General features: G+C 54.9%; 69 protein-coding genes. 26 read left to right on the forward strand and 43 right to left on the reverse strand.

The window, feature by feature from the left end; genetic code table 11:
- Positions 1–181: 181 nt before the first annotated feature.
- Both NR114_RS22080 and amiC read right to left on the reverse strand, forming a co-directional pair.
- Entirely contained in the window at positions 182–1,591 is a 1,410-nt protein-coding gene (locus NR114_RS22080; protein WP_256814501.1) for an MFS transporter, read from the reverse strand.
- Between the two features lie 311 nt (positions 1,592–1,902).
- Positions 1,903–3,153, reverse strand: a complete 1,251-nt coding sequence (gene amiC, locus NR114_RS22085) for an N-acetylmuramoyl-L-alanine amidase AmiC (RefSeq protein ID WP_046372763.1) — start codon at positions 3,151–3,153, stop codon at positions 1,903–1,905.
- A 239-nt stretch (positions 3,154–3,392) separates the two neighbouring features.
- Here amiC and argA point away from each other — a divergent pair, with 239 nt between their 5' ends.
- The gene (gene argA, locus NR114_RS22090) at positions 3,393–4,718 is read left to right on the forward strand and encodes an amino-acid N-acetyltransferase (RefSeq protein WP_041414902.1); all 1,326 of its coding nucleotides are present in this window, start codon (positions 3,393–3,395) and stop codon (positions 4,716–4,718) included.
- A gap of 43 nt (positions 4,719–4,761) precedes the next feature.
- On the opposite strand, the gene recD is transcribed toward argA, so the two are convergent.
- The 12 genes from recD to rppH form a co-directional block, all read right to left on the reverse strand.
- Positions 4,762–6,612, reverse strand: coding sequence for an exodeoxyribonuclease V subunit alpha (recD, locus tag NR114_RS22095; RefSeq protein ID WP_046372762.1), 1,851 nt, complete (start codon positions 6,610–6,612; stop codon positions 4,762–4,764).
- Positions 6,609–10,160 (reverse strand): exodeoxyribonuclease V subunit beta, encoded by a 3,552-nt coding sequence (recB, locus tag NR114_RS22100; RefSeq protein ID WP_256814502.1) that lies wholly within the window; start codon positions 10,158–10,160, stop codon positions 6,609–6,611. Before recB ends, recD begins: the two co-directional genes overlap by 4 nt.
- On the reverse strand, positions 10,157–13,045 hold the full coding sequence (gene ptrA, locus NR114_RS22105) for a pitrilysin (protein WP_234529339.1): 2,889 nt from the start codon (positions 13,043–13,045) through the stop codon (positions 10,157–10,159). Before ptrA ends, recB begins: the two co-directional genes overlap by 4 nt.
- A gap of 184 nt (positions 13,046–13,229) precedes the next feature.
- Positions 13,230–16,601, reverse strand: coding sequence for an exodeoxyribonuclease V subunit gamma (gene recC / locus NR114_RS22110; protein ID WP_234529338.1), 3,372 nt, complete (start codon positions 16,599–16,601; stop codon positions 13,230–13,232).
- A 33-nt stretch (positions 16,602–16,634) separates the two neighbouring features.
- The gene (locus NR114_RS22115; protein WP_048760808.1) at positions 16,635–17,009 is read right to left on the reverse strand and encodes a prepilin-type N-terminal cleavage/methylation domain-containing protein; all 375 of its coding nucleotides are present in this window, start codon (positions 17,007–17,009) and stop codon (positions 16,635–16,637) included.
- A complete protein-coding gene (locus NR114_RS22120; RefSeq protein ID WP_129983686.1) occupies positions 16,999–17,445 on the reverse strand; it encodes a YgdB family protein in 447 nt (148 codons plus the stop codon). The genes NR114_RS22115 and NR114_RS22120 overlap by 11 nt, the downstream gene beginning before the upstream one ends.
- Positions 17,442–18,020 carry a prepilin peptidase-dependent protein gene (locus tag NR114_RS22125; protein WP_048760803.1) on the reverse strand — a complete coding sequence of 193 codons (579 nt, stop codon included), beginning with the start codon at positions 18,018–18,020 and terminating at the stop codon, positions 17,442–17,444. The genes NR114_RS22120 and NR114_RS22125 overlap by 4 nt, the downstream gene beginning before the upstream one ends.
- Positions 18,008–18,514 carry a prepilin peptidase-dependent protein gene (locus tag NR114_RS22130; protein WP_234529337.1) on the reverse strand — a complete coding sequence of 169 codons (507 nt, stop codon included), beginning with the start codon at positions 18,512–18,514 and terminating at the stop codon, positions 18,008–18,010. Before NR114_RS22130 ends, NR114_RS22125 begins: the two co-directional genes overlap by 13 nt.
- A gap of 189 nt (positions 18,515–18,703) precedes the next feature.
- A complete protein-coding gene (gene thyA / locus NR114_RS22135) occupies positions 18,704–19,498 on the reverse strand; it encodes a thymidylate synthase (protein ID WP_020828397.1) in 795 nt (264 codons plus the stop codon).
- Positions 19,499–19,505: 7 nt separating this feature from the next.
- Positions 19,506–20,378 carry a prolipoprotein diacylglyceryl transferase gene (gene lgt / locus NR114_RS22140; RefSeq protein WP_020828398.1) on the reverse strand — a complete coding sequence of 291 codons (873 nt, stop codon included), beginning with the start codon at positions 20,376–20,378 and terminating at the stop codon, positions 19,506–19,508.
- A gap of 190 nt (positions 20,379–20,568) precedes the next feature.
- Entirely contained in the window at positions 20,569–22,815 is a 2,247-nt protein-coding gene (gene ptsP / locus NR114_RS22145; protein ID WP_234529336.1) for a phosphoenolpyruvate--protein phosphotransferase, read from the reverse strand.
- 12 nt (positions 22,816–22,827) lie between these two features.
- Positions 22,828–23,355 (reverse strand): RNA pyrophosphohydrolase, encoded by a 528-nt coding sequence (gene rppH / locus NR114_RS22150; RefSeq protein WP_012146527.1) that lies wholly within the window; start codon positions 23,353–23,355, stop codon positions 22,828–22,830.
- 696 nt (positions 23,356–24,051) lie between these two features.
- Between rppH and mutH the strand changes: the two genes are divergently transcribed.
- The 4 genes from mutH (at position 24,052) to NR114_RS22170 (ending at position 27,162) form a co-directional block, all read left to right on the forward strand.
- A complete protein-coding gene (gene mutH / locus NR114_RS22155) occupies positions 24,052–24,738 on the forward strand; it encodes a DNA mismatch repair endonuclease MutH (RefSeq protein WP_046372754.1) in 687 nt (228 codons plus the stop codon).
- Between the two features lie 95 nt (positions 24,739–24,833).
- Positions 24,834–25,550, forward strand: coding sequence for a TerC family protein (locus tag NR114_RS22160; protein WP_020828401.1), 717 nt, complete (start codon positions 24,834–24,836; stop codon positions 25,548–25,550).
- 173 nt (positions 25,551–25,723) lie between these two features.
- Complete coding sequence (locus NR114_RS22165) at positions 25,724–25,942, forward strand: YgdI/YgdR family lipoprotein (protein WP_020828402.1); 219 nt, start codon at positions 25,724–25,726, stop codon at positions 25,940–25,942.
- Positions 25,943–26,121: 179 nt separating this feature from the next.
- Positions 26,122–27,162 (forward strand): NADP(H)-dependent aldo-keto reductase, encoded by a 1,041-nt coding sequence (locus tag NR114_RS22170; RefSeq protein WP_234529335.1) that lies wholly within the window; start codon positions 26,122–26,124, stop codon positions 27,160–27,162.
- 34 nt (positions 27,163–27,196) lie between these two features.
- Here the strand turns inward: NR114_RS22170 and lplT are convergent, their stop codons facing one another.
- The 3 genes from lplT to NR114_RS22185 all read right to left on the reverse strand — a co-directional run bounded on the left by lplT (position 27,197) and on the right by NR114_RS22185 (position 33,372).
- Complete coding sequence (gene lplT, locus NR114_RS22175) at positions 27,197–28,393, reverse strand: lysophospholipid transporter LplT (protein WP_020828404.1); 1,197 nt, start codon at positions 28,391–28,393, stop codon at positions 27,197–27,199.
- The gene (aas, locus tag NR114_RS22180) at positions 28,393–30,546 is read right to left on the reverse strand and encodes a bifunctional acyl-ACP--phospholipid O-acyltransferase/long-chain-fatty-acid--ACP ligase (RefSeq protein ID WP_234529334.1); all 2,154 of its coding nucleotides are present in this window, start codon (positions 30,544–30,546) and stop codon (positions 28,393–28,395) included. Before aas ends, lplT begins: the two co-directional genes overlap by 1 nt.
- A gap of 567 nt (positions 30,547–31,113) precedes the next feature.
- The gene (locus tag NR114_RS22185) at positions 31,114–33,372 is read right to left on the reverse strand and encodes a molybdopterin guanine dinucleotide-containing S/N-oxide reductase (RefSeq protein WP_234529333.1); all 2,259 of its coding nucleotides are present in this window, start codon (positions 33,370–33,372) and stop codon (positions 31,114–31,116) included.
- A 219-nt stretch (positions 33,373–33,591) separates the two neighbouring features.
- Between NR114_RS22185 and galR the strand changes: the two genes are divergently transcribed.
- Positions 33,592–34,611 (forward strand): HTH-type transcriptional regulator GalR, encoded by a 1,020-nt coding sequence (galR, locus tag NR114_RS22190; RefSeq protein WP_020828407.1) that lies wholly within the window; start codon positions 33,592–33,594, stop codon positions 34,609–34,611.
- Here galR and NR114_RS22195 read toward each other — a convergent pair.
- Positions 34,608–35,063 carry a GNAT family N-acetyltransferase gene (locus tag NR114_RS22195; RefSeq protein WP_174574706.1) on the reverse strand — a complete coding sequence of 152 codons (456 nt, stop codon included), beginning with the start codon at positions 35,061–35,063 and terminating at the stop codon, positions 34,608–34,610. The genes galR and NR114_RS22195 overlap by 4 nt on opposite strands.
- A gap of 151 nt (positions 35,064–35,214) precedes the next feature.
- On the opposite strand from NR114_RS22195, the gene NR114_RS22200 reads away from it, so the two are divergent.
- The 3 genes from NR114_RS22200 (at position 35,215) to NR114_RS22210 (ending at position 37,017) form a co-directional block, all read left to right on the forward strand.
- Positions 35,215–36,225 carry a LacI family DNA-binding transcriptional regulator gene (locus NR114_RS22200; RefSeq protein ID WP_020828409.1) on the forward strand — a complete coding sequence of 337 codons (1,011 nt, stop codon included), beginning with the start codon at positions 35,215–35,217 and terminating at the stop codon, positions 36,223–36,225.
- Positions 36,226–36,364: 139 nt separating this feature from the next.
- Entirely contained in the window at positions 36,365–36,709 is a 345-nt protein-coding gene (locus tag NR114_RS22205) for a type II toxin-antitoxin system RelE/ParE family toxin (protein ID WP_234529332.1), read from the forward strand.
- Between the two features lie 5 nt (positions 36,710–36,714).
- Positions 36,715–37,017 (forward strand): helix-turn-helix domain-containing protein, encoded by a 303-nt coding sequence (locus NR114_RS22210; protein ID WP_149573996.1) that lies wholly within the window; start codon positions 36,715–36,717, stop codon positions 37,015–37,017.
- A 30-nt stretch (positions 37,018–37,047) separates the two neighbouring features.
- On the opposite strand, the gene lysA is transcribed toward NR114_RS22210, so the two are convergent.
- Complete coding sequence (gene lysA / locus NR114_RS22215; RefSeq protein WP_129941026.1) at positions 37,048–38,310, reverse strand: diaminopimelate decarboxylase; 1,263 nt, start codon at positions 38,308–38,310, stop codon at positions 37,048–37,050.
- 126 nt (positions 38,311–38,436) lie between these two features.
- On the opposite strand from lysA, the gene NR114_RS22220 reads away from it, so the two are divergent.
- Positions 38,437–39,360: a LysR family transcriptional regulator gene (locus NR114_RS22220; RefSeq protein ID WP_234529331.1), complete on the forward strand. Its 924-nt coding sequence runs from the start codon at positions 38,437–38,439 to the stop codon at positions 39,358–39,360.
- On the opposite strand, the gene NR114_RS22225 is transcribed toward NR114_RS22220, so the two are convergent.
- On the reverse strand, positions 39,350–40,504 hold the full coding sequence (locus NR114_RS22225; protein WP_046372746.1) for an MFS transporter: 1,155 nt from the start codon (positions 40,502–40,504) through the stop codon (positions 39,350–39,352). The two genes, NR114_RS22220 and NR114_RS22225, sit on opposite strands and share 11 nt — an antisense overlap.
- A 317-nt stretch (positions 40,505–40,821) precedes the next feature.
- Entirely contained in the window at positions 40,822–41,730 is a 909-nt protein-coding gene (locus NR114_RS22230) for a LysR family transcriptional regulator (RefSeq protein ID WP_020828415.1), read from the reverse strand.
- Between the two features lie 108 nt (positions 41,731–41,838).
- On the opposite strand from NR114_RS22230, the gene NR114_RS22235 reads away from it, so the two are divergent.
- The gene (locus NR114_RS22235; protein ID WP_020828416.1) at positions 41,839–42,723 is read left to right on the forward strand and encodes an MBL fold metallo-hydrolase; all 885 of its coding nucleotides are present in this window, start codon (positions 41,839–41,841) and stop codon (positions 42,721–42,723) included.
- Between the two features lie 77 nt (positions 42,724–42,800).
- The gene (locus tag NR114_RS22240) at positions 42,801–43,451 is read left to right on the forward strand and encodes a DsbA family protein (RefSeq protein ID WP_234529330.1); all 651 of its coding nucleotides are present in this window, start codon (positions 42,801–42,803) and stop codon (positions 43,449–43,451) included.
- 49 nt (positions 43,452–43,500) lie between these two features.
- Here NR114_RS22240 and NR114_RS22245 read toward each other — a convergent pair whose 3' ends face one another.
- Positions 43,501–44,208: a tetratricopeptide repeat protein gene (locus NR114_RS22245; RefSeq protein WP_176984349.1), complete on the reverse strand. Its 708-nt coding sequence runs from the start codon at positions 44,206–44,208 to the stop codon at positions 43,501–43,503.
- 191 nt (positions 44,209–44,399) lie between these two features.
- Here NR114_RS22245 and NR114_RS22250 point away from each other — a divergent pair, with 191 nt between their 5' ends.
- Entirely contained in the window at positions 44,400–46,136 is a 1,737-nt protein-coding gene (locus tag NR114_RS22250) for an ABC transporter ATP-binding protein/permease (RefSeq protein WP_176984350.1), read from the forward strand.
- A gap of 39 nt (positions 46,137–46,175) precedes the next feature.
- Here the strand turns inward: NR114_RS22250 and agaF are convergent, their stop codons facing one another.
- Genes agaF through agaR form a run of 6 tightly spaced genes read right to left on the reverse strand, consistent with a single transcriptional unit; the run spans position 46,176 to position 50,856 of the window.
- Positions 46,176–46,610, reverse strand: a complete 435-nt coding sequence (gene agaF, locus NR114_RS22255; RefSeq protein ID WP_020828420.1) for a PTS galactosamine/N-acetylgalactosamine transporter subunit IIA — start codon at positions 46,608–46,610, stop codon at positions 46,176–46,178.
- Between the two features lie 10 nt (positions 46,611–46,620).
- Positions 46,621–47,514, reverse strand: coding sequence for a PTS system mannose/fructose/sorbose family transporter subunit IID (locus NR114_RS22260; RefSeq protein WP_046372743.1), 894 nt, complete (start codon positions 47,512–47,514; stop codon positions 46,621–46,623).
- Positions 47,504–48,283 carry a PTS N-acetylgalactosamine transporter subunit IIC gene (gene agaW, locus NR114_RS22265; protein ID WP_020828422.1) on the reverse strand — a complete coding sequence of 260 codons (780 nt, stop codon included), beginning with the start codon at positions 48,281–48,283 and terminating at the stop codon, positions 47,504–47,506. The genes NR114_RS22260 and agaW overlap by 11 nt, the downstream gene beginning before the upstream one ends.
- A 14-nt stretch (positions 48,284–48,297) precedes the next feature.
- Positions 48,298–48,774, reverse strand: coding sequence for a PTS N-acetylgalactosamine transporter subunit IIB (gene agaV, locus NR114_RS22270; protein ID WP_116691835.1), 477 nt, complete (start codon positions 48,772–48,774; stop codon positions 48,298–48,300).
- A gap of 1 nt (position 48,775) precedes the next feature.
- On the reverse strand, positions 48,776–50,059 hold the full coding sequence (locus NR114_RS22275) for a D-tagatose-bisphosphate aldolase, class II, non-catalytic subunit (RefSeq protein WP_234529329.1): 1,284 nt from the start codon (positions 50,057–50,059) through the stop codon (positions 48,776–48,778).
- A 23-nt stretch (positions 50,060–50,082) separates the two neighbouring features.
- Positions 50,083–50,856, reverse strand: coding sequence for a transcriptional repressor AgaR (gene agaR, locus NR114_RS22280; RefSeq protein WP_012146552.1), 774 nt, complete (start codon positions 50,854–50,856; stop codon positions 50,083–50,085).
- A 514-nt stretch (positions 50,857–51,370) separates the two neighbouring features.
- Between agaR and NR114_RS22285 the strand changes: the two genes are divergently transcribed.
- Positions 51,371–52,591 carry an MFS transporter gene (locus tag NR114_RS22285; RefSeq protein ID WP_128865146.1) on the forward strand — a complete coding sequence of 407 codons (1,221 nt, stop codon included), beginning with the start codon at positions 51,371–51,373 and terminating at the stop codon, positions 52,589–52,591.
- Here NR114_RS22285 and NR114_RS22290 read toward each other — a convergent pair.
- The 3 genes from NR114_RS22290 to NR114_RS22300 all read right to left on the reverse strand — a co-directional run bounded on the left by NR114_RS22290 (position 52,581) and on the right by NR114_RS22300 (position 54,923).
- Positions 52,581–52,754, reverse strand: coding sequence for a hypothetical protein (locus NR114_RS22290; RefSeq protein ID WP_165366299.1), 174 nt, complete (start codon positions 52,752–52,754; stop codon positions 52,581–52,583). The genes NR114_RS22285 and NR114_RS22290 overlap by 11 nt on opposite strands.
- Before the next feature lie 11 nt (positions 52,755–52,765).
- Positions 52,766–52,885 (reverse strand): YmiA family putative membrane protein, encoded by a 120-nt coding sequence (locus NR114_RS22295; protein ID WP_369982347.1) that lies wholly within the window; start codon positions 52,883–52,885, stop codon positions 52,766–52,768.
- Positions 52,886–53,270: 385 nt separating this feature from the next.
- Positions 53,271–54,923: a multidrug ABC transporter permease/ATP-binding protein gene (locus NR114_RS22300; protein WP_130016952.1), complete on the reverse strand. Its 1,653-nt coding sequence runs from the start codon at positions 54,921–54,923 to the stop codon at positions 53,271–53,273.
- 153 nt (positions 54,924–55,076) lie between these two features.
- On the opposite strand from NR114_RS22300, the gene NR114_RS22305 reads away from it, so the two are divergent.
- From NR114_RS22305 to lldD, 3 genes are all read left to right on the forward strand, one after another.
- On the forward strand, positions 55,077–55,997 hold the full coding sequence (locus NR114_RS22305; protein ID WP_122080113.1) for a LysR family transcriptional regulator: 921 nt from the start codon (positions 55,077–55,079) through the stop codon (positions 55,995–55,997).
- A gap of 336 nt (positions 55,998–56,333) precedes the next feature.
- Positions 56,334–57,917, forward strand: a complete 1,584-nt coding sequence (locus NR114_RS22310; RefSeq protein WP_256814504.1) for an L-lactate permease — start codon at positions 56,334–56,336, stop codon at positions 57,915–57,917.
- 33 nt (positions 57,918–57,950) lie between these two features.
- Complete coding sequence (gene lldD / locus NR114_RS22315) at positions 57,951–59,093, forward strand: FMN-dependent L-lactate dehydrogenase LldD (protein WP_234531080.1); 1,143 nt, start codon at positions 57,951–57,953, stop codon at positions 59,091–59,093.
- A gap of 36 nt (positions 59,094–59,129) precedes the next feature.
- Here lldD and NR114_RS22320 read toward each other — a convergent pair whose 3' ends face one another.
- Positions 59,130–60,074 (reverse strand): LysR family transcriptional regulator, encoded by a 945-nt coding sequence (locus tag NR114_RS22320; protein ID WP_046372738.1) that lies wholly within the window; start codon positions 60,072–60,074, stop codon positions 59,130–59,132.
- A gap of 148 nt (positions 60,075–60,222) precedes the next feature.
- Between NR114_RS22320 and NR114_RS22325 the strand changes: the two genes are divergently transcribed.
- Positions 60,223–60,612: a tautomerase family protein gene (locus NR114_RS22325; RefSeq protein WP_020828433.1), complete on the forward strand. Its 390-nt coding sequence runs from the start codon at positions 60,223–60,225 to the stop codon at positions 60,610–60,612.
- Positions 60,613–60,654: 42 nt separating this feature from the next.
- Here NR114_RS22325 and NR114_RS22330 read toward each other — a convergent pair whose 3' ends face one another.
- Together NR114_RS22330 and NR114_RS22335 are read right to left on the reverse strand one after the other, a co-directional pair.
- Positions 60,655–62,421: an ABC transporter ATP-binding protein/permease gene (locus tag NR114_RS22330; protein ID WP_046372737.1), complete on the reverse strand. Its 1,767-nt coding sequence runs from the start codon at positions 62,419–62,421 to the stop codon at positions 60,655–60,657.
- 254 nt (positions 62,422–62,675) lie between these two features.
- On the reverse strand, positions 62,676–63,353 hold the full coding sequence (locus NR114_RS22335) for a hydrolase (RefSeq protein WP_256814505.1): 678 nt from the start codon (positions 63,351–63,353) through the stop codon (positions 62,676–62,678).
- A 268-nt stretch (positions 63,354–63,621) separates the two neighbouring features.
- Between NR114_RS22335 and NR114_RS22340 the strand changes: the two genes are divergently transcribed.
- From NR114_RS22340 to NR114_RS22360, 5 genes are all read left to right on the forward strand, one after another.
- Entirely contained in the window at positions 63,622–64,494 is an 873-nt protein-coding gene (locus NR114_RS22340) for a LysR substrate-binding domain-containing protein (RefSeq protein WP_174574713.1), read from the forward strand.
- A 116-nt stretch (positions 64,495–64,610) separates the two neighbouring features.
- Positions 64,611–65,180, forward strand: a complete 570-nt coding sequence (locus NR114_RS22345) for an HdeD family acid-resistance protein (protein ID WP_020828437.1) — start codon at positions 64,611–64,613, stop codon at positions 65,178–65,180.
- A 155-nt stretch (positions 65,181–65,335) separates the two neighbouring features.
- Complete coding sequence (gene cbpA, locus NR114_RS22350; protein ID WP_020828438.1) at positions 65,336–66,268, forward strand: curved DNA-binding protein; 933 nt, start codon at positions 65,336–65,338, stop codon at positions 66,266–66,268.
- Positions 66,261–66,566: a chaperone modulator CbpM gene (cbpM, locus tag NR114_RS22355; RefSeq protein ID WP_234530508.1), complete on the forward strand. Its 306-nt coding sequence runs from the start codon at positions 66,261–66,263 to the stop codon at positions 66,564–66,566. The genes cbpA and cbpM overlap by 8 nt, the downstream gene beginning before the upstream one ends.
- Positions 66,567–67,544: 978 nt before the next feature.
- On the forward strand, positions 67,545–67,673 hold the full coding sequence (locus tag NR114_RS22360; RefSeq protein WP_020828440.1) for a hypothetical protein: 129 nt from the start codon (positions 67,545–67,547) through the stop codon (positions 67,671–67,673).
- A 108-nt stretch (positions 67,674–67,781) separates the two neighbouring features.
- On the opposite strand, the gene NR114_RS22365 is transcribed toward NR114_RS22360, so the two are convergent.
- From NR114_RS22365 to NR114_RS22375, 3 genes are all read right to left on the reverse strand, one after another.
- Positions 67,782–68,087 carry a type II toxin-antitoxin system RelB/DinJ family antitoxin gene (locus tag NR114_RS22365; protein WP_020828441.1) on the reverse strand — a complete coding sequence of 102 codons (306 nt, stop codon included), beginning with the start codon at positions 68,085–68,087 and terminating at the stop codon, positions 67,782–67,784.
- 203 nt (positions 68,088–68,290) lie between these two features.
- Positions 68,291–68,701: an Hpt domain-containing protein gene (locus NR114_RS22370; protein ID WP_234530510.1), complete on the reverse strand. Its 411-nt coding sequence runs from the start codon at positions 68,699–68,701 to the stop codon at positions 68,291–68,293.
- Positions 68,698–69,324 (reverse strand): response regulator, encoded by a 627-nt coding sequence (locus NR114_RS22375; protein WP_020828443.1) that lies wholly within the window; start codon positions 69,322–69,324, stop codon positions 68,698–68,700. Before NR114_RS22375 ends, NR114_RS22370 begins: the two co-directional genes overlap by 4 nt.
- Before the next feature lie 647 nt (positions 69,325–69,971).
- Here NR114_RS22375 and NR114_RS22380 point away from each other — a divergent pair.
- Positions 69,972–74,393: a transporter substrate-binding domain-containing protein gene (locus NR114_RS22380; RefSeq protein WP_256824854.1), complete on the forward strand. Its 4,422-nt coding sequence runs from the start codon at positions 69,972–69,974 to the stop codon at positions 74,391–74,393.
- A gap of 50 nt (positions 74,394–74,443) precedes the next feature.
- Here the strand turns inward: NR114_RS22380 and NR114_RS22385 are convergent, their stop codons facing one another.
- The gene (locus NR114_RS22385; RefSeq protein WP_048760739.1) at positions 74,444–75,175 is read right to left on the reverse strand and encodes a FadR/GntR family transcriptional regulator; all 732 of its coding nucleotides are present in this window, start codon (positions 75,173–75,175) and stop codon (positions 74,444–74,446) included.
- Positions 75,176–75,621: 446 nt separating this feature from the next.
- Between NR114_RS22385 and NR114_RS22390 the strand changes: the two genes are divergently transcribed.
- Together NR114_RS22390 and NR114_RS22395 are read left to right on the forward strand one after the other, a co-directional pair.
- Positions 75,622–76,935 (forward strand): MFS transporter, encoded by a 1,314-nt coding sequence (locus tag NR114_RS22390; protein ID WP_041414919.1) that lies wholly within the window; start codon positions 75,622–75,624, stop codon positions 76,933–76,935.
- A 9-nt stretch (positions 76,936–76,944) separates the two neighbouring features.
- Positions 76,945–77,883, forward strand: a complete 939-nt coding sequence (locus NR114_RS22395; protein ID WP_129941040.1) for a 2-hydroxyacid dehydrogenase — start codon at positions 76,945–76,947, stop codon at positions 77,881–77,883.
- Between the two features lie 25 nt (positions 77,884–77,908).
- Here the strand turns inward: NR114_RS22395 and NR114_RS22400 are convergent, their stop codons facing one another.
- From NR114_RS22400 to NR114_RS22420, 5 genes are all read right to left on the reverse strand, one after another.
- The gene (locus NR114_RS22400) at positions 77,909–78,499 is read right to left on the reverse strand and encodes a hypothetical protein (RefSeq protein ID WP_048760733.1); all 591 of its coding nucleotides are present in this window, start codon (positions 78,497–78,499) and stop codon (positions 77,909–77,911) included.
- Positions 78,500–78,513: 14 nt separating this feature from the next.
- Complete coding sequence (locus NR114_RS22405; protein WP_256814506.1) at positions 78,514–80,949, reverse strand: fimbria/pilus outer membrane usher protein; 2,436 nt, start codon at positions 80,947–80,949, stop codon at positions 78,514–78,516.
- A gap of 11 nt (positions 80,950–80,960) precedes the next feature.
- On the reverse strand, positions 80,961–81,659 hold the full coding sequence (locus tag NR114_RS22410) for a fimbria/pilus chaperone family protein (protein WP_234530512.1): 699 nt from the start codon (positions 81,657–81,659) through the stop codon (positions 80,961–80,963).
- 126 nt (positions 81,660–81,785) lie between these two features.
- Complete coding sequence (locus NR114_RS22415; RefSeq protein WP_020828450.1) at positions 81,786–82,481, reverse strand: DUF1120 domain-containing protein; 696 nt, start codon at positions 82,479–82,481, stop codon at positions 81,786–81,788.
- 205 nt (positions 82,482–82,686) lie between these two features.
- Entirely contained in the window at positions 82,687–83,379 is a 693-nt protein-coding gene (locus NR114_RS22420; protein ID WP_020828451.1) for a DUF1120 domain-containing protein, read from the reverse strand.
- Between the last annotated feature and the right edge of the window lie 132 nt (positions 83,380–83,511).

Consider the following 83,511-nt stretch of genomic DNA (forward strand, 5'->3'; position numbering starts at 1 on the left):
CTCGTCGGGCTCATAACCCGAAGGTCGTCGGTTCAAATCCGGCCTCCGCAACCAATCTTAATGACCACAGACAAGCACCTTAACGGGTGTTTTTTTGTATCTGAAATCCACCAATCCCGATTTTACTCCCGCGAACAACGCCCTCTCCCTGACGTCAATGAAATCAGGTTAGCACACCCGATCAATCATAATGACTTTCACGTTTTTGCAACCACATCCCCCCAATGGCTAACGCCGATACCACCGCCGGCACCGCCGCAAGCAGCAGCAGATCGGATGCCATCCAATGGCGGGCAATCAGTGCAGCCCCCAAGAGAGGCCCGAGCATCGAAGCGCCCCGTCCGATACCCAATCCCCAGCCTAAACCGGTTGAACGCAAAAATGTCGGGTAACCGCCGGCAGCCAGCGCATTTACCCCCGGCATGCCGCCGACGACGAAAACGCCCGTAACAAAGACCGAGCTGAACAGTATCAGCAGATTTTTCGGCTCAAAACCTATCGCGGCTATTGAAAGGGCCGCAATTGAAAAGCCGGTGATAAGCACGCTGTAAGCCCCGAATTTATCAATCAGGCGACCCAGCGCCAGGGTGCCTAAAAACCCGCCAAACTGCAATGCTCCCGTGGCCAAATTGGCGATTTCCAGCGACAGACCCGCGTCCTTGATCAGGGTTGGCAGCCAATTTGCCAAAAAATAGAGATCGATAAGATTCATAAAATTCACCAGCCAAAGCAGCAAGGTGAACGCAGCACGGTTATCTCGAAAGAGATCAACCACCGTGGCTTTGGCGCGCTGCATGCCAATGTGGCTGTTGGAAAGATCGACGCTCATGGCCTGCTGCTCCGGAAACACTTTTCGCAAGGTTGAACGAATTGCCGCTTCTCCCTTTCCGCATCTCAACATCCATTGTGCCGACTCCGGCAGGTAGGCCCACATAGAAATCGCCAGGATAATCGGCAAAAGCCCCCCGAGAATAAAAATAGCCTGCCAGCCAACGAGCGGGATCAGCAAAGCCGCGGTAACGCCACCCAGCCCACCGCCGATCGCAAAAAAACAGGTTATCGCGGTGATATAGGTCGCTCGCTGGCGTAAGGGGCTGTATTCGACAACCAATGCAATACAGTTGGGCATCACGCCGCCTAAGGCTATACCGGCAAGGAAACGGAACGCCATCAGTTGGTTAACATTCTGGGCGAAGGCAGAACACAGGGTGAATACGCCAAAAATGAGCGTGGCAGAAATGATGGACGGCCTACGCCCAATGCGATCGGCCAGCCAGCCCAGAGCAAAGGCACCGATGGCAATGCCGGCCAATCCGGCGCTAAACACCGGGCCCAGCACCGCGGTTTCCAGCGACCAGGCATCCCGAATGGCCGGTGCGGCATAACCCATAGCCTGGATATCGAAACCATCACACAGAAGACAAAGCGCGCACATAGTCAGCAACAGCACTTGGCCGCGACGCGTCCCCGTGCTGTCTACCATTTCCTGAATGCTCTGCATTCCTTCGTTTGCGGACATTGACACGGGATATCCTTTTTTATGCGAATAAAATATATTTTTTAATAGAATATATTTTTTATCCCCTGTCAATCTGCAACACGGATTTTGCGCGCTGGTGTCTCAGAGTGTGAGCGAGTCGACGAACCTGGATCTGGAGCCTTAGCAGATGAGGAATGGGGAGTCACTCTTATTGCAGCCAACCATTGGCTTGACGATTACCGGTGAAGGGGCAAAGAAATGGGTGCTGCCGATAGGATTCGCGACTTTTTCGTCGCCAGTTTCAGAGAAAATCAGAGATGAGCAGACTCGGCAAAACATTCGTCGTTGGGGCAAACTCCAGCTTGTTCAGGAATACAGTTATTGCGAAAGCGCAGCGGTCTGTAGATCCCCGCCGCCGCCCTCTAGCTGCGTGCAACCGCACCGCCGTTAGCAAAATACGCTTTGATACCTGCGAGAATAGACTCCGCCACCTGCTGCTGGAAATGGGTAGTACGCAGTTTGCGCTCTTCCTCTATGTTGCTGATAAACGCCGTTTCAACCAGGATAGAGGGGATATCCGGCGCCTTTAACACCGCAAAACCGGCCTGATCGACGCGATTCTTATGCAAACGGTTGATTTTGCCCATTCGGTTAAGCACTTCCTTGCCGAATTTCAGGCTGTCGTTGATGGTTGCGGTTTGTAGCAAATCAAACATGGTGTGATCCAAATAGCGATCGCCGCTTTTGCTGACACCGCCGATTTGGTCCGATTCGTTCTGGGTCTGCGCCAGGAACTTGGCCGCCGAGCTGGTGGCCCCCTTGGTCGACAGCGCAAATACCGACGAACCGCGCGCAGCACGGTTGGTGAAGGCATCCGCATGGATCGACACAAACAGATCGGCGCGCTGCTTACGTGCCTTAGCCACCCTCACCTTAAGCGGAATGAAGACGTCCTCATTGCGCGTCATAAACACCTTCATGTTCGGCTCACGCTTGATTAAGGTGCTCAGGCGGCGGGCAATCTGCAGTACGATATCTTTTTCACGCGTTTTGAATTTGCCAATCGCACCGGGATCCTCGCCGCCGTGGCCGGGATCCAGCATGATGACAATAGGCCGATCGCGCCCTGCTTTACCGGCCTGCGGTGCTTCCGCCGGTAAAGTGCGCTCAAGATCGCCCTTGTTGTAATCTTCCAGTAACGCCAACAGCGGATCATAGTCTTCGCCGCTGCCGCCCTTGCTCGGGTACAAATCCATCACCAGACGATTGCGGTATTCCGGCACCGGCGCCAATGTAAACATGTGGGGCGTGACGCTGCGTTTAAGCTCCAGCACCAGCCTGACGGTGTTTTGATCGAACTGGCCGACACGCGCCTGTTTCAGGTAAGGATCGTCGTCGCGTACCTGGCCGACAATGCCCTTAAGCACGCTGTTGAGCTGCACGCCCTCGATATCCACCACCACGCGATCGGGATTGGTCAACGCAAACTGTTTATATTTCAGTTCAACGTTAGATTCGAGCGTCACTCGGGTATAGGTAGACGAAGGCCAGACACGTACGGCGATGACGTGCGACGAAGCGGCGACGCCCACCCGACTCACACTCAGCAACCAGCTAGCGGCAACCCCCTGCAATAAACGACGGCGGCCCAGATTGTGATTTGAGTTTGGCATGCGACTCCGGCAGTGGTAACAGATTAAAACAGATGAAAAAAACACCAGTAAACGGGAATGCCGAAAACTTTAACCAATCATTCCGGCGCTGTCATCAGAAAATCTTTTTATGGTTTTTCAATTTATTAACGATTCAGCGCCCTTAGCAAAGAAATAGAGACAATTTCCCACTTGCCATCAGGCCAATAAAAGAATAAAAATACAAAAATACCGTATAAATATGCAAATGAGGTTTGGCCGTGAAGGAACGTAGTACAGAGCTGGTCCAAGGATTCCGTCACTCAGTTCCCTATATCAACGCCCACCGTGGCAAGACGTTTGTCGTCATGCTTGGCGGGGAAGCCATCGAACATGAGAACTTTTCCAACATCGTCAACGATATCGGGCTGCTGCATAGCCTGGGCATTCGTTTGGTGGTGGTCTATGGCGCACGGCCGCAAATCGACGTTAATTTGGCGCAGCATAATTACGAACCGATTTATCACAAACATACGCGCGTTACCGACGCCCACACCCTTGAGCTGGTTAAACAAGCAGCAGGCCTGTTGCAACTGGATATCACCGCCAGGCTGTCAATGAGCCTCAACAACACACCGCTGCAGGGTGCGCATATCAACGTGGTTAGCGGTAACTTTATCATTGCCCAACCGCTGGGTATCGATGACGGTGTGGATTACTGCCACAGCGGCCGTATCCGTCGTATTGATGAAGAAGCCATTCATCGTCAGCTCGACAGCAACGCCATTGTGCTAATCGGCCCGGTTGCCGTTTCGGTTACCGGCGAAAGCTTTAACCTGACGTCAGAGGAAGTGGCGACCCAGTTGGCCATCAAGCTGAAAGCCGAGAAGATGATCGGCTTCTGCTCGTCTCAAGGGGTCACCGATCAGGAAGGCAATATCATCTCCGAACTGTTTCCCAACGATGCGCAGAAACGCATCGAAGAACTGGAAGAGAGCGGTGATTACCATTCCGGCACCGTGCGCTTCCTGCGCGGCGCGGTAAAGGCCTGTCGCAGCGGCGTACGCCGCAGCCACCTTATCAGCTATCAGGAAGACGGTGCGTTGGTGCAGGAATTGTTCTCACGCGATGGTATCGGCACCCAAATCGTCATGGAGAGCGCGGAACAGGTGCGTCGGGCCACGATTAACGACATCGGCGGCATCCTCGAACTGATCCGTCCGCTTGAACAGCAAGGCATTTTGGTTCGCCGCTCACGTGAGCAGTTAGAAATGGAGATCGACAAGTTCACCATTATTGAACGCGATAACCTGACCATAGCCTGCGCGGCGCTGTATCCGTTCCCGGAAGAGAAAATCGGCGAGATGGCCTGCGTGGCGGTGCACCCGGATTACCGCAGCTCATCACGCGGTGAAATGTTGCTGCAGCGGGTGGAGAGTCAGGCGCGCCAGATGGGCCTGCGTAAACTGTTCGTGCTGACCACCCGCAGCATCCACTGGTTCCAGGAGCGCGGTTTCACCCCGGCGGAAGTTGACGTGCTGCCAATGCAAAAACAGGCGCTGTACAACTACCAACGCCGTTCCAAAATTCTGCTGGCCGATCTGTAATCCGTGGCGGGCGCAGCATATGAACTGCGCCCCAAGCTTTCTCTTAACCCGTTATCTGTAACCGCTCGGCCAACCCACTGCGGCGTTGGGTCGGGGTGCGGATCGCCCGTAGTAAAACGGCTTCGGTGGCATACAGCGAAAGCTGCTTCCTCGCCCGGGTAATCGCGGTATACACCAGTTCGCGGGTCAGCACCGGCAAGAAATGATTGGGCAGTACCAGTACCGTATGATCGAACTCCGAGCCCTGCGATTTATGCACCGTCATCGCATAGGCGGTTTCATGCGCCGGTAAACGGCTCGGCTGCACCGACTTAATGCTACCGTCCGGCAGTTGGAAATGAACGCGCAGCTCGCCGCTCTCATCTCGCAAAGCAATACCGATATCACCGTTGAACAACCCCAGCGCGCTGTCATTACGCCCAATCATCACCGGACGCCCCGGATACCAGCGCCCCGCAGTTCCTGGCTTACGCTGGATCAAACCGGCGCGTTGCAGTCCCGTTTCAATCCGCTCATTCAACCCGGCAATACCGAATGGCCCCTCTCGTAGCGCGCATAGCACCTGGAATTGGCCAAACGCAGCCAGTATCGTCACCGCGTCAGCACCTGTCGCCACCTGCTGCAGATAATCACGATAGCCCGCCACGCACGCATCCAAAAGTGCCTGATAGTCTTGCGTTTCCGCCAACGGGTGCCCCGTAACGTCACTGAAATTGCCGCCCAGCGCCCATGCTGCCTTCTTGCCATCCCCGGCATTTACCGCAAAGGCCAGTTGACCAATGCCCGAGTTGGCATCAAAGCGATAGCTCTTGCGCAGCAGGCACAGGCTGTCGCGCACGGCTGCCTCCGCCTCGGCACTTTGCCCCTGCAGCAGACAACCCGTCAGCCGCGAGAGCTGTTCTGCCCGTGCCACGCTATAACCTTGCTCGGCAAAGCGGCAGATATCGCCCAGCACCGCGCCAGCCTCAACCGAAGCCAGCTGATCGCGATCGCCCAGGAAAATCACCCGCGCCTGAGCAGGCAAAGCGGCAATCAGGCGCGCCATCATCGGCAGGTCAACCATCGAGGCTTCATCGACCACCAGTACATCCAGATGCAGCGGGTTGCCACGGTGATAACGCATACGCTGGCTGTTGGGCTGAGCGCCTAGCAGACGGTGAAGAGTGGAGGCTTCGGTTGGGAACAGCGCACGTTGCTCCGGCGTTAGCGCCAGTTGCCTGCCGGCGCTGCCTAAGGATTCGGTCAAGCGCGCCGCCGCTTTACCGGTGGGTGCCGCTAACTGAATGCGCAAACGTCGGCCTTCGGCAAGCTGCACCAACGCGGCCAACAGCTTGGCCACGGTGGTCGTTTTACCGGTGCCCGGTCCGCCGGAAATGACGGCAATGCGCCGCGTGGCGGCCACCGCGGCGGCAATTTTCTGCCAGTCCGGTTCGTCGGTCGCTTCGCCAAATAATTGATCGAGAATGGTGCGTAGCTCGGCTTCTTCAACCGCCTGATGGAGGCTGTCACCGCTGATAAAATCGGCAACCTCACCTTCGTTCTGCCACATGCGCTGCAGGTACAAACGCTGCTGTTGCAACACCATCGGCATCGCCGTGCTGCCATCGCCAACCGCCGCACTGGCGGACAGGCGCTGCTGCCAGTCGGTCAGATCGGGCTGCCCGGCCGCCAACCACACAGCCTGCGCCAGCTCTGGCTGACGTCCGTCAAAAAGATTCTCCGGCAACAACTGTTCCAGCATCAGGCAAACATGGCCGGCACCCGCCTCGGCGCTGAGGCAAGCGGCAGCCAATAAAATATCCGGCTGGTCCGCTGTGGCCACCACGCGGGCAAACTGTAAATCCAGCGGGCGCAGCACGCCGAGTGCCTGCGCCTGTTCCAGTAAAGCTATCATGGCTCATCCTCTGCCGTAATGGCCTCGCCGCTGAACAACCTGTCCATACCCTCGACTAACGCTTGCTCTGGCCGACAGGCGAAGATGCCGTTGCCTGGATGCTGCGCATCCACCCCGCGCAGGAACAAATAAATCACCCCGCCGAAGTGCCGTTGATAGTCGTAGTCCACCAGCCGATGGCGCAGATAACGGTGCAGCGCCAGGGTATATAACTGATACTGCAGATCGTAACGGTGTTCTGCCATCGCCTGCTCCATCGCCGGCCGGGTATAGGCACTGCTGTCCTCACCCAACCAGTTGGATTTGTAATCCAGCAGGTAGTACTTCCCCTGCCAGCAGAACACCAGGTCAATAAACCCTTTCAACATTCCCTGCACCTGTTGGAAATCCAGTGCCGGGCAGCGAGCAGAAAGCGGATCGTAGTTTTTCACCAGGGCATCCAGCTCACGGGCCTGCAACAGCCTGTCGATAGGCAGGTAAAACTGCAGTTCCGCCTGCTTTTGCTGCGGCGCCAATGCCGACAGCACGACACCGGTATCATTGAGCGGAGTGTTGAGCAACACCTGCATCCACGCCAGCAGTATCGGTTGCCAATGTTCGGCAAAGCCTTGTTGTTGCAGTTGCTCCAGCAGCCACTGTTCATCGAGCGGTTGGGTAAAATCGAGCGTTTCAAACAGGCTGTGCAAGAAAGTCCCTGGCGTAGCACCGCGAGGGAAAGTGTGCGGTGTGAGCGCTGGCTCACTGTCCTGAGCTTGCTCGCCTGCGGCATCAACATCCAGCCGCGGCAATAAATCCTGCATCAGGCCCACGCCGTGCTGTTGCAAGCCGGTATAGCTGGTCACTCGCCAAAAATCCTGCACCTGACGTGAAAAACCTTTGGCGGCCAGTTCGCTCAATTCCGGCGTTTGCGGCAACCAGGGCTGTTCATCCAGCGTGTCGACCAGCGACAGCGCAACGCCTTCCCTGACAAGCTGTTGCAGGCATTGCTGCAGATAGGCCGCATCGCCGGCCTGGCCGGCTTGCACCAGATAGCCCAGCGCACTGCGGTGTAAATCTGTATCCCCCTGCTTCTTGCGGGTGCCTTGGATCAGCGGCGCAATACCGATGCTGCAGTGATACACCGAACGGGTCAACGCCACGTACAACAGGCGTAAATCCTCCGCCAGTCGCTCCTCCTCCGCCCATTCGATACTTTCTTCATCGGCGTTGAGGTCAAGCAAAGCCTGGAAGCTCTGGCGATCGTGATACAGCACCTGCTGCTGTTGGCGGAAATTACCGACGAACGGCAGCCACACCAGATCAAACTCCAGCCCTTTGGATTTATGGATGGTGATCACCTGCACCAGATGGCGATCGCTTTCCAGACGTAGCTGTTGGTTGTCAGACTGACGATTGGGTTGGGCAATCTGCTGCGCCAGCCAACGTACCAGCGCATGCTCGCTGTCGAGCTGGGCTGAGGCTTCCTGCAACAGTTCCCCCAAATGCATCACGTCGGTCAATCGGCGCTCGCCACCCTGCGTGGCCAACAGGTTTTCTGCCAGATGGCGCTGCTTCATCACCTCGCGCAACATCGGCAATACTCCCCGACGCAGCCAGAGGGAGCGATAGCCGTCAAACTCGTCGACCAGCCTATCCCAGGCGCGCTCATCCTGATTCAAACTGTCCAGCACCAATGCGTCCAATCCCATCAGCCCGGTCGCCATAGCGCTGCGCAAGGTTCGCTCCTGCTCCGGTGCCAGCACGGCCTGCAGCAACCACAGCAAATCCTTGGCCTCTGGCGTATCAAACACGCTGTCGCGGTTGGACAAATAAACCGAAGGAATGGCCAGCGCACTGAGCGCATCGCGAACTAACGCCGCCTCGTTACGGCTACGCACCAGCACGGTAATGTCTGAAGCCTGCACCGCCCGGCGTTTATCGCCATCCACCAGCCAAGCCTGCTGCTGTTGCCCGGCGCTGAGCCAGTCACGGATTTGCGCGGCACACAGGCGTGCCATCAATTGTTGGTACTCACTAACGCCAACACCTTCTCCCTGCTGCAGCCAGAATTGCATTGCCGGTTGCGGTTGGTTTTGCAGTTCAAAAGCCAAGCCCCGGTTTTTTGCGGCAGCGGCCACGTCAATAAAGGGAATTTGGCTGAACAGGAAGGGTTTTTCCACCTGAGCAAACAGATGGTTAACGCTGCCGACCATTGCCGGTGACGAGCGCCAGTTGGTCTCAAGCGTATAGTGGGCGCTTACCTCTGAGCGGGCTCGCATATAGGTAAAGATGTCGGCACCGCGGAAGGCATAAATCGCCTGTTTCGGGTCGCCTATCAGTAGCAGGCCGCATTCGGGGCGGCCAACGTAAAGCTTTTGGAAGATGCGGTATTGCTGCGGATCGGTATCCTGGAATTCATCGATCATCGCCACCGGATAACGCTGACGGATCGCCTGCGCTAACCGATCGCCACCTTCACTGTGCAGTGCGCTATCCAAACGGCTGAGCAAATCGTCAAAGCCCAACTCGGCTCGTTGACGCTTTTCTTGCTGAATAGAAAGGCGAATCTCGCTCAATGCCCGCGCCATGATCAAATCTCGCAGCGTCAGCGGTTCATCAAAAAGTTCGTCGATAGCCACAAACAGCGGATGACGTGGCGGCTCGCCTTTTTTGGTTTTATCCAACAGCACCGACTGACGGAATTTCTCCAGCTCTTTCGGCAGCTGATAGTCCTGCGTTTCCAGCACCGTCCATTCGCCCACCTTATGCAGCCAGTTGGGCAGATGCTTGCTGCTGTAGCTGCGCTTGTCCACGCCGGACTGGCTGATTGAGGCCTCCAGATCGCCTGCTGCCGACACCCACTGCGCTTTAATGGCGTCAATACGCGCCACGATTTGCTCATGGCGCATCAGCACCGTTTCGTCATCTTTCGGCGGTCGTCGCAACAGCGGCGCTTCGCCATGCAAATAACCGGAGAGATCGGCCAGCAGGGCTTCCGGGCCGCTCCATTCCTGACTTACCGCCCGGGCCACGCCCAGCGGCAACGGGTAACAATGGCGACGCCAAAAATCCGCACAGGCCTGGCGACGCAGCGGCAACTCATCCTGCACCAGAGTTTGCTCAAACAGAATGCCGGACTCGAAGGCGTTGTGGGTCAGCATACGCTGACAGAAACCGTGGATGGTGTATATCGCAGCTTCGTCCATCTGCCGCTCGGCCGCCAACAGCTGCGTAGCGGCGTCGGGCAGATCTTTAATCTCCGCCATCAGCGAGGTAAATAACGGATCCTTGCTACGGCCACGGACACAGGCAATACGCAACCCATGGATATTGCTGCGAATACGCCCACGCAACTCCTCGGTGGCGGCCTCGGTAAAGGTCACCACCAGGATCTCCTCTACCGTCAGCGGCCGGGGAAACGCTGCCGCCTGGCCCAGGCCAAGCAGCAGGCGCAGATACAGCGCCCCGATGGTAAAGGTCTTGCCGGTCCCCGCCGAGGCTTCTATCAGCCGTTCGCCAAACAGCGGCAACGTTAGCGGATCAAGCCGCTGCGGGGTAGTCTCTGTCATGGTGTAGCGACCTTACGCGGCAGAGTTTGCTGCAGTGCGGACGCATTAGGATAAGTCACCCACTCCGGCTGCACTGCATAATCCGCCTTCTCCTGGCCGCTGCCGCTCACCTGCGACAATACCGCCAGACCCTGCGGCTGGATCACCGCCTGATGGAAATAGTCCGCCAATTTGACCGGCGTCAGTTGCTTGATCTGTTCAATCAGCTTATGGCGGGTGTCAAACGCAAAATTGCCGCGATCGAAGTCATTGGCAAAACGGCCAGCCTCTTCACTCAGGGTTTGCGGGCGCTGTTTCAACTCGTTGATCATCGCCTGCTTATACTGTTCAAAGTCGGCCGGTTTCATCTCACGCAGGCGTTTTTCGGTTTTCGGGTAGAAATCCTGATAGCGCTGGTACAGATATGCCGGCTGCTTGCTGTTGCTTTGCAACAGGAAACCAATCCCCCACTGCCGCCCCACGGACATCGGGAAAGCAAATACCGCATAGCCCAATTGCTCCTGGGTACGCAGCTGACTGTAGAACCACGGCTGAATAATCTGGCCCAACAGCGAGCTGTAGGCCATGCCGGTCACTTCGTCATAGCCGGTCGGCACATAGACCGCTGCCAGCGCCGAGTCGGTGCTGCTGCCGGCACGCTGCAGGTTGGCTAGCTGCTTTTTAGCCACTTCAACGTCTTCGCCGTGCCACCATTCAATACCGGTGCACCCCAGACGGTGTTTCAACGTGGAGGCCAGCGTATCCACCTGTTGCTTGCTCATATTGCCCACCACCAGCAACTCCGGTGTTGCATCGGCCAGCAGACTGTCGCGGTAGGCCAGCACGTCTTTCAGCGTCAGGGTTTTCAACACCTCACGGCGCTCGCTGCGTTCGGAGTACGGCACGCGGGAAACCATCTGCACCGGCTGAATCGCCAGTTCGAAGGCTTTGCCCTTTTCGGCAGAATCCAGTTGCTCCAAATACCAGGATTTGGCCTGCGCCAGTTGGTCTTCCGTCGGCGTGAAGCTGGAGTATCCCTCAATCAACGACGTCAGCAACTGCGGCAGACGCTGAGTGAAGCCGTTGGCGTTGAATTGCAGACCGTTGTTCGGTGAAGTAGAGAAACTCAAGCCGCCAACCGAGGCCTGATAGCTCAGCTGATCCAGCGAAATTCCCGCCAGATAGTCGGTCAACGAGAACAGCACCTGGTTGCGCGCCGAGTCCATGGTTTTTGCATTGCGGAACGCCACTGTAACGTCGGCTTTAGGCTCGTCGGCGAAGTAGCGGCTCGGCATATACAATACGCGCAGGCCCGGTTGGTCGACCACCATCTCCGGTTTTTTGAACTCGTGCGAAGGCTTGGTCAGGCTGAAATCATCAGGTATATACGGGTTCAAGGCCGGCAACGACAGGCTGATCCCCTTGCCCAATTGCTGCCACTGCTCGAAGCGCTGCGGCGTAATCTTATCGACCTGATATGGCGCATTAACGAAGTAGGCCGTTTTGTTATGCGGTTCATTCGGGCTGACAAACCAGATGCGTGCGTTTTGCGGCGTCATGGCGTCCAGACGCTCGGCAATCGCTTTGGCATCATAGCGGTCGGCCAGGTAAGGCGCATCCAGCGTATGTTCGACCGGCACGCGCAGCATGGTATCCACCAGCCATTCGATATAATCCATATCACGGGTGATCGAGGGATAACGGAAATCCAGGTTCAGTACGTGGGAGATCTCATCAAAATAGCTTTGCTTGATGCCTTCGCTGCGTAACATCTTCAGGTAATTGAAAATTGCGGCAACCACCTCGTCACGTTTGGCCAGGCCTTTATCGGTCAGCGAAACGCTGATAGAAAACACCCCGCCGTTGCGATCGACCATAGGATCGGCCCCGGCATTGATTGCATCCGCCAACCCTTGCTTCTGCAGCCAGTCCGACAGCGTGTTTTGGCTGCGGTTGCCAATCAGGTAAGCGATATAAGTATCAGTTTTACTGCGGAACTCAGCGCTGTTGTTGTCGATGCGGAACTCGACCTTCAACTGCTTGCGCGGCTGGGCCGGCACATAGTGAATAATGATCCCCTGTTGCTCAGACGTGACGGCCGGGACGGTTATCGGCGGTACGCTGGCATCATGGTTAGGTACGCGGCCAAAGGTTTTGGCCGCCAGTTCAGCCAATGCCGGCAAGGGTTGATTGCTATACAACACCCCCATCATCAGATTGGCGGAATAATAGCGTTGATAGAATGCGGTCAGCTCGTCGTGCAGCTTGCTGCCGGGCTTGTCTTTCAGGGTATCGAGGTTACCGCCGGAAAAACGCGCACTCGGGTGAGCCGGGTTTAGCGTTTCCGCCCCGACCTGCGCCATGCGCATACCGTCACGCGAACGTGCCATCGTCAGTTCGGCATTCACTGCATTACGTTCGCGATCGGCATTGCCTGGATCCAATATCGGCTCGGCAATGGCATCCGCCATGCGGTCTACCGCCGGGGCCAGCGCATCGTTTTCCACTTCCAGATAGAATGCGGTGCGGTAAGAGGCGGTGCTGGCGTTATGGCTGCCACCGTGTTTCTTCAGAAACTCGGACAGGTTTTCCGGCTGCGGATAGCGCTTGGATCCCATCAGCACCATGTGCTCCAGGTAGTGCGCCAGCCCAAGCTGGCTGTTCGGATCCTCCAGCGAGCCCACCGGCAACGCCAGCGCCGCCAGCGATTTTGGTGCCTGAGCATCGGACACCAGCAGCACGGTCATGCCGTTCGTCAGTTTGATCGCCTGATACTGACGCGGATCGTGATCGCTTTTGTTGATCTTCTCCGCCAGCGGTTGCCATCCCTGTGCGGCCAAGCTCAACGGTGCCCAAAACATAACCAATAATACTAACCCGGTGATGCGGGCCAACTGTCTGCGCATATCCAAAATAAACCCCTATTCTGACGCCATCGCGCCAAATCCCTGACGTTGACGGCGCACATCAAAACAACACAATAATATCTATATGCTTGTACGTTATGTAAGACCGGAGCTGACCCCGATAGTTGAATATAACCCTAATTATTTTTACCACCTCCCGGCAATCAGTACCACCGGGGGATTGTTACCCAAGGTTATGTCGCGCAACCGGCAGAAGGTAACGTTCTGTTTCGGCCAGAATTTGCGCTAAACAAGGATTATCCAACTGCCGGAATACCCGCTGCACATAAGGGTCTTCGCCTTCTCCCGGAATGCGCTGATCGCCCTGCCAGGTCTGCAGCAGCTTGGCTCGAGCCTTGATTTGCACCTCTTCATCCCAGTCAATCTGCTGCGTTTCCTGCTGGTAACATTGGCTTAGCCAAGCCCAGCCGCTTTTGTTCAGCAACAGCAACGGCCGACACAGACCGCGCTGATAACCGGCCACCAATTCGGCCAGTTGCTCATGGGCATCCTCTGCGCTCAGGGCGGCAAAACGCCAGGCTGCCCCTTTGCGACCGTAAATACGGCTTTCCCCTGTGCCACCGGCGCAGCAGTACACCAGATGCTCCAGCCACAGCAATATCCCATCGACGGCCGACAGGGTGGATGGCCGCCAACGTAACAGCCCGTCTTCCTGAACCTGATGCAACCAGCCGCTAATGCGCACGCCGGCAATGTCGATATCCAGTTCAAGACTGTGCCCTTCGCTGCGCTCTGCCCGCACCTGCTCAGCCAGTTCAGCCATCTCTTCCTGCTGCTTCTGCCAATAAATTTCACCGAATGGGCCAAAGGGTAATCCGCCAGCGGCACGAACTCGCTGAAACAGGCGAGTGGCGTCCTCACCGTCAATCAGAGTATTCAACAGTTGGCTGTTGAACTGATAACGGCTGAGATTATCCAGGGTAAAGGGCTCTTCATCCGGCAGCTCGGTTTCTTCCAAAATGAAGCTGACCCCCAGACGGAGTTGGAAGAAGGCGCGGATAGGGTGGCGATAGAATCGCAGCAAGTCATCCAGCAAAATCTGGGTTTGTGCTTCCGGCAGCAGAGGTTGATTAAACGCCGGATGTGCAGCTCCTTTTCCGTCGGCGGCCGGCAGCCATTCCGCGGCGTAGCTCTGATCTTCTGTACCGGGCAGGAAATTCTCGGCGGCAAACGGCATACGCGAGTGCCAGTTGAGCAAGTGATCACCCACGCGTTTTGCACTGCCATCGGCGTCCAACGCTTCATCCCCCGGCAGGCAGTAGCTCTGTTCAAGGTATTCCAGCAGCTCGGTCACCAACACCGAAGGGTAACGTTCGCTGTTATCCTGAATGGAACGGCCAATAAAGCTGATATACAGCCGTTGCTGCGCCGACAGTATCGCCTCCAGGAATAAATAACGGTCATCATCACGACGGCTACGATCGCCACGCTTGACCTGCTGTGCCATCAGATCAAAGCCTAACGGCGGCAGCGTCCGTGGGTAAACGCCGTCGTTCATGCCCAGCAGGCACACCACTTTAAACGGGATGGAACGCATCGGCATCAGGGTGCAGAAATTGATTTGCCCGGCCAGGAAACGCTGGCTGATCCGCTCCTGATCGAGGCGTGACGCCAGTTCATCACGCAGGATGGATAGTGGCACCTCATCGGGATAACGGGCCGCCAACCCGAACTCGAACAGCTTGTTCCACTGCTGCTCAATCAGCGCCAGCACCACTTCGGTTTCGCCGTCCTGCTCAAAGAAGGTCTCCAGCAGTTGGCGGCACAGTGGCTGCCATTCCGGCAGCGTACGCAGTTGCCCTAGTCGTTGCCGCCAGCGGCTCAACGCCGCCAGCAGCTCAGCTAGCTGCCCAGCCAGCTCGGCGACCAATCCGCTCGATTCGTCGTAGGGCAAGACCCCCTGCCAGTCACCGGCATTGCTGTCCATGGCGTAACCCAACAGCATACGCGTAATGCCAAATTGCCAGGTGTGCTGTCCGGTGGCGGGCAAATCCAGTTCGCGCACGTTGTCATCATCCAGGCCCCAGCGTACGCCGGATTCACCCACCCAATGGCGCAACAGACGCAGGCCCTCTTCCCGGATGGAGAATCGCGCCGCCAGTGCGGGAACCTCCAGCAGTGCCAGCACCTGCTCTGAGGTAAAGCGGCTCTGCGGCAGATCCAAGAGCGAGATAAAAGCCTGCAGCGCCGGGTGGGCCTGGCTGGCTTTGCGGTCAGAAATGGCAAACGGCAGGTAGCGTTCTGGGGAGGCATTGCCGAATACCGCCTGGATATAAGGCGTGTAATTGTCGATGTCCGCCACCATCACAATAATGTCGCGCGGCGTCAGCTCAGGGTCATCCGCCAACATGCTCAATAACTGATCGTGCAGCACCTCAACTTCACGCTGCGGGCTGTGGCAAGCGTGCAGGCTGATGGAGCGATCGGCAGGATCCAGTCGTCGTTTGGTGGCGCTGCTTTCCAGCGTTTCCGGCGTGGTGCCGATAACCGCACTGTTCTTCAGCTCCAGCATATCGTACTGAATGCCATGCAACAGATTGTCCGCAGGGATATCGACAAATGCGAAAACTTCCTGCGCAGATTCGATCTGCGAAAGCAAAAAGTGGTGGTCGCGTCCCAACTTGCCCCATGAGGCCAGCAGCGGGTTCGGCAGGTCTTGCTCACCGGCTTCATTAAACAGCGCGGCGGCATTTTCAGGATCTTTGAATAACGCATATTCGGTTTGATCCTGATAATGGCGTCGTTTGCGGCTCTGCAATTTCGCCAGAAATGATTGACTCTGAATATCTCCCCAGTAGTAGCGGCAAGGGTTAGTGAACATCAGGTGGACGTCAATGTGCCTGCCCAGCGCCTGGAGGGCCTCCAGATAGACCGGCGGCAATGCCGAAATGCCGCAGATAAAGACCCGTGGCGGCAATCCCGCCGGGGGCTCCTGTGCCTTTTCCAGCTCGTTGATAAAACGGCGATACAGGTTGGCGCGATGCCATTCCGGCTGCCCCAATTCCGCGGTGTACTCTACCAGGCGCGCCCACAGCGGGGCCTGCCATTGCTGCGCTTCCGCCAGTCCGTCAACGCGTTCGCCCTTCTGCCAGCTTTCCAGCCATTGCGGGCGATACACCAGGTATTGGTCAAACAGGTCAGCCACCCGACCGGCCAGTTGATGAATTTTACGTTTGTCGCCGTCGTCGGTGAGGTAATGCTGCAGTGGAGCAAATTCAGGCTGGGTGAGTAAATCGGGCAGCAGCCACATCAGCTTCCAGGTCATGGCGTCTTTGCTGAAGGCGCTCTCTTTCGGGATACCCGGTAACACCCGGGTAAACATGTCCCAGATGAAGGTAGCCGGCAGGGGGAAAGCGATGTTGGCGGCAATGCCGAACTGCTCCGCCAGTTGCATCTGCAGCCACTGCGCCATACCGGGGCTCTGCACCAACACCACTTCCTGTTGGAAAGGATCGGCCAAGGGCTCTCTGGCTATCAAAATGCTGGTCAGCGTTTTTAACACGTCCAACTGATTGGAGTGATAAACCTTAAACATTGGGCGCTCCCTTAAAACAAAATATGTGCCAGCTCACTGGCGCATGCAGTACCAACGACTCAGTTCCGCCCACTGCTGTTGGGGCGTTTGTATTCTTACCACTAACCGCTGACAGGCAGGCTGTGGGCTGCTCAAGCTGGTCTCACGCCGCCAGCCGGGTGCCAGTGGCGGCAGCCCGGCATCCATGCGACCGGTAGCGGCGAACACTTCCAGATGCTGGTGCGCCAACGACCACGCCTGTCGATACTGCCACTGACGCTGGAACGACTGCAACAGCACCTGATGATACTGTAACAACCCCAGTAGCGACACCGCGAACAGCAACGCGGCAATCAAGACCTCCGGCAAGCTGAAACCCCGCTGGCGCCATAGGGTTGCGTCAGATGCATCAGTTGGGTTAATCCTCACAGTCCGCCTGCTTTTTTTCAGGGCAAAAATCTAGCCACCCGCCGGTTTCTGCTCTGAGCGCAATCTCTCCGGTTGCGCCCTCAGGTTTGCTCCGTTGATATAACCGCAAAGGCTCTGCGCCATTCATCGGTGCTTCACCTCGCACCAGGACAATACCCGCCTGGGAGGATAATTTTGCGCAGGCACGTAGCTCAGTTGTTTGCCGGCACCACCAGCCACTCTCATTCAGTTGCCCGTGTGACCAGGACTGCGCCACACCCCAACTGAGCGCTGAAGCGGCCTGATTGTATGCCCGTAAATAGCGCTTCTCATCGGTCGCCAATAACAAAGCGCTATCCAATTGCCGGTGCTGGGCATTCAACAGCATCAGCCCCATCACCAACAGCATCATTACGGCCGCCAAGGTACTGCCGCCTCGTTCGGCACTAATGTTCATGGCAGAGAAGCCATATTGACCGCCCAGACCAGGCTGCGCCGTATACCGTCGTCCGCTTTCGCACGGCCGCTCAGCGCCAGCGTAGCCCAGGTTTTTCCGTTTTCACCCAGGTTGGTCTTTACGCTGAAGGCTTCGATACGCACTTCGTCGTTATCGATCAGACGTTCCCAGCCACCGCCCCGACAATGATTAATACCCCGCTGCCCTTCCAACATCCCCTGGCGCAGGCGATAACCGAAATAGTCGGCATCGGCGCCGAAAGCCTCCCAATGGCCGTTACGACTGATGTCATAGGCGATAATCACGCAACTGCCCGCCGCTTCTCCGGGAAGGTGGCTAAGCAGTATTGGTTGCCCACGGCACTGACCGGCGCAAAACCCCGCACGGCGCAGATCTTTCTCTATGCCGAAGGCCAATTGCCGCAGTACCGACTCCAGCCGGTAGTGCCTGCCGACATCGACGCTGTGTTGACGTAAAACCGGATAGGTTTTGGCGGCAGCAAGCGCAATCAGGCTGCCGAACGTCAGCGCCAACATCACCTCCGGCAGCGTAAAACCCCGCTCTAAGGCTGACATAGCGCAACCCCCCTGATGCCCACCCCTTCGCTGCACAATCGCAGTCGCCCCTTGGCAGAAAGCACCAATCTCAGGCTGCCTGCACCGTTGCTAAGCACAATATGCCCCGCCTGCGCATTATTGCGCAGGCCATAAAACCCCATCTCTTTTTGGGTATGGCCTGTCAGCCGCACATCAGGGTAATGCGGCTTGAAGATGTCATCGTCGAGTGCAGCGCAATTCGCAGGCGTTTGACCTTCACCGATACACCAGGTCGTTCCGGGTTTAATCCCCAGCAGCGCCGTGCGGTTGTGCCAGTTGGCATCAGCCTGCAACCGGTTGAGAAAAGCCAGCAGTTGTTGTGCAGTGTGTTCCAACCGCAAAGCCTGCTGATAATGACGCCAGTGGCTGACACCCCAGCCCGTCAGCAGACCCGCCAGGGTAATCACCACCAGCAGTTCTATCAGCGTCATGCCGCGCTGGCCATCGGGGTTAAACTTCATCTCGTCGTTCATGGCGGCCAGTGTAATCAGGCGCGCAACAGGGTAAAGGGGGGCTTTTCGGCCTTGAAGCACATCGCGCAGGCTTTCTATGCAACAGGTAAGCGAGCACAACAAAATGCGATGCAGTCCGCAGTAAGGGAACGGCAGGAAAAGATAAGGGCGCAACCTGTGCGCCCTCGGGGATAACTTATGCGGAGAAAATCAGATAGCAACCGGTGCTTTGATTGGGGGATGCGGATCGTACCCTTCGATTTCAAAGTCTTCGAAACGGTAATCAAACAGCGATGCCGGTTTGCGTTTGATCAAAAGCGTTGGCAAGGCACGCGGTTCACGGGTCAGCTGCAGCTGGGTTTGTTCCATATGGTTGCTGTACAGGTGGGTATCGCCGCCGGTCCAGACGAAATCACCCACTTCCAGATCGCATTGCTGCGCCATCATATGCACTAACAGCGCGTAGCTGGCAATGTTGAACGGCAGGCCGAGGAACACATCGCACGAGCGCTGGTACAGCTGACAGGATAATTTGCCGTCCGCCACGTAGAACTGGAAGAACGCATGGCATGGCGCCAGCGCCATCTGATCCAATTCACCCACGTTCCAGGCCGAGACTATGATGCGGCGTGAATCCGGATCCTGTTTCAGCTGATTCAGCACCGTGGTCAACTGGTCGATCTGACGACCGTCTGCGGCTCCCCAGGCACGCCACTGTTTGCCGTACACCGGGCCAAGGTCGCCGTTCTCGTCGGCCCACTCGTCCCAGATGCTGACCTTGTTTTCCTTCAGGTAAGCCACGTTGGTGTCGCCGTTCAGGAACCACAACAGTTCATGGATGATCGAACGCAGGTGACATTTTTTGGTGGTCACCAACGGGAAGCCTTCCTGCAAATTGAAACGCATCTGGTGGCCGAAAATCGACAGCGTGCCAGTGCCGGTACGGTCGGCTTTAGGGGTGCCCTCGGCGAGCACTTTGTTCATCAAATCCAGATACTGTTTCATTTGTTCCTCACGACAGTTGTTGCTGCGGGCGACGACGATACGCCCAAATCATCATAATAATACCGGCCACCACCATAGGAACGGACAGGATCTGCCCCATGCTGATTACGCCGTCGAACAGGCCGAGCTGGGCATCCGGCTGACGGAAAGCTTCGACGATAATGCGGAATACGCCATAACCAATCAGGAACAGGCCGGAAACGGCGCCCATCGGCCGCGGTTTGCGAATAAACAGGTTCAGAATGATAAACAGCACCACGCCTTCCAGCAGCAGTTCATACAGCTGGGACGGGTGGCGCGGCAGCACGCCGTATTGATTCAGGATCGGCAGCAGTTGCGGATCGGCGGCGGCAAGCGCTACGTCTTCCGCGCGTGAACTTGGGAACAGCATCGCCCATGGGGTATCGGTGGTAACACGGCCCCAGAGTTCGCCGTTGATAAAGTTGCCCAAGCGGCCGGCCCCCAGGCCGAAGGGGATCAGCGGGGCAATAAAATCAGAAACCTGGAAGAAGGTGCGTTTGGTACGACGAGCGAACCAGAACATCACCAGAATAACCCCCATCAGGCCGCCGTGGAACGACATACCGCCATCCCAGACTTTGAACAGATAGAGCGGGTTATCCAGGAACAGCGGCAGGTTGTAGAACAACACATAGCCAACGCGGCCACCGACGAACACGCCGAGGAAACCGGCATACAGCAGGTTCTCTACTTCATCCTTGGTCCAGCCGCTGCCCGGTTTGTTGGCACGGCGCACCGCCAGCCACATGGCAAAAACGAAGCCAACCAGGTACATCAGACCGTACCAATGCAGAGAGACCGGGCCGATAGAGAAAATCACCGGATCAAATTTAGGAAACGCCAGATAGCTATTGGTCATCTATCACCACAACATGTCTATTATTCTTCCCCATCCGGGGGCGGCAGGTGCCAAACGCGGTGAAACGCAGCAGGAGCACTTTTTCCGTTGCTTTCAACACAGTGAGGAGGCGGATAATAGCATAAGCTTAAGCGTCTCCGGACTGGACTGCTGGGAAAAGTTCTGTAAAAAAATCAGTCAGCCTGCGGCGTTACTTGCCGCCGCGGATCAACCCGCCCATGCCGCGCCGCTCCATAAACGCCGCCACCTGATGGCGCACTTCGGTGGTCATTTGGGCACTGAGTACCCGCTGCGCCAGCACTTCGGCATCGGAGAGCTCAATATGCCGCAGCAGATATTTGATCCGCGCCACGCTACGTCCGTTCATGCTCAGGTTGCGGTAGCCCATGCCCACCAGCAGCAAGGCCCCCATGGGATCGCCGGCCAGTTCACCGCACAACCCCACCGGCAGCCCGACGGCCTGGGCCTGAACGACAATCATCTTGAGCACCTGCAGCATGGAAGGATGCAGGCTGTCGTATAGCGACGCCACTCGGGTATTGTTGCGATCAACCGCCAACAGGTACTGGGTCAGGTCGTTGGTACCGACCGAAATAAACTCCACCCGCCCGGCCAGATGCGGGATCAGGAAGATCATCGACGGCACTTCAAGCATTACGCCAAGTTTGGGTTTGGGAATTTCATACCCCAGCACTTCTTCCACTTCCCGCCCAGCGCGGTCGATCAGGCGTCGGGCCTCGTCGATCTCTTCCAGACTGGTGATCATCGGCAGCAAAATGCCCAGATTGCCGGTACCGGCATTGGCACGCAGCATGGCGCGCACCTGGATCAGGAAGATTTCCGGCTGATCCAGGGTGATGCGGATACCGCGCCAACCCAGACAGGGGTTTTCTTCGCTGATAGGCATATAAGGCAGCTGCTTATCGGCGCCGATATCCAGCGTGCGCAGCGTCACCGGCTTGTTCGGATAGAGCTGCAACATACCCTGATATTGGGCGACCTGTTCCTCTTCGGAAGGGAAGCCACTCTGCAGCATAAATGGAATTTCGGTACGGTAGAGGCCGACGCCATCGACGCGCCCTCCCAGCAATTGCTCGTGTTCCGGGCTAAGACCGGCGTTGAGCATCACCTGCACTCGCTCGCCGCTTTTGAGCTGAGCCGGCTGTTCGACGTCGTCTTCCGCCAATCGGCTTAATTCCAGCTCTTCGGTGATCAGCCGCTGGTATTCCTGCACCAGCACCGGCTCAGGATCAACCAGCAGCTCGCCGCGATAGCCATCGACAATCAGCAGGCGCTGGCTGAGCAATGCAGGCTGGATATCCGCCCCCATCACCGTCGGCACACCCATCGCCCGCACCAAAATAGCCGCGTGTGAGTTGGCGGCACCGTCGCGGACCACCACGCCGACCAGCCTGTCCTGTGGCATTTCGGCCAACAGGGTAGCGGTCAGTTCATCGGCCACCAGCACAAAACGCGCCGGCCACTGGGTTGCGCCCTGAGTGGTATCGTCGAGGTGGAATAAAAGGCGCTGACCTAGCGCGCGCAGATCGCTGGCGCGCTCGCGCATGTAGGTGTCTTGCAGGCTGGCGAACTGGGCGGCAAAGACTTCGATCACCTGTTTCACCGCCCATTCGGCCACGGAGCCGGCATCGATCTCGGCGAAAAGTTCGCGCTTGAGACGGGCGTCGTTCAGCAGGTGAGAGTAAAGATCGAAAATCGCCGCGCTCTCTTTTTGCGAGCTGGCGGCAAAGCGCTTGCTGAAACGGCGGAATTCCGCCCCGGCTTCTTCCAGCGCCTGAGTCAGGCGTTCACGTTCGCTGGCAGTATCGAGCGTTGAGGCCTTGTAAACCTGATCGAGTGACGGCTGGCTGCTGTCCTGCCAACCTTCGGCCACCGCCACGCCTGGCGATGCCGCCAGCGCACGAATGCGCGTCTGGCGATACTGGCCAAAAAGAGCGTTAAGCTGCGATTGGGATAGGATACCGGCCATTTGCGTGGCCAGCGTCACCATAAAAGACTCTTCGCTTTCGTCGAACTGGCGCAGCTCACGCTGCTGAACCACCAATACGCCCAGCAGTTGGCGGCGATGAATGATCGGCACGCCGAGGAAGGATCGGAACCGATCCTCCTTCACCTGGGGAATATATTTGAAGCTGGGGTGGCTCTGCGCGTCCGCCAGGTTAATCGGCTCCGCACGGCGCCCAACCAGGCCGACGATGCCTTCATCAAAGGCCAGTGCGATAGTGCGCCCACGCGGTTTTTTTAACCCGCGTGTCGCCATCAGGTAATAACAGCGGCGGTCATTGTCTGCCAGATAGATGGAACAGACTTCCGTATCCATTGCCAGACAGGTTTCATTGACCAAAAGATCCAGCGCATCTGTCAGGCTGGCCGCCGCGGCCACCTTCTCAACAATTTCTCGCAAGCGCGTGAGCATAGTCGGCTTAACTTAACCTCTCTTCCGGCGATAAGCGGGGGTCTGCCGCTGCGCTGCCTGCTCCTGCATCGGCATCACGGTGACGGCGAATTCTTTCATCACCCGGCGGTAAACGTCGCGTTTGAACGACACCACCTGGCGCACCGGATACCAAAAGCTCACCCAGCGCCAGCCGTCAAACTCCGGCGTGCTGCTGCGTTGCATATTGATATCAGCGTCATTGCACATTAACTGCAAAAGAAACCATTTCTGCTTTTGGCCGATACAAACCGGCTTTGTGTCCCAACGCACCAAACGTTTTGGCAATTTATAGCGCAACCAGTTGCGGGTTGAGGCCAGGATACGCACATCCTTTTTGCTCAGCCCCACTTCTTCGAACAGCTCACGGTACATTGCCTGTTCTGCGGTTTCACCGGGGTTGATCCCCCCTTGGGGAAACTGCCAGGAGTGTTGACCGTAACGGCGAGCCCACAGGACTTGCCCCTGACGATTACAGATTACGATACCAACATTCGGGCGGTAGCCATCATCATCGATCACCGGACTACCTCGATAAGCTTAAATTCGCATAGATACCCTGATTGTTTCACACAAGCTACAGGCGGTAAACCACTGCTTTGCGGCGGTGCAGACCGGATAACATTGGGATAACTCACAGATAATGGCAAAGTTATAAACATGTGAAGCCGTTTACACGCGGTTTTATTCACTTTTTCTGTGGATAGGTGTGTGAAGAACTCAAGGGATAAGCCGGTAAAACTCTGGTGAACTCAAAATCACCATAAAAACAAAAACAAAAACATATCACTAAAAACATAAAGTTATCTATTTATCAACAACCCTATACAGAGTAAAAATGTGATCTATATCCGTTTAGGATCTTACCCTGGCGAAAGATCCACCAACGTCGTTTTTATCCACAGATTATCCGTATGAGTTACGCACAAAACGGACAATTTCGCAAAAAAACCCCTGAGTCAAGGCTGTAAATCGAACCAGTGATCGGTAAAAATTTGGGTTATCCCATAAATCTGTGGATAAATAGGTGTAAGATCCTGTTTATTGTCGGTGGCTTCAGGTGCACAAGCGTCGCCCTGAATTTTTCCCCCGTCATGTAGCGGGAAAAAAGTCATGGAAAATCATGCTACTATTATTCTTTTCCCCAGACCTTGCCCACCAAGGTTCGCTGTGTACAAATACAGTACGTTTTTCAACCAAATCTAACAGGTTCGCATTATGGCGTTTTTATCTCCTCTGCCCCCTCCTCCAGAAAATGAACAGCAACTGTTTGAACGGGCGCAGCAGCTTGCCGGCTGTCAGTTGGGAGAACTGGCGACACGTGCGCAGTTGCCTATTCCCAAAGATCTGAAGCGGGATAAAGGATGGGTTGGCATGCTGCTGGAGCAGTATCTTGGCGCCATGGCCGGCAGCAAGCCGGAACAGGATTTTCCCGAGTTGGGCATCGAGCTGAAAACCATCCCGATAGACGCCGCCGGCAAGCCACTGGAAACCACTTTCGTCTGCGTAGCGCCCTTGACCGGCAACAGCGGCGTCACCTGGGCCAGCAGCCACGTACGCCATAAGCTGGCGCGGGTGCTGTGGATCCCGGTGGAAGGCGAGCGGCAGATTCCGCTGGCACAGCGGCGCATAGGTTCACCACTGTTGTGGAGCCCGAACGAAGAAGAAGAAGAGATGCTGCGCCGCGACTGGGAAGAGCTGATGGATTTGATCGTGCTTGGCCACGTAGAACGGATCACCGCACGGCACGGTGAAGTGCTGCAACTACGCCCCAAGGCGGCCAACAGTAAAGCCCTGACCGAAGCCATCGGCGAACAAGGTCAGCCGATCCTCACATTACCGCGTGGTTTCTATTTGAAAAAAAGTTTCACCGCCGCGCTGCTGGCAAGACATTTCTTAATCTGATCGCTTTTGTTTAGGCTGTGTTTAGCTAACAGTGTCGCCGTATCAATAAACGCGTATAATTCTGCCTTTGCTTTTTATTAAGGTGTGGCTAGGCAATGTTCGAATGGATTATGGATCCCAATGCCTGGTTAGCGTTAGGTACGCTGACCATTCTTGAGATCATTCTGGGTATTGATAACATTATTTTCCTTTCCCTGGTGGTGTCTAAACTGCCGAAAGCCCAGCAGAACAAGGCGCGTCGCATCGGGCTGGCCGGCGCAATGTTAATGCGTCTGGGGCTGTTGGCCTCTATCGCCTGGGTGATCCGTCTGACCCATCCGCTGTTTACCATCATGGATCACAGCGTTTCGGCTCGCGATCTGATCCTGCTGCTGGGCGGGCTGTTCCTGATTTGGAAAGCCAGTAAAGAGATCCATGAAACCATCGAAGGGTCGGACGAAGAGCACCACACTAAAGTGCACGGCTTCTTCGGTGCCATCGTGCAGATCATGCTGCTGGATATCATTTTCAGCCTGGATTCAGTGATCACCGCGGTAGGCCTGTCCGATCATCTGTTTATCATGATGGCAGCAGTAGTGATTGCCGTGGGCGTTATGATGTTTGCCGCCCGGCCGATTGGCGAGTTCGTTAACCGCCACCCTTCGGTGAAAATGCTGGCGCTGGCATTCTTGATCCTGGTGGGCTTCACCCTGATGCTGGAAAGCTTCCAGGTGCATGTACCTAAAGGCTACATCTACTTTGCGATGTTCTTCTCGATGTCGGTAGAAGCGCTCAACCTGATGCGCAGCAAGAAAAAACCCGCCTCTGAGTAATCCCCCAACGGGAGCGAGCGTAAGCCGCTCCCGTTAATATTTTTGTATCCCCCGCACAGTTTCAATGTCACTTTCTCTTACAGAGATAAGGACTTATCCGAAACACGATGCATCTATAGTTTGCTAATCTAGAAAGAAGCTTCTTTTTGCACACATAACTGAGGATCCGCAGGATGAAAAAGTGGGTAATGGCAGTGTCTGCGTTGGTGATGGCCGCCGGGTTGGCGGGATGCTCCAGCGATTACGTGATGGCGACCAAAGACGGCAATATGATCCTGACTCAGGGCAAGCCAGAGATTGACCAAGATACCGGCCTGATCAGCTATAAAGACGAAAAAGGCAACCATCGCCAGATCAACGGCGATCAGGTTTCACAGGTCATCGAACGCTAGTTTCCCGATCGGCTATCGCCCCGCGTTGCGCGATAGCCCTCCCCGCACTGAATCCACTTCCCCCATCTTCTCGGCTTGGTTATAGTCGGCAAAGGCGATATCACCGCCTTGCAGATTGTTTGGCTCCTGTTTTACCGGGTGTATAGCCCGTAAGCGCTAACACGAAAGGAAGGCCGTTAATGCAATACCACCGTATTCCCCACAGTTCTTTAGAAGTGAGCGTGCTGGGACTGGGCACCATGACCTTTGGCGAACAGAACAGTGAAGCCGATGCCCACGCGCAACTCGACTATGCATTAGCCGCTGGCATCAACCTGATCGATACCGCAGAGATGTACCCGGTACCGCCCCGCCCTGAAACCCAGGGGCTGACCGAACAGTACATCGGCAGTTGGATCCAGGCTCGCGGCAACCGTGAGAAACTGGTGCTGGCCAGCAAAATCGCCGGGCCGGTGCGCGGAACTGACAGCAGTATCCGTCCGCAGCAGGCGCTGGATCGCAAAAACATCCGTGCCGCGCTGGACGCCAGCCTGAAACGCCTCAACACCGATTATCTCGATCTCTACCAGCTGCACTGGCCGCAGCGCGCGACCAACTTCTTCGGTAAGCTCAACTACCAGTACACTGACGAAAAGGCTACCGTCACCCTACTGGAAACGCTGGAAGCGCTGACCGAGCAGGTGCGCGCCGGTAAAATTCGTTATATCGGGGTGTCTAACGAAACGCCTTGGGGCGTGATGCGTTACCTGCAGTTGGCTGAAAAGCATGAGCTGCCGCGCATCGTCTCAATTCAGAACCCCTACAGCCTGTTGAACCGCAGTTTTGAGATTGCTCTGGCGGAGATCAGCCAGCACGAAGGCGTCGAACTGTTAGCCTATTCCAGCCTGGCGTTCGGCACCCTGAGCGGCAAGTATTTGAACGGCGCCAAACCGGCCGGTGCGCGAAATACGCTGTTTAGCCGCTTTAATCGTTATTCGGCCCCGCAAACGCAGTTGGCGATTGCCGAATACGTCGCATTAGCCAAAAAACACGGACTGGATCCTTCGCAGATGGCCCTGGCCTTTGTTCGCCAGCAACCCTTCGTTGCCAGTACCCTGCTGGGCGCCACCACGTTGGAACAGCTGAAAATCAACATCGACAGTTTCGACCTGGTGTTGAATGAAGACGTGCTTCAGAGGCTGGAGGAGATCCACACCCGCTTTACCATTCCTGCCCCCTAAATAATCAGGGGCGCCTAAACCGCGCCCCTTTTGATTATTTTGCCCGTCGTTGCGACAACCACAGTGCGCCGATCGCCAGCGCGAAAACCACACCAAAACCGATCCCCACGCCGACCACCGGTACGCTGACTTTCACCGCCAGCGAATAGAGCCCGAGCATCAACAGCATGGCGGTGTTCTCGCCAAGGTTTTGCACCGCGATCGCGTTGCCTGCCCCCACCGATTTTTTGCCTCGTTCTTGCAACAACGCATTCAACGGCACCACAAAGAAGCCGCCCAAGACGCCGATAATCAGCAGTACCGCATAGGCGCTAAGCAGGGTAGTTTGCAGCGCAAATATCGCCACCGCTACGCCAATCAAGATCCCGGCCGGCATACAGCGTTTCACGGTCTCAAGCGTAACGAAGCGAGCTGCGGCACCGGCGCCAACCACAATCCCCACCGCCACCATGGCATTCAGCAACGTCGGCGTGGCGTTATCGGCGATACCCAGCGCCACCGGCACCCACAGCACCAACAGAAAGCGCAGCGTGACCCCTGCGCCCCAAAACAGGCTGGTACCAATCAATGAGAAACGGGTTTGCCCATCGCGCCACAGCACCACACAGGCGTTGAAGAAAGCGCGAGTCATGGCGCGTGGCGTCCATGACGTCGCCGGATGTGCCGCAGGCAGGCGCGGAATATACAGGTTGGCGATCACCGCCGCTGCGTAAACCAGCGCACATACCGCCAGTGCCGCGACCACGTGCCAGTCTGCCAGGATGCCGCCGGCCACCGAGCCCAGCAGGATCGCCGCGATAGTGGAGGCCTCCATCAGGCCGTTGGCCTTGACCAGTTTCTCACCGCTGGTGATCTCACCCAAAATCCCATATTTGGCCGGTGAATAAGCTGCGGCACCCACGCCTACCAGGCTATAACCGAGGAACGGATCCAACCCGAAACAGATCACCAATGCGCCGGCCAGCTTCAGGCCGTTGGCCACCATCATCACCCGCCCTTTCGCAAAGCTGTCGGCAATCTGGCCGACAAAAGGCGCGAGAATGATATAGGTGGCGACAAACGCCATCTGCAGAATCGGCTGGCTCCAGTCGGGATAAAGCTGTTGTTTGATCAGCGCCAGCGTGGCGAACAGCAACGCATTGTCACCGAACGCAGAGAGAAACTGTGCGCAAATGACCGCAATCATGCTGCGCGAAAGCAAGGGGGAATCAGTGTTCGACGACGAGTTCATCAGACAGTATCCGGCTGTTCAGCCATTTTACGCAGGGTCACAAAATCCGGTTTGCCACTGCCCAGCACCGGCAGCGTTTTCAACAGGCGAATATCACGCGGTACCGCCAGTTCAGGGCTGCCCAATTCACGCGCTGCCCGCAGCAAGGCTTCGCGGGTTACGCTTGCATCGGTTGTGAACAGCACCAGTGCCTCGCCCTTACTGCTGTCACTTTTCACCGTGGCGGCGTGCAGCCCTTCCGGCGATACACGCTGTGCCAGCAGCTCCACGCTTTCCAGCGAGACCATTTCGCCCGCCAGTTTGGCAAAGCGCTTCACCCGACCGCGGATCACACAGTAGCCCTGTTCGTCCAGCGTGACGATATCGCCGGTATCGTACCAGCCCGGCTGCAGGTTGCCCTGTTCATCCTCTGCCGCCGGCGGCTCCAGCTCGCCCGGATGCTCCACCCGCAGATAGCCTTTCATGATATTCGGCCCACGCAGTTGCAGGCGTCCACCGTTCTCAATACCCGGCACCTTCATTAAACGCGCTTCCATATTCGGCATGATGCGCCCGACGGTACCCACCTTGGCCGCCAGCGGCACGTTGATTGACACCACCGGCGCACACTCGGTCACGCCATAGCCTTCCAGGATGCGAATACCGTATTTGTCCTGATAAATCTGTTTGGTGCTGTCCGCCAGCTTTTCCGCACCGGCTACCACATAGCGCAACCGGGCAAAGTCATACGGATGGGCAAAACGCGCATAGTTATTGAGGAAAGTGGCCGTGCCGAACAGCACGGTGCAGTTACGGTCATACACCAGCTCCGGCACCACGCGGTAATGCAGCGGACTGGGGTAGAGGAAAATGCGGCTGCCGGTCATCAACGGGGTCAACAGCCCGACCGTCAAACCAAACGAGTGAAACAGCGGCAGCGACGACATAAAACGGTCGCGCGGAGTGAAGTCGGCAATGGTACGGATCTGCTCAACGTTAGCCAGCAGGCTGGCGTGGGAGTGCACCACGCCCTTCGGATTGCCCTCCGACCCCGAGGTGAACAAGATCAGTGCCGCATCGTCAGGCTTCTGCGGCAGCATGGCGCCCGCGGGTTGGAACAGATGACGCAGGATCCACAGCTTGTCCGCCAGGGTCACGGTATCTTTCAGATCCTCCAGATACACCCAGTTGGCCTCCGGCACCTGCTGCGGCAAATGTGTCAGCTTGCCTTTTTCCAGGAACTGGCGTGAGGTGACGATGGTTTTAAGACTGGCGGCGAGCATGGCACTTTTCAGGCCGTTGGAACCCGCGGTGTAGTTGAGCATCGCCGGGATACGGTTGCGCAGCGAGGCGCCAAAAATCGCCGCGGCGGTAATGGTGGCATTCGGCAATAGCATGCCGACATGTTCGCCCTCGGCGGTAAAGCGCTGCAGGATACGGCTGACGCCCAGCGCTTTTTTGATCAGTGTCTGGTAGCTGTCTTCCTTGAAGTTGATATCTTCAATGCACGGCTTACTCCGACCATAGCGATGCTGCGCCGCCAGCAAAGCGCGGAACAGGGTCTGTGGCTCGCGCGTGTCCATACGCGCCTTCATCATGATCTGGTGCAAACGATCGCCGGCCAGCATGCGACGTTCTCGGGCGCGTGGCGCGACCGGCATCGGCAATGACGTCGGCGGTAAAATACGGATGCTGATCTGCGGGAACCAACGGATCTTGAATACCCCGGCCATACGCCCAAAAGGGCTGAATTCGGCGCCATCAAGCCGTATCGGCACCACGGTCGCCCCCGATTTGGCGGCAATAAACGCGGCACCATCATAAATTTTCATCAGTGAGCCGGTCACGGTAATGCGCCCTTCGGGGAACACCACGATGGGCCGCCCTTGCTCAACCATGCGCACCAACTGTTTGATGGCCATCGGCTTGGTGGGATCGAGCGAAACGAAATCGATATAAGGCCGCAACCAGCGCATAAACCAGCGATCGCCAATGCTGGCGTAGACGGCAAACACCGGTTTGATCGGCAAAAACAGCGCCAACAGAATACCGTCGAGGAAGGAGATGTGATTGGGCGTAATCAGCAGCTTTTTCTGATCGAAATGTCGGGCGTCGCCCTCAACGCGTACCCGGTACAGCAGGCGGAACAGCACCCGCAGCATTGAAAAGATCATGCCCTTCTCCCTTTGCCCAAGATGAGCGTAAATGGTTGTAGGGAAAAGAATACTATATGGCAGGCAAAAAAAAACCTACGCATCCGCGTAGGTTGGTGCAATTGAAAATGGCTTCAACATACAGAGTATGCTGATTTCTCACCAATCAATACCTCTGGGATCACCTACTCTAGAGAGGTGGCGATTAAGAAACTACCGATCAATCGCAAGAGTTTTGCTCTAAATGCAACCAGCTGTAAATTTCCCGCGATGTACTGAAATAACTCAATGAAATGTAAATAGTCCTGCGGAATAAAAATACAAAATCAGATTTTACGCAGGCGGGACGGAGGGGGATCGGGCAAAAAAAAACCTACGCATCTGCGTAGGTTGGTGCAAATTAATATGGGCTCAACAAACAAGTTGCTGAAACTCACCAATCAATACCTCTGGGACGTTTAATTTACCGCGTTGAGCCGAAAACCAGCCAGCGGCCAATCGAAACATTAGGGCGCAAAGTGTAACCAGCGGTGTATCCCCACGGCCTTTCAAGCCACAGTGAGCTCGCCTTGCCGTGGGGTTGGATGTTTATCGTACGCTCACTTCTACCAGGCAGCTCATGGCGTTCGGCCCTTGAGTCAATGGCGAGGTACCGATATCCAGCGTTAACACGTTCGGGTTGCCGGACTGTTCCACCTGCAGGCGCTCGGCACCAAAACCTGGGTCAAACCAGGCGCCGGTTGCCATCAGCACTACGCCCTGGGTGACGCCGTCGGTGATCGCAACGCCTGCCAGGCAATTGCCACGCGCATTGCTGACCTGTACCTCCGCCCCCTCTGCAATGCCGCGCCTGGCTGCATCTTCCGGGTGCATATACAGCGTTTCGCGTCCGGCCGTTTTATTGCCCTGCGCCAGCGGCGCCGGATCCATCTGGCTATGCAGGCGATCGCTCGGTTGGATAGATATCAGGTGCAATGGCCACTTTTTGGCCTCCGGTGCCCCCAGCCACTCGACTGGCGGCTGCCACTGCGGATGCGGGGCAAAATCGGCATAGCGATAACCGGCGATTTTCTCGCTGAACAACTCAATCTTGCCGCTCGGCGTTTGCAGCGGATTGGCCTGCGGATCGGCACGAAAATCGTCGAAGAACACGAATTCTTTCGCCGGTGCCGGCAGCTCGACGTAGCCTTTGCGCCAGAAATCCTCAAACTCGGGCCATTCTACGCCGGTCCCCGCCTGCGCCTGGCCGCATTGTTGATAGATAGATTCGATCCAGGCCCGCTCGTCGCGGTTTTCGGTGAACTGCTCGCGGTAACCGAGCCGCTCCGCCAGATCGGCAAAAATATCAAAGTCGTTACGTGCCTGATGCTGTGGCGCAATGGCCTGATGCATCGCCAATACGTAGCGATCGCGCGATGAACCGCCGATATCGTTACGTTCCAGCGAGGTGGTAACCGGCAGCACGATGTCCGCCATCTTGGCCGCCGGCGTCCACCAGATATCCTGCACAATCACCGTATCCGGTTTCTGCCAGCCTTCCACCAGCCGGTTTAGTTGCTGGTGATGATGGAACGGGTTGCCGCCAGCCCAGTGCACCAAATGAATATCCGGATACTGGTGCGTCTCGCCACGGAACTGATAGGAGCCGCCGGGTTGCAACAGCATGTCGCAGATACGCGCCACCGGGATGGCCAGCCCGCAAGGGTTGGCGCCGACCGGCATCATGGGTCCCGGCGTATCCACCCTCGGGTTGCCGACGCCGTTCATCGAGCCGTGACCAAAGGAGAAACCGCCCCCCGGCAGCCCCACCTGGCCGAGCATCGCCGACAGGGCAATCATCATCCAGTAGGGTTGTTCACCGCGATGGGCACGCTGAACCGAATAGGAACAGGTGATAAAACTGCGCACGCCGATCAGTTGCTGCGCCAGCAAACCGATACGCGCCGCCGGAATGCCGGTGATGACACTGGCCCATTCGGGTGTTTTCGCCACGCCGTCGTCGGTGCCGCGCAGATAATCCGCCAACTGGCTATAGCCGGTGCAGTGGCTATAGAGGAAAGCTTCGTCCTGAGCGCCACGGCGCTGGATTTCATACGCCAGGGCCAGCATCAGCGCCACGTCGGTATTCGGGCGAATTGGGATCCATTCGGCATTAACAAATTCCGGGCAGTCATCACGCATCGGGCTGATGTTGATCACCGGAGTGCCTTTTTTCACCAGCTTTTGCAGCCAGGGTTTGAGCGAGTGCTCCGCCGCACCGCCGGAAGAGACCTGGGCATTTTTCAACGCCAGGCCGCCGAAGGCCACAAACAGCTCGCAGTGCTCAACCACGCTGGGCCAACTGGTGACACGGCCGGTCAATGGGGTGAAAGTGCCGATCACATACGGCAGGAAAAACTGGGCCGCTCCCCAGCTGTAGTTGCCCAACTGATCGACACCGCCGCCGCCAGCAAAATAAAAACGGCGCACCAGCGAACGAGCGTGGTGCAGGCGCCCGGCAGATGACCAGCCATAGGAACCGGTAAACAAGCCGGAGGGGCCGTAGCGATCGCGCACGCGCCGGTTCTCTTCCGCCACCAGGTCGAGCGCCAGATCCCAATCCACTTCGACAAAATCCTCGCGGCCACGCAGCGTACGGTCACTGCCTTCACGCTTTTGCAGCCAGGAGCGGCGCACGGACGGCTTGCGGATGCGCTTGTCGGAATAGGCCATCGGCGCGATGGAGTCGAGCATTGGGGAAGGATCCGGATCGTCGGCAAACGGCTCACAACGGATAAGCCTGCCGTCTTCAACCACGGCGGTATAGGCGCCCCAGTGAGCGAGTTGCGGATAGCGTTTAATCGACATGGTGTTCTCAGCCAAGAATGGATGCCCAAAAATAGCATTAGCCGATGCGCCGCGCCAAAGCACAAATGGCTCTATCACTGAGCGGCACAGGTCTAAGCTCGGGGTAAATTGCCCATATCTGCAACAGCCGCCACAAGTTACGATCGCCAGCGCTTGCAGCCCCGGGCTTTTTCCGCAAGACTGAGGGATGTAAGCGATTACCCAGGATGTATGACAGATATGGCTACCATAAAGGATGTTGCCAGGCTGGCGGGTGTTTCCGTGGCCACGGTATCCCGCGTAATAAACAATTCTCCCAAGGCCAGCGAAGGCTCTCGCACCGCCGTGCTGGCCGCGATGGAACAACTGCAGTATCACCCAAACGCCAATGCCCGCGCGCTGGCACAGCAATCGACCGAAACGCTCGGGCTGATCGTTTCCGACGTGTCCGATCCCTTCTTTGGTGCCATGGTCAAGGCCGTGGAACAGGTGGCCTACGCCACCCACAATTTTCTGCTGATTGGCAACGGTTACCACGAGGCGGAAAAAGAGCGTCAGGCGATTGAACAGCTGGTACGCCACCGTTGTGCCGCGCTGGTGGTACATGCCAAAAAGCTGACCGACCGTGAGTTAAGCGGGTGGATGCAGCAGATCCCGGGCATGGTGCTGATTAACCGCACGCTGCCGGGCTTTGAATCGCGCTGCGTGGCGCTCGACGATCGCTACGGTGCCTGGCTGGCGACCCGCCACCTGATCCAACAGGGGCACCAGCGTATTGCCATCATCTGCTCCACCCACCAAATTTCCGATGCGGCGGACCGTCTGCAGGGCTATCTCGATGCATTGCAGGAGCACGGCATTGCGGTAGATGAAAAACTGATTGCCTACGGCGAGCCAGACGAGATTGGCGGCGAACAGGCGATGACCGAGCTGCTCGGGCGTGGTAAAAACTTCACCGCGGTCACCTGCTACAACGACTCAATGGCCGCCGGTGCCCTTTCGGTACTGAGCGACAACAGCGTGGATGTGCCGGGGCAGATGTCGCTGATTGGTTTCGATGACGTGCTGATTTCACGCTACCTGCGGCCACGTCTGACCACTATTCGCTATCCGGTGGTGGCCATGGCGACCCAGGCGGCCGAACTGGCGCTGGCACTGGCCAACAATCAGCCGCTGCCGGAGATCACCAACATGTTCAGCCCGACGCTGGTGCGCCGCCATTCGGTGGCCAGCATCAATAACGTTTACGAGCAGAATTAGATCAACTCCCGGTGATACAGCCGCACCGGGCGATCGGGGTAATCCAGCGCATCGCCAATGTAGCGCCAGCCATGGCGCTCATAATAGCCGCTAAAGTCACTGTAGAGATAAAGCTCACTGAAGCCGGTGCGTCGGGCGTAGTCTTGCACATGCTGCTGCAACCGCAGCCCCAGACCGCTGCCGCGCTGGCTTTCGTCGACATACAGCGCAGCCAGCCAGGGCGTCAGATCCTGCCGGCTGATCAAGTCACAGCGCCATAAGCCGACGGTGCCAACCACTTTATCGTCCTGCAGGGCGATAAAAGTAATGGGCAAATCGGCTCCGCACAGCCCGCTATCCACCACGCTGGCGAAAAATACCCGGCTGTTTTCGCTGCCAAACGCCTGCCACAGCCAATCAATCACCTGACCGCGATGCTGTGGATAATCCGCCAGAAGCCTAATCTCAGTCATCTCTTCTCTCTTTTCCCATTGTCTGGCATCAGTCTACGGACGTTGCGCCACAACACAATCCCGGCGGAAAAATCCCACGCAGCCAAGGGGTAAGCCTATGCTAGACTGAGCGATATTTGCCACAGCGGATGTTGAAAGAGGTAAGCCACTGATGATCACCATGTTGGATGTTTCCATTCGCGCGGGGGTATCCAAAGCCACGGTTTCACGCGTGTTAAATGGCACCGGCCAGGTGAAAAAGAGCACCCGCGATGCGGTGTTCAAGGCCATGGACGATTTGGGTTACCGCCCGAACTTCCTCGCCCAATCGCTGGCAAACAAAAGCTCCAACAGCATTGGCCTGGTAGTGTCCAATTTCGACGGCCCCTACTTCGGGCGCCTGCTTCGTCGCGCAGCCAAGCTGATCGAGGCCAGTGGCAAACACCTGATTGTGACCGACGGCCACGACACGCCGGAAGATGAACTGCAGGCGGTACAGCTGCTGGCGGATCGCCGCTGTGATGCCATCATCCTGTATACCCGTTTCATGTCAGAAACTGCGCTGATGAAGCTGCTGGACAGCCTGCCGGTGCCGATCATGGTGATCAATCGGGATCTGCCACAGGCGCGCGCACGCTGCGTGTTCTTCGAACAGCAAAAGGCGGCCTTCCATGCGGTGGATTATCTGATTCGGCAGGGGCATCGCGAGATCGCCTGCATTACCGGCCCCATCGCCACGCCAACAGCACAGGCGCGGCTGGCAGGTTATCAACAAGCGTTAGAGCAGCACCATATTGCCTTCAACGAAGCCCGCGTGGCCTACGGTGACAGCAGCGTGCAAAGCGGATATCAGGGCACCCGGCGTTTGCTGGCCGAGCATATCGATTTCAGCGCGCTGTTCGCCTGCAACGACGACATGGCGGTCGGCGCGATGAAGGCGCTGCACGATGCGGGCAAACGCCTGCCGCAGGATGTCTCACTGTTCGGCTTTGACGACGAGCCCAGCGCCGCCTATTTGCAACCTGCACTATCTACCGTGTATCTGCCGATCGACGTGATGATCGAAGCCGCCATCAGCCAAGCTTTTCGCCTGATCAATGGGGAAGACACACAGCCACTCACCCCGTTCACCGGCGAACTACGGCTGCGTGAATCGGTGCTCCCCGGGCCTTACGCCGACTGATCCCTCAGGGCGCTGTCACAGATTGCGTACAGCGCCGTATTTCTTCAACGCCAATTTCCCTTCCCTGCCACCAATCCGCATATTGTCAAGACAATAACCTTTACACTATATAGCTTAAAAGCTATATTCGGAGTTTGACATGTGGCAGATCGTGACCGTCGAACGATTCGACAACTGGTTTTTATCATTAAACAGCGATCAACAAAAAAGCGTGCTGGTAGGAATATTCAAACTGCAGGAATTCGGCCCCTTGTTGGCGCGTCCTCATGCCGACACGCTGAATCACAAAAACCAAATACAGCATCTGAAAGAGTTACGTATTCAGCATCGCGGTCGGCCGTTTCGGATTTTCTTCGCCTTCGATCCGCAACGACAAGCGGTCCTGCTTTGCGGTGGCGATAAAACCGGTAATAAACGCTTCTATCAACAAATATTGCCGATCGCCGTCAGAGAGTTTTCACATTACTTGGCAACCCAGAGGTAACGTAAATGGCCAAACCCTTATCAGATCTGATCGACAAACTCGATCCCACCGTAGTTGAAGCTGCGCAACAGAAAGCGGACAAAGAAATTTTTGAACTGCGGCTGGCAATGCTTCGGGAAGAACTGGCGGTGTCTCAGGTGGAACTGGCCAAGCGGCTTGGTATCAGCCAACCTTCGGTCGCCAACCTGGAAAAACGCGGTAGCGAAATTAAACTCTCTTCACTCAAACGCTATATCGAAGCCATGGGGGGAACGCTGTCGCTGGAAGTTCAGCTCCCGAACGGCCAGCATCGACGGATGACGCTGTAAAATGGGCGCAGCAAACTGCGCCCAAAAGCATCAGATCAGTTCCAGCGCAATCAGCTCTTCGATGGTCTGGCGACGACGGATCAGGCGCGGTTCGCCGTTCTCAAACAGCACTTCCGGCAGCAGCGGGCGGCTATTGTAGTTTGAAGACATAGACGCGCCATAAGCACCGGTGTCATGGAACACCAGATAATCGCCAACCTGCACCGGCGGCAGCTCGCGGGTTTCAATACCGCCCCCGGCCTGCTGAGTAAAGACGTCTCCGGATTCACACAGCGGTCCGGCAATCACGGTTTCACGCAGTGGCTGATGTGCGGTATCGCGACCGTCGGCCGGCAGCAGGGATATGTGGTGATAGCTGCCGTACATTGCCGGACGCATCAAATCATTAAAACCGGCATCCACCAGCACAAAGTGCCGGCTGCCCATGTCTTTCACTGCCCGTACCTCGGCGACCAGCACACCGGCTTCCGCCATCAGGAAACGGCCCGGTTCGATCTCCAGCTTCACCGGATGACCCAAATGTGCGGCAATACGCTCGCGGGCGCTGTTCCACAAACCAAAATAGTGTTCGGTATCGATCGCCTCTTCGCCGTACTGATAGGGGATCGACAGCCCGCCTCCGGCAGAAATCGCACTGATATCCTGGCCGAGGTCGATCACCTGTTGCACCATGGCGTCACACACGCGCTCCAGATGCTGGTAGTCCACCCCCGACCCTATATGCATATGCACGCCAATCAGCGTCAGACCGTATTGCTGAATTTTTTCCACCGCCTGCGGTAAGTCGGCATACCAAATACCGTGCTTGCTGTTCTCACCGCCGGTATTGGTTTTCTGGCTATGGCCGTGACCGAAACCTGGATTGATGCGCAGCCACACCGGATGCCCGGCAGAGACCTGCCCCAACTGTTCCAGCATGTCGATCGAACCGACGTTGACCGGGATTTTCAATTCGCTGACGCGAGCCAGAGTCGCGTGATCGAGCACATCGGCGGTAAACACGATTTCGCTTGGTTCGCCACCCGGCTGAAAACCGGCCTGCAATGCACGCTCAATCTCGCCTAACGACACAGAGTCCACCTTGACGCCCTGCTCACGCATCAGGCGCAAAATATGAATATTCGAGCAGGCCTTCTGGGCAAAACGGATCACGTCAAAATGCCGCAATTGGCTGATGCGCTCGCTGATAATCGCTGCGTCATAGGCCCACACAGGGCAACCAAAGCGCTGAGGCAACGCCAATAGGTTAGCGGCGTTAAGAGCGGTAGAAGTGTCGTGCAAAGCGCGTGGCATAATGATGTTCCCGGTTCGAAAATGGTATGCACTCAATATTGCCGCACTCTTTCTCGGGTGGAAAATATCTATTTAGCCAGAGTCTATTCATTTATGATATGACTTTGCTCATGATGGAGCCGCCCGATGCACGCGATAACCCTGCGCCAGATTGAAATCTTCTATGCGGTGATGACGACCGGCAATCTGACCGAAGCCGCCGCGCTGCTGCAAACCTCGCAGCCCACCGTCAGCCGCGAGTTGGCGCGCTTCGAGAAACTGATCCAACTGCAGTTGTTCGAACGGGTGCGCGGGCGGTTATCCCCCACGGTACAGGGCCTGAGGCTGTTGGAAGAGGTGCAACGTTCCTATTACGGTCTGGATCGCATCGTCAATGCCGCCGCCGGTATCCGACAATTTCAGCAGGCGCAGCTTTCGATTGCCTGCCTGCCGGTATTTTCACAATCGCTGCTGCCGGCGGTGTGCAAACCCTTTATCGATCGCTATCCGGAGGTCAGCTTCAGCGTGATACCGCAGGAATCACCGTTGCTGGAAGAGTGGTTATCGGCGCAGCGCCACGATTTGGGCCTGACGGAAAATACCCTGACTCCGGCGGGCACCGAGCGAATGACCTTGATGACGCTGAACGAAGTGTGTGTCTTGCCGGCCGGGCATCCGCTGCTGGCGAAAAAGCGGCTGACGCCGCAGGATTTTGCCGGACAAAACTTTATCAGCCTGTCGAAAACCGACAGCTATCGCCAACTGCTGGATTCGCTGTTCAGTGAGGAAGGGGTTAACCGCCGGCTGGTGATGGAAACCCACAGCGCAGCGTCGGTCTGCGCCATGGTCAAAGCCGGCGTGGGGGTATCGATAGTCAATCCGCTAACGGCGTTGGACTACGCCAACAACGGTGTGCATATACGGCCATTCAGCGTTGACGTGCCCTTTACCGTTAGCCTGATCCGGCCGCTGCACCGCCCGTCGTCGGCGCTGGTCACGGCCTTTACTCAACATTTGCAGCAACAGGCACAAACGCTGCCCGCCCGTCTGGCCGCCGTGATTACGCGCTAGCCGGGCGCTTGGCGCGGCTGAACGTCACCAGACACAGTACCAGACCCAGCAACGCGATCCCCGCAGCGGCCAGCGGTACGCTTGTCAAGCCCAACCCCTGCGCTATCACGACACCGCCGACCCAGGCACCAATCGCATTACCGACGTTGAACGCGGCAATGTTCAGCGTGGACACCAGATTTGGGGCCTTTTTACCGTAGGTCACCACGTTGATTTGCAGCGCCGGTACGGCGGCGAACGCCGCAGCGGCCCACAGGAACAGGGTAATTTCAGCCGGTACCATCGAATGGCTGGTCCAACTGAACAATGCCGCAAAGCAGGCGATCACCAGGAACGTACAGGTCAGCGTCAACGGCAAGCGCCAGTCCGCCAAACGTCCACCCAGGATGTTGCCCAGCGTCAGACCAACCCCCATCAGCAACAGCGTCCAACTGACGCCATGGGAAGAAACACCCGTCACCTCGGTCAGTAACGGGGCAATATAAGTAAACAGCGCGAACATCGATGCGGCAAAGGCCACGGTCATCAGCAATGACAGCCAAATACCGCCGCCGCGCAACGCCGCCAGCTCTTTTTTCAGATCCGTCGGGGCCTCGTCCTTCACGCTGGGCAGCTTGCTGTACAGCGCCAACAGAGAGAGCACGCCAATGACCGCCACCGCCCAGAACGTCGAACGCCAACCCAGCGCCTGACCCAGTGCGGTACCCAGCGGCACGCCGAGCACGTTTGCCAGCGTCAGGCCGGTGAACATCAATGCCACGGCTGAAGCCCGGCGGTTTGGCGGCACCAGATTGGCCGCAACCACCGCGCCAATACCGAAGAAGGCGCCGTGGCACAAGGCGGTGATAATGCGCGCCAGCATCAGGAAGTCATAGCTGTACCCCAGGGCGCACATAATATTGCCGAAGATGAAAATCACCATCAGCAGCAACAGCGTTTTTTTGCGCGGCAGCTTCGCGGTCAGCAAGGCCATGATGGGTGCACCGATAGCCACGCCAAGGGCATAGCCGCTGATCAGCCAGCCGGCAGAAGGAATGGAGACCTGCAGATCTCCCGCCACTTCAGGCAGCAACCCCATGATCACAAACTCGGTGGTGCCAATAGCGAATGCACTTAATGCCAGTGCGAGCAGAGAAACAGGCATGCGGAAAGCTCCCAGTCAACAAAGCCCCGGTGTCAGGCACTCGGGGCCGGTAAAAACACATAAAATTGACGGGCAGCCCGGCAGGCTGCCCGCGAAAAAGGGTCAGAGAGGGTGTTCAAAGAGCGGGGTTAACTGCTTAACCCTATAATTATTAAGTCTTATTCACGCTTTTCACGTTACAGAAATAGCACGCAATCCCGCGTAAAAACCAGTGGCAAAACGGCCGCTGCGCACAAAAAGCCATGCCTGGCTCGCTAACTGTTTGAATGCGCTGATGATGAAAAATGTGTAAAAATGTTACCTGTGTGTTAACGCTATCAGCGCAGCGTCGCCTGCCAATCCGGATCGTGGGCAAACCACTCCACCAAAAAGTCCAACATGGTGCGCAATGTCGCCGGCATCTGGCGGCGTGAGGTATAGATACCGTAGATCCCCATCGACTGGGGCCGGTAATCCGGCATCAGCTCAATCAGTTCGCCACTGGCCAGTAAAGGGGCTGCAGAATAGTAAGGCTGCATGGAAATACCCGCGCCTTGTACCGTGCCCGCCATCAACACCACCGATTCGTTGGCGCTCAGGTTGCCGCTGACCGCGACCGCCGATTTCACACCCTGAAGGTCAAAATGCCACAGGCTTTTACCGAAGTAGGAATAAGTCAGGCAGTTATGCAGCGCCAAATCCTGCGGATGACGCGGCGTGCCGTGCGCCGCCAGATAGGCCGGGGAAGCGCAGACCACGGAAGCACAGGAGGATAATGGCCGGGCGATGAGATTGGGATCCAATTCGTTAGTGATGCGTAACGCCAGATCGATACGCTCCTCCACCAGATTCACCGTGCGATTGTTCATTTGCAGATCCACTGCAACCTGCGGATGGCGTTTCAGGTATTGCGCCACCGCACCCACCAGCGCCGTCTGGCCCAGCGATTGTGAACAGGTAATGCGTAACAGGCCACGCAGTTCATCACTCTGCTCCCCTTCGACCAAATCGATTTCGCCCGCCAGCGCCAGCATCTGTCGACAGCGTTCCAGCGTGCGCTCACCGGCGTCAGTCAGACTAAGCTTACGAGTAGTGCGATGCAGTAAACGCGCGCCGGCCCATTGCTCCATTTGTGCCAGATAACGCGTCACCATCGCCCGCGACATTTCCAACGTTTCCGCGGCGGCAATCATGCTGCCACGGTCGACGATGGTGATAAAAACCTCAGCAGCGGTAATGCGATCCATGATTCGTCCGATTTACGCAATGAATAGTTGCTCATTATCCGGTTTTTCTATCGCTTTATGCAACCTAACATCTATACAACATTAATCGCATCCCAAGGACCTCTACCCATGTTTAAGAAATCATTGTTGACCCTGGCCTTTGCCGGCATCGCCACAGTAAGCACCTTCGCTACCGCCGCCAACACCCTGACGATGGAAGTGTATAACCCAGGTGAGAAAAGCGTGTTCCCGGTGTCTTCCGAAATCATCAGCGGCAAACACGAAGTCGCACTGATCGACGCCCAGTTCCAGCGTAACGACGCGGAAGCCCTGGTGAAAAAGATCAAGGCGACCGGCAAGAAGCTGACCACCGTATACATCAGCCATTCAGATCCGGATTTCTATTTTGGTCTGGACGTCATTAAAGCCGCGTTCCCTGAGGCTAAAATCATCGCGTCACCGGGTACCATCGAAGAAATCAATGCCACCAAAGACGGCAAAGTGGCGTACTGGGGCCCAATCTTGAAGGACAACGCGCCGAAAGCGGTGGTGGTGCCTCAGGCGTTGCAGGGTGACAGCTTCACCGTAGACGGCCAGAAAGTGGAAGTGAAAGGCCTGACCGGCCCGACGCCGGAACGCACCTACGTGTGGATCCCAGCGCTGAAAGCGGTCGTGGGCGGTGTGCCGGTAGCCGGCGACAATATCCATCCGTGGATTGCCGATAACCAAACCGTTGAATCCCGCGCGCACTGGCAGCAAACGCTGGAAGGCATCAAAGCGTTGAAACCGGAAGTCGTGGTCCCTGGCCATTTCCTGCCGGGGGCAGACCAGACGCTGAAGTCCGTCACCTTTACCCAGAACTACCTGACCACGCTGGAAGCTGAACTGCCAAAAGCCAAAGATTCTGCAGCACTGGTGGCGGCAATGAAAAAGCATTACCCGGATCTGAAAGACGAATCCAGTCTGGAACTGAGCGCCAAAGTGCTGAAAGGCGAAATGAAGTGGCCGCAATAAGCACGCCGAAACACCCTGGCCAAGGCGTTACTGCTACCCAGCCGCCGCAAAGGCGGCGGGTATAACGAGGAAAAGACATGACCGGTACGACTCTGCACTACATTTTCGATCCGCTGTGTGGCTGGTGCTATGGCGCAGCCCCGCTGGTGAAGGCGGCCAAAACCATTCCAGGGCTATCCATCGCCCTGCACGCCGGCGGCATGATGACCGGCAACAACCGCCGCCAAATCACGGATGAATGGCGCAATTATGTGATCCCGCATGACAAGCGCATTGCGGAGTTAACCGGCCAACCCTTTGGCGAAGCTTATTTCAATGGATTGTTGCGTGATACCACCGCGGTGATGGACTCGGAGCCGCCGATTACCGCCATACTGGCAGCGCAAGCGCTGGCGGGACGCGGGCTGGATATGCTGCACCGCATTCAGGAAGCGCATTACCAGGAAGGTCGCCGTATCGCCGACACGCCGGTGCTGGAAGCGCTGGCAAAAGAGCTGGGCTTGCCCTCTGCTCCGTTTATCGCCGAAATGCGGTTTAACACCGGTGCGCCAACCGCGCAGCACATCGCGCAAAGCCGGGCATTGCTTGCCAAGGTTCAGGGCCAGGGGTTCCCAACTTTCGCTCTGCAAGACAGCGAAGGCCAGCTGCGCCAGATCCCGGCGGGCAACTATCTGGGCAACGTTGAGGCCTGGAAAGAGTTATTGAGCGGCGCCGCTACCTGGGCCTAATACCTGTTACGGCTGCCGGGTGTTCAAAGTATTGGATGCCCGGAGCTGATTATTCAACCCGTATAAAGTGCCCTTCCGCACGCACGTTAAAACCGAACCCACAATCCCCCTCGGTGTGCATGTCCAGACCATCGCTACCGAACTGCATCGCCACATCGCACGCCATCACATCTTCCGGTTCCCGCTGACGGTATACTGCTTTGCCGTGCTCTATCGGCAACGTCTGAGTAAACTCCCCCATATTCGGCCCGTAATACAAGCCCATCTGCGGCATGTAATAACCGGAATAACTGATCAGCCAGCGTCCATCCTGTGGCTTGACCTCCACCTCGTTCCAGACGCCGCGCCCGGCATATTGCCAATAGACTCCGCCCGGCCCGGTAAGTGGCGCTCGTTTCGCCAGCCGCTCCTGCAACAGCTTGAGATTATGCCGGGATTTACTGTCCTGCGGTGCCAGAGCTAAATAGGCACGCGCCTTAAGCAGCTCGCCCGCGTGTATCAGCGCCAGCGCTACGTTGTTATAAGCAGTGGCCGTTGCCTGGCTATCCAAACCGCAGAACTCACTCCAGGCGGCCTGATCGCGGAAAATATCAGCAGCTCGCGGGTAATCGCCACGCTGATAGGCATTTTTGCCCAACTCGGCATAGCTTGCGACCTTGTGACAATCGGCATCAATATCCGGCTCGTCAATCTGCGCCATCGCCTGGTCGCAGGCAAGCGCACCATAGGCCAACAGCAGGGGAACCCACGCCTTCATCACTTATCCTTTCCGCAGTAAACGAGCCAAATTTCGGCGCCAGTATAACCGCCAACCGTCACCGCATCACCCCTGACGATTCAGCCGCGATATTTCAAACGGTTAGCGGCGTTAAAACTGCTTACAGTCAACGTTTGTTTGTTACCTGTCCCCGGCCCATGCTGAAAAAAAGATTAAACCTGCGAGAGTCCATGAACGCTATCCCCACACCCAAACACGCCGTCTGGCAACTGATTAAACCCTTCTGGGTCTCGGAAGAGAAACTGCGGGCCTGGGCGATGCTGATCGCCATCATCGCCTTGTCACTGGGGTTGGTGTACATCAGCGTGCTGATCAACCAGTGGAACCAGGTGTTTTACGACGCGCTGCAAAATAAAAATTACCCGGTATTCAAGGCGCAGCTGTGGCGCTTTACCTATCTGGCGCTGATTTTCATCGTATTGGCGGTGTTTAAAATTTACCTGACACAGGGCCTGCAGATGCACTGGCGGCGCTGGATGACCGAAAAATTCATGGGTAAATGGCTGGCGCATCAGGCGTATTACCATACCGAACAGCAGCAAATCGTCGATAACCCGGACCAGCGTATCGCCGAGGATCTCAACGTGCTGACCCAATACACGCTGTCGCTTTCGTTGGGGTTACTGTCCAGCCTGGTGACGCTGTTTTCTTTTATCGCCATCCTGTGGCATGTCAGTGGCCCTATTACCTTTGTCATCAGCCAGCACGCTATTACCCTGCCCGGCTATATGGTGTGGTTCGCTCTGCTGTACGCCGGACTGGGATCACTGCTGATTTGGTGGGTCGGCAAACCCTTGGTACAACTGGGTTTTAATCAGGAGCGCTATGAAGCGAACTTTCGTTTTGGGCTGATCCGCATCCGCGAAAATAATGATGCCATCGCGCTGTATCACGGCGAGCCGCATGAAGCACAGCAGTTGGGCGGGCGCTTTGAAGCCATCCGTGCCAACTGGTGGTCAATCATGCGCATTACCCGGCGGCTCAATATTGCTTCCAATTTCTACAGCCAATTCGCCATTGTCTTTCCGCTACTGGTGGCCGCTCCACGCTATTTTTCCGGTGCCATCCAAATGGGTGGAATGATGCAGATTGCCTCCGCTTTTGGGCAAGTACAGGGCGCTCTGTCCTGGTTTATCGATGCCTTTACCGATCTGGCCACCTGGAAAGCCTGCGTTAACCGTCTGGCCGGTTTTAACGCCGCCGTGGATCAGGTACACCATCAACAGCGCGGCATTCAATTGCAGCTGGAGAATGAACAACCGATGGTCCTTGACCGCCTCAGCCTGCAATTGCCGGACGGTCAACGCTTACTGGAGCCGACCTCAATGACGCTCAAACGTGGCGATCGGGTGCTGATCGTTGGCCCCTCCGGCTGCGGTAAATCAACCCTGTTGCGCGCCATTGCCGGTATCTGGCCGTATGGTTCCGGTGCGATTGGGCTCGACGACGCCAGCAGTACGTTATTCCTGCCGCAACGCAGTTATATTCCGATCGGTACGCTGCGAGAGGCGCTCAGCTATCCGCATCTTGCCGCCGAGTACAGCGATGAACAGCTGCTGAAAGCCCTGGATAACTGCCGCCTTAAACACCTTCAGCGCTGGCTGGATACCAGCGCCAACTGGAGCCAACGCCTGTCTCCAGGTGAACAGCAGAGATTAGCCTTCGCCCGTGCGATTCTGACCCGCCCGGACATTTTGTTCCTCGACGAAGCCACCAGCGCGCTGGACGACGAAACCGAGCAACTGATGTACTGCCTGTTGGTGGATGAATTGCCGGATGTGACGCTGGTTAGCGTGGCGCACCGCAACAGCGTGGCGAAGTATCATCAGAGCTGCTGGCGCTTTAGCCGCGCGGAAGAAAGCCAACCGGCACGCATGGCACTCAGCCCATTGCCGGTTGCCGGCTAAGTGCCCGGGCGCAGCCTGTACGGTTGCGCCCGGCTTTACTCAGATGCCATCGGCCTGAACGTCCTCGCATTTCACCCGACGCCTTTCGTGCCACAGGCTGGTCAGCCCACGTTTGCCGCACGCCAACGCCACTTCGCGAAACTCATCCAGGCTTAGCCCATCGCGTTCCAGCATCATTTCCGCTGCCAGCTGCATATTTACCCCGGTCAGCACTTCGCAATCACCGCGCTCGTCCGCCAGTTCGCTGGCGCAGCGGAACGGCGATCCGCCGAGCATATCGGTGAGAAACACCACGCCGTCCGCCTGCGCCACTTCGGTTAGCGCCGCATTAAGGGCGCCCCTTAACTGAGCGGTGCTCATCTGCTCCGGGAAATTGACCGCGACGCAATTTTGCTGCGGCCCCACCACCTGTTCTACCGCCTGCAGCAGGCCACTGGCAAAGCTGCCGTGGCCGGTAATCACAATGCCTGGCATCGCCCTTTCCTCACAATAAACCGATAAATTTGCCCACGACGCCAATCACCACCGTCACGCCAATCAGCTTCACTGGCGAGAACCCTCGCTTCATCAGGAAGAAAATCAGCAGCGTAAAGCACAGCGGCAACAGATTGGGCATCAGTTTGTCCAGCACGTCGGTCTGCAACGCCACACTGGCCTTGCCGGCATGCATCACCAACGGGGTGGAAAGATGGACATAGGAAGCCACCAGCGCGCCGATCACCGTCATGCCGACAATCGAGGCGGCGTGTGATATTCGTCGGGTATGGGTTTTCAGCAGCGCCAAGGCGCTGGTGCCGGCCTGATAGCCATAATGCGCCAGCCCGAACCGCAAGCCGAAGTGAAAAACGTTAAACAGCAACAGGAAGACGATCGGCCCGAACAGGCTGCCTTCCAGCGCCAACGAGGCGCCGATCCCGGCGCAGATCGGCAGTAGCGTCAGCCAGAACAGCGCGTCGCCAATGCCGCCCAGCGGCCCCATCAGCGCCACTTTTACCGCACGAATGGTAGAAATCTTCTCCTTGTTCTGTTCCATCGCCAGCACCAGCCCGGACAGGAAGGTGACGTCGAACGGGTGCACGTTGATAAACTCCATGTGCATCTTCATCGAATTGGCCAGATCCTGCGGATTGCGATGGATCTTGCGTAATCCTGGAATTAACTGATAAAGCCAGCCACCGGCCTGCATACGTTCGTAGTTGAACGACGCCTGCAGCAGTAAGGAACGCCATGCCATGCGGTTGATATCGCCACGGGTCAGCGCCTCTGCCGGCTCGCTGTCGACATAATCGTCCTGGTCTACCTGACTGGTCGCCAGGGCCTGCGCCATACGCTGTTCCGCTTTTTGCGCCAGCAGATCGTCGGAATCATTAAATGCCATCTTCAGCATCCTCCTGTTGTACGGACGGTTTGGGCGTGTCCGCCCCGGATCGTTGGCTGTTAAAGAAATCGATCAGTGCGATCGCCAGTGCCCCCAGCGCCACCGCCAGGATCGGCAGTTTCAGGAAGGTGACGGAAATAAAGCCGAGGATGAAATAAGCCACGTAGGTTTTTTTCATCATCACTTTCATCAACAGCGAGAAACCGATCGCCGGCATCATGCCACCCGCCACTGCCAGGCCGTCCAGCAGCCAGGTCGGTGCTTTTTGCACCATGGCGCTGGCCGCATCGGCACCGAAATAAATCGGCAAAAAAGCCACGACAAAATAGAACGCGAACAGGATGCTTATGCCGAGATAATTCACCCGTTCGATACCGCGCCAGTTCAGCTCTTTCACCATCCGATCGCAGCGGTGCATCATCGGTGAAAACAGGGTAAACAGCAGCGTAATACAGCCCTGCACCGCGATAGAAAACGGCACGGCCACGCCGATCGCCACCTTGGGATCGGCCTTGGTCAGGATGGCAAACGCCGTGCCGATCACCCCGCCAATCACCACGTTCGGCGGCTGGGCGCCCGCCAGCGGCACCATGCCCATCCATACCAATTCCAGCGTACCGCCCACCAGCAGACCTGTGTACACATCCCCCAAAATCAGGCCGACCAGCGGCCCCAGCACCACCGGGCGATGAAAGTGGGTCAGGCCGTCAAACAGATCGACCCCCGCCAGCCCGGCCAACAGTGCAATCAATAACGCATCAGTTAACATGATTTCCCCCGAACTCAGAACAGCAGCTTGCCGACCGCCTCACCCGCTTCATCCGGCACCCGGCGTACCTCGCATTCAACGCCAAGCGCCGCCAGTTCGCGAAAAGCGGCGACGTCGCGCTCATCCAGCGAGACCGTTTTATGCACCTGCCGCTTCCCCTCGGCAAAATGCATGTTGCCGACGTTCACGAAGCGGATCGGCACCCCGCCCTGCACCAGCCGCAAAACATCCTGCGGCGTTTTGCATACCAAAAAGATTTTCTGGCGATCCGCCGCCTTGTGGATCACGTCGATGGTTTTCTGCAGCGTGAAGTAGCGCGTCTGCACCCCTTCCGCCACCACCATATCCATCAGGTTCTGCTGCACAGGATCGGCTGCCGCTTCATCGTTGGCCACCACCACCAGATTGGCGCCCAAGGTGTTGGTCCAGGTAACGCCGACCTGGCCGTGCACCAGTCGGTTATCGATACGAGTCATCAAGATATTCGGCATTTCAATGCACCTCCGGATAACAGGCGGCATGGTAGTCGTCGAGCACCTGCGTCACCTTATGCATTACCCAATCCTGCGGGTCGTTGCTCAGTTCCCCGGCATTCAGCGCGCGGGCCTGATCTGGCAGATACTGGCTCAACAGCGCTAACGGCACCGGATGGCGGCGCAAGTTGTCGATCAGGCTATCTACCGCCTGCTGCACCTGTGGTTGCGGCCAGTAATAACGTACCCGGTCACTCAGGCTGTAGTGGCGGTCGAGATACTGCTGATGAGGGTTGCCATGGTAGTAACGGCTCCACTGCTGTGGCTGTTCGCGCATGACCTGCTCCAGCGTGGCGCACAGCTGCGCCGACTGATGTTCACCAAGCCATTCACGTTCAATGTGATCCAGTGCGAACAGCGCTTCACGCAGTGCGAAAGTCAGTGCCGGGCCGACTTTCAGGATGGCAAAATGATCGCCCACCAGCTGTCGATAGGCCTGCGGCGGTTGGTAATCCGTCGAGTGCGCCTCGTACACCATGCCCGGCTGCCGTTCGATAAAGCGGCTCAGTTCATGGGCCCGTTGCGGTTGATAGTGCTCCACGCTGTGATGATCAAACTCAACGCCCGGCTGCACCACCAGCGCAATGGTTCGCGTCCAGGCATCGACCAGTTCGGTTTGCTGCCAGGCCAGGCGATGGATTTCAAGCGTTTGCTGCACCGCCCGTGGCGTGGTGACCTGCATACCTTCCAACGCCTCCTGTGCGCCGCCCGGCACCGGCACTTCGGTCCCGATCACATACACCGGCGGCTCACCGCCGCTTTGCTGCCAGGCGCGTTCAGCAATGGCGCACAAACGTGCCGCACGGGCAGCGACGGTTTCATCATTTAGAGGGAAAGGATCGCCAGCGCAGGACATGGAACAATCGAGGTGGATTTTGCGAAAACCGGCGCGAACATAATCGTCGATCAGCGTTTCCGCCAACTGCATTGCTTCTTCTGCCGGCCGATCCTGCCAGGCGTTGGGGCCGAGATGATCGCCTCCCAGCCACAAACGATCGCGTGCCAACCCTTCCTCGTCCGCCAATCGCCACAGGGCATCGCGGAACTGTTCCGCCGTCTGGCCGGTGTAGCCGCCAAACTGATTGACCTGATTCGAGGTGGCCTCGACCAGTACCGGCGTACCGCGCGTTTTGGCCTGCCGCAGGGCCGCTTTCAGCACCCAGGGGTGAGCGGAACAAACGGAAAAGATCCCGACCGGTTTACCGGCCTTGTGCTGCTCAACAAGCTGTAACAACTGCTGCATGAATCCCCCACGCAGGCGCCGTACTACCGATCGGCGATGACTACCTCCACGCCCAACTCGGTTAACGCCCGCTCGTAATCGTCCGGAAGAAGGCTGTCGGTAATCAGCCGATGAATTTGTCCGGCTTCGCGAATCATGCAAAAGCTCTTGCGACCAAACTTGCTGGCATCCGCCACGGCGATAATCTCGCGCGCCACCTCGCACATCACGCGGTTGAGGTGTGCCTCTCCAGGGTGAGGCGTGGTGATACCGGCAACCAGATCGAAACCGTCGACGCCCAAAAACAGTTTGTCGAAGCGGTACTGGCGCAATTGCTGCTCGGCAGCCGGACCGTAGAGCGAGTAAGAATTACGGCGCACGCTGCCGCCCAACACCATCACCTCCACCCCATCATTACCGGAAAGCTCATAGGCAATGTTCAGCGCATTGGTCATCACCACCAGATCGCGTCGTCCTTTCAGGAACGGCACTATCTGGGTGGTGGTGGAACCGGAATCGAGGATCAGCGCGTCGCCATCACGCACATAGCTTGCCGCTACGCTTGCGATCTGCGACTTCACATCGCGGTTCAACCGTCCTTTGTCATGCAGTGGACGATCGAAGGCAAATTGCTGATTGAGCATTGCGCCGCCATAGGCCCGTAGCGCACACCCTTTTCGTTCCAGAAAGCGCAGATCGTTGCGGATCGTCACCGTGGATACTGCAAACTGTTTGCTGAGCTGCTCCACACGAACGCTGCCGTGTTCGCATAACAGATCGATAATGTGTTCACGGCGCTTTGCGGTATTCACTGGCATGAGCTGCGGTCCTCAGGTTTCCGGCCAGGCCGGGGAGAAGATGGCTTTCGCTCTACTGCGCAGGCATTACAGCAAAGCGAAAGCAATGAAATTGTGATCGCGGTTACAGCGCTGTTTTAGCAGAAAAAGTGGCTAAAAACCTTTCGAATCGAAATGAAGTGAAAATTAATGGCCGCAGCGAAAGACAAAATGAAATGTCAGGGCGAGCGCGGTAGCCGGGGTGAGAAGCCTGCCGCAATGCGCAGAACGAAAGCGTCCGCGCAACGGCCAGGTTGGTCGACTTTTAGTTCGCTGGGTGATCGGGATCACATAATCGTAATTATGCGTATTCTGCTTACCGCTTACGACAGGGGAAAGGCTTGCGCACTGCTGAATCGGCCCCTTGTCAGGCCAGGGGTTCTTCCCTACACTTGCGCGCAGATAGCGGTTCCCTGCCGCTACGTAAGCGTTAACGTCAATCAACGCATCATGCCGTGCAGAATTGATTGACTGCATGCCCTGGTGTGAGGAACTGATGCCACAACCCACTGTAACCCCAACGCCTGCTGCGACAAAACGCAGCCGTTTACGTCACCCCTTGTTACTGGTTGCCGGCATTATGCTGGTCGCTGCCAACTTGCGTGCCGCGCTGACCAGCGTGGGGCCGCTGCTGGAACAGATCCAGCAGCAGTTGATGCTTTCCGCCACTTCGGCCGGCCTACTTAATTCCCTGCCGCTAATCCTGTTTGCCGTGCTGTCGCCGGTCACGCCCGGTCTGGCGAAGCGCATCGGCATTGAGCGTACGCTGGGCATGGCATTGCTGTTGCTGGTGATTGGTATTGTGCTGCGCTCGATGCCGCAAACCGGCATGTTGTGGTTGGGCAGTATTTTGATCGGTGCGGCCATCGCCTTTGCCAACGTGGTACTTCCCACGCTGGTGAAACGCGACTTCCCGAGCCGAGCAGCCGCCATGATTGCCGCCTATGCGGCAGTCATGTCACTGGTAGCAGCCACAGCCTCCGGCCTGGCGGTACCGCTGGCGACATTGCACGATCGAGGCTGGCGTTTTTCCCTGCTGTGCTGGAGCCTGCCGGCGCTGTTGGCGCTGATTGTCTGGCTGCCGCAACTGCGTCGCTCTTCGGCCCCGACGGCCGGTAACGCAACACCGGCTCAACCCGCCCTGTCACGTTCCCCCTGGGGCAGTGCTCTTGGTTGGCAGGTGGCGCTGTTTATGGGCCTGCAATCCATCACCTTCTACACCATTATTGGTTGGTTCAGCACCTTTGCTGCCAGCCACGGCACGTCGCCGCAACAGGCCGGTTTTGAGCTGTTTATCTATCAGGTGGTGGCGATCGTCGCCAACTTTGTCATGGTGTTTATTCTGCCGCGCGCCCGCGATCAGCGCGCCATCGCGCTATGCAGTTCTCTGCTGATTTTTATCGGCGTCGCCGGTCTGCTGCTGCTGCCGGGTTACTCTTTGGTGTGGTTGATTTTTGCCGGACTGGGGGCGGGGAGTTCTTTGGTGCTGGCGCTGTCCTTCTTTGGCCTGCGCAGCAGCCATCATCATCAGGCCACGCAGCTGTCGGGCATGGCGCAATCGGTCGGCTATCTGTTGGCGGCGCTGGGACCCACGCTGTTCGGTTTGTTACACGATCTGACTCAGGGTTGGCGATTGCCACTGATGGTTCTGCTGTGCCTGACACTGTTGCAAATGCTGTTTGGCATGTTGGCCGGGCGCAATCAGGTTATTCGTTAACCTCAGGGGGAATGGGGTGTTCCGGCCCGGATTCCCCGGCGTCGTCCTGCCAGAGGTCGTTGATAAAATCCCGTTGCTCGCTCGTCAACTGCCATGACGGGGGGATTTTGGCCGGACTTTCATCCCGGTCGCCCCCTGTGCGCTTTACGCGTTTTTTTTCCATCACCCTACTTCCTAAATAAACAGCCAATAAATCACGGCGGCGACGGCCAACCAAAACACCCCGCAGCCGATAAATACGCACAACCAAGTTTTACGTTTAATATCCGCGTCATCCTTGCCTATCACAGTCACTCCATCCAATAGATTAAACTAATCGATAATCGATTATTGATCTATTTAAACGATCAATAAAGTAGTTTGTTCCTATGGTAATTATAAAAATACATGCTACCCACTTAGAGGGATCCACGTAAATGAAGGGAGAACGCCCGAGGGGCGCGGTTCTCGGCACACAAGAATGAGTCCCGCACAGAACCTCTGGCCGTTTTTTATGATACTGATGACAAGGACAAAACAATGGGTAATGCGAGCTTTATTGAAATAAAAAACTATTAAAAAACCAAATTAATCGCACGATCGACCAAGACCATGATTAACACAGGGTTAAATGGGTTATTGAAAGGGAGTTGAAGGGAAAGGATGGTCCGGGCAGCGACCGCCGCCCGAGTGATATCAATCAGTCAAGATGGGAAACCGAGTCTTTACTGGCAAGTTCACGATCGCTGCCGGTCAATTCGCTAAGGTGCCCATCGCGCATTTGCAACAGGCGGTCCGCATGCTCGAAATAGTGATCGTCATGGCTAATGGCAAACACCGTTTTACCCAGTGCGCGCAGCTGTGGCAGCAGCTCACGATAAAAGATGCGTCTGAATTGCGGATCCTGATCCGCCGCCCATTCGTCTAATAGCAGAATATCCCGCTCTTCGGCCACCGCCAGCAACAGCGCCAGACGCTTGCGTTGCCCCTGGGATAACTGAGGGTTGGTCACCCGAAGACCGTCAAACTCCAGCTTGTTTTTCATGTTCAGGCGATGAAGCCAGCTTTCCACCAGTTCAGCATCCGGCTGCCCGCCCTCAGGCCCCTGCAAAAGCTGGAACGGGTGAAAGTCGGTGAAAATGGCGGAAAACAACCGGCGATAGTCATGCATGTCCGCCGGATTCTGCGCAATGCCGTCCAGCAGTATCTGCCCGCTGACCGGTTGGTACAGTCCGGTCAGCAGCATGGCCAGCGTCGATTTTCCGCTGCCATTGCCGCCAATCAGGAACACCAATTCGCCGCGGCGCAGCGTCAAATTCAGCGGGCCCACGGCGAATCCGGCCTTTTCTTCCGTCGCGCCATAATGGAACATCACCTCACGCAGCTCCAATGTTTGCCAGGCCTTGGTCGTTCCCGCCGGAAATTCCTCTTGATAGTCGGCGAGCCGTAAGGATTTGACCTTGTTAAAAGCCACTTCTGCGCTGACAAGCGTAGGGAATGCCCCCACCGCCTGCAGCAACGGCGTGCGCAGGAACAGCAGCGTCAGTGAATAGGTCGCCGCCACGGCGGTATCGGCCCAGCCCAGGCTGTTGGCCATATAGAACACCAGGCCTATCGCGCCCAGCATCATGATATTCGACCAGTTCACCGCGCTGAGGTGGAAGGTATCGGCACGAATAATATGATGGCGATACTCTTCGGCATCCGGCTGGTAGGCCTGGCGGTAAAGCGCTTTGGCACGATCGCGGTTCAATGCCAGCTCTTTGCGGCCGTCAATGGCTGACTGATAGTGCTGATAGAGTCGCTCTTCAGATTCACGCACGTTGGTCAGGTGACGATAGACCCGCGATACCAGACACCCGCTGCCAAACACCGTCACCGCGACCCAAATGGCCGTCACCGCCAGCATCTGCGGCGACAGCCAGCCCAAATAAGCTGCCGACCCCAACGTCAATATCACCCCCTGAACCAGTTCGGGCAAACGCACAAAAGCCAGGGTAATATTGCGAATATCGCTGGCCAGGCTCGCCAGCAATGCCGCACTGCCAAGCTGCTCGATCCGCTCAATATGGGTATCCATGATCCGCTTCACCAGTTGACCGCGGAGCCGAAACACGAAGTGGTGGCCCAAGGCGGTCAGCGCCAACTGCGAACCCAGCGTCACAGCCATCAGCAATGCCAGTAACCCGAGAAACTCCGGCAATACCGCCAGCGGATCGCCCGCCGCCGTCATCAGCCGCAGGTTGATAAAGGCAATGATGCCGATACCCAATGCCGCGCTGGCCATGGTTAACGCCATTACCGCCACAAACGGCCAGCGATATTGGCGGTAAACCACCCGTAGCAACTCCATGAAAAACCCTTACCCTGAAATATTGAGATGGCAGGCATTGTAAGCGGCCAAAAAGTGATATCAATAACAATTCTCATATTGTCGTCGACGATTGATTCCTGCCCGAGAGGATTTACACTGGCTGGAGATCTGGGACAAGGAAAACCAAGACTGATGCTGCCTACACATGAATATGCCAACGATCTGATCCTGTTCGCCTTAATTGTTGATTGCGGTTCTTTCAGCAAAGCCGCAGAAACGGCCGGCATCACCAGTTCGGTGGTCAGCAAGCGTATCGGACGTCTGGAGAAATCCCTCGGCGCGCGCCTGCTTTACCGCACCACGCGCAGCCTGACGCTGACGGAAAATGGCCGCAGCCTGTATCGCCAGGCCAAAGAGATCAGCGCCAAAATTCAAGATGCTTTGAATGTCGTCAGTGAAAATAGCGACGAGTTGACTGGCGTCATCCGCATGTCGGTACCGACGATTTCTGGCGAGCTGCTGCTCAGTGAGAGCGTGGCCGAATTTTGTGCGCGGCACCCGAACCTGAAGGTAGAGATGCGGCTGGAAAATCGCTTTGCCGATCTGGTCAACGAAGGGATAGATTTGGCGATCCGCACCGGCACCCTGCCGGACTCAAGCCTTATCGCACGCCACATTCTTGACTCCCGATGGGTAATAGTCTGCTCGCCCGGTTATCTGCAACAGCATGCCGAACCCCATTCGGCCGACGATCTGCTCAAGCATAATTGCCTGACCTACACCTATCAGGAAAGTGGTACCGACAACTGGCTGATGAAGCCACCGGGCGGCGGCGAAATTTATGAGCTACAGGTTAAAGGCAATTTGTCGGCCAATAACGCGCGGGCCATCCGCAAGGCGGCGATCGGCGGTTATGGCATTGCCATGGTGCCACGCTGCATGGTATTTGAGGATTTGCAGGCAGGAACACTGGTAGAAGTCTTGTCCGGGCACTGTGGCAAGATATTAGGCGTTTACGCGGTTTACCCGTATACCCGCAATTTACCCTTAAAGACCCGGTTGTTGATCGAACATATCATCGCGGGCTATCAAAATATCAGCCATTATTTTTGAGGTCGATCACAATATTATTCCCACCAGCAGTAAGATGCCGACGGGGGATTACGTCATTTTTGGGGATAATCTATGGTCAATTAACGCCTAATTAATGTGAACCAGCCCCACCCACATCTTAAGTGAAAATTCAACTCATTGATTTTTAGATAAATAAAACCTCACCTTTCATATACCAATAGTCTCATTTCGTAATCATCACGCCTAAGCACTTCGATGTTAAAAAATTGCCGTATAGCACCGCCTCCAATGTTGTGATTAGAATAAAAATGTTGCGGCAATTAACTATTTAGCTACATCTCCGTGAAAATAAAAATAATAACCGAAGAGGATCTTATGTCCCTTTTTTTCAGCGTTGCGCCCATCGTCCTGCTGATTTGGATGATGACCAAAAGGAATGGCGTTCCCTCTTACCTCGCTCTGCCGCTGACGGCTGCCGTCGTGTATACCGTGCAGCTACTGTGGTTCGACAGCGCCCCCCTGCTGTTACATGCCAATATCGTCACTGCATTGGTGGCGGTTTTAACCCCTATCACCATTATCGCCGGTGCGATTTTGCTGAACAAACTGATGCAGATCAGCGGGGCGGAAAACGTGGTACGCCGCTGGTTGGAGAATATCAGCCTCAATCCCGTGGCCCAGTTGATGATCATTGGTTGGGCATTCGCGTTCATGATAGAAGGTGCCAGCGGCTTCGGCACGCCGGCGGCTATCGCGGCCCCGATTCTGGTGGGGTTGGGTTTTAACCCACTGCGGGTTGCCCTGCTGACGCTGGTGATGAACTCGGTGCCCGTTTCCTTCGGCGCCGTGGGCACCCCCACCTGGTTTGGCTTTGCCAATCTGGGCCTGTCGGACGCCAGTCTGCTGGAGATTGCCCGCCAGACCGCGCTGATCCACTTTGTCGCCGGGTTTGCGATCCCGCTGCTGGCATTGCGTTTTATCGTTTCCTGGCGGGACATTCGCCGCAATCTGCCTTTTATTTTGCTTAGCGTCCTGAGCTGTACCCTTCCCTATTTGTTGCTGGCGCAGGTGAATTATGAATTTCCGGCGCTGGTCGGCGGCGCCATTGGCCTGGCGGTGTCGGTGTTGCTGGCCCGCGCCGGCATCGGCCTGGTTCGGGTTGATAAAAACCAGGAAAGCGCCCAGCCGGTGCCCTTTATCCAGGTGCTCAAAGCCATGACGCCGACCCTGCTGCTGATTGCTATCCTGATAGTGACCCGCATCCACCAATTGGGCATCAAAGCGCTGCTCAACAGTACGGCACCGCTGTGGCAAGGGAGCCTCGGCTGGTTGGGTGAGCTGCGCGTCAGCGACGCCCTGATTATCGAGCTGCAACAGGTGCTCGGCACGCAGGCCGCTGCCAGCTACAAAACGCTGTACGTGCCCGCGCTGATCCCCTTTCTGCTGGTGGTAGTGCTGTGTATTCCGCTGTTTCGGCTGAACCGCCATCAGGTCAAACAGATGTTCAGCGAAACCGGTCAACGGATAGCCAAGCCCTTTATCGCCCTGTTGGGGGCCCTGGTGATGGTCAACCTGATGATGCAGGGAGAAAACGACGCGCCGGTGATCCTCATTGGCAAAGCGCTTGCGGCACTGACGGGGGAAAGCTGGCTGCTGTTCTCTTCTTTCCTGGGTGCGCTGGGGTCGTTCTTCTCTGGCTCTAATACCGTTTCCAACCTGACGTTCGGCGGCATTCAACAGTCGATCGCCCTGAGCAGCGGACTCAACGTCAATCTGACGCTGGCGCTGCAATCCGTCGGGGGCGCCATGGGCAATATGGTGTGCCTGAACAATATTATCGCCGTCTGTTCGATCCTCGGGATCGGCAACGCCGAAGGAAAAATCATCAGAAAGACTGTGCTGCCGATGCTGGCGTACGGAGGGATCGCCGCCGTCATGGCCCAGATCCTGGCTCTCTGATCCAAAGTACGTTATCGAAAGAAGGTAAAAAACATGATCATCTCCGCCTCAACCGACTATCGGGCCGCCGCGCAAGCCAAGCTTCCGCCCTTTCTGTTCCACTATATTGACGGCGGGGCCTACGCGGAGCATACGCTCAAGCGCAATACCGAAGATCTGGCTGATATCGCCCTGCGACAGCGTGTGCTGCGCAATATGTCGGACCTCAGTCTGGAAACCCACCTGTTCGGCGAAAAGCTGGCGATGCCGGTAATACTGGGCCCGGTCGGGTTAACCGGCATGTATGCCCGTCGTGGCGAGGTACAAGCGGCCCGGGCTGCTGCGCAGAAAGGCATTCCCTTTACGTTGTCTACGGTTTCGGTATGCCCGATAGAGGAAGTCGCGCCGGCCATCGATCGGCCCATGTGGTTCCAACTGTACGTGCTGAAGGACCGTGGCTTTATGCGCAATGCGCTCGAGCGTGCCAAAGCGGCCGGGGTGAAAACGCTGGTGTTCACCGTTGATATGCCGGTTCCCGGCGCGCGCTATCGCGACGCCCATTCCGGTATGAGCGGCCCTAACGCTTCCCTGCGCCGCGTGCTGCAGGCCGTTACTCACCCTCAGTGGGCCTGGGACGTTGGCCTGTTCGGCAAACCTCACGATCTGGGCAATGTGTCAGCCTATCGCGGTAAACCGACCAGTCTCGAAGACTATATCGGCTGGCTGGGGGCCAACTTCGATCCTTCCATCTCATGGAAAGATCTGGAGTGGATCCGTGAATTCTGGGAGGGGCCGATGATCATTAAAGGGATTCTGGATCCCGAAGACGCCAAAGATGCAGTGCGATTCGGCGCCGACGGCATCATCGTATCCAACCACGGCGGCCGTCAGTTGGACGGTGTACTCTCAACCGCACGCGCCATGCCGGCGATCGCCGATGCGGTAAAAGGCGACATTACGCTGCTGGCCGACTCCGGCATCCGCAGTGGATTGGACGTAGTACGAATGATCGCTCTGGGGGCCGACAGCGTACTGCTGGGGCGCGCCTTCGTTTACGCACTGGCCGCCGCCGGGCAGGCCGGTGTCGCTAACCTGCTGGAACTGTTGGATAAAGAGATGCGCGTCGCCATGACGCTCACCGGAGCAAAAACCATTGCTGAGATTGGCGCAGGCTCTCTGGTCCACGGACGCGGCTAGCACCTTCTCCTGGCGGCTCCTGAAGCCGCCAGGCACTCAGCGGATGAAAAACCCTTCGGCAAAGGCGCTGCGCAAATAACGGCTGAACTCCGTCACTGCTCGCGATACCTGCGGCGCATAGGGGCGCACTACATAAAGACTATCGGCAAAAGCACCTATAGGGCGCCAGGCCGGCAGTACCTCAATCAACCGGCCGTCCGCCAATGCCTGCTGCGCACTGAAGTCCGGCAGCAAGGCAATACCCAGCCCTTCTGCCGCCGCATCACGTATCGACTCACTGTTGTTCGTGGCAAAAGGACCGCTGACCGGCACGCGGGTCTTTTCAGCTTGGCCCGGCAGCCCCTGTTTCGCGACGAAGCTCCACTCCGGCGCTTCGGTACCGCGGGGATAGTAAAGGCACTGGTGCCGTTGCAGCTCCGTCGGTAACGTCGGCATGCCGTGCCGTTTCAGGTAGTCGGCCGACGCCACGGCCACCGTTTCGGTTGAGCACAACCGCCAGGCGACGTGGGTGTCGGGCAAGCTGTCGCTGTGGCGGATCGCCAAATCAAAACCCTCGGTGGCCAATGACACCAGCCGATCCGAAACCTCAAGCTGCACTCGCACCTCAGGATTTTCGCGTAGAAAACCGGTAATACGCGGCACCAGTTGCTGGCGGGCAAACGCCACCGGCGCCGTGACCCGCACCGAACCGCGCAGCGGCCCGGCAGAATCGCAAATGCCGGAAAAGCTCTGTTTGATTTGTGCGAAAGGCTGGCGCAGTTCCTCGACCAGCCTCAGCCCGGCATCGGTCAGCCTGACGCTGCGAGTGGTGCGCTGCACCAACGGCACTCCTGCCAGCATTTCAATCTCTTTGATTTTTTGGCTCATGGCCGCTTTGCTGACGTCCAGCCGCTCTGCCGCACGGGTAAAACTCCCCTGCTCAGCCAATACGGTAAGCCAGTGTAAATGGGTCCACAGGGTTTCTATTTTTGGATTTTTCATCGTCGACTGTTCATTTATATAAACAATGAGTTCAAGTATAGCGCTTCTTCCCGCGCCAGCGCTTGGCTAAGATGGATCCTCAAAGGCGATGTCAATACGCTGCCCTGCGCGCATCAATAACTATTAACCCACTGACAGGATTATTAAAATGCCATTACTCATCTTTGACGTCATTGAAGGTCGCAGCGACGCCCAACTGCAAACGCTGCTCGACGCCGCCCACCGAGCCGTCCTCAGCGCCTTTGAGGTTCCCGTGCGGGACCGCTACCAGATTGTTCATGAAAATAAGGCTAAGCATATGGTGATTGAAGATACCGGCCTTAACCTGACGCGCACCCGCAATCTGGTGGTGGTTCGAGTGATTACCAGCCCGCGCCCCGAAGAACAAAAACAGAAGTTTTATGCCGAGCTTAGCCGTGAGCTGAAAGAAAGTTGTGGGATTGAAGGCAGTGATTTGATGGTGTCCATCACCACCAACAGCAAGGGAGACTGGAGCTTCGGCAACGGCGTGGCACAATACCTGACCGGTGATCTTTAGCGCGCCGTCCCCCAGACTGAGCATCGACTGGGGGACTCACTTTCAGGGCTGCTGCTCTTCGCTATATTGGTTTTGCCACATTGCAGCATAGCGGCCGTTGGCAGCCAGCAAGGCGTCATGCCGCCCACGCTCAACAATCTCACCGGCCTCCAGCACGATGATTTCGTCGGCATCCACCACCGTCGACAGCCGGTGCGCAATCACCAACGTGGTATGGTCGCGGCTCACTTCACGCAGATGCGCCTGGATTTCGCGTTCGGTCTGGGTATCCAGCGCACTGGTCGCCTCGTCGAACACCAGGATCGCCGGATTTTTCAGGATGGTGCGCGCAATCGCCACCCGCTGCTTTTCCCCACCCGACAGCTTGAGCCCGCGTTCGCCCACCCGAGTTTCATATCCGTCAGGCAGGCTGACGATAAACTCGTGAATATGCGCCAACCTAGCCGCGCGCTCGATCTCTTCCTGACTCGAACCGGTTTTACCGTAACCAATGTTGTAGCCCAACGTATCGTTGAACAACACGGTGTCCTGCGGCACGATGCCGATTGCCGCACGCAGGCTAGCCTGCTTCAGGCTGCGGATATCCTGACCGTCAATCGAGACAGCGCCGCCGCTGACGTCATAAAAACGAAACAACAATCGGGATAGCGTGGATTTGCCGGCCCCCGAAGCACCGACGATCGCCACCGTGTTGCCGGCCGGGATGGTGAAACTGACGTTTTTCAGGATCGGCCGACGCTCATCATAGCCAAAGCTGACCGAGTCAAAACGCACCTCCCCTGCGCGCAATTGCAGCGCCGTCGCATCCGGCCTGTCGACAATTTCCTGCTCTTCCTGCAGCAGATCGAACATGTTCTCCATGTCGATCAGCGCCTGTCTGACTTCAGCATAAATGAACCCGAAGAAATTCAGCGGCTGATAGAGCTGCAGCAGATAGGCATTCACCAATACAAAGTCGCCGACCGTCATCCGCCCCTGCACAATGCCCTGCGCCGCCATCGCCATCATCACGATCAACCCGATGGAAATAATGGCGGTTTGTCCGAGGTTGATGGCGGTAAAACTGAACTGGTTTTTGATGGCGGCGTATTCATACAGGCGACGCGACATGTTGAACCGATCGGCCTCGAAGTCCTCGTTACCGAAATATTTGACCGTCTCGTAATTCAGCAGGCTGTCGAGTGATTTGCTGTTGGTATCGGCGTTGGCTCGGTTGAGCTCACGTCTGAAGCGGGTTCGCCAACTGACGGCCATCACGGTGAACAGAATATAGCAGCCAACCGTCACCACAATCGCCAGCGCAAACCAGCCGTTTAACAGATGCCACATGATCACCGAAACCAAGGTGATTTCGAACAGAATGGGGAAAATGGAGAACAGCAACCGCGAAAGTACCGTCGCCACCGCCTGAGTGCCGCGTTCGATCGACAGCGACAGCCCGCCGGTCTGCCGCTCCAGGTGAAAACGCAGGCTCAACGCGTGCAGTTGTCTGAAGACGCGTAGCCCCAGTAGCCGGGTCGCATTCTGGCTAACGTGCACGAACATCACGTTGCGTAATTCTTCAAATAACGCCCCCCCAACACGCGCCACGCCATAAGCCAGGATCAAGCCGATGGGAATGGCCAGCATTTTGGCGGTTTCACCGCTCAAGGCATCGACCATGGCTTTATAAGCCAGCGGCACCAGCGTGATACTGACCTTGGAGACCACCATAAAAACAAAGGCAATCACCAGGTAATAACGCAGCCGGGGGTTCTCTTTGGGCCACAGGTAGGGCAGCAGAAACTTCAATAAGCGGGAACGGTCCATATCAGGTATCTATTGTCTCGGTCAGCAGTGCGGCATGGTTTTTTATATTCTGGCACGTATGCCACGAAAAACCTTCGGCAATTCTCCGATGCGGCTCTTTTGAACCCTGATCACCTGAATGGCACACCTCGGTGGTGAGGAATGACATGATGTTTACATCCCTGCTGCATACATGCGCGGGCCTAATGCCCAGCCCGAAGTATCGACGCAATGGCCCCCATGGCATTAGGCTGACCATGGAGGCACACAGCGGCTTATTTCTCCGAGTCTAAGGTTTCGTGATGCGTGATGACGTCTTGCGCCTTGTTATAGCTCTCGATAAGCAATTGATATGACGGGAAGATCAAGGTGTAGATCTCGGCCCACTGTGCCGCATCCTCACGATTCCAGGTTTGTTGAATCTCTGACGCCACAGCCCCGGTATCCATAGGGACAGCGCCGGCCTGAACCACCCGCGCCAGGGTAATTTCCTGAACCATTTTTGAGTAGGTACCGGACGCATCGACCACGACGAACACCTGATAACCGTCGGCAATTGCGCTAATAGCCGGGAATGCCATACAGACGCTGGTAATGGTGCCGGCAATAATCAGCTGTTTTTTCCCGGTGGCCTTCACCGCCTGCACGAAGTCGGCATTATCCCAGGCATTAATCTGGCCGGTGCGTGCCACGTATTGCGCATGCGGTGCGTTCGCATGGATTTCCGGGATCAGTGGCCCATTTGGCCCCTGTGGCACCGAAGCCGTGGTAATCACTGGCATGTTGGCCAGCGTGGCAATTTTCGCCAGAGCGGTCGCATGGCGGCGCAGGTCGGGCATCGGCATATCGCCGATGGTTTGAAATAAGCCGCTTTGGTGGTCGATCAGCAGCATTACGGCATCGACCGGGTTGATTACCGGACGCTGGTTATTAAAGTTTGCTGGGGCACTCATAGATCCTCACTTGTTCATCCTGAAACGTTTGCGGTCAAAGAGCTGCTTTTCCTGAACTGAGCAGGCTAAAGCGAGTCATTAAATTTAGGCGACTGGAATATGACAGTTCCGATTGTCCAAGGCTTTTCATCGATATAGCATGCACTTATGAATGGAAGCCTCATATTTAACCTAGCAATGAATCAAATCGGCAAACAGGCCAATTATTGGAAATGAGTGTTTCATCAATGGGAAAATGGTCTTTATGATAGATTTCAATGAAATGTTTATGTTTGCCAAGGTTATTGAATGCGGAGGCTTTCTTGCTGCAAGTAAGAAATTTGGTATCCCCAAGTCCACACTGTCCAGAAAAATATCCGCACTTGAACAACGCCTTAATGTCAGACTGATACAACGCTCAACCCGAAATATAATGATCACGGAAATCGGTAAGGAATATTACCAATATTGCGTGCAAATGATCGCTGCGGCAGAAAAAGCGGAAAACCTGATCAATAACAAAAGTGACCAACCCACGGGTAAAATCAGGATTACCTGCCCCACGATTCTTATGGATCTCGGTCTGTCAAAAACCCTGGCGAAATTTATGCAGGCTTACCCCGAGGTGGTACTTCAGGTAAAAATATTCAATCGTGACGTGGATATTATTGCAGAGGGGTACGACATCTCATTTCAACTGATGGGCAAAGAATCCAAAAACAGCAATCTGATTATGCGAAAAATTGCCGACATCTCCTCTTCTTTTATGCTGAACCCTGCCGGCAGGATCCACCCCAACCAGGTGCAAAAACCGTCAGATCTGCATCAACTCCCCACCGTTGGCTGGCTATCTTCCCATTTTCAATCCGCATGGACGTTCAACAAAGAAGGCCGGGAAGTCAAGATAAGCAATGAGTCCTGCCTGGTGTGTGACGACATCAGATTACTCAAAGAAGCGATTCTTTGCGGCAGGGCTACGGGTTGTTTGCCGCTAAAGCTGGCACGTCAGGAAATTCACGATGGCACCCTGACAACCGTGCTGAATGATTGGCAACTGGAGCCGCGCAAAATTGTCGCTATTTATCCTTCGCGCCAGGGCCTGCTGCCCGCCGTCAGGGCATTGATCGACTTCGTTGTCGAAGATTTCGCACAGGATGGCTGACTTATTCGATTGAAAACAACGATTACGCACAATTATCCTCCCGCACTTGGCGACAGGTATTATAATAAAAAAGACAATACGAGATAGGATATCCAAACAGTTTAAGGAGATACGTCATGTTAAATATGGGTCCACGCCATTCGCTGATTATCGATGAACAAAGTTTAAAGAAACAACGTACCCCGCTGTTAATCATCTCTATATTGCTGCTGTTAGGCGGTATTTTTTGCCTGTTCAGCCCCTTCGCCTCCGGCGCCGCGCTGAGTATGGTCATGGGCATTTTCTTGCTGCTGAGTGGGTTCGGTCTGATTTTCGGCATGATAGCTAACCGAGTACAAAATACCTGGCCGATGATCGGCGGTATTCTGCTAGGGGTCGCTTACCTTATTATCGGCTACGTGTTTATCACCACCCCGGCGGTAGGCATTTTCGCCATGGCGGTCTATCTTGCCGTACTCTTCGCTCTGGGCGGCATCGTACGACTGATTGCTGGCTACAAATTACGTGATGTCAGCGGCAGTTGGCTGCAGTACGTGATTGGTATTTTGGATCTGATCATTGCCTGGATGCTGTTCAGCGCCGATCCTATGACTTCCGTCGTACTGGTCACCACCATTGTCGGTATCGAAATGCTGTTCAGCTCTTTTGGCCTGTTCCAGGTTGCTCGCCAACTGAAGCGCTCGTGATTTCAGGCGGGGCCACTCGGCTCCGCTTTTCTACCGCACAGCCGACAATTACCCCGATACATCGGCGGCCAAGTGCCCTAATATTAGTAAGGTTTCACGCAAAGCAGGTTCAACTACTCCCCCCTGACGAAAGATTGAAATGAGATGATAACGCTATGGAATTCAAGGACTATTATACCATTTTAGGGGTCAAACCATCAGATGACATCAAGGCGATAAAAACCGCCTATCGCCGGTTGGCGCGAAAGTATCATCCTGATGTCAGCACAGAAAAAAATGCCGAGGCACAGTTTAAAGAAGTGGCCGAAGCCTACGAGGTGCTGAAAGATGACGAGCGCCGTGCTGAATATGATCAACTGCGTCAACATCGTAATGACCCTAACTTCGGCCGCCAAACCCAGCATGCTCATGCGAATGCAAATAATGCCGAAGACTTTTCCGACATCTTTTCCTCCATGTTCGGCGAACATGCGCGCGGCCAGCGTCAGCGCCAAAGCCGAGCCATGCGCGGGCAAGATATTGAAATGGAAGTGGCCGTCTTCCTGGAAGAAACGCTGGCCGAGCAAGCCCGCACCATCCGCTATAGCCTGCCGGTCTATAACGCCTTTGGCATGGTGGAGCAGGAAATCCCCAAAACTCTTAATGTGAAGATCCCTGCCGGCGTAGGCGACGGCGAACGCATTCGCCTGAAGGGCCAAGGCGGCCCGGGGATAGACGGCGGTGCGAATGGCGATCTCTACCTTATCATCCGCATTGCGCCACACCCCATGTTCGACGTCGTAGGCCACGACCTGGAAATTGTGTTGCCGATTGCCCCTTGGGAAGCTGCGCTCGGTGCCAAGGTGCCAGTCCCTACTCTCAAAGACAGTATTTTGTTGACCATCCCTGCCGGTAGCCAAACCGGACAACGTCTGCGCGTTAAAGGGAAAGGCTTGGTCAGTAAAAAAGAAACCGGCGATTTGTATGCCGTGATCAAGGTTGTGATGCCGCCGAAGCCGGACGAAAAGAGTGCTGCACTGTGGCAACAGCTGGCGGAAACTCAGACGAGCTTTGATCCGCGCAAAGAGTGGAGTAAGCAAAATGGCTAACCTAAAAGTAACCTTCACCATTACCGAGTTTTGTCTGCATACTGGTGTGACAGAAGAAGAGCTAACGGAGATTGTCGGGCTGGGCGTGATAGAGCCGCGCAACCCGGCAACGGAAGAGTGGATCTTTGACGATCGCGCCTTGATCACTTTTCATCGAGCTCAGCAATTGCACCATGAACTTGCGCTGGACTGGCCAGGTATTGCCGTCACCCTGACGTTGCTCGAAGAGATTGAGCAGTTACGTAAAGAGAACAACCAGTTGCACCAACGGCTGGCGCGATTCGTTACCAGGCCCTGACAAGGCGAAAACAGCCCATTGCATCGCGCCCACCTTCGCTCAGAAAAACAATTTCGTTGCAATAAATCCGCTGAGCGAATGGAGGGCGATAAAAATAGGCTTTAACTACTTAAAATAAGCGTTCATGTTTTTTAATAAGTACTGTTAATAAAGACATGTCATTAAAAACAGTATTGACACTCTTTTATAAATCCGTAGATTGGTAATCAACAGCAGCGTAATGATAGCAGCTGTTAATAGTAAAAGTGTTTAGTAAGTTGTTATTAAGTTATTTTGCGATAAAGGCCACGAAGTTTTTTAGTATGGGTCATCGATGCTGAGAAAAGTTACAGTCTTGCTCGATGAAGTTTTAAGGCCACGTTGTAAGTACCGACAATCGCAGGGTGTGTACCAAAACGCGATGATGTAAGGCCATGATAGAACTGTTTTTTGTTTGCGATCAATGAGTAAGACAGTGAAAGCGGATCGCAATAGAAGTGAGGCTATGCATCAAAGAATAGATATCGCGAGGGGAGATGTACGAGTTGAGATGCCATACCTTTGATTATTTTGGTAGGCGGTAATGTGAACTGGTAAATATAGGGGAGGTTTGAGTTAACCCAATATTATCTGTGATTAACCTGTACATTTAGTGTAGAACTTTAGCAGTAAATAATAGTAAGTTCATTAATGTTAAATCAGAAGTCAATAGTACCTTAAAAGCCCTGGCTGCAACGGTCAGGGCTTTTATCATTTATGGCGACATAGCCAGCTGTTTGACTTACCCTGCTATTAGACGACAGTCCCCCCTCGACAATGTCACCTCCCCTGTTAGGCAACTGGGCCACTCTCACTTCGCCCACTGATTGATTTTTCACCTTCACCCGCCCCCATATTTAGGATTTTTACCCAAAAGAGCACATTAAATGTAATGTTGTTAGGACTTATCTTAAAATGCAGGCGAGGATCTTTTTAGGTATGTGGCTGCCAGGGAAAAAGATGAGCGAGAAACAGCGTAAATCGGGCTATCAGGTTGAGTATGGGGAACAATGGAAACCGGAAAAAACCTCTGCGTGGTTTTGGATCCTGCTGATTGCTATTATCGGTATTTTGGTTGCCATTTCATGATGATAGTAGGCAAGAATCAAAATGACTGCGACTGAGGTAATACCTCAGCGGCCCACCCCGCTGAGTAGAGTAAAGCAATATTTATAGCTCGCAGTGGCACATGAAAAACTAACGTTGATTTCTATGGTTAAGCATTTTACCCATTTTCTCTGATTTATACTGCGAATAATTCCGCTGGGTTTCAGGGTATTCCAATTGGGATAGAATATCATTGTAAGCCTGATAGCAAGGTTGTTCGCGGCTGGCATTACTGCCATTGAGCAGTTCTTCCGGCATCGCCCCTTCTTTGACTATACGTTTAAGGAACATTCGAATACCTTCAGAAACTGTCATCCCCATCTCTTTGAAGACCGCTTCCGCGCGCTCTTTTAAGTTGGTGTCAATTCGGGCCTGCACAATACTGTCGCGTGTCATAAAACCTCCTGGTGACATTTATCTCATCCTGATAAAGGCATTATTGCGCCGGCAGCGGCGGATAAACATAAGAATTACGCTCTGCTGTTTGACGCTATTGACGGTTTTTATGAAAGCAATAACCATATTGTGTGTAAGGAAAGGATGACAGAAGCGTAAAGCGGCGTTAGATGATCTGCCGCCATACCTTCACCGCATCGGAGCTAGCGCAAGTCGCGCAAACACCTGTCGAGCGATGATATTAATAATTCTATTTTCTTCAACCCGCTATGAATGTCTTCGACGCTCATTTTGGCCAATTGTTGGCTCTCTAGTATCACACAGGCTGCGGCGATTTTTTTCGCACAGATGGTTTGCGCGGAGCCTTTTAAGCGATGTATCGTTCTGGCCAATGCAACCCGATCGCCTTCTCTTGCCTGAGTCTGAGCGACGACAATTTCCTTCATATTTTCTTCATTGGCTAAGTAAAGCAGGTTATTAATGAAAGAGAGATCGTTACCGGCAAGTAGAAATAACCGGTTAATATCCACATGGGCAGCAAGTGACGACAGAGAGTCACCTGGACTATTTTTATTTACGTCGTCTTCATGTATTTTTTCATTCAAAATATTCAATCCAAATTATTTCTTATACAAAATTCATAAGTTTCCATCATACTATTCAGTTCCAGCTTGGCCATGACTCTTCTTTTATAAGTGCCTACCGTTTTGTCACTTATATTCATCTGCAAACCAATATCAACCAGCCTCATCCCCTTGGCCAAATAACGTAGCACCTGTAACTCTTTCGTGGAAAGATTGGCAATAGCATGCTTGTCTTTATCTTCAGCCGGCTGCAGTGCGTGTTGCCGTGCCTGTTTCAAGGGAAAATAACCATAACCCGCGTTAATTGCCGCCACAGCGCTGTGCAGATCAAATAAGTTGTTTGCCTTACTGATGAAACCATCCGCCCCGGCACTGACACAATTTTTAATATAAAAAGGTTCGTCCTTTCCTGACAGCATCAGGATACTTCCGCTGAACTTACGCTTGCGCAAACGCTGTACCAGTTCGATTCCGCTGATAGAGTGAATGTCAATATCAACGATAACCAGGTCAGGTTTATGTTCCTCAATTAATGATAACGCCTCCAAACCATCACCTGTTTCACTAATTACCCTAAGGCCTTCTTTTTCCAACAACACTTTAATGGCAAAACGCGTGACAGGATGGTCGTCGACAACCAAAACGCTTTTCATCGGTAACTACCTCTTTATTTTATTCTATTCATTACGGCCCTGGACCACCAAAAAAAAATCATAAAAAAATATTAAATTTCAGATCAACGGTAGTACTGTTTACAATGAAAGCAAATCACATCCATTATCTTATATTAAACCTCAAAAATCATTCACCGTAACAATGAATCATACTATAGCTCCGAGGCTGCCACCACAGAGAAAACCCTCTTACCCTATGTTTTTATTGAGTATATTTAAAATATTAAGATACGACGCCCATTATTCTGCTCTTGTGAAGAGCATATCATTATTGCGAATCTGCCGCCTATGTACCCTGAAAAATGCGAGTCACTCACAATTTAACCGGTGTAAGGGAAACATTACACAAAACGACGCCAACGATTACAAAACATTAAGGTAACACTTACACAATTGAAAGGGTGTTCTGATGGGTTCACTCATGACTCAGTTATAATCTACTGCAACAATATCTCAACTCTCCTTACCCTCCTCATGTCCATAAAGTTATTGTTTACCTCAATCTATTACGTTATCGCACAATGGATTAACAACAGATGCCTCATTTATCCAATATATAGTCTGCATATAGTCTTATAGTTATCGATGAATATTTATCACCATCGAGTGAATCTGTAAAAATTTAAATGAATGTCTTCCTGCCGCCCCGCAGAACAAGAGGTGTTTTTTTGTTAGTAAACAATAGACTAGCTAATTGGTTTGTTCTGGCACGCAAAAATAGCTCCGTGGGCCTTGTTTTTTTGTTGGTGTTAACTCTTCTGGCGTTGGCGGTGCCGACCATTCACGCGGCAGAATTGACCTCGGAAGAAAAAGAGTGGCTTAGAGCCCATCCAGAGCTGCACGTCGGCACCTATGATGGAGGATTGCCCCCACTGGAAGATATGGTTAAAAACCAGTTAACCGGTTTTGCTCCCGACGTGCTTAACGAAGTCGCCAGTAGATTGAAATTGAAAGTAAAAGTGAAAGAGTATCAAAATCGTCTCGACATGATGCAGGCGCTGCAACGGAACGAAATCGACGTAGTCATGAACATGTCCCCGACGTTCTCTGGCGCCAAATATCTGCGCTACAGCCAGCCATACGGCGATAACGATCTGATCATTATCAGCGCCCGCGACAACCGCCATATCCTTGATCACTCAGATCTCGCCAAAGCCTCAGTTGCCGTCGTAACCGGTTCGCCTGAAGCTGCGTTGATTCCAGATGTGTATCCCGCGATCAGGCTACACGAATTCCCCAACCAGGCTGCCGCCATGCTCAGCGTCGAGCAAGGGGAAACCGACGCATTTATCGGCAATCGCTACACTATTCGCTACTATATTGCCCTTAACAAAAGCGAAGCCTTCCGTACCGTTGGCAATGCTTATTTCCCGTTGCAAACACTAAGATTCGCCTTTCCCCGTGAAAATCAGTTACTGGCCAACGCATTCGATGTCGCCATTACAGATATGGGTTGGCGCGAGCAACAGGCGTTATTTGAAAAGTGGGTGTCCCCCTTCCCCGCACGATTACCCAAAACGGAACGCATCAACCTGTCGCCCGACCAAATTACCTTGCTAAATCAACTACCCTATCTGCAAGTCAGCAATCTGGAATCCTACCCACCGTTTTCTTTTCGCAATCAACATGGCGAACCCAGCGGGCTGGTCGAGGATTATTTCGATCTGATACGCCGCCAGTTGCAGCTTAAATCTGAGCGTGTCAGGGTACGTTCACTGAATGAATTGATGCGAATGATCAAAGAAGGCGAGATCGATATGGTCCCCGGTTTGCCGCCTACTGCAGAGCGTATGCAGTTCTTAGCGTTCAGCCAACCCTATGCACGTTTTCCGTTGATGATAGCAACACGAAAAGAAACCAGTAATATCGAGGGCATTGAGAGCCTCGGTAAGGCGCGGGTAGCGATATCCGAGGACGCAGAACCCATCCCGACGCTGCTGCGCAAAAATCCAAAGTTGATTCTGATTCACACCGATACAGCTGAGCAAGGTCTGCAACTGTTGGCCGATCGCCAGGTGGATGCCTACATTGGCAACCTGGTGGTCACCGATCGCATTATTACCGAGCAGTACCCCAATATATTAAAGGTCGCGGCACCGACCGGTTATTATGCCGAACTGGCGGTTGCAGTCACCAAAAAGTACGCCTACGTTATCCCATTGATCAACCAGGCTTTGGCTAATATCAGCACCGACCGCAAAGAGCAGATCCGCAGCGCCTGGTTCCCGATCACCTTTCAGGAAAACGTCGATCTTCTGATTATCATCAAGAGGATCCTGCCCGCCATATTGGCCGTCGGTTTTATTATGGCGCTGCTTATCATCGCCTACTGCCGCTTACGCAAAGAGACCCGCCGCAGGATCCTGGCCCAGATAACCCTGGCCGACCAGCTCAGCTTTCAACATGCACTGCTGGAAACCATCCCTTTTCCGGTATTAGGCAAGGATCACAACGATCGTTATATCGCAGTGAACAGCGCCTTTGAAAAACTGACCGGCCATGCGTCCGCACATATGTTGGGCAAAACGCCTGACGAATGCGGCTACATCGACGCCATCGTGTCACTGGAACGCGAGCCGGAAAACCGAGCAGCACTATCGGCCGAGGAAGGTATCCACCGCTCACTGCGCTATGCCAATGCCAAAGGAGAGCTACGGGAGGGATTGTTCTGGCTAAAACCCTTCTTCAGTGTTGACGGAGGGCCCGGCGGCAGCGTAACCGTGTTGGTTGACGTCACTGATATACGCCGCTCTGAAGAACGAGCACTGATCTCTGAAGCCCTGTTAACCGACGTGACCGAATCACTGCCGGTTACCGTATTTCAAGTCTGCCTATCGGTGGATGGCGATATGCGTTTCACCTACGTAGCAGGTGCCGCTGAAGCCACCTTCGGCTTATCTGCCGAAACCATGATGGTCGACCACAAAAGCTTCCACCAGCGAGTGAATGCCGAAGATCTGCCCATGCTGCAGGAAAATTTAATCCGCATGCAAGGCACGCTGGCCCCCTTCCAGAACGAGTTCCGTATGCAGGTCAAAAATAACCAGTGTTGGATACGCGTCAATTCAGGCAGAGGAAAACGCGAAAGCAACGGGGATGTACTGTGGGGCGGTTATTTTGAAGATATTCCCCACTCCCGCCAGCAGGAACAGGCGCTGTTCGAAGCGAAAACCAAGGCTGAAGCCGCCGCCCGTGCCAAAGCCACCTTCCTTGCTACCATGAGCCATGAGATACGCACACCGGTACACGGCATTCTTGGCTGGTTGGAACTGCTGGAAAGAACCCAGTTGGATGATGAACAAAATAGAATGCTGAATACCGTGCAAAATTCTGCGCAGCATTTAACCCAAGTGATTGACGATATTCTTGATTTCTCCAAGCTGGAGGCGGGCCAGGTGTCACTGGAAAATTTGGCGATCGATATTCGAGTATTCCTGTCAGAACTGATGCAAACCCTCAGTCTGCAAGCGTTGAAAAAAAACCTGACCTTGCATCTTTATCTCGACAGTCGGGTCGCACAGAAACTGATGTTCGATCCGGTCCGATTGCGTCAAATTTTAATGAATTTTCTCAGTAACTCGCTGAAGTTTACCCGTTCAGGCCATATTACGTTGCAGTTAGTTCTCCTTGCCGATCAGCAAAGTCGGCAATGGTTGCGTTTCAGCGTCATCGATACCGGTATCGGCATCCCTGCAGACATGCAGCAGCAGCTATTCCAACCTTTTCAGCAGGCAGAAGCGTCCACCACTCGTCGTTTTGGCGGTACCGGCCTGGGGTTAGCAATCTCCAAAGGCCTGGCGCAGCAGATGAACGGGGAGCTCACCATGCACAGTCAGCCTGGTGAAGGTACCACCCTCAGTTTCGACGTTCATTTCGATGTTTATGCTCCTTCACCGGCGTTACCGGCGCTGTTGGGCACCCGCGTTACCCTATGGTGTGATGACAAGGTTATCACCCAAAACCTGCGGGAAATGCTGCTGGCGTTAGGCCTTACCGTCACCTGCCGGTCCGGCTCGCAGCAGACTGCGCTTATCCTGTCCGGCTGCGATCTGCTGTTTATAGAGGAAAACATGCTGGCAACGATTGCAATACCTGCCGCAGCCCGGGAAAAGGTGGTCACTCTGAGTATTAAACCGCGGTCTGACAATGCTGCGGACCGGCATACCCTCAATGTCACGCCATTATCCTGGGAAAGAGTGCACAAACTTTGCGTCACCCTGTTAATCGAGCAAAAAAAACAGGCGACAAGCTCCATGGCACTACCAGAAATAACCACCATCGATACCACCCTAAGCCGTGAACATGCTCTGGCGAACGGAAGTTTGATTTTGGTTGCCGAAGACCACCCTATCAGCCGAGAACTGATCAAGCATCAGCTGCAAATATTGGGTTATAGCTTTGATATTGTTGAGGATGGTCAGCAGGCTTTGCTGGCAATAGAAAGCACAAAATATGGCCTGGCGATTATCGATTGCCACATGCCCTATATCGACGGTCTGGAATTGAGTCGCCTGATCCGCAAAAAAGAGGCTGCGAATAATAGCGCAAGGCTGAAGATTGTCGCGCTGACAGCGGGCGTCCTGGAAGAGCAAGAAGATCAGTGTATTGCTGCCGGCATGGATGCTTACCTGACAAAACCCATTGATATTAAAGGGTTGAAGGATATTCTCACCCGTTATATTGCGCCAAGAGCGGTAACCGCAACTGCGTTCACTTCAGCTTGCTCAGAGGCGTCATTCAATATAGACATGGTCTCTTTGAATAAGCGATATGGTTCAGAAGAAAAAACCAGAGTGGTCGTGGGCATGATGCTTGGCAATCTGGAGCATGGGCTACATCAACTGGCCACAAGCCGTGCCTCAGCGCAGCAAGGGTTGATCGTGCGTCATTTGTCATTGGACCTGGGTGCGCTGAATTGCCATATGCTGGCCACGCGGGCGACAAGATTGGAAGCCAGGCTAAATCAGGGCAAAGCGAACCTCACCGATGATCTGCAGGATTTCAAACAGGCCATTGAGCAGTTGATCATGCAATTGCATATGCTGTAGCTACTGTTTCGCCGAAGCAAAAGCAATGCCCGGTGCCAACGGTTCTATTTTTAACTGATGTTTTCAAACATCTGCTGATAGTTTTGCCACGGGCTTTTTTGAGCTGCATGTTCGAGGATCAACCGCATGCGCCAGCGGGCAGCCTGCGGATCCTTGTTCTGTACCGCCACCAAGAGTTCACGATGTTCATGCACCGCTTCTTTGGTTAAGCGCACGTCGGCTTCCAACGTTTGTTTAAATGAAAATGACATGGCAGTGGCCAAAGCATTCCCTAATGAGCGCATAAAAGCATTGTGGCTGGCATCCAGCAATGCCAAATGAAAAGCGAGGTCGCCTTTCTCAAACAGGTGTTTTTTACCCAGTTTTTGCCCCTGCCCCATGATGTTACAGGCGTCATTCAAACGGATGATGTCCTCCTCCGTGGCATGGAGGGCGGCTAACGCGGCAATGTTAGGTTCAAATATCAAACGCGTAACTAACAGCTGTTCCATCAATGAGTGGTCGAACCCTTTTTCATCCAGCCAAGACATGACGTCAACATCCAGAAAGCTCCACCGATCCTGCGGGTTCACCGTACTGCGTTTCTTCGCCTGAATATTAATCAGTCCTTTGGCCGCTAATACTTGCAGCGCATTTCGTACCGTGGTGCGGGAAACGGCGTATTGTAGCGCCAAATCATTTTCGCCAGGCAGAGAATCACCGGCGCTCCAGTCACCATCCATGATTCGGCGAGATAATACGCTGATCAACGTTTCAGATATGCTGCAGTTTGTGGTTTTCATTGACAGGTGTTTCTTCTAATTAGTTTTTCAAGAAAGAATTTTAGCTTATTCATGACATGATTATATTGATCATTAACATAACACATTGCCGATTAACCCAAGTGATTTTACATGATAGCATGCGCTAACAGGCAGCCCATACTGGAGAGGTTGTCAGGAACAGTGGGACGAATCACGACATCCCAGAAAACAAAAATAAATAACGATTACTTTCAGCGCATTAAAAACAGAATGACAACCATCAATACAATAACCATTTAAATAACCCACCAAAAACGCCACAAATTTTGGTGTGATTTCAACAAAAATAAATATAACATGACCAAGCCAGTTATTATAAAACGTTTGTAAAACTCAACCTTAGACACATAAAAACAACACAAAGATAAACACAAACGAAATAAAACAACATCTCTGCCATTTAACCCTACTACAGGCAAAATAAAATGGATAATGACCTTCATCTTTCAACCGTAAAGAAAATGAACCTAAGACTTATTCCATTCATCATGCTTCTTTACTTAATCGCATATATAGATCGCGCTAACATTTCAGTCGCCGCATTACAAATGAATGCTGATTTAGCATTAACCGCAGAAATGTATGGCATTGCGGCCGGCATATTTTTTGTCTCTTATATCCTGTTTGAGATCCCCAGCAATATTATTCTCACCCGAGTGGGGGCTAAAATCTGGATCGCCCGCATTATGGTCACCTGGGGGGTGATTGCCATGGGAATGAGCTTGGTACAAACACCGCTGCAACTCTACACCATGCGTTTTCTGCTTGGCGTGGCGGAAGCCGGCTTTACGCCTGGGATCATTTACTACCTTTCCTGCTGGTATCCGCGCAGCGACCGCGCGCGTGCCATGTCGATGTTTTATATCGGTGCGGCACTGGCTTCGCTCATTGGGTTACCAATCTCCGGTGCCATTCTACAGATGAATGATGTGCTGAATATCGCTGGCTGGCGCTGGCTATTCTTGCTTGAGGGGGCACCGGCGATATTATTGGGTATCGTGGTTTACTTCTACCTGGACAACAAGCCGGAAGATGCTAAATGGCTGGGGCCACAGCAGCGGGCCTGGTTGGCAGGCGTACTGACACAAGAAGCCAAACAAACCCCTACGCAGCAAGAGCATCATTGGCAAGCTGCGTTCAAAAACCGCAAAGTGTGGCTGCTGAGCCTGATGTGGTTGTTGCAAGCCTTTGGCACCATCGGCATCGGTTTATTTCTGCCATTGATCATCAAAGGCGTGGTCAGCGAGCAAAGCAATTTCATCATTACCCTACTTTCCGCCGTTCCCTTTTTGTTCGCCTGTATGTTTATGTACTTTAACGGTCACTATTCCGACACCCATCGCGCCCGTGCTGTGCCATTGGGGTTACCGCTCATCCTTTCAGGCCTGTTGTTGTTGGCGGCAATTTACAGCACAAACATGGTAATAGCTTACGTTTTATTGGTTTTCACCATTGCGCTGAACTGGGCGATCATACCCATTTTCTGGGCAGTCACGACGGAAACGGTGTCCGGCGTAGCGGCAGCGGCTTCCATTGCGCTGATCAACGCCGTGGCTAATATCGTTGGGCTGGCGCTACCGCCGGTTATCGGTCGAATCAAAGATATGACCAGTAGCTATGATGCCGCCTTGATTATGGTGGCGATCGCCCTGGTACTGGGGGGAATTATCGGTTTACAAGTCGGACGTTGGAAACACATAGCTAAACTGCCGATACACCAAGATACGCCAGAACATTGAGGGGAAAGTATGGAAAACGTTATTTTGCAGATAGCGCCGGTGCCCATGCAATTGACTCAGCGCTTGCACCAGCACTTCACATTATTTAATGCTGCCCAGCTCACTACAGAACAACAGATTGAATTGATACCTCGGGTTCGTGTTTTACTAATCAACGGTGAAACACCGTTGGACGACACCACTATGGCGCGCTATCCCAATCTGCAGTTGATCGCCGTTTTTGGTGTGGGGTATGAACGTGTAGATGCTCAAGCCGCCTACAAGCGTAATATTCAGATTAGCAATACGCCGGGTGTACTCACCGACGACGTTGCCGATTTGGCCTTTGGGCTGATGCTGGCGTGCTCCCGCCAGATTGTCGGTGCACAGCGCTTTATCGAACGCGGTGATTGGGCTGGCCAGAGCTACCGTTGGACAAACAAAGTCAGCGGTAGCCGGCTCGGCATTCTCGGCCTGGGTCGTATTGGTCGGGCTATCGCCCGGCGTGCTTCGGCGTTTGATATGTCGGTAAGCTATCACAGCCGTACTCAGTACGCGGACTTTGCAGGTGAGTACTGTGCAACGCCGCAAGCACTGGCGGCGCACTGTGATTTCCTGGTGGTGTGCGCTCCTGGGGGAGACGGTAGCCGCGATCTGGTCAATGCCGAGGTGTTACAGGCTCTCGGCCCCACGGGGATTTTAATCAATATCGCTCGCGGCTCGGTCGTAGATGAGGCTGCTTTGGTGAACGCCATTGAACATAAGTTGATTGCCGGCGCGGGGCTGGACGTGTTCTGCGATGAACCGCACGTGCCAGCTACACTGCTGCAACGCGATAACGTGGTGATCACCCCGCATATGGGCAGCGCCACGGAAAGCACCCGCAGGGCAATGTCGGAGCTGGTTTACGAAAATATTAGCGCCTACTTTGCCGGCAAGCCTTTGCTTACTGCGACAGAAAAACCGTAACGGGCTCGCATCACCCTTCTGAAAATCAGTCTATCAACTCCAACGTCAGGTGAGCTTCGCTTACCTGACGGGAAGCGATACGGGCGGCACTCTCCGGCATTATGGGTTCAATCTCGACGCGTGCAGTAAAACTTTGCCCTTTGACCAATTGACCATTTTGCACAACAGCAAATACCTTACCGGGTTGCAACATCAAGCTGGATTCGGGTGCGCCATCAAGCAGTCCGGCCTGAGCCGATGATGCAACCTGCACATTCTGCCCATCCAGTTGAAAGTTCAGCAGTCGGATATTAACACTGCCCTGCTCACCGTAGCGTAGATCGCCATTGGCGGCACGATCACCGCGTAGTGCCAAACGCATCGTCTGGCTATAAGGACACACCACATTGAGGATCAGCGTACGCTTGCCTGGCGTCACCGCATTGCTACCCGCCACGTCCTGCAGTTGCCAACGCGATTGGGTACCATAGTCGATTACTGGCGTGCCAGCGGACAAACTGCATCGCGTGTCCACAGGTAAGAATGATTGGGCCTCAGTAATACGGGTATCAATGGCCGAAAATACCGGCTGGCTCATTGTTAACCCCAACACCAGAGCCGTAAAAATTTTTCTCATATCATGTTTTCCTGTCAGCGGCATACTGCATCGGCAGTTTCATACAAGCCGCTGGTGCCAGCCTGTGCCGGTAATGAAAGGGGAAATGAACATATCGTTTTACCGGAAACCTGCACGTCCAGTTTGTTGGATTCAGCCGCATCGGAAATAAATACGCTCCCCTTGTTGCCAACTACGGTGACAAAATTGCCAGCCGCATCAAATACGCTAGCGCCGTAAGGCAAAGGTTTATTCTCGACATCTTTAACATCGACTAACACCCGCCGAGTGCGTATCACATGAAAATCGACATAACTCACTGAACCACGTGCCGCCTCAGTCTCCTGCCAGGCATTGCTGATATCGACATTTTTCGCTAGGCTGCGGGTATCCACCTGAATGGCGGAACGCTTATATCCGCTAAGGGATGGCAGAACCGCATAACCGCGCCCATCAGTCCAAATTGGGCCTGCTGGAGAGTCCAGACGAACACCGGCTTCTTCTCCAACTTTAGCGATGCCGAAAGTATCATTGACACGGTAAGGAGAAAGCGTAATGCCGTGGGGGTGAGCCACAATGGCTCCCGAGGCACGTGCCGACCAAGACGTGTAGTTGTCCGAATCCTGGCTTATGCTGCCGCTTAACTGGCTGACCGGAGTAACCTTATCGATGCTGCCGGTAGCGGATGTGCGCCGATTGCGGAAATCACGTTCGCTGGAGAGGCTCCATCCCCCGTCCTGTTGGCCGCGATCGCTATAACGCATTCCGCCGCGGCTGCCGTTACGTGAGCTGTTATTAAGGTAGCTGCTGATGCTGCGGCTGTCGCCAAATGGGATATTGACCGTGATATACAGGCGAGTTTCCGCATCGCTGTTGCGGCTGCCGGTATCGTGATCCAGGGTGGCACCAAGGTAAACGCGATTAAACTGTTTACTCCAACCGCCGCGTACGTAATTTGTGGCATCGCCAGCAAAGGTGCTGCTGCGAGCCCAAGACAAAGACAGGTTGCCGAGGCTTGCCAGCGACCAACTGATGCCACCGCCATACTGGTTTCTGTTGCGACCGGCAGTATCCAAACTATCGGTTTGCAGTGCATCACTTAAATCTCGATAGCCAGACGTTTGTTGAACGGCATTGACGCTAACCCCAATGCGCTCTGTTAGCTTATGGCTTAACACCGCAGTAGCCGATAGCCCCTTGTTGCCGTGGGTATCGTCCTGCGCGGCAGTGGTTTGCATAGAAAGAAACGTAGCATTAAACAGCTGACTATCCACGCCTACGGCGGCTGCGCGATAAGGTGAAGAACCGAGCAACCCCGCGTTGAGGGCCGTGTAGGGATTAAGCACCCAACCGTTAGCCAGAGTACCGATCAACGGTGCTTCGCTGCTACCTTGCTGATCAAGCTTACCGATGCCAAATGACATTCCTGGAGCAACAGCAGGCCCATTCATCAACAGGGTGGAAGCGGGTACGGAAAACTGGCGCTTCTCACCGTTGCCGCCAGTTACCGTCACTAACAGATCGGAACGGGTATTTAGCAACGAGAACCCCTGCAGGCGAAATGGCCCGGCAGGCACGGTAGTGCTATAAACCAACACGCCAGATTGACGGACTTCCACTACCGATTGACTATCAGCAATACCTTCGACCAATCCCGCTCCACCGCGACTACTTTGCAGGGCGGCCTCCGGGAACACCTGGAGCCCCAACACCTGCCCCGTGCCAAACATCGAGTTGGACAAACTAACCTGCCCGGCCTGAAATACCTTTTTAATCCCTGAGAAAGTGCGCTGCGCATAAGCTGCCTGATGCTGCATTTGATCTTTGCCATTGAAACGGGAAAAAGTCTGTTGGCTACGAACAATCCAGTCGCTGATATTAAAGCCGGCCTCCGTCCCCAATTGCATAAAGTTCGTACCCGCAGAGGCTCCGGCAGAATCCATATACTGTGCATCGTAATTCAGCATGCCGGCAAAGCCGCCGTGTTTCCAGCTCCCTCTATCCGCATCGGGAGCAATCACTGCTTCTGGAGGTAACACCACATCAACCCTAGCCTCGCCCGGTTCAAGGTTCACTTCGGTTTGAGGCCAGGCAGTTTTCAGATCAAAACAGGCGATTTTCTTACTGTAACCAGGAGGTGATATCAGGCCGGCCTCTTTCTGAAAGGCCTCATCGGCACACAACTTTCCGCTCTGATCAAAACGAACTTTAACCTTGCCCCGGGCGTTGCCATTAATCGTCAAGGTCACAGTGGATTCACCAGGCAAAAAACGTGGCGACTGACGAAACCACTCGGCAAGCTTAGGATCAATGCCTCGCGCCAACATTGCCTGGTGATCAAACTCAACATCATCCGCTCGTTCATCCGGCACAGCAGCCAACACAGGCGAAGTCGTGGCCAATGCAGCCAACAGAGCCAATGACAGAACTGAAAGTGTTGGCCATACGTTAACGTGATCGTCGTGTCGCATCAGCCCCACCGTCAATGGCTTAATTCAGCATCATAGCTGTTGACGGTATAGCCCCAAGTGGTGGCCGGAGAAATTCGAACCTGCTGACCGACGCCAGCTTTCTTGCCACCGTCAGGTGTAAGCGTGAACGTTTGGCCTGGTAAAACATAACTGTTAGGCAGCATCCAGTGGGTATTATCCGGTAGCGTTGTCACTCCCTGGCCCAGCCGCACTACGTAAGGCGATGGATTATTAACCATTAAGCTGTTGCCACTTTGCTTCCAGACCAGTCGCTTCCAGGGGGCAGGGTCTCTTTCCAATCCTGTTGGACGGATAATAACCGGCAGGTTTTGACGCACTGTCATGCGTACTTCATTTTTACCTTTTTGCTGCGGCGGCACACCTTCAAAAATGACGCGTGTCAGACGTTCAGTTGTCAGCGGCGTTTTGTTGGTCAGAATAAAACGTACGCGCTGGGTTTTACCTGACTCAACGCGCGCCGCTGGCGGGGTAACACTCACCAGGGTTTCAGGATCATCTTTGATATTTTCCAGCGTGGTCAACAGCAATACCGGAAAGCCATCGGTATTTTTAATGTTAATTGCACCTTCGCCATCATCTTGTTCGACCACCACTACTGAAGTCTCAGGCACCATACCGGTTGCATGGCTGCTGGCAGAAAATAGCAGCAAGGAAACCGCCCCAATATTAAACAGGGAAGAAAGGGTCATTATTTTCACCATTCGTATTAAAAAGGGCCGTTGCTGAGGGTACATCCGATACAGCGGCCAAAGGGGCAAAAAGGCCCCGTCGGAGGGCGGGGCAATGGCCGAGCGCACACGCCCGGCTAAAAGGAGTTAAAGGTAAACAAGCTCGATAGTGGACGACCCGTTTAACTGCACAGGTTTGGTCAGGTCCAAATCGGAAGCTTTATTGATATAGGCTCGTACCGTTACTTTACCGGTGAGTTTTTGGAAGGCGACAGGTTCGGAGGCACCACTGGTAGCCCAAGATACCTGACGAACGGCAGTGTCATTATATAAAACACCCTCGCCGCCTTTTGTCCAAGAGGCTTCGCCAACGTTCTTATAGATACTGTCAACATTCTTGCTATCTGCAATCACGCTGCTATCTTCGATTTTGATGACATATCCCCCGATACGATGGGTGCCATCAAGCCCCAACCCCACAATAGGCACATTACTTTTGCCAAAGATATTAACCAGACTGGCGCCACCGGCCCCATCGGTAGTCGCCCCCGCCACGGTATTTGGACGGTTATTAGTGGCTTTCAGAGCCACTTTCGCTGGGGCTGCACAACTGATGGAAAGATCCAACTGCTTCTCATCCAAAGCAGTAAATTCGTCCAACGACAGCGACCCTGCTTTAATTGTGCCGTAATCAATAGTGCCCCCACCGGAGACCATTGGCGTACAGGCCGCAGGCGTAATAGTCCCTATGACCTTTACATCTATACTTGCGGCGAGAACTGGCAGAGAAGTGGCTGCCAATACGGCCAACACACAGAGATTTACTTTTGTCTTATTCATCATAAAATGATTCCTTTCTTCATATCGAAAATATGTATTGCAGGCCAATAAATTAACAATTGCCACCATCAACCATTATAAAGTCAATATATACAAGAAAATTAACTCAATAAGGAATTAAAATTAAAAACCCATATGGAAGCATCACTAATAATCAGCCCACTGAAATATCCTTTTCAGGAAACCAATATCGAGTTAAAAATATACCTTATAGGTACACTAACTCGATGGTGCTCAAGCCATCCAAAATAACCGGTTTGGTCAGATCCAATTCAGAAGCTTTATTGATATAGGCTTGCACCGTTAAGTTTATGGTTAAGTTTTTGAAGGCCGCAGGCTCTTGGACCATGCCCTGCATCCACGAAAGCTGACGTTTAACACCAACGCTATAGAGGCTACTATCTTCACCCGTCCACTTCCCTGCACTCCCCCCTCGCGTGATGATTGGAGTAGTGCTACCGTCTGCTTTAAGCCCCGTGGCGCTGATCGCGTATCCCCCGATACGTGCTGAGTTACTGAGCCCAAGACCTACTACTGCCGTTGCTCCACTCACTAAACCACTAACAGGAGAAAGACCCGCACCAGATACCGCATCTTCAGTATCAACGCCAGCCAGCGTATTCGGACGACCATTCTTCGTCTCTAGCGCCAACTTCACCGGTGCATCGCAAGCAATGGTTAAATCCAACTCTTTTTTTTCTAACTTAGTGTAAGCATCCAACGTCAAAGAATCAGATTTGATAATGCCATAATCAACGGTACCATCACTGGTCAACGTAGGAGTACAGCCGGATGGCGTAACGCTACCGGTAACCTTTACTTCTATATCTTTTGCCAACGAAGGCAAAGATGTGATTGTCAACACGGCCAACGCACAGGCGGTTATTTGCATTTTTTTCATTCGGATATTGCTCCTTTTCCCTAAGTCAAATAGCGGATATTTTCGCCAGTCCCATTTGAGGCAGAGTATGACAAGATATTTACAAAGTTAAAAACGAAACCAACACACAAAATCAAATACGATTGAAAACAT

Source organism: Serratia sp. Ser99 (assembly GCF_024519545.1).
GTDB classification, from domain to species: Bacteria; Pseudomonadota; Gammaproteobacteria; order Enterobacterales; family Enterobacteriaceae; genus Serratia; species Serratia liquefaciens.

Coding starts and splice junctions, on each gene's coding strand:
- amiC (WP_046372763.1), bottom strand. CDS start 3,153: ATGCCAAACTCAAATCACAATCTGGGCCGCCGTCGTTTATTGCAGGGG.
- recD (WP_046372762.1), bottom strand. CDS start 6,612: ATGATAGCTTTACTGGAACAGGCGCAGGCACTCGGCGTGCTGCGCCCG.
- recB (WP_256814502.1), bottom strand. CDS start 10,160: ATGACAGAGACTACCCCGCAGCGGCTTGATCCGCTAACGTTGCCGCTG.
- ptrA (WP_234529339.1), bottom strand. CDS start 13,045: ATGCGCAGACAGTTGGCCCGCATCACCGGGTTAGTATTATTGGTTATG.
- recC (WP_234529338.1), bottom strand. CDS start 16,601: ATGTTTAAGGTTTATCACTCCAATCAGTTGGACGTGTTAAAAACGCTG.
- NR114_RS22120 (WP_129983686.1), bottom strand. CDS start 17,445: ATGAACATTAGTGCCGAACGAGGCGGCAGTACCTTGGCGGCCGTAATG.
- NR114_RS22125 (WP_048760803.1), bottom strand. CDS start 18,020: ATGTCAGCCTTAGAGCGGGGTTTTACGCTGCCGGAGGTGATGTTGGCG.
- NR114_RS22130 (WP_234529337.1), bottom strand. CDS start 18,514: ATGAACGACGAGATGAAGTTTAACCCCGATGGCCAGCGCGGCATGACG.
- thyA (WP_020828397.1), bottom strand. CDS start 19,498: ATGAAACAGTATCTGGATTTGATGAACAAAGTGCTCGCCGAGGGCACC.
- lgt (WP_020828398.1), bottom strand. CDS start 20,378: ATGACCAATAGCTATCTGGCGTTTCCTAAATTTGATCCGGTGATTTTC.
- ptsP (WP_234529336.1), bottom strand. CDS start 22,815: ATGCTCACGCGCTTGCGAGAAATTGTTGAGAAGGTGGCCGCGGCGGCC.
- mutH (WP_046372754.1), top strand. CDS start 24,052: ATGGCGTTTTTATCTCCTCTGCCCCCTCCTCCAGAAAATGAACAGCAA.
- NR114_RS22160 (WP_020828401.1), top strand. CDS start 24,834: ATGTTCGAATGGATTATGGATCCCAATGCCTGGTTAGCGTTAGGTACG.
- NR114_RS22165 (WP_020828402.1), top strand. CDS start 25,724: ATGAAAAAGTGGGTAATGGCAGTGTCTGCGTTGGTGATGGCCGCCGGG.
- NR114_RS22170 (WP_234529335.1), top strand. CDS start 26,122: ATGCAATACCACCGTATTCCCCACAGTTCTTTAGAAGTGAGCGTGCTG.
- lplT (WP_020828404.1), bottom strand. CDS start 28,393: ATGAACTCGTCGTCGAACACTGATTCCCCCTTGCTTTCGCGCAGCATG.
- aas (WP_234529334.1), bottom strand. CDS start 30,546: ATGATCTTTTCAATGCTGCGGGTGCTGTTCCGCCTGCTGTACCGGGTA.
- NR114_RS22185 (WP_234529333.1), bottom strand. CDS start 33,372: ATGTCGATTAAACGCTATCCGCAACTCGCTCACTGGGGCGCCTATACC.
- galR (WP_020828407.1), top strand. CDS start 33,592: ATGGCTACCATAAAGGATGTTGCCAGGCTGGCGGGTGTTTCCGTGGCC.
- NR114_RS22195 (WP_174574706.1), bottom strand. CDS start 35,063: ATGACTGAGATTAGGCTTCTGGCGGATTATCCACAGCATCGCGGTCAG.
- NR114_RS22200 (WP_020828409.1), top strand. CDS start 35,215: ATGATCACCATGTTGGATGTTTCCATTCGCGCGGGGGTATCCAAAGCC.
- NR114_RS22205 (WP_234529332.1), top strand. CDS start 36,365: ATGTGGCAGATCGTGACCGTCGAACGATTCGACAACTGGTTTTTATCA.
- NR114_RS22210 (WP_149573996.1), top strand. CDS start 36,715: ATGGCCAAACCCTTATCAGATCTGATCGACAAACTCGATCCCACCGTA.
- lysA (WP_129941026.1), bottom strand. CDS start 38,310: ATGCCACGCGCTTTGCACGACACTTCTACCGCTCTTAACGCCGCTAAC.
- NR114_RS22220 (WP_234529331.1), top strand. CDS start 38,437: ATGCACGCGATAACCCTGCGCCAGATTGAAATCTTCTATGCGGTGATG.
- NR114_RS22225 (WP_046372746.1), bottom strand. CDS start 40,504: ATGCCTGTTTCTCTGCTCGCACTGGCATTAAGTGCATTCGCTATTGGC.
- NR114_RS22230 (WP_020828415.1), bottom strand. CDS start 41,730: ATGGATCGCATTACCGCTGCTGAGGTTTTTATCACCATCGTCGACCGT.
- NR114_RS22235 (WP_020828416.1), top strand. CDS start 41,839: ATGTTTAAGAAATCATTGTTGACCCTGGCCTTTGCCGGCATCGCCACA.
- NR114_RS22240 (WP_234529330.1), top strand. CDS start 42,801: ATGACCGGTACGACTCTGCACTACATTTTCGATCCGCTGTGTGGCTGG.
- NR114_RS22245 (WP_176984349.1), bottom strand. CDS start 44,208: ATGAAGGCGTGGGTTCCCCTGCTGTTGGCCTATGGTGCGCTTGCCTGC.
- NR114_RS22250 (WP_176984350.1), top strand. CDS start 44,400: ATGAACGCTATCCCCACACCCAAACACGCCGTCTGGCAACTGATTAAA.
- agaF (WP_020828420.1), bottom strand. CDS start 46,610: ATGCCAGGCATTGTGATTACCGGCCACGGCAGCTTTGCCAGTGGCCTG.
- NR114_RS22260 (WP_046372743.1), bottom strand. CDS start 47,514: ATGGCATTTAATGATTCCGACGATCTGCTGGCGCAAAAAGCGGAACAG.
- agaW (WP_020828422.1), bottom strand. CDS start 48,283: ATGTTAACTGATGCGTTATTGATTGCACTGTTGGCCGGGCTGGCGGGG.
- agaV (WP_116691835.1), bottom strand. CDS start 48,774: ATGCCGAATATCTTGATGACTCGTATCGATAACCGACTGGTGCACGGC.
- NR114_RS22275 (WP_234529329.1), bottom strand. CDS start 50,059: ATGCAGCAGTTGTTACAGCTTGTTGAGCAGCACAAGGCCGGTAAACCG.
- agaR (WP_012146552.1), bottom strand. CDS start 50,856: ATGCCAGTGAATACCGCAAAGCGCCGTGAACACATTATCGATCTGTTA.
- NR114_RS22285 (WP_128865146.1), top strand. CDS start 51,371: ATGCCACAACCCACTGTAACCCCAACGCCTGCTGCGACAAAACGCAGC.
- NR114_RS22290 (WP_165366299.1), bottom strand. CDS start 52,754: ATGGAAAAAAAACGCGTAAAGCGCACAGGGGGCGACCGGGATGAAAGT.
- NR114_RS22300 (WP_130016952.1), bottom strand. CDS start 54,923: ATGGAGTTGCTACGGGTGGTTTACCGCCAATATCGCTGGCCGTTTGTG.
- NR114_RS22305 (WP_122080113.1), top strand. CDS start 55,077: ATGCTGCCTACACATGAATATGCCAACGATCTGATCCTGTTCGCCTTA.
- NR114_RS22310 (WP_256814504.1), top strand. CDS start 56,334: ATGTCCCTTTTTTTCAGCGTTGCGCCCATCGTCCTGCTGATTTGGATG.
- lldD (WP_234531080.1), top strand. CDS start 57,951: ATGATCATCTCCGCCTCAACCGACTATCGGGCCGCCGCGCAAGCCAAG.
- NR114_RS22320 (WP_046372738.1), bottom strand. CDS start 60,074: ATGAAAAATCCAAAAATAGAAACCCTGTGGACCCATTTACACTGGCTT.
- NR114_RS22325 (WP_020828433.1), top strand. CDS start 60,223: ATGCCATTACTCATCTTTGACGTCATTGAAGGTCGCAGCGACGCCCAA.
- NR114_RS22330 (WP_046372737.1), bottom strand. CDS start 62,421: ATGGACCGTTCCCGCTTATTGAAGTTTCTGCTGCCCTACCTGTGGCCC.
- NR114_RS22335 (WP_256814505.1), bottom strand. CDS start 63,353: ATGAGTGCCCCAGCAAACTTTAATAACCAGCGTCCGGTAATCAACCCG.
- NR114_RS22340 (WP_174574713.1), top strand. CDS start 63,622: ATGTTTGCCAAGGTTATTGAATGCGGAGGCTTTCTTGCTGCAAGTAAG.
- NR114_RS22345 (WP_020828437.1), top strand. CDS start 64,611: ATGTTAAATATGGGTCCACGCCATTCGCTGATTATCGATGAACAAAGT.
- cbpA (WP_020828438.1), top strand. CDS start 65,336: ATGGAATTCAAGGACTATTATACCATTTTAGGGGTCAAACCATCAGAT.
- cbpM (WP_234530508.1), top strand. CDS start 66,261: ATGGCTAACCTAAAAGTAACCTTCACCATTACCGAGTTTTGTCTGCAT.
- NR114_RS22360 (WP_020828440.1), top strand. CDS start 67,545: ATGAGCGAGAAACAGCGTAAATCGGGCTATCAGGTTGAGTATGGGGAA.
- NR114_RS22365 (WP_020828441.1), bottom strand. CDS start 68,087: ATGACACGCGACAGTATTGTGCAGGCCCGAATTGACACCAACTTAAAA.
- NR114_RS22375 (WP_020828443.1), bottom strand. CDS start 69,324: ATGAAAAGCGTTTTGGTTGTCGACGACCATCCTGTCACGCGTTTTGCC.
- NR114_RS22380 (WP_256824854.1), top strand. CDS start 69,972: ATGAATGTCTTCCTGCCGCCCCGCAGAACAAGAGGTGTTTTTTTGTTA.
- NR114_RS22385 (WP_048760739.1), bottom strand. CDS start 75,175: ATGAAAACCACAAACTGCAGCATATCTGAAACGTTGATCAGCGTATTA.
- NR114_RS22390 (WP_041414919.1), top strand. CDS start 75,622: ATGGATAATGACCTTCATCTTTCAACCGTAAAGAAAATGAACCTAAGA.
- NR114_RS22395 (WP_129941040.1), top strand. CDS start 76,945: ATGGAAAACGTTATTTTGCAGATAGCGCCGGTGCCCATGCAATTGACT.
- NR114_RS22400 (WP_048760733.1), bottom strand. CDS start 78,499: ATGAGAAAAATTTTTACGGCTCTGGTGTTGGGGTTAACAATGAGCCAG.
- NR114_RS22405 (WP_256814506.1), bottom strand. CDS start 80,949: ATGCGACACGACGATCACGTTAACGTATGGCCAACACTTTCAGTTCTG.
- NR114_RS22410 (WP_234530512.1), bottom strand. CDS start 81,659: ATGACCCTTTCTTCCCTGTTTAATATTGGGGCGGTTTCCTTGCTGCTA.
- NR114_RS22415 (WP_020828450.1), bottom strand. CDS start 82,481: ATGATGAATAAGACAAAAGTAAATCTCTGTGTGTTGGCCGTATTGGCA.
- NR114_RS22420 (WP_020828451.1), bottom strand. CDS start 83,379: ATGAAAAAAATGCAAATAACCGCCTGTGCGTTGGCCGTGTTGACAATC.